Annotated in this window: 90 protein-coding genes; 28 read left to right on the forward strand and 62 right to left on the reverse strand. The window is 73.0% G+C overall.

Going from position 1 to position 95,706, the window contains the following annotated elements:
• Positions 1-92 precede the first annotated feature (92 nt).
• From hisG to ACYVJE_RS15825, 4 genes are all read right to left on the reverse strand, one after another.
• Positions 93-971, reverse strand: a complete 879-nt coding sequence (gene hisG / locus ACYVJE_RS15810) for an ATP phosphoribosyltransferase (protein ID WP_461145068.1) — start codon at positions 969-971, stop codon at positions 93-95.
• Positions 972-1,016: 45 nt separating this feature from the next.
• Positions 1,017-1,280, reverse strand: a complete 264-nt coding sequence (locus tag ACYVJE_RS15815) for a phosphoribosyl-ATP diphosphatase (RefSeq protein ID WP_459156431.1) — start codon at positions 1,278-1,280, stop codon at positions 1,017-1,019.
• A gap of 85 nt (positions 1,281-1,365) precedes the next feature.
• Entirely contained in the window at positions 1,366-2,055 is a 690-nt protein-coding gene (locus ACYVJE_RS15820; protein WP_461145069.1) for an HAD family hydrolase, read from the reverse strand.
• 360 nt (positions 2,056-2,415) lie between these two features.
• Positions 2,416-4,041 carry a BCCT family transporter gene (locus ACYVJE_RS15825; RefSeq protein ID WP_461145070.1) on the reverse strand — a complete coding sequence of 542 codons (1,626 nt, stop codon included), beginning with the start codon at positions 4,039-4,041 and terminating at the stop codon, positions 2,416-2,418.
• 1,195 nt (positions 4,042-5,236) lie between these two features.
• Here ACYVJE_RS15825 and ACYVJE_RS15830 point away from each other — a divergent pair.
• The gene (locus ACYVJE_RS15830; RefSeq protein ID WP_461145071.1) at positions 5,237-5,878 is read left to right on the forward strand and encodes an HAD family hydrolase; all 642 of its coding nucleotides are present in this window, start codon (positions 5,237-5,239) and stop codon (positions 5,876-5,878) included.
• Between the two features lie 59 nt (positions 5,879-5,937).
• Here the strand turns inward: ACYVJE_RS15830 and ACYVJE_RS15835 are convergent, their stop codons facing one another.
• Both ACYVJE_RS15835 and ACYVJE_RS15840 read right to left on the reverse strand, forming a co-directional pair.
• Complete coding sequence (locus ACYVJE_RS15835; protein WP_459156435.1) at positions 5,938-6,339, reverse strand: VOC family protein; 402 nt, start codon at positions 6,337-6,339, stop codon at positions 5,938-5,940.
• 16 nt (positions 6,340-6,355) lie between these two features.
• A complete protein-coding gene (locus ACYVJE_RS15840; protein WP_461145072.1) occupies positions 6,356-7,138 on the reverse strand; it encodes a phosphosulfolactate synthase in 783 nt (260 codons plus the stop codon).
• 795 nt (positions 7,139-7,933) lie between these two features.
• Here ACYVJE_RS15840 and ACYVJE_RS15845 point away from each other — a divergent pair.
• Positions 7,934-8,845, forward strand: coding sequence for a PAC2 family protein (locus ACYVJE_RS15845; protein ID WP_461145073.1), 912 nt, complete (start codon positions 7,934-7,936; stop codon positions 8,843-8,845).
• Positions 8,846-8,946: 101 nt separating this feature from the next.
• Here ACYVJE_RS15845 and ACYVJE_RS15850 read toward each other — a convergent pair whose 3' ends face one another.
• Complete coding sequence (locus tag ACYVJE_RS15850; RefSeq protein WP_461145074.1) at positions 8,947-10,158, reverse strand: MFS transporter; 1,212 nt, start codon at positions 10,156-10,158, stop codon at positions 8,947-8,949.
• Positions 10,159-10,242: 84 nt separating this feature from the next.
• A complete protein-coding gene (gene mshC, locus ACYVJE_RS15855) occupies positions 10,243-11,481 on the reverse strand; it encodes a cysteine--1-D-myo-inosityl 2-amino-2-deoxy-alpha-D-glucopyranoside ligase (protein ID WP_461145075.1) in 1,239 nt (412 codons plus the stop codon).
• 219 nt (positions 11,482-11,700) lie between these two features.
• Here mshC and ACYVJE_RS15860 point away from each other — a divergent pair, with 219 nt between their 5' ends.
• Entirely contained in the window at positions 11,701-12,933 is a 1,233-nt protein-coding gene (locus ACYVJE_RS15860) for a serine hydrolase domain-containing protein (protein WP_461145076.1), read from the forward strand.
• Between the two features lie 25 nt (positions 12,934-12,958).
• Here ACYVJE_RS15860 and ACYVJE_RS15865 read toward each other — a convergent pair whose 3' ends face one another.
• The 4 genes from ACYVJE_RS15865 to ACYVJE_RS15880 form a co-directional block, all read right to left on the reverse strand.
• Positions 12,959-13,798 carry an SDR family oxidoreductase gene (locus tag ACYVJE_RS15865; protein WP_461145129.1) on the reverse strand — a complete coding sequence of 280 codons (840 nt, stop codon included), beginning with the start codon at positions 13,796-13,798 and terminating at the stop codon, positions 12,959-12,961.
• Between the two features lie 52 nt (positions 13,799-13,850).
• Complete coding sequence (locus ACYVJE_RS15870) at positions 13,851-14,828, reverse strand: MBL fold metallo-hydrolase (protein WP_461145077.1); 978 nt, start codon at positions 14,826-14,828, stop codon at positions 13,851-13,853.
• A 121-nt stretch (positions 14,829-14,949) separates the two neighbouring features.
• Positions 14,950-15,750: an SCO1664 family protein gene (locus ACYVJE_RS15875; RefSeq protein ID WP_461145130.1), complete on the reverse strand. Its 801-nt coding sequence runs from the start codon at positions 15,748-15,750 to the stop codon at positions 14,950-14,952.
• Positions 15,750-16,316, reverse strand: a complete 567-nt coding sequence (locus tag ACYVJE_RS15880; RefSeq protein WP_461145078.1) for a DUF3090 domain-containing protein — start codon at positions 16,314-16,316, stop codon at positions 15,750-15,752. The genes ACYVJE_RS15875 and ACYVJE_RS15880 overlap by 1 nt, the downstream gene beginning before the upstream one ends.
• Before the next feature lie 220 nt (positions 16,317-16,536).
• Between ACYVJE_RS15880 and ACYVJE_RS15885 the strand changes: the two genes are divergently transcribed.
• Both ACYVJE_RS15885 and ACYVJE_RS15890 read left to right on the forward strand, forming a co-directional pair.
• Positions 16,537-17,469 carry a S66 peptidase family protein gene (locus ACYVJE_RS15885; RefSeq protein ID WP_461145079.1) on the forward strand — a complete coding sequence of 311 codons (933 nt, stop codon included), beginning with the start codon at positions 16,537-16,539 and terminating at the stop codon, positions 17,467-17,469.
• Between the two features lie 97 nt (positions 17,470-17,566).
• Positions 17,567-18,193: a nucleoside/nucleotide kinase family protein gene (locus ACYVJE_RS15890; RefSeq protein ID WP_461145080.1), complete on the forward strand. Its 627-nt coding sequence runs from the start codon at positions 17,567-17,569 to the stop codon at positions 18,191-18,193.
• A gap of 27 nt (positions 18,194-18,220) precedes the next feature.
• Here the strand turns inward: ACYVJE_RS15890 and ACYVJE_RS15895 are convergent, their stop codons facing one another.
• Both ACYVJE_RS15895 and ACYVJE_RS15900 read right to left on the reverse strand, forming a co-directional pair.
• A complete protein-coding gene (locus ACYVJE_RS15895; RefSeq protein WP_459156445.1) occupies positions 18,221-18,967 on the reverse strand; it encodes an Imm1 family immunity protein in 747 nt (248 codons plus the stop codon).
• A gap of 146 nt (positions 18,968-19,113) precedes the next feature.
• The gene (locus tag ACYVJE_RS15900; protein ID WP_459156446.1) at positions 19,114-19,749 is read right to left on the reverse strand and encodes a TetR/AcrR family transcriptional regulator; all 636 of its coding nucleotides are present in this window, start codon (positions 19,747-19,749) and stop codon (positions 19,114-19,116) included.
• A gap of 611 nt (positions 19,750-20,360) precedes the next feature.
• On the opposite strand from ACYVJE_RS15900, the gene ACYVJE_RS15905 reads away from it, so the two are divergent.
• The 3 genes from ACYVJE_RS15905 (at position 20,361) to ACYVJE_RS15915 (ending at position 24,457) form a co-directional block, all read left to right on the forward strand.
• Positions 20,361-21,773, forward strand: coding sequence for an amino acid permease (locus tag ACYVJE_RS15905; protein ID WP_459160025.1), 1,413 nt, complete (start codon positions 20,361-20,363; stop codon positions 21,771-21,773).
• A gap of 160 nt (positions 21,774-21,933) precedes the next feature.
• Positions 21,934-22,737 carry a carbon-nitrogen hydrolase family protein gene (locus ACYVJE_RS15910; protein WP_461145081.1) on the forward strand — a complete coding sequence of 268 codons (804 nt, stop codon included), beginning with the start codon at positions 21,934-21,936 and terminating at the stop codon, positions 22,735-22,737.
• A gap of 70 nt (positions 22,738-22,807) precedes the next feature.
• A complete protein-coding gene (locus ACYVJE_RS15915) occupies positions 22,808-24,457 on the forward strand; it encodes a flavin monoamine oxidase family protein (protein ID WP_461145131.1) in 1,650 nt (549 codons plus the stop codon).
• A 43-nt stretch (positions 24,458-24,500) separates the two neighbouring features.
• Here the strand turns inward: ACYVJE_RS15915 and ACYVJE_RS15920 are convergent, their stop codons facing one another.
• From ACYVJE_RS15920 to ACYVJE_RS15940, 5 genes are all read right to left on the reverse strand, one after another.
• Positions 24,501-25,313 carry an enoyl-CoA hydratase/isomerase family protein gene (locus ACYVJE_RS15920; RefSeq protein WP_461145082.1) on the reverse strand — a complete coding sequence of 271 codons (813 nt, stop codon included), beginning with the start codon at positions 25,311-25,313 and terminating at the stop codon, positions 24,501-24,503.
• Positions 25,314-25,408: 95 nt separating this feature from the next.
• The gene (locus ACYVJE_RS15925; protein ID WP_459156449.1) at positions 25,409-25,618 is read right to left on the reverse strand and encodes a helix-turn-helix domain-containing protein; all 210 of its coding nucleotides are present in this window, start codon (positions 25,616-25,618) and stop codon (positions 25,409-25,411) included.
• 413 nt (positions 25,619-26,031) lie between these two features.
• Positions 26,032-27,660 carry an ABC-F family ATP-binding cassette domain-containing protein gene (locus ACYVJE_RS15930; protein ID WP_461145083.1) on the reverse strand — a complete coding sequence of 543 codons (1,629 nt, stop codon included), beginning with the start codon at positions 27,658-27,660 and terminating at the stop codon, positions 26,032-26,034.
• A gap of 183 nt (positions 27,661-27,843) precedes the next feature.
• A complete protein-coding gene (locus ACYVJE_RS15935; RefSeq protein ID WP_461145084.1) occupies positions 27,844-28,515 on the reverse strand; it encodes an acVLRF1 family peptidyl-tRNA hydrolase in 672 nt (223 codons plus the stop codon).
• A gap of 208 nt (positions 28,516-28,723) precedes the next feature.
• Positions 28,724-30,298: a deoxyguanosinetriphosphate triphosphohydrolase family protein gene (locus tag ACYVJE_RS15940; protein ID WP_461145085.1), complete on the reverse strand. Its 1,575-nt coding sequence runs from the start codon at positions 30,296-30,298 to the stop codon at positions 28,724-28,726.
• 82 nt (positions 30,299-30,380) lie between these two features.
• Between ACYVJE_RS15940 and ACYVJE_RS15945 the strand changes: the two genes are divergently transcribed.
• The gene (locus tag ACYVJE_RS15945; RefSeq protein WP_461145086.1) at positions 30,381-31,592 is read left to right on the forward strand and encodes a lycopene cyclase family protein; all 1,212 of its coding nucleotides are present in this window, start codon (positions 30,381-30,383) and stop codon (positions 31,590-31,592) included.
• A gap of 147 nt (positions 31,593-31,739) precedes the next feature.
• On the forward strand, positions 31,740-33,578 hold the full coding sequence (locus ACYVJE_RS15950) for a GGDEF domain-containing protein (protein ID WP_461145087.1): 1,839 nt from the start codon (positions 31,740-31,742) through the stop codon (positions 33,576-33,578).
• Positions 33,579-33,766: 188 nt separating this feature from the next.
• Here the strand turns inward: ACYVJE_RS15950 and ACYVJE_RS15955 are convergent, their stop codons facing one another.
• From ACYVJE_RS15955 to ACYVJE_RS15985, 7 genes are all read right to left on the reverse strand, one after another.
• Positions 33,767-34,120 carry a metal-sulfur cluster assembly factor gene (locus ACYVJE_RS15955; protein WP_461145132.1) on the reverse strand — a complete coding sequence of 118 codons (354 nt, stop codon included), beginning with the start codon at positions 34,118-34,120 and terminating at the stop codon, positions 33,767-33,769.
• Positions 34,121-34,268: 148 nt separating this feature from the next.
• Positions 34,269-34,727 (reverse strand): Fe-S cluster assembly sulfur transfer protein SufU, encoded by a 459-nt coding sequence (sufU, locus tag ACYVJE_RS15960; protein WP_461145088.1) that lies wholly within the window; start codon positions 34,725-34,727, stop codon positions 34,269-34,271.
• Between the two features lie 13 nt (positions 34,728-34,740).
• Positions 34,741-36,054 (reverse strand): cysteine desulfurase, encoded by a 1,314-nt coding sequence (locus tag ACYVJE_RS15965; RefSeq protein WP_459156456.1) that lies wholly within the window; start codon positions 36,052-36,054, stop codon positions 34,741-34,743.
• A 2-nt stretch (positions 36,055-36,056) separates the two neighbouring features.
• Complete coding sequence (sufC, locus tag ACYVJE_RS15970; protein ID WP_461145089.1) at positions 36,057-36,824, reverse strand: Fe-S cluster assembly ATPase SufC; 768 nt, start codon at positions 36,822-36,824, stop codon at positions 36,057-36,059.
• A gap of 47 nt (positions 36,825-36,871) precedes the next feature.
• Complete coding sequence (gene sufD, locus ACYVJE_RS15975; RefSeq protein ID WP_461145090.1) at positions 36,872-38,092, reverse strand: Fe-S cluster assembly protein SufD; 1,221 nt, start codon at positions 38,090-38,092, stop codon at positions 36,872-36,874.
• 1 nt (position 38,093) lies between these two features.
• Complete coding sequence (gene sufB, locus ACYVJE_RS15980; RefSeq protein ID WP_461145091.1) at positions 38,094-39,542, reverse strand: Fe-S cluster assembly protein SufB; 1,449 nt, start codon at positions 39,540-39,542, stop codon at positions 38,094-38,096.
• Positions 39,539-40,324, reverse strand: a complete 786-nt coding sequence (locus tag ACYVJE_RS15985) for a helix-turn-helix transcriptional regulator (protein ID WP_459156460.1) — start codon at positions 40,322-40,324, stop codon at positions 39,539-39,541. Before ACYVJE_RS15985 ends, sufB begins: the two co-directional genes overlap by 4 nt.
• A gap of 185 nt (positions 40,325-40,509) precedes the next feature.
• Between ACYVJE_RS15985 and mptB the strand changes: the two genes are divergently transcribed.
• The 5 genes from mptB (at position 40,510) to ACYVJE_RS16010 (ending at position 46,047) form a co-directional block, all read left to right on the forward strand.
• Positions 40,510-42,099 carry a polyprenol phosphomannose-dependent alpha 1,6 mannosyltransferase MptB gene (mptB, locus tag ACYVJE_RS15990; protein ID WP_461145092.1) on the forward strand — a complete coding sequence of 530 codons (1,590 nt, stop codon included), beginning with the start codon at positions 40,510-40,512 and terminating at the stop codon, positions 42,097-42,099.
• Positions 42,100-42,255: 156 nt separating this feature from the next.
• Complete coding sequence (locus tag ACYVJE_RS15995) at positions 42,256-43,152, forward strand: ABC transporter ATP-binding protein (protein ID WP_459160028.1); 897 nt, start codon at positions 42,256-42,258, stop codon at positions 43,150-43,152.
• A 173-nt stretch (positions 43,153-43,325) separates the two neighbouring features.
• Entirely contained in the window at positions 43,326-44,042 is a 717-nt protein-coding gene (locus ACYVJE_RS16000; protein ID WP_459160029.1) for an ABC transporter permease, read from the forward strand.
• 95 nt (positions 44,043-44,137) lie between these two features.
• Positions 44,138-44,989 carry an SCO6745 family protein gene (locus ACYVJE_RS16005; protein ID WP_461145093.1) on the forward strand — a complete coding sequence of 284 codons (852 nt, stop codon included), beginning with the start codon at positions 44,138-44,140 and terminating at the stop codon, positions 44,987-44,989.
• Positions 44,990-45,081: 92 nt separating this feature from the next.
• Entirely contained in the window at positions 45,082-46,047 is a 966-nt protein-coding gene (locus ACYVJE_RS16010; RefSeq protein ID WP_461145094.1) for a COX15/CtaA family protein, read from the forward strand.
• A gap of 24 nt (positions 46,048-46,071) precedes the next feature.
• Here ACYVJE_RS16010 and ACYVJE_RS16015 read toward each other — a convergent pair whose 3' ends face one another.
• From ACYVJE_RS16015 to ACYVJE_RS16025, 3 genes are all read right to left on the reverse strand, one after another.
• On the reverse strand, positions 46,072-46,557 hold the full coding sequence (locus tag ACYVJE_RS16015; RefSeq protein ID WP_459156464.1) for a GbsR/MarR family transcriptional regulator: 486 nt from the start codon (positions 46,555-46,557) through the stop codon (positions 46,072-46,074).
• Positions 46,558-46,772: 215 nt separating this feature from the next.
• Complete coding sequence (locus ACYVJE_RS16020; protein WP_461145095.1) at positions 46,773-47,663, reverse strand: ATP-grasp domain-containing protein; 891 nt, start codon at positions 47,661-47,663, stop codon at positions 46,773-46,775.
• Positions 47,660-47,968: a hypothetical protein gene (locus ACYVJE_RS16025; RefSeq protein ID WP_459156466.1), complete on the reverse strand. Its 309-nt coding sequence runs from the start codon at positions 47,966-47,968 to the stop codon at positions 47,660-47,662. The genes ACYVJE_RS16020 and ACYVJE_RS16025 overlap by 4 nt, the downstream gene beginning before the upstream one ends.
• Positions 47,969-48,122: 154 nt before the next feature.
• Between ACYVJE_RS16025 and ACYVJE_RS16030 the strand changes: the two genes are divergently transcribed.
• Positions 48,123-49,097, forward strand: coding sequence for a quinone oxidoreductase family protein (locus ACYVJE_RS16030; RefSeq protein ID WP_461145096.1), 975 nt, complete (start codon positions 48,123-48,125; stop codon positions 49,095-49,097).
• 121 nt (positions 49,098-49,218) lie between these two features.
• On the opposite strand, the gene ACYVJE_RS16035 is transcribed toward ACYVJE_RS16030, so the two are convergent.
• Positions 49,219-50,265, reverse strand: a complete 1,047-nt coding sequence (locus tag ACYVJE_RS16035; RefSeq protein ID WP_461145097.1) for a DUF2157 domain-containing protein — start codon at positions 50,263-50,265, stop codon at positions 49,219-49,221.
• A gap of 119 nt (positions 50,266-50,384) precedes the next feature.
• Positions 50,385-51,317, reverse strand: coding sequence for a heme o synthase (locus ACYVJE_RS16040; protein ID WP_461145098.1), 933 nt, complete (start codon positions 51,315-51,317; stop codon positions 50,385-50,387).
• 475 nt (positions 51,318-51,792) lie between these two features.
• Here ACYVJE_RS16040 and tkt point away from each other — a divergent pair, with 475 nt between their 5' ends.
• The 7 genes from tkt (at position 51,793) to ACYVJE_RS16075 (ending at position 61,318) form a co-directional block, all read left to right on the forward strand.
• Entirely contained in the window at positions 51,793-53,889 is a 2,097-nt protein-coding gene (gene tkt, locus ACYVJE_RS16045; RefSeq protein WP_461145099.1) for a transketolase, read from the forward strand.
• Between the two features lie 13 nt (positions 53,890-53,902).
• Positions 53,903-55,009, forward strand: coding sequence for a transaldolase (gene tal / locus ACYVJE_RS16050; protein WP_459156471.1), 1,107 nt, complete (start codon positions 53,903-53,905; stop codon positions 55,007-55,009).
• Positions 55,010-55,188: 179 nt separating this feature from the next.
• Positions 55,189-56,820 (forward strand): glucose-6-phosphate isomerase, encoded by a 1,632-nt coding sequence (locus ACYVJE_RS16055; protein WP_461145100.1) that lies wholly within the window; start codon positions 55,189-55,191, stop codon positions 56,818-56,820.
• Entirely contained in the window at positions 56,817-58,361 is a 1,545-nt protein-coding gene (gene zwf, locus ACYVJE_RS16060; protein ID WP_461145101.1) for a glucose-6-phosphate dehydrogenase, read from the forward strand. Before ACYVJE_RS16055 ends, zwf begins: the two co-directional genes overlap by 4 nt.
• Positions 58,358-59,341, forward strand: a complete 984-nt coding sequence (gene opcA, locus ACYVJE_RS16065) for a glucose-6-phosphate dehydrogenase assembly protein OpcA (protein WP_461145102.1) — start codon at positions 58,358-58,360, stop codon at positions 59,339-59,341. The genes zwf and opcA overlap by 4 nt, the downstream gene beginning before the upstream one ends.
• A complete protein-coding gene (pgl, locus tag ACYVJE_RS16070) occupies positions 59,338-60,099 on the forward strand; it encodes a 6-phosphogluconolactonase (RefSeq protein ID WP_461145103.1) in 762 nt (253 codons plus the stop codon). Before opcA ends, pgl begins: the two co-directional genes overlap by 4 nt.
• A 283-nt stretch (positions 60,100-60,382) precedes the next feature.
• Positions 60,383-61,318, forward strand: coding sequence for a nitrilase-related carbon-nitrogen hydrolase (locus ACYVJE_RS16075; protein WP_461145104.1), 936 nt, complete (start codon positions 60,383-60,385; stop codon positions 61,316-61,318).
• 36 nt (positions 61,319-61,354) lie between these two features.
• On the opposite strand, the gene ACYVJE_RS16080 is transcribed toward ACYVJE_RS16075, so the two are convergent.
• From ACYVJE_RS16080 to ACYVJE_RS16140, 13 genes are all read right to left on the reverse strand, one after another.
• Positions 61,355-62,020: a potassium channel family protein gene (locus ACYVJE_RS16080; RefSeq protein ID WP_459156477.1), complete on the reverse strand. Its 666-nt coding sequence runs from the start codon at positions 62,018-62,020 to the stop codon at positions 61,355-61,357.
• Positions 62,013-63,386: a TrkH family potassium uptake protein gene (locus ACYVJE_RS16085; RefSeq protein ID WP_461145105.1), complete on the reverse strand. Its 1,374-nt coding sequence runs from the start codon at positions 63,384-63,386 to the stop codon at positions 62,013-62,015. The genes ACYVJE_RS16080 and ACYVJE_RS16085 overlap by 8 nt, the downstream gene beginning before the upstream one ends.
• Before the next feature lie 44 nt (positions 63,387-63,430).
• Entirely contained in the window at positions 63,431-63,910 is a 480-nt protein-coding gene (gene rraA, locus ACYVJE_RS16090; protein WP_459156479.1) for a ribonuclease E activity regulator RraA, read from the reverse strand.
• Positions 63,911-64,182: 272 nt separating this feature from the next.
• Positions 64,183-64,530: an RNA polymerase-binding protein RbpA gene (locus tag ACYVJE_RS16095; RefSeq protein WP_459156480.1), complete on the reverse strand. Its 348-nt coding sequence runs from the start codon at positions 64,528-64,530 to the stop codon at positions 64,183-64,185.
• A gap of 121 nt (positions 64,531-64,651) precedes the next feature.
• On the reverse strand, positions 64,652-64,888 hold the full coding sequence (gene secG, locus ACYVJE_RS16100; protein ID WP_459156481.1) for a preprotein translocase subunit SecG: 237 nt from the start codon (positions 64,886-64,888) through the stop codon (positions 64,652-64,654).
• 241 nt (positions 64,889-65,129) lie between these two features.
• Positions 65,130-65,915 carry a triose-phosphate isomerase gene (gene tpiA, locus ACYVJE_RS16105; protein ID WP_461145106.1) on the reverse strand — a complete coding sequence of 262 codons (786 nt, stop codon included), beginning with the start codon at positions 65,913-65,915 and terminating at the stop codon, positions 65,130-65,132.
• The gene (locus ACYVJE_RS16110) at positions 65,915-67,117 is read right to left on the reverse strand and encodes a phosphoglycerate kinase (RefSeq protein WP_461145107.1); all 1,203 of its coding nucleotides are present in this window, start codon (positions 67,115-67,117) and stop codon (positions 65,915-65,917) included. The genes tpiA and ACYVJE_RS16110 overlap by 1 nt, the downstream gene beginning before the upstream one ends.
• A gap of 20 nt (positions 67,118-67,137) precedes the next feature.
• Entirely contained in the window at positions 67,138-68,151 is a 1,014-nt protein-coding gene (gene gap, locus ACYVJE_RS16115) for a type I glyceraldehyde-3-phosphate dehydrogenase (protein WP_461145108.1), read from the reverse strand.
• A 153-nt stretch (positions 68,152-68,304) separates the two neighbouring features.
• Positions 68,305-69,291, reverse strand: a complete 987-nt coding sequence (gene whiA, locus ACYVJE_RS16120) for a DNA-binding protein WhiA (RefSeq protein ID WP_459156485.1) — start codon at positions 69,289-69,291, stop codon at positions 68,305-68,307.
• Positions 69,282-70,286: a gluconeogenesis factor YvcK family protein gene (locus ACYVJE_RS16125; RefSeq protein ID WP_459156486.1), complete on the reverse strand. Its 1,005-nt coding sequence runs from the start codon at positions 70,284-70,286 to the stop codon at positions 69,282-69,284. Before ACYVJE_RS16125 ends, whiA begins: the two co-directional genes overlap by 10 nt.
• Positions 70,283-71,158: an RNase adapter RapZ gene (gene rapZ, locus ACYVJE_RS16130; RefSeq protein WP_461145109.1), complete on the reverse strand. Its 876-nt coding sequence runs from the start codon at positions 71,156-71,158 to the stop codon at positions 70,283-70,285. Before rapZ ends, ACYVJE_RS16125 begins: the two co-directional genes overlap by 4 nt.
• 27 nt (positions 71,159-71,185) lie before the next feature.
• Positions 71,186-73,291, reverse strand: a complete 2,106-nt coding sequence (gene uvrC / locus ACYVJE_RS16135) for an excinuclease ABC subunit UvrC (RefSeq protein WP_461145110.1) — start codon at positions 73,289-73,291, stop codon at positions 71,186-71,188.
• A gap of 106 nt (positions 73,292-73,397) precedes the next feature.
• Complete coding sequence (locus ACYVJE_RS16140; RefSeq protein ID WP_461145111.1) at positions 73,398-74,411, reverse strand: beta/alpha barrel domain-containing protein; 1,014 nt, start codon at positions 74,409-74,411, stop codon at positions 73,398-73,400.
• Positions 74,412-74,625: 214 nt separating this feature from the next.
• Between ACYVJE_RS16140 and ACYVJE_RS16145 the strand changes: the two genes are divergently transcribed.
• Positions 74,626-75,813 (forward strand): MFS transporter, encoded by a 1,188-nt coding sequence (locus ACYVJE_RS16145; protein ID WP_461145112.1) that lies wholly within the window; start codon positions 74,626-74,628, stop codon positions 75,811-75,813.
• Between the two features lie 112 nt (positions 75,814-75,925).
• On the opposite strand, the gene ACYVJE_RS16150 is transcribed toward ACYVJE_RS16145, so the two are convergent.
• From ACYVJE_RS16150 to ggt, 15 genes are all read right to left on the reverse strand, one after another.
• Positions 75,926-76,714, reverse strand: coding sequence for a nucleotidyltransferase domain-containing protein (locus tag ACYVJE_RS16150; RefSeq protein WP_461145113.1), 789 nt, complete (start codon positions 76,712-76,714; stop codon positions 75,926-75,928).
• Positions 76,715-76,860: 146 nt separating this feature from the next.
• Entirely contained in the window at positions 76,861-77,406 is a 546-nt protein-coding gene (locus ACYVJE_RS16155) for a PH domain-containing protein (protein ID WP_461145114.1), read from the reverse strand.
• Positions 77,403-77,903 (reverse strand): 6,7-dimethyl-8-ribityllumazine synthase, encoded by a 501-nt coding sequence (gene ribH, locus ACYVJE_RS16160; RefSeq protein WP_461145115.1) that lies wholly within the window; start codon positions 77,901-77,903, stop codon positions 77,403-77,405. Before ribH ends, ACYVJE_RS16155 begins: the two co-directional genes overlap by 4 nt.
• A complete protein-coding gene (locus ACYVJE_RS16165) occupies positions 77,900-79,165 on the reverse strand; it encodes a bifunctional 3,4-dihydroxy-2-butanone-4-phosphate synthase/GTP cyclohydrolase II (RefSeq protein WP_459156494.1) in 1,266 nt (421 codons plus the stop codon). The genes ribH and ACYVJE_RS16165 overlap by 4 nt, the downstream gene beginning before the upstream one ends.
• Positions 79,166-79,224: 59 nt before the next feature.
• Entirely contained in the window at positions 79,225-79,875 is a 651-nt protein-coding gene (locus ACYVJE_RS16170) for a riboflavin synthase (protein WP_461145116.1), read from the reverse strand.
• A gap of 16 nt (positions 79,876-79,891) precedes the next feature.
• Complete coding sequence (gene ribD, locus ACYVJE_RS16175; RefSeq protein WP_461145133.1) at positions 79,892-80,899, reverse strand: bifunctional diaminohydroxyphosphoribosylaminopyrimidine deaminase/5-amino-6-(5-phosphoribosylamino)uracil reductase RibD; 1,008 nt, start codon at positions 80,897-80,899, stop codon at positions 79,892-79,894.
• Positions 80,900-80,980: 81 nt separating this feature from the next.
• The gene (gene rpe, locus ACYVJE_RS16180) at positions 80,981-81,691 is read right to left on the reverse strand and encodes a ribulose-phosphate 3-epimerase (RefSeq protein ID WP_461145117.1); all 711 of its coding nucleotides are present in this window, start codon (positions 81,689-81,691) and stop codon (positions 80,981-80,983) included.
• A 154-nt stretch (positions 81,692-81,845) separates the two neighbouring features.
• Positions 81,846-82,577: a GntR family transcriptional regulator gene (locus ACYVJE_RS16185; RefSeq protein ID WP_461145118.1), complete on the reverse strand. Its 732-nt coding sequence runs from the start codon at positions 82,575-82,577 to the stop codon at positions 81,846-81,848.
• Between the two features lie 140 nt (positions 82,578-82,717).
• On the reverse strand, positions 82,718-84,115 hold the full coding sequence (locus ACYVJE_RS16190) for an amino acid permease (RefSeq protein ID WP_461145119.1): 1,398 nt from the start codon (positions 84,113-84,115) through the stop codon (positions 82,718-82,720).
• 5 nt (positions 84,116-84,120) lie between these two features.
• Positions 84,121-84,633 carry an OsmC family protein gene (locus tag ACYVJE_RS16195; protein WP_459156499.1) on the reverse strand — a complete coding sequence of 171 codons (513 nt, stop codon included), beginning with the start codon at positions 84,631-84,633 and terminating at the stop codon, positions 84,121-84,123.
• A gap of 75 nt (positions 84,634-84,708) precedes the next feature.
• Positions 84,709-85,185: a nucleoside deaminase gene (locus tag ACYVJE_RS16200; RefSeq protein ID WP_461145120.1), complete on the reverse strand. Its 477-nt coding sequence runs from the start codon at positions 85,183-85,185 to the stop codon at positions 84,709-84,711.
• A gap of 5 nt (positions 85,186-85,190) precedes the next feature.
• Positions 85,191-86,672 carry an RsmB/NOP family class I SAM-dependent RNA methyltransferase gene (locus tag ACYVJE_RS16205; protein ID WP_459156501.1) on the reverse strand — a complete coding sequence of 494 codons (1,482 nt, stop codon included), beginning with the start codon at positions 86,670-86,672 and terminating at the stop codon, positions 85,191-85,193.
• Positions 86,669-87,598 (reverse strand): methionyl-tRNA formyltransferase, encoded by a 930-nt coding sequence (gene fmt / locus ACYVJE_RS16210; RefSeq protein WP_461145121.1) that lies wholly within the window; start codon positions 87,596-87,598, stop codon positions 86,669-86,671. The genes ACYVJE_RS16205 and fmt overlap by 4 nt, the downstream gene beginning before the upstream one ends.
• Before the next feature lies 1 nt (position 87,599).
• A complete protein-coding gene (gene def / locus ACYVJE_RS16215; RefSeq protein ID WP_459156503.1) occupies positions 87,600-88,145 on the reverse strand; it encodes a peptide deformylase in 546 nt (181 codons plus the stop codon).
• Positions 88,146-88,265: 120 nt separating this feature from the next.
• Entirely contained in the window at positions 88,266-90,071 is a 1,806-nt protein-coding gene (gene ggt / locus ACYVJE_RS16220; protein WP_461145122.1) for a gamma-glutamyltransferase, read from the reverse strand.
• Between the two features lie 197 nt (positions 90,072-90,268).
• On the opposite strand from ggt, the gene ACYVJE_RS16225 reads away from it, so the two are divergent.
• From ACYVJE_RS16225 to ACYVJE_RS16235, 3 genes are all read left to right on the forward strand, one after another.
• Positions 90,269-91,201, forward strand: coding sequence for an aldo/keto reductase (locus ACYVJE_RS16225; protein WP_459156505.1), 933 nt, complete (start codon positions 90,269-90,271; stop codon positions 91,199-91,201).
• Between the two features lie 259 nt (positions 91,202-91,460).
• Positions 91,461-91,691 carry a hypothetical protein gene (locus ACYVJE_RS16230; protein ID WP_461145123.1) on the forward strand — a complete coding sequence of 77 codons (231 nt, stop codon included), beginning with the start codon at positions 91,461-91,463 and terminating at the stop codon, positions 91,689-91,691.
• Between the two features lie 88 nt (positions 91,692-91,779).
• Complete coding sequence (locus ACYVJE_RS16235; RefSeq protein WP_461145124.1) at positions 91,780-91,971, forward strand: DUF3558 family protein; 192 nt, start codon at positions 91,780-91,782, stop codon at positions 91,969-91,971.
• A gap of 93 nt (positions 91,972-92,064) precedes the next feature.
• On the opposite strand, the gene ACYVJE_RS16240 is transcribed toward ACYVJE_RS16235, so the two are convergent.
• On the reverse strand, positions 92,065-94,080 hold the full coding sequence (locus tag ACYVJE_RS16240; RefSeq protein WP_461145125.1) for a primosomal protein N': 2,016 nt from the start codon (positions 94,078-94,080) through the stop codon (positions 92,065-92,067).
• A gap of 97 nt (positions 94,081-94,177) precedes the next feature.
• Here ACYVJE_RS16240 and ACYVJE_RS16245 point away from each other — a divergent pair, with 97 nt between their 5' ends.
• The gene (locus ACYVJE_RS16245) at positions 94,178-94,693 is read left to right on the forward strand and encodes a tRNA (cytidine(34)-2'-O)-methyltransferase (RefSeq protein WP_461145126.1); all 516 of its coding nucleotides are present in this window, start codon (positions 94,178-94,180) and stop codon (positions 94,691-94,693) included.
• Here ACYVJE_RS16245 and ACYVJE_RS16250 read toward each other — a convergent pair.
• Together ACYVJE_RS16250 and ACYVJE_RS16255 are read right to left on the reverse strand one after the other, a co-directional pair.
• Entirely contained in the window at positions 94,644-95,360 is a 717-nt protein-coding gene (locus ACYVJE_RS16250; RefSeq protein ID WP_459156510.1) for a YwaF family protein, read from the reverse strand. The genes ACYVJE_RS16245 and ACYVJE_RS16250 overlap by 50 nt on opposite strands.
• Positions 95,361-95,477: 117 nt before the next feature.
• Positions 95,478-95,706: methionine adenosyltransferase domain-containing protein (locus ACYVJE_RS16255; RefSeq protein WP_461145127.1), on the reverse strand; the 229-nt coding region annotated here is incomplete at its 5' end.

The following is a 95,706-nucleotide window of genomic DNA, read 5'->3' on the forward strand; positions in this document are numbered from 1 at the left end:
CCGTGCGCCCCATTATGCGCGCACGTCCGACGACGCGGGTGGGAAAACGATCAACGAGTGGAACACCCCGGCAGATCGCGCCGCCGAGGCGGTCACAGGCGGCAGGCGCGGATGTCCGAGGAGAGGATGGCCTTCGCGCCCAGCGCGGCGAGCCGGTCCATGATCGCCGGGGCCTGCTTGCGCGAGACCATGGCGCGGACCGCCACCCAGTTGTCGTCGGCCAGCGGGGACATCGTGGGCGAGCCCAGCCCCGGCGTGGTCCGCGTCGCCTCGGGCAACAGCTCCCGCGGGCAGTTGTAGTCGATCATGACGTACTGCTGGGCGTACACCACGCCCTGCAACCGCGCGATGAGCTGCTCCTTGGCGCGGTCGTCGCTCTCGGTGTCCTCGTCCTCGGCCGAGACCCGCTCGGCGGCGCGTTCGATCACCACGGCCTCGGACACGCAGATGTCGTCGCCGAAGGCCGCCAGCCCGTGCTGGCGCAGCGTGCGGCCCGAGCCGACGACGTCGGCGATCGCGTCGGCGACGCCGAGCTGGATGGAGATCTCCACCGCGCCGTCGAGCCGGATGACGCGGGCGTCGACGCCCTGCCGCTGCAGGTCGTCGCCCACGAGCCGCGGGTAGGACGTGGCCACGCGACGGCCCTCGAGGTCGGCCACGCTCCACTCGCGCGGACTGGCGGGCGCGGCGTAGCGGAACGTCGACCCGCCGAAGCCCAGCGACAGGCGCTCGTCCACCTCGGCGCCGGAGTCGAGAGCCAGGTCGCGGCCGGTGATCCCCAGGTCCAGCCTGCCGCTGCCCACGTAGATCGCGATGTCCTTCGGACGCAGGAAGAAGAACTCGACGTTGTTGACCGCGTCCAGCACGGTCAGGTCCCGCTGCTCATGGCGCTGCCGGTAGCCGGCTTCCGCGAGCATCTCGGAGGCAGGACCGGCCAGCGTGCCCTTGTTGGGCACCGCCACACGCAGCATGGGACTGGGCACTCCTCGTCTGGTCGGAACGGGTCGGGGACCCGGTCACAGGTACCGGTAGACGTCCTCCGGGGAGAGGCCGCGCTGCACCATGATGACCTGCACCCGGTACAGCAGTTGCGAGATCTCCTCGGCCAGCTCGCCGTCGGACTCGTGCTCGGCGGCCAGCCACACCTCGCCGGCCTCCTCCAACACCTTCTTGCCCTGGGCGTGCACCCCGGCGTCGAGGGCGGCGACCGTCGACGAGCCCTCCGGGCGGGTGCGGGCACGGTCGAGCAGCTCGCTGAACAGGTCGTCGAAGGTCTTCACACCCGAATCCTTGCATCCCTCGTCCGCGGGCGTGACAGCGGACCCGTCCGCGTGCGGGGCCGATCACGCGTGCGCGCCCGTGGGCTCACGCCACCTCGCGGGCGAGCGAGCCGAGCGCGCCGAAGTCCACCCGCTCGAGCGAGTCCCGCAGCACGCGCCGCGGCCCGTCCGGCACGGGCACCTCGCACGGCACGGCGAGCACGAGGCAGCCGGCGGCCTCGGCCGCGGCGACGCCGGTCGGCGAGTCCTCCACCGCCAGGCACCGCTCGGGCGCGAGCCCGAGGAGCTCGCACGCCCGCCGGTACGGCTCGGGGTCGGGCTTGTTGCGACCGCCGACCTCGTCGCCGCACACCGTCGCGTCGAAGTGCTCGCGTCCCACCGTGTCCAGCGCCTGCTCGGTCAGCGAGCGGATCGTGGAGGTCACCAGGGCGGTGCGCAGCCCCTGCGCCCGCGCGGCGCGCAGCGCCTCCTGCGCTCCCGGCCGCCAGGGCAGCCCCGCGGCGAACAGCTCGCGCATCCGGCCCACGACCCACTCGCCCGCGGCGGCGACGTCCTCCTCGACCGCGGGCAGGCCGAGGTCGTCGAGCATGAGCCGCATGCTGCGCGGCATGTTCGAACCGACCATGTCCTCCCGGACAGCGTCGCTGAGCGCGCCGCCGCGGTGAGCGGCGTAGTCCTCCAGCGCCACGCTCCACAGCTTCTCCGAGTCGACCAGCGTGCCGTCCATGTCGAACAGGACGGCGGTGATCCCCGTGGTGGCGGGTGCGGTCGTCATCGCGCGGTGCACTCCCCTCTGGCGGAACGTCCGCGCCCCAGTAGAGCATCACCACCGGCGCCGGCACCCGAGAACGTGGCCAAGCACTCGCGGACGCGTGCGGCGTCGGGGTTTGCCGCTGCGGTCGCGGCTTCAGGCCGCTTCCACTTTCCGAGCGCCCAGCACGAGGAACGCGGTCACCGTCCCGGCGGACACGTGCTCGGCCCGCGCATCCTCGAAGCTCATCCGAACTCGCACATGTCGTGGGAGGACCCCGCCGACGACCTCCGCCGGCGGGGTGAGCAGGCTGCCGGCGGCACCCGCCACGGACGACCGCGGTGCGCTGCCCCGGGCGGCCCGGGGCAGCGCACCGCGCAGGGGTCACCTCCCCTCGTCCTCGGGCAGCGACTCACTCGTCGTGGACTCGGTGCTCGTCCCCTGCTCGTGCTCGCCCCGGCGCCGACCGATCTCGGCGCTGACCCGCAGGCCGGCTCCGGGCGGGGGTTCGGCCTGGATCACGGTCATCCGCTCCTCGGCCAATCCCTTGGCCAGGCCCACGCACATCGCCAGCAGCACGATGCAGAACGGCAGTCCGGCCACCAGCGAGGCGGTCTGCAGCGCGGTGAGCGCGTCCTCGCCGCTCGCAGCACCGGCCAGCAGCAGCGCCACGGCGATGACGCCCTCCAGCACAGCCCAGAACAGGCGCTGCTGCCATCTCGGGTTGGGATCACCGCCGTTGGTGAGGATGTCGACCACGAGCGAGCCGGAGTCCGAGGAGGTCGCGAAGAACAGCACCACGACGATGATGGCCACGACCGAGGCGATCGTGTGCATCACCGCGCCGACGGGCAGCTGGTTGAACAGCACGAACATGGCCGTCTCGCTGCTCGCCTCGGCCAGCGGGTTGGCGGGGTTGGCCAGCAGCAGCCGCAGCGCCGACTCGCCGAAGACCGTCAGCCACACGAACGAGGCACCGACCGGGGCGAGCAGCGCGCCGAGGATGAACTGGCGGACCGTGCGCCCGTAGGAGATGCGGGCGATGAACATGCCGACGAACGGCGACCAGGAGATCCACCACCCCCAGTAGAACAGCGTCCACTCCCCCTGCCAGGACCGGCCGCCCGCGTCGTTGGGGAAGGTCTGGAAGCTCATCCCCGCCAGGTTCTGCAGGTACGTCCCGATGTTCGCCGCGACCGAGTTCAACAGGTTCAGCGAGGGGCCCACGGTGAAGACGAACACCATCAGCAGGAACGCCAGCCACAGGTTGATCAGCGAGAGGTTGCGGATGCCCTTGTCGATGCCGAGCATCAGCGACACGACCGCGATCGCGGTGATCGCCAGCACGAGGATGACCTGCAGCGTCGCCGTGTTCTCCACGCCGAACAACGCGTTGAACCCGGCGCCGATTTGCTGCCCGCCGAGACCCAGCGAGGTGGCGATGCCGAACAGCGTGCCGAACACGGCCAGGATGTCGATGATGTGCCCGATCCAGCCGTAGATCCGTTCACCGATGAGCGGGTAGAACGCCGAGGCCGGCCGCAGCGGCAGGCCGCGGCGGAAGGCGAAGTAGCCCAGCGAGAGCCCGAGGATGATGTAGATCGCCCACGGGTGCAGCCCCCAGTGGTAGAAGGTGTACTGCATCGCGGTCGTCGCGGCCTCGTCGGTACCCCCCTGGCCCGTGGGCGGGCTGAGGAAGTGCGTGACCGGTTCGCTGACGGCGAAGTACACCAGGCCGATGCCCATGCCGGCGGTGAACAGCATCGCGAACCAGGCCTGGTTGCTGTACTCCGGTTTGGAGTCCGACGGTCCGATGCGGATCGTTCCCCAGCGGGTGAACAGCAGGATCACCACGAAGACGACGAACAAGCTGGCGGCGATGATGTAGAGCCAGCCGAAGGTCGACGTGATGAACGAGTTCACCGTAGTCGCGGTGTCATACAGCGTTCCTGGGCCGAGCACTCCCCACAGGACGAACGCGACCGCGACGATCCCCGAAATGAGGAACACCGGAGGATTCGTGTGGGATCGAACGTAGCTGTACACGGTGGTCACCTTCCGCCCATCACGGATGGTTGGCTCACGTCAGCCGGAGCCTCGGTGCTGTGCCGGATCCCGGTGCTGTGGTTTGTTCGTCGCGGACGCGGATCCGGCGGTGCTCTCCTCCTCGGCGATCTCGGCGATGCGCTCGTGCGGTGTTGCGAGAACTGCCGCTTCGCGGCGCGGCCCACCGCCCCGCAGGGTTGAAAACCGACACCGGGAGCATTTGGCGGTATACCTGGGGCGAGTATCAGTCACACCGACCGCGTCTGCAACAGGAACCGCCCCCGGTCGCAGCGCGGGTTCCCGCCGTCCGGAAGAGGTGGTGGCTCCGCGCCCTCCCCGCACCGCGCAGCCTGCCGCGACGCGAGAGGATCTTCCGCGAGGCGGGAGACCCGGATGGCCGTGGCGCGGGTACCGGCGGAACGGTCGCGGGCGCGGCGGCCGCGGCGTTGTGCGGAATGCGGTTGCTTCGACCGCATCCCGCGCAACCGGGTGCCGCGCGTGCGAGCGCTGGACCTCGCGCCCCGGTGGCCCGGACCCGCGCGAGCGCGCGGTCCCGCGCTGCTGCGATCCGCCGCGGCCGCGGGGAGCGCGTTGAACGGGTCGCGGGATACACCCGGAGCGACTCCGGTCCGGCGCCCCGCAGCTCGAACACCGGTCGCACGAGATCCCCGGCCAGGCTCGCCCCGGAGGAGCAGAGCTCCCCAGCGCCGCGGCAGCGGGCCCGGGAAGCCCCGGCGCCGCGACGACGGGGCGGCGGAGGACTGCGGGCGGAGAAGATCCCTCCACCAGGTGCCGTCTCGGCGGGCTCCGCTCGCGCCCGGGTGCGGCGCGTCGAGCCGCAGCGACGGCGGAGCGCGACCACCTCGGCCGCTCCGCCCGAGCAGCACGCGTGCCCCTGAGCCTCCCATTCGGACAGATGACGTCACCGGCGGCGATCACGACCTCCCGGAGGCGGGAGGACTGGCGATGGGGACGTTCAGCCCGACGCGGCTACCGCGGAATCCCCGCAGCGCAATCGCCACGGGTGCCCCGCAGGTACCGGCGACGCCTGCCGCCTCGCTCCCGGAACGTGCGCCGGGACCGCGGCGGCGGACCGCGAGGCGGGCGTCACCACCGGCGCGCCTCCCCCGACCGCCTCCGGTTCGCTAGAGTGCGGCGCATGCCTCGATTCAACGCGGTGTTCTTCGACATCGGCGAGACCATTGTGGACAAATCGCGCGATTATGCTGCCATGGCGGATTTCCTCGGAGTTCCGCAGCACACGTTCTCGGCCGTTTTCGGCGGACTGCTGGCGCGCGGAGCCGACTTCCGCGAGGTGGTGCCGCTGCTGCGCCCGGACCTGACCTGGTCCGCCGCGCGCGCGGCGGGAGCCGGGCGCGCCGATGTCGTCGAGGACGACCTGTACGCGGACGTTCGGCCCGCTCTCGGTGAACTGCGGGCTTCGGGGCTGTTCGTCGGCGTGTGCGGCAACCAGGACCCGGGGTTGGCCGAGAACCTGCGGGCACTGGAGCTGCCCGCCGACCTGGTGGCCACCTCGGCCGAGTGGGGAGCGGCCAAGCCCGCCCCGGAGTTCTTCGCGCGGATCGGACAGGAGTGCGACCTGCCGGCCGAGCGGATCGTCTACGTCGGCGACCAGTGGGACAACGACGTGCGCCCCGCCGTGGACGCCGGCATGGCGGCGGTGCGGCTGCGCCGGGGACCGTGGGGCGCCCTGAACGCCGAGGACCCGTCCGCCGCGGAGTGCCTGGCCGTGATCGACGGGCTCGACGAGCTCCCCGGGCTGCTCGCGGGCGAGGAGTAGCGGCGGAACCGCGCGCTCGGAGGCGCGCCGCCGGGCCGGCGGCGCGCCTGCCCGCTACCTCAGTACATCATCCGCGGGTCGTAGTAGTGCTTGAACTCGAGCAGGTTGTTGGAGGGGTCCTTGAGCACCACGGTCAGGTGCTCCTCCACGGAGCCCTCGAAGCGGCTGCTCGGCTTCACGAAGAACTCCAGGCCGCGCGTCTCCGCCAGGTTCACCAGCCGGTCGAAGTCCTCGCGGTTGCGGAAGGTGACGCCGAAGTGCCGCGGGTACAGCTGCGGCGGGTCGGTGTCGATGTTGTCCGAGAGGTGGCACACGACCTGGTCGCCGAAGAAGTCCAGCGTGATCCGGTCGTCGTAGCGGCGGGCGAGCTTGCAGCCCAGGCCGGTCACGTAGAACTCCTGCGCCGCGTCCAGGTCGTGGGTCGGGATCGCGAGGTGGAACGCGTCGTGCATGTCGCGCATGGTGTGCAGACTCTCCTTAGAAAACGTCGAACGTGTCGGCGCGCAGCCCCAGGCGCAGGGTTTCCACACCGATCACGTCGTCCGGACGGATGTTGCCGAGATTCGTCTGCGGCCCCAGCTGCCCCAGCAGATGCGTCTGCAGCTGCTTCGTGGGGGCCTCGAAGACGAGGGTGTTCAGGTCGACGTCCGCGTCGGCGATCTCGTCGATCAGTTCGCAGCGGAGGTCACCACCGGCGCTGCAGATGCCGCTCGATCCGCTCTCCCGCGCCTCGGTGATGACGTGGCTGGCCCCGGCGTCCAGGTCGCGGCGGATGCTGTCGATCCATTCCTGCGGGGAGAGCTCCTGCGAACGGGCCGGATCCTTGAAACCGACCTCGGAAAGAACGCGGAAATCCTCGGCGAAACGGCTGACGTACCGCGCTTTCTCCGCGTTGGTGAGATCCACGCTTCCGTTCGAGATCTCCACCGTGCTCGCACCGCTGTCGAAGCACAGCTTGTACCATTCGTCGAGGCGGTCCCGCTGCAGGAACTTCTCGAACAGCGTGCCGCCGAAGTAGAAGTCGACGCCGTTGTCCACCGCGGCCGCGGCCTTCTCCCCGATATCGGGGGTGACCAGGCACGTCCCCCAACCGAACTTGACGAGGTCGATCAAGTCGCCGAAGCTGGCCATGATGTCACGGAAGTGGCTCGTTGCCAACCCGCTGTCGATGACCATCGTCAAGCCGCGAGAACGCGGCTTGACGTCCCGCGCCGGCAACGGGATGGAATGTTGGTGCGGCGCAGAAACAGCTTGCAACATGGCCTCCTAGGTGCACTGGAGCGAGGCGTTCCGGAAAGCGGATAATTGTGGGCGCGCGCGCAGGTGTTCGCCGATCCGTGATTGCACGATACGAAACCTACCAGGCCGGGGGCCGCATTCCCAACGGGTGGGGTGCGAACAGAATTGACGCATTGCACCCCATCGGGTAAAACGAAGCCCAACGGGACAAAACGGACGCGCCGGATTCACGCGGGGACCGGCGGTGTTTCCCGATAATTCCCCGGCCAGAAACGCGCCGGCACCCCGCCGCGCCGCTTTCTCCGCCCAGCCGCACTCTGCGCATTCTTCCGCGCGCGCACCGTGCTCGCCCGATCCGCATTCCGCACCGGAATCGCGGCACGCCGCCGCGGCGCGTCCGCTCCCCCGCCCGCACGCCGCCGGAGCGCCGCTCCCCGCCGCGTCCGCCCGGCAGCACCGGAATCGCCGGCGCAGGGCACTTCGGTGCGGGGCCTCGCCGGTGCACGCCCCACCGGCACAGACCAGCCGGCGCCAGGGCTCGGCGGGGCTGGCCCCTCCAGCTCCGGCCCCGCCGGACGGCGAGTCCCACCTGCGCGCACGCGCGCGCACGAAACCGTTCGCCCAGAGCGGACACCCCGCCGGCTCCGCCGCCCCCGACCTCCGTCCCGGAGCCCGGGCCCCGCAACCCGTCGGCCCGCGCTACGACACGCCGGAGGAGAGCAGCGCACGCGCCCCATCCGGCAGCGTTCGCGCTGTGCACACCGCTCGCCCCGAGGAATTAGGCATCCCCCGGGGGTGACGTCGTAGGCTGGCGCCGTGACCGATCGCGACCCACCCTCCACAGACCAACAGCGCGCCGAGCTCCCCGAGCTCACCGATCCCATCGTCGTCTGCGCCTTCGAAGGCTGGAACGACGCGGGCGACGCGGCCAGCTCCGCGATCGAGCACCTGCAGCTCATCTGGGACGCGACATCGCTGAGCGAGATCGACCCGGATCCCTACTACGACTTCCAGGTCAGCCGCCCCACGGTGAAGCTCGTCGACGGCGTCACCAGGGAGATCACCTGGCCCACGACGCGGCTGACCGTGTGCCGCCCGCCGAGCGGCGAGCGCGACGTGGTGCTGGTGCACGGGATCGAACCGAACATGCGCTGGCGCGCCTTCAGCACGGAGCTCGTGGACCTCATGGAGCGAGTAGGCGCTCGAACCGTGGTCACCCTCGGCGCACTGCTGGCCGACGCCCCGCACACCCGGCCGGTTCCGGTGACGGGTGCGGCTTACGACGCCGAGTCCGCCAGCCGCTTCGGCCTGGAGCGGTCCCGGTACGAGGGGCCCACGGGCATCCTGGGCATCTTCCAGGACGCCTGCGTGCAGGTCGGCATCCCCGCCGTGTCCTTCTGGGCGGCCGTGCCGCACTACGTGTCGCAGCCGCCCTCGCCGAAGGCCACGCTGGCGCTGCTGCACCGCGTCGAGGAGGCGCTCGACGTGGAGGTGCCGCTCGGCAACCTGCCCGACCAGGCCGAGGAGTGGGAGCAGACCGTCAGCGAGATGGCCGAGGAGGACGAGGACGTCCGCAACTACGTCCGCGCCCTGGAGGAGCGCGGTGACGCCGAGGTGAAGCTCACCGAGACCAGCGGCGACGCGATCGCCGCCGAGTTCGAGCGGTACCTGCGGCGCCGCGGTCCCGGCGGCCCCGGCAAGGGCCCCACCGGTCCCGGACCGGGCTGAAGCCCGCCGGCGGACTCCCGCGAGGCCTCCCCGCGCACGACAGCGCCCGCGAGCTGGTCGCTCGCGGGCGCTGCTTCGCTTCCACCGGCGACGACGGGTTGCTACGCCGAAACCCGCACCGGGTCCGCGCGAGGTTCCAGGCGCGCGAGCATCACGAGCGCGCCGAGCCCCGCGGTCAGCACGCCGACGACGAACGCGGGCGAGGCCATGGCGAGGTCGAGCACGACGCCGGCCAAGGCCGACCCGGCGGCGTTGCCCACGCCGAACGAGGTGATCATCCAGGCGTGCGCCTCGGTGATCGTGCCCTCCGGCGCCATCGCCGCCACCAGCGCGAACGCCGAGGCCAGCACCATGGGCAACGCGCACCCGCTGAGCAGCACCAGCGGGACGATCACCGGCAGCGGCGGTGCGAGCACCAGCGGGAGGTAGCCCGCGGCGAGCAGCGCCAGCAGCAGCAGGACGCGCCGGTCCTCCCGCCGCGCCGCGGGAACGGCCGTGTAGACCAGCCCGCCGAGCAGGGCGCCGCCGGCGTTGAGCGCGATCAACCACGCCGCGGCGTCGCGTTGCCCGGCGGCTTCCGCGTAGCCGGTGATACCCACCGTGAACGAGCCGATCGTCGCCCCGACACCCACCAGCGCGACGAACAGCCGCACCATGCCCGCGTGCCGCAGCGGCCCGGCCCAATGCCGCTCGCGCTCCTCCGCCCGCCACCGCCGCGCGGGCCGCGCCGTGGCGAACCACACCGTGCCGGCCAAGCCGACCGCTCCGGCCATCACCAGCCCGCCCGACGGGCCCGCGACGGCGACGGAAGCCAGGACCACCAGCGGCCCGCAGACGAAGATGAGCTCCTGCGTCCCCGCGTCCAGCGAGAACGCCGCGCGGACCACACGCTGCCCGCTCAGCACGTGCTCCCACAGCACGCGCAGGCACGGCTCCAGCTGGGGCGTGGCGCCACCGGCGAGCACGGCGGCCCCCGCCCCCACCGCGGGACGGGCCGCGGGATCCGCGACGGCGAGGACGACGAAAGCCGCCGCGGAGGCCACCGCGCAGCCCAGCAGCATCGGCGGCTGGCGCGTCCGGTCGATCAACCTGCCCAGCACCGGCCCGCACACGGCGGCGCTGCCGGCGTACAGCGCGGTGAGCCCACCGGCCAGCCCGTAGCCCCCGCCGCTGTCGCGGACCGCCAGCAGGATCGCCAGCGGCGCCATCCCGGTGGGCAACCGCCCCAGCAGCGAAGCCGACAGCAGTCTGGGCACGTACCGGGCGCGCAGCACCTCGAACACCGCAGGCGGCCTCCGACGCGTCGTGCTCACTTCTCACCTCGGGGTTCGGGGTCACCGTCGTCGTCCCCGCGCCGCGGAGACGACGATCAGTTCACCAACCACCCCCGACACCGATCAAAGCCGCACGCCCAGCAGTGCGTCGACGGCCGTGCGCAGCAGCGCGGGAGCTGCGGTGTCCTCACTCCGGCCGGTCAGGGCCTCATCGGCCCACTCGTCGACCGCGGCCAGGGCCCCCCGGGTGTCCAGGTCGTCCGAGAGGCGCTCGCGCAGCCGGTCCAGCACGGGCTCGGCTGGTGGGCCGCTCTCGGCGGACACGGCCTGCCGCCAGCGCGCCAACCGGGCGGTCCCAGCGGTGAGCACATCGGCCGTCCACGACCGGTCCGCGCGGTAGTGCCCGTCGAGCAGGCTCGTCCGGATCGCCATCGGGTCCACCCGGTCCCCGCGCAGGCGGGAGACGAAGACCAGGTTGCCCTGCGACTTCGACATCTTCGACCCGTCGAGGCCCAGCATCCCCGCGTGGCTGTAGTGCTTGGCGAACGGGAACTCCCCGCAGATCGCCTCGGCGTGGGCCGCGCTGAACTCGTGGTGCGGGAAGATCAGGTCCGAGCCGCCGCCCTGCACGTCGAACCCGAGACCGAGCCGGTTCAGCGCGATCACCGAGCACTCCAGGTGCCAGCCGGGGCGGCCGGGGCCGAGCTCCGAGTCCCACGAGGGCTCGCCCTCGCGCGCGGCGCGCCACAGCAGGGCGTCCAGCGGGTGCTCCTTGCCGGGGCGCTCGGGATCGCCGCCGCGTTCGGCGAAGAACGTGCTCATGGTCTCGTGGTCGTAGCCGGACTCGTAGCCGAACCGGCCGGTGGCCTGGTGGCGGAAGTAGATGTCCGGGTGCTCGGGATCGTCCACCCGGTAGGCCGCGCCCGAAGCGAGCAGCTTGCCCACCGCCTCGGTGATCTCCTGCATGGCTTCCACCGCACCGACGAAGTCGGTCGGGGGCAGCACGCGCAGCGCCGCCATGTCCTCGCGGAACAGGGCGGTCTCGCGCATCCCGAGCACGACCCAGTCCTCGTTGTCGTGCGCGGCCCGCTCCAGCAGCGGGTCGTCGATGTCGGTGACGTTCTGCACATAATGCACGCGGTGACCGTTGTCCAGCCAGATCCGGTGCACGAGGTCGAACGCCAGGTAGGTGGCGGCGTGCCCGAGGTGGGTCGCGTCGTAGGGCGTGATGCCGCAGACGTACATCCGCGCCACGTGACCGGGATCCGTGCGGTGCACGGCTCCGGAGGACGTGTCGTACAACTGCAGCGGACGAGGCGTGCCCGGCACCTGGGGCACGGGAACCGACGACCAGGGTTGCATGCCTTCGACCCTAGCCGCCGCGCCGACGAACGCGCCGCTGCCGTCCGCATCGCACGCGGTGCGGCCCCTGCCACGCGGCGTGCGGTGGGATGTCCCCGAGGAACGCCCCACCCCGGCCGCGGTGGCGTCCGGTGCGCGACGGTGGCAGCGCTTTCGGCCGGGCCCCGACGAGCGGTAGAAAGACCGTCGGTCCCGTCCCGCGACAACGAGGTGAACTGCATGGACATCGAGGTCTCCCCCGGCGAGGTCGGTTTCGACGCGGCGCGGCTGCGCCGGTTCGACGAGCACTTCGCCGGATACGTCGACGACGGGCGCCTGCCCGGTTGGCTCGCGCTCGTCACGCGCGGCGGCAAGGTCGCGCACCTGTCCGCACGCGGCTGGCAGGACGTCGACGCGGGGACCCCGGTGCGCACCGACACGCTGTTCCGCATCTACTCGATGACCAAACCGGTCACCTCGGTGGCGGCGATGATGCTGCACGAACAGGGCGTGTTCGAGCTGACCGACCCGGTCAGCCGGTTCCTTCCCGCCTTCGCCGAACCGCGGGTGTACCTCGGCGGCACGCCCGACGCGCCGCGGACCCGGCCGGCCACCGAGCCGATCCGCATCTGGCACCTGCTCACCCACACCGCCGGGCTGACCTACGGCTTCCACCACCGCCACCCGGTGGACGCGATGTACCGCGCGGCCGGGTTCGACGACCGGATGGCCAAGGGGCTGGACCTGGCCGAGTGCTGCGACGTGTGGGCCGGCCTGCCGCTGCTGTTCGACCCGGGTTCCGGGTGGAACTACTCGCTGGCCACGGACGTGCTGGGACGAGTGGTCGAGGTCGCCTCCGGGCAGTCGTTGGACGCGTTCTTCCGGGAACGCATCTTCGAACCGCTGGGCATGCACGACACCGGGTTCAGCGCCGCCCCGGCCGACGGCGAGCGCCTGGCCACGCTCCACGTCGCCGACGAGGCCAAGCGCGCCGCCCCGCACCCGCGGGCGCAGCGCGCGCACGAGCTCGCGCTGGAGCAGCCCAAGATGCTCTCCGGCGGCGGTGGTCTGATCTCCTCGGCGCACGACTACCACCGGTTCACGCAGATGCTGCTGCGCGGCGGCGAGCTGGACGGGGTGCGGCTGCTCGGCAGCCGGACCGTGCGGTACATGACGCGCAACCACCTCCCCGGCGGGGCCACTCTCGACTCGATGACGCTGGGGGACCTCCCCAGCGCGAGCGACGGGGGCACCGGGTTCGGCCTCGGGTTCTCGGTGGTCGAGGACCCGGTGGCGGGCAAGGTGCCCCGCTCGGCCGGTGAGTACGCCTGGGGCGGCGCGGCCAGCACGGTCTTCTGGGTCGACCCGGCGGAGGAGATCACCGTGGTGTTCCTGACCCAGCTGCTGCCGTCCGGCACGCACCCGCTGCAGTCGCAGCTGCGCCAGCTCGTCCACCAGGCGCTCGTGGACTGAGGGAGGCGGCCGCCGAGCGGGGCGGCTACCGGTCACCGCCCCGCGGGCGGTTCCCGCGGGGCCGCCAGCGGCCGAACCCGCCCTCGGTGTTGATCACCTGCCCGGTGATCCAGCGTGCCTCGTCGGTGATGAGCCAGGCGATGAGCCGCGCCGGGTCGTCCGGCTCGCCGCAACGGCCGAACGGGAACATCGGTGCGACCTCCTGCCACGTGGTCGCGTCGAGGTAGCCGGTATCAACCGGCCCGGGATTGACCGCGTTGACCGTGATGCCCGCGTCGGCCAGCTGGTCCGCCAGCGTCAGGGTGATCTCCGCCAACGCGCCCTTCGACGCGGCGTAGGCCACCTCACCGGGCATCGGCCCCTGCTGCTGGCCGGAGGTCAGCAGCACCACCCGTCCGCCGGGGCTCCCGTCGTGCTGGGCGGCGAACTCCTGGGCGAGCAGGATCGACGAGCGGGCGTTCACGGCCCAGTGCCCGTCGAGCACGGCCGCGTCGAGCTCGCCCAGGGCTCCGTCCGATCCGCTGCGCGCGTGGTTGCAGACGAGGACGTCGGCATGGCCGTGCGCGCGCAAGGCGGCCTCGAACACCTGCCGCGGCGCGTCCGGCTCGGCCAGGTCGGCGGCCGTCGCCGCGAGGTGGGCCTCGTCGCGCAGGCACGCGCGCACCCCGGCGTGCACGTCCTCGAGGTCGTCGGCACCCCACGGCTGGGCGGAGTCGTGCGGCTGGTGGTGCTGCAGCAGCAGCGACGCGCCCAGAGCGGCGAGCCGCCGGGCGATCGCATAGCCGATTCCCGCGCGGCGGCTCACCCCGGTGACCACGGCGACCCGGCCGCGCAGCGGCAGCGGATCGCGCTCGAGCTCGGGGATCACGCCCGCCAGTCTCACCCGCCCGTCCACTGGTTTTCCGCCGAGCGGGCGTTCACGGGCCCCGCTTCAGGTGGGGGACCACGCGCGTCTCCCCGACCGCCAGGTCCCACCTCCGCTGCTCGTCGAGGCCGAGCCGCGTCCAGTAGGCGCGGAACCGCTGCAGCGGCTCGGCCGCGGGTTCGCGGCTGAGCGGGAACGTGCCCCAGTGCATGCTCGCTCCGTAGCTCGCACCCAGGTCGCGGACCGCGTGCACCGCCTCCTCCGGGGTCATGTGCATCTGCTGCAGCTGCTGCCGCGGTTCGTAGCCGCCGATGGGAACCATGACCGCGTCGATGCCGGAGTACCACTGGCCGATCTCGGCGAAGTGGCGCCCGTACCCGGTGTCGCCGGTGTGCAGCACGCGGCTGCGGCTGCTGGTGATGACCCAGCCGCCCCAGAGGCTGGCGCCGGTGTCCCACGGCAGGCGGCGGCTCCAGTGCCGGGCGGGGACGAAGGTGAACCGCAGGCCGGAGATCCGCACGGACTCCCACCAGTCCAGCTCGACGGCGTAGGTGAACCCGCGGCGTTCGAACCACCGCGCGAGACCGGCGGGCACGAGCATCGGCGTGTTGCGCGGGAACCGCTGGACGGTCGGCTCGTCGAGGTGGTCGTAGTGGTTGTGCGAGATGAGCACCGCCGCGATCGGCGGCAGGTCGTCGAACTCCACTCCCGGCGGGGTCAGCCGCTGCGGCACGCCGGGGACCCTCGCCGACCACACAGGATCGGCCAGCACGGCCACGCCCTGCATCCGGATGAGGTAGGTGGCGTGGCCGACCCAGGTCAGGGCGGTGTCGCGCTCGCCGACGGGGGCGGGTTCCGCACGCCGCACGGGGAGCTCGTCGACGGCCGCCCGCCGGGCGCGCTCCTCGGCGGTCCAGGCGAAGCGCAGCACGTCGAACCACCCCGGAGGCGCCTCCGCGAGGCGGTCCGCGTAGGCGCCGCGCTGCAGGCGCAGCGGTCGCGCCGGGAAGCGTCGCTGCCGGGAGTGCACACCGGCCAGCCTGCCCGTTCCGCCCGGACGTGGCGAGCTCGGCGTCCGCGGGTCCTACGACCGGAGGAGCGCTGACCCGCCGGCCCTGCGGAGCGGACGGTTCCGGCGCGTGCGCGGCGGGTCAGAACGGCGGCCAGGGGATCGCGGGCCAGGCCTCCGGCGGTTCCGGGAAGGTGCCGCTCTCCAGCAGCCGGTCCACGCGCGCGGCGGCGGCCCGGACTTCCGCGGCGTCGATGTGCTCCACCAGCTGCGCGGCCAGGGACCCCTCGAGCAGGCTGCGCAGCTCGCGGAGCTGCTCGACGGCCCACGCGGGCAGGGGTTCACCGGTCCAGCCCCACAGGACGGTGCGGAGCTTGTCCTCGGTGTGCAGGCTCACCCCGTGGTCCACGCCGAGCACGCGGCCGCCGGCGGTGTGCAGGATGTGCCCGGCCTTGCGGTCGGAGTTGTTGATGACCGCGTCGAACACGGCCATGCGCTGCAGACGCTCGTCGTCGGCGTGGGCCAGCACGACGGGTTCGCCCTCCTCGTCCTCGGCGTGGAGCACGACCCGCCAGCTCTCGGGGGTCTCCTCGGGGCGGACCACGTCGACGAGGCCGGCGCCGCTGTGGTCGTCGACCCACAGCTGCACCATGCCCGGCCCGAACGGGCCGTCCCGCAGCAGCGTGGGCGGGGTCAGGTGCCAGCCGAGCGCGTCGGAGACGAGCGCCGCGGCCACTTCCCGGCCGGCCAGCGTGCCGTTCGGGAAGTCCCACAGGGGGCGTTCCCCGCGCACCGGTTTGTAGACGCACTCGGCGCGGACGCCGTCGGACTCGACGCCGCACAGCAGCGTGGCGTTGGAGGCCGCGACGAGGCGGCCGCGCACGTCGAGCTGCCCCCGGATGAGCAGTTCGCGGGCGTGCTCGTCGGTGTGCAGCACGCCGATCACACCTCGTCGGTGCGCCGGTAACCGTTCTGCCGCGGGCAGATGTGCCCCTCCGCGTCCAGCGGTTCGTTGCAGAGCGGGCAGGGCTTGCGCCCGGCGTTGATGATCCGCTCGGCGCGCTCGGCGAACGCCCGGGCGTACATCGGGCTGAGGAACACGCGCAGCGCGTCGGGCCCTTCCTCGGTGTCGTCGAGGACGATGGACTCGTCGATCTCCTCCTCGGTCATCGCGAGGACCTCCACGACGACGGCCTCCGTCTCGGCGTCCCAGCCCAGGCCCATCGTGCCGACGCGGAACTCCTCCTCCACCGGGACCTCCAGCGGATCGGTGTCGATCAGCTCCTCGGGGGTCTCCGCGGGGAATTCGAGCTCGAACCGGCGCTGCACCTCGTCGAGCAGCGCACCGATGCGCTCCGCGAGCACGGAGACCTGCTGCTTCTCCAGCTGGACGCTGACGGTGCGCAGGCTCTCGGTCGCCTGGAGGTAGAAGGTGCGCTCCCCGGGTTCCCCGACGGTTCCGGAGACGAAGCGGTCGGGTTGGCGGAAGACGTGGATGACACGAGCCATGGCACCGCCGACACTAAGCCACGGCTGACCCGGCGTGTGCGCCCGGTCCGGGTTTCGCACCCCGGTGTGCGAAACCGTGCCCGGGGGTGTTGCCGATCGCCACCGGTGCGCAGCACCGATGGCAGGATGCGGGGTGGTTTCGCCGTGCGCGAACACCCCCGCGACCCGCGTGGTCCGCCCCACCGCAGCCCTCCCCCCGCAGCACCCGAGGAGCCGCCCCGTGCCGACCGCCGACCGCGAACGCCCGCCGCGGCTCCGCGAGGGCGACACCGTCGCCGTCGTGGCCCCGGCCGGTCCCGTGCCCGGGGAGGTGCTCGACACCGGCCTGCGGCAGGTGCGCGAGTGGGGCCTGCGCGTGCGCCTCGGCGAGCACGTGCGCGCCCGGCACCTCCGAGTGGAGTACCTGGCCGGCACGGACGCCCAGCGGGCCGCTGACCTGGAGGCGGCCTGGTGCGACCCGGAGGTGCGCGCGGTGCTGTGCGCGCGCGGCGGGTACGGCAGCATGCGGGTGCTCGACCGGCTCGACTGGCGGGCCATGGCCGCGGCCGGGCCGAAGGTCCTGGTCGGGTCCAGCGACGTCACCGCGCTGCACGACGCGTTCGCCGCGCACCTGGGAGTGGTGACCCTGTTCGGACCGATGCTCGCCACGCCGGCCTTCACCGAGGACCCGACCGCCCGCGAGCACCTCCGCCGCAGCCTGTTCGAGCCGGGGGCGGCGCTCGAGCTCGCCGGTGCGGCGGCGGAGTGCCTGGTGCCCGGGACGGCGCGCGGGCCCACCTGCGGCGGGAACCTGAGCGTCACGGCCGGGACGCTCGGCTCCCCCGACGCGCCGGTCCCACCACCCGGGGGGATCGCGCTGCTCGAGGACGTCACCGAGGACCCGTACCAGCTGGACCGGTTCCTCACCCAGCTGCGCCGGGCCGGCTGGTTCGACCGCGCCGGCGGCGTCGCGCTGGGCTCGTGGACCCGGTGCGGCCCACCCGAACAGGTGCGGGCGACGATGTCCGACGTCCTCGGCGAGCTCGGCGTCCCGGTGCTGGGGGAGGTGGGGTTCGGCCACTGCACCGGGCAGTCCACGGTGCCGCTCGGGGCGGTGGCCGAGCTCGACGCCGCGCGGCGCACGCTGCGGATGACGGGTCCTGCGCTGCGCTAGGCGGAACGCCTCGGGAGGTTCCTCCCATCTACCCCCAGCCACCCGCCCTCAACCGTGCGCAAAACGAGCTGACGAAGCCTTCTAGTAGAAACGGGGCATGCGCGTGCGCTCGGTGTCCCGGCAGGACCTGCTGACCGAACTGGCCGACCGGATCGACGCGGCGGGCGGCACGCGGCTGCGGGTGGCCGTCGACGGGGCTTGCGGCCTCGGCACCGGCGAGCTGGCCGACGAGCTGGTCGCGCCGCTGCGCACGCGGGGGCGAGAGGCCGTGCGCGTGCGGATGCGCGACTACCTGCGCCCCGCCTCGCTGCGGCTGGAGTTCGGCCAGCAGGACCCGGAGTCGTACTACAGCGGCTGGTTCGACCTCGCCGGGCTCCGGCGGGAGGCGCTCGACCCGGCGACCGAGCGGGGACGCGGCACCGTGCTGCCGGCGCTGTGGGACGCCGAGCGCGACCGCTCGCCCCGCGCGGCGCGGGTGCCGCTGCCGCCGCGCGGGGTGGTCCTGGTGGACGGGCCGCTGCTGCTCGGCGCGGGGCTGCCGTTCGAGTTCGCGGTGCACCTGGGCGTGCCGGAGGCGGCCCTGCCCAAGCGGGTGCCGGACGAGGAGCAGTGGACCCTGCCCGCGCTGCACCGCTACGGGCAGGAGGTGGCGCCGGAGAGCCGTGCCGACGTGGCGGTGCGGATGGACCGGAGCGAGCGGCCCGCGATCATCGACGCGCTCTGAGCCGTGCCCGGTGAGGCCGGAACCGCCTCAGAAATCACCCCACCGGGCGACCTGCCACGTGACCGCCTCCGGCTGCTGCCCGCTGCGGACGAACTCGTCGAGGGCGGCGCGCAGCTCCCGGAACGGCAGCACCGCGTCGCGGGGGAACTGCAGGGCGCTGCCCGCGTCGAAGCGCAACCGCGGCGCCTCCGCCACGGGCTCCGGGTTCTGCGGCTGCCAGGACGCCAGTTCGCCGTCCTCGATCTCCTCGGTGTAGTTGAGCGCACCGACCTCGGCGTCGGTGTCCACGACCACGCGGATCTGCACGGCCGGCGCCGGACCGTCCTCGTCCACGTAGGGCCGGTCCCACACGTACAGGTGCCGCGCCCGCGGGCCGGGGGTGCGCAGCACCTGGTCGACCAGGGAGGTCTTGTCCGCCGAGGTGTGCGCGTAGTACCGCTCGCCGTCGACGACCGCGGTCGTGACAGTCACCCCCAGTTCGGTGTTGCGGGCACCGGTGGCCTCGGCGCGCAGCCCGAGCAGCGAGTCCCGCGCCTCGTGCATCGCGCGCAGCGCGGCGCCCTGGTGGAAGACGAGGTGCCCCCAGTACGGGTGCCCCATGACCCTGTTCAGGTCGTCGTACACGGCTTGCGTCGTCTCGATCAGCTTGTCCACCGCGTCCAGCGGAACGTCGGCGAGTCGCGTGAACACGGCGGTCGGGGAGTCCGCCGAGGAGCCCGACTCGCCTCCGGGGTTGTCGTTGGCGAACTCGTTGTCTGCTGACGGATTCGACATGTTCTCCGCAATCACTTCCGGTCGAGGCGGCCCTTGCCCCAGCGCATCCACGTATCGCTGGTCACCCGCGGTGACGAGGCTGCGTCCGCGACGCCAGCCGAGCGCAGGTTACCGCGCGTCACATGATCGCCCCGAACCGCCACCGCTCAACTGGCCCGCCCGTCGACCAGCCCCATGATCGAGGTGGCGCTCGGCGGCAGGTTGCGCGATGCGGTCAGCAGCGCCCGCGCGAGCAGGTCCGCGTCGTCGAGCCCGCTGCGCTCCAGCGTCGCGCGCGGCAGGCTCAGCGCGGACAGGGCCGCCCCCAGCATGCCCGCGTCCAGCAGCCCCGCTGCCGGGCGGCTGAACTGCTGGTCCACCTCGGCGTGCAGGGCCACCGCGGTGTCGGCGTTGGCCTCGGCCACCTCGCCGAGCGCGGCGCTGATGTCCGCGTCCCGCACGGCCTCGAGGTGCAGCTCGAACAGGGCGAGGAACTGGCTGCGCGCGCTGGTGGTCATGCGCCGCAGCATCGAGGCGTACAGGGCGGTGATGTCGTCGGGCGTGAGCCCGGCCGGCGCGGTCTCCCGCAACTGCCGCATCGCCGCGGCGTGGTCCTCGGCGACGTGGTGCGCCACGGCGCGCAGCAGCGCGCTGCGCGTGACGTAGTAGTTCTTGGCGGTCCCCTCGGGGAACCCCGCCTGCCGGTCGACCGCCCGGTGCGTCAGCCCTCGGCCCCCGTCGCGGGCGAGCACCGCGATCGCGGCTTCGGCGAGCGCTGCTCTGCGGTTCCCTCGGTGCGACATGACTACCCCCGGCCGGTGCTGATCGGCTTCTCCCCGCGCCAGGATATCCCGGCTGCCGCGCCGCTCGGCGCACTGGGATCTCGATCACCCGGAGGGCGCAACTCCCGGACGCCCGCGCGCCGCGTCCGCGCGGGCGTCCCCGCCCGCGGCGCCGGGGCGCGCCACGAGCCCGCGGCACCGGGAGCAGGAGCGCGGCACCGCGGGCCGCGGCCGCGCCCGGTGCGGACTCCCACCGGCCGAGCGCACCTCCCGCCGAGTGCACTGTGGAGCGATCCGGGAACGCGCCGTGCACAGCGGAACTCCGCGCGCAGCGCAGGAAACCGCGCCCACGTCCCCGGAAACGGCCGGCCGGAGCACCGCGGGCAGCACCGTTGAGCGCGGACGCAACTTTGCACCGCAACAACCCGCACATGCACAAGGTTCAGCGCTGTTCGCGCACCGGATGTCTCTTTATTGTTGCGCGGCATCGCGTTGTGCTGTCGCGCACAAGCGCATGCCGCATCGCGGTCAACGACGACCCCCGGGAGAACCACCTCATGCTGCACGCCGATCGCGCGGACGTCACCGCGCGCAGACCGAGCACCGGACCGGCACCGCTGCGCACCCGCGTGATGCGCAGGAAACCGGTCACGAAGCCCGACGAGGAGACCGACGGCGAACACCGGCTGCACCGGTCGCTCGGGCTGGGCCAGCTGACGATGATCAGCATCGGAGCGACGCTGGGAACGGGCATCTTCGTGGTGCTCGGTGAAGCGACGCCCGAAGCGGGTCCCGCCGTCGTGCTCGCCTTCGCGCTGGCGGGGTTCACCGCCCTGCTGTCGGCGCTGTCCTATGCGGAACTGGCCGGCATGATCCCCGCCTCGGGGTCGGCCTACTCCTACACGTACGCCACGCTGGGCGAGCTCATCGCCTGGATCTGCGGCTGGTGCCTGGTCCTGGAGTACGGCGTCTCGGTCGCGGCCGTCGCGGTGGGGTGGGGGCAGTACCTCAACGAGCTGCTGCACATCGTCACCGGCACCGTCATCCCCGATGCGTTCAGCCAGCCCCCGGGCGAAGGCGGGATCTTCAACATCCCGGCCGTGGCCGTGGTGCTGCTGGCCATGTTCCTGCTGCTCGGCGGCGCGCGGGAGAGCGCGCGGGTGAACGCCGTCATGGTCGTGGTCAAAGTGGCCACGCTGCTGGTGTTCTGCGCCGTGGCGTTCCTCGCCGTGCGCGCGCAGAACTACACGCCCTTCGCGCCGCTGGGCCTGTCCGGCGTGAGCGCGGCGGGGGCGACGCTGTTCTTCTCCTACATCGGCTTCGACGCCGCGTCCACCGCGGGCGAGGAAGCCCGCAACGCCGAGCGCGACCTGCCCCGCGCGATCATCCTCTCGCTGGTGATCGTCACGGCGCTGTACTGCCTCGTCGGACTCGCCGCGGTCGGCGCCATGCCGTGGACCGACTTCGCCGGCGGCGAGGCGGTGCTCAGCCGGGTCCTCACGAGCACGACCGGAGCCGGGGCGCTGTGGTCGGCGGTGCTGGCGCTCGGTGCGCTGGTGGCGATCGCCAGCGTGGTCCTGGCGGTGCTGTACGGCCAGACCCGGATCCTGTTCACCATGTCGCGCGATGGCCTCATCCCGCGCCGCTTCTCGCGGGTGAACCCGCGGACGGGCACACCGCGGTGGAACGTGCTCGTGGTGTCCTCGTTCATCGCGCTGCTGGCCGCCGTGGTCCCGCTCGGCTCGCTCGCCGAGGCCACCAGCATCGGCACCCTGTTCGCGTTCGGCCTCGTCAACATCGCGGTCATCGTCCTGCGGCGCACGCGTCCGGAGCTGCCCCGCCGCTTCCGGGTCCCGCTGTACCCGGCCACTCCCCTGCTCGGCGCGGTGGTCTGCGCGTACATGATCTTCTACCTGGACACCTCGACGTGGCTGGTCTTCGGCGCCTGGATGGCCTGCGGTCTGGCGATCTACTTCGCCTACGGCACGTGGCGCTCGCGGCTGAACGAGCCGCGCAACGATGTTGAGCACCACCCGCCGCGGTGAGTCCCCCGGTGCCGCCGGGACGGCGCTGCGCCGTCCCGGCGGCACCGGGGGCGGCACGCAGCGAGCGAACGAGGGATGGCGAATTTCCGCAACACAAATGCGCGGAAGAGGAATGCACGCGCGTTGTCTTGCGCAACCGGCGGCCCGTAGTTTCGTAACCATGCACATCGCCCTCGACCAGGACGCCACGGTGTGCGCCTCCCCCGCGGCCAACCTCGCCAGGTTGGACCAGCGCGCGCGGCAGGCCGCCGCGGCGGGAGCGCACCTGCTGGTGGCCCCGGAGCTCTCGCTGACGGGCTACGACATCGGCTCCGAGACCCACCGCCTCGCCGAAGGCCGCACCGGACCCGCGGGCGCGGAAGTCGCGCGCATCGCTGCCGAGCACGGCACCGCCATCGCGTACGGCTACCCCGAGCGGGACGGGGAGCAGGTGTACAACGCGGTCCGGGTCGTCGACGAGGACGGCCGCGAGGAGGCCCACTACCGCAAGACCCACCTCTTCGGACAGTTCGAGCGCACCTGGTTCACCCCGGGTGGCACTCCGCTGGTGCAGGCCTCCCTGCGCGGAGTCCGAATCGGACTGCTGATCTGCTACGACGTGGAGTTCCCCGAGATGGTGCGCGCCCACGCGCTCGCCGGCACCGAACTGCTCGTCGTCCCCACCGCGCTCGCCCGCCCGCACGAGTTCGTCGCCGAAACCGTCGTCCCCGCACGCGCTTTCGAGAGCCAACTCTACCTGGCATACGTGAACCGGTGCGGCGAGGAGAACGGGACCGCCTACTGCGGACGCAGCGTGCTGGCCTCCCCCGACGGCGCCGAGGTGGTGCGCGCCGGCGCCGAACCGCACCTGCTCACCGCCGAGGTCGACACCGCCGCTCTGGCGAGAGCGCGCGCGAACAACACGCACCTCGCCGACCGGCAGCCGCACCACTACGTCGGCGTGGCGCCGGCGCCCCGCCCGTGACCCGCTGAGACGAGGAGATCCCAGGGTGTACTCCGCCACCGCTGCGCCCGGCGCGCAGGAACCGATCACGATGCTGTGCCCCGACTTCCCCTTCCCGTACGACGACTACCTGGCGCACCCGGCCGGTCTCGGCTCCGTGCCCGCCGAGCACCACGGCACCGAGATCGCCGTGATCGGCGGCGGTCTGTCCGGCGTCATCACCGCCCACGAGCTCATGAAAACCGGGCTGAAGCCGGTCGTGTACGAGGCCGACGAGATCGGCGGGCGCATGCGCAGCGTTCCGTTCCCCGGTTGCCCGGACGACGTGGTCGCCGAGATGGGCGCGATGCGCTTCCCGGCGTCGGCCACGGCGCTGTTCCACTACATCGACGAGGTCGGGCTGGAGACCGCGCCGTTCCCGAACCCCCTGGCCCCGGGCGCCCGCAGCACGGTGATCGACCTCAAGGGACGATCGCACTACGCCCGCACCCTCGAGGACCTGCCGGCGGTGTTCTCCGAGGTCTCCCGCGCGTGGGACCGCACCCTGCGCGACCGCGCGCAGCTCACCGAGATGCAGGACGCGATCCGCCGGCGGGACACCGCGCGGATCAAGGAGCTGTGGAACCGCCTCGTGGTCGAGCTGGACGACCAGTCCTTCTACGGCTTCCTCAGCGCTTCCCCCGAGTTCGCGTCGTTCGCGCACCGGGAGATCTTCGGCCAGGTCGGCTTCGGCACCGGCGGCTGGGACACCGACTTCCCGAACTCGATGCTGGAGATCCTCCGCGTGGTCTACACCGGCGCGGACGAGGACCACGTGAGCATCCTCGGCGGGTGCCAGCAGCTGCCGCAGCGGCTGTGGCAGCACGAGCCGGACAAGCCGGTGCACTGGCAGCGCGGGACGAGCCTGCGCTCGCTGCACGGCGGTGTTCCGCGCCCCGCGGTCACGGAACTGCGCCGGCAGGGCTCCGGCCCCATCGCCGTCACCGACGCCTCGGGGGAGACGGCGCACTTCCCGGCCGCCGTGTTCACCGGGCAGAGCTGGATGCTGCTGAACAAGATCGCCTGCGACGAATCCCTGCTGCCCATGGAGCAGTGGACGGCGATCGAGCGGACCCACTACATGGAGTCGTCGAAGACGTTCGTCCCGGTCGACCGTCCCTTCTGGAAGGACGCGGATCCGCGCACCGGACGGGACGTGCTGAGCACCACGCTCACCGACCGCATGACGCGCAGCACCTACCCCCTGGACTTCGGCGACGACCGGCCCGCGGCGCTGTGCCTGTCGTACACCTGGTGCGACGACTCGCTGAAGTGGCTGCCGCTGCCCGCGGAGGAGCGGATGTCGATCATGCTCGGTTCCCTGGGCGAGATCTACCCGGACGTCGACGTCCGCGAGCACATCATCGGCGATCCGGTCACCGTCTCGTGGGAGGACGAGCCCTACTTCACGGGCGCGTTCAAGGCGAACCTCCCCGGGCACTACCGGTACCAGCGGCGCCTGTTCACGCACTTCGCGCAGGACGAGCTCGCCGAGCACCACCGCGGCTTCTTCCTCGCCGGCGACGACGTGTCCTGGACGGCGGGCTGGGCCGAGGGGGCCGTGCACACCGCGCTGAACGCGGTGTGGGGCGTGCTGCGCCACTTCGGCGGCGGCACGGACAGCACCAACCCCGGCCCCGGCGACGAGTTCGCGCGCCTCGCCCCGGTGGCGCTGCCGGACGGGAGGACCTCCGGGATGTGAGGAGTCCGCGGGCCCCGCGCAACGGCGCCGCGGCGCAGTCCTGCTACTCCCAGCCGCGGCGCTCGGCCAGGTCCCCGATGCAGCGCAGCTGGGCGGCCCGTTCGGCCGCGAGCTGCTGCTCGGGGTCGACGGCCTCGTCCGCGTCCTGCGACAGCAGCGCGAGCGTCTCGCGCAGCGCCGTGTCCGGGAGCCGGCAGGCCGCGGCCACCAGCCGGTCGACTTCGCCGTCGAACTGCTCGGGCGGCACGACCGCGTTCGCGAGGCCGATGCGCTCGGCCTCGCGCGCGGGCACCTCGCGCCCGGTGACGCACAGCTCGACGGCCCGCGCGTACCCCACGGTCTGCACCAGCGGACGGGTCCCGCCGAGATCCGGCACGAGCCCCTGCTCCGTCTCGTCCACGCGCATCCACGCCTCCTCCGAGAGGATGCGCAGGTCGCACGCCAGCGCCAGCTGCAGTCCCGCTCCCACGGCAGGACCGCCCACCGCGGCGATGGTCAACCGCTCCGGGTCGTGCAACCACGTGAAACCCTGCTGGGCCGTTTCGATCTCCCCGTCGGCCAGCTCCGTGGGGCGACGCACGAGATCCGCGAGCCCCGCCATGCCCTCGACCGCGTCATCGTCGAGCAGCCGCTGGTCGAGGCCCGCGGAGAACACTCCGCCGGTGCCGCGCACCACCACGACGCGGACCTCCGGATCCAGGTGCGCACCGACCTCCCGCAGCGCCCGCCAGGTCAGCGGGGTCTGCGCGTTGCGCGTTTCCGGCCGGTTCAGGGTGATCGTGGCGTGCCGCTGCTGCACGGCCAGGTCCACCCCGGCCTGCACCAGCAGGTCGGTGTCCATCTCCGCCTTCGGCACCGGCCGCCTCCGTCACAGCGCCGGGTCACGTGCGCAGCGCGCCCGGCCACGAGCTGAACGCGGCCACGCCCGAGGACACCGGGCGTGGCCGCCGCTTACTTCTTCTTGGACCGCGTCGCGCCGCCCCGGCCGCGAAGCTGCACGCCGGATTCCGTCAGCACCCGGTGCACGAACCCGTACGACCGTCCGGTGGATTCGGCGAGAGCGCGGATGCTCGCTCCCTTCTCGTACTTCTTTCTCAGGTCAGCGGCAAGTTTGTCGCGTGCGCTGCCTGTGATGCGCGCGCCTTTCTTCAGCTCAGTCACAGTGTCCCCGCCTTCCCTCCGAGCAGGTCGGGCCTCGCGACCCCTGTCAGCGCAATGATCGAACAGGAAAAGCGCGAACGCCAGGTGATCATGAAAAAAAGATCGTCCAATGGTTGAAATCGGAGGCTTCCGATCACCGGAATGAACTAGGCCATCTGGCGCATCAGGCACCGTGCGTGTTCAAATGACGACGCTCACCACACTCGTCCCCGTGATCAGCTCACCTACACGGGTGTTATTTGTGCGATCGCACGCCAAGATCCTTGACACGCCGGTTCGGACACGTATTCGGGCGGTGTCAGCATGATCACCACCGCCGGCACGTGGCGTTCCCCACGCCCGGGCGGAACCGCCGTTCCGGGGCGCCGCACGGCGCCCCGCACGACCCGCGGCGCACGTCGATCCGGCGGTCCTCAGTGCAGTTGGACCAGGTCCAGGTACTCCTCCGACCAGTGGTCCTCGGTCCCGTCCGGCAGCAGGATCACGCGTTCCGGCTGCAGCGCCTCGACCGCACCGGGGTCGTGCGTGACGAGCACGACCGCGCCCGTGTACGCGCGCAGGGAGGCCAGCACCTGCTCGCGGCTGGCCGGGTCGAGGTTGTTGGTGGGCTCGTCCAGCAGCAGCACGTTCGCGGCGCTGGAGACCAGCCCGGCCAAGGACAGCCGGGTCTTCTCGCCGCCGGAGAGCGAACCGGCGGGCTGCTGCAGCTGCTCCCCGCGGAACAGGAACGCACCGAGCAGGGTGCGCAGCTCCTGCTCCGGGGTGTCCGGGGCGGCCGAGCGGATGTTGTCCCACACCGAGGCGTCGTGGTCCAACGTCTCGTGCTCCTGCGCGAAGTACCCGGTGCGCAGGCCGTATCCGGGTTCGACCTCGCCGGAGTCGGGGTTTTCCTTGCCGGCCAGCAGCCGCAGCAGCGTGGTCTTGCCCGCACCGTTGAGGCCGAGCACGACGACCCGGCTGCCGCGGTCCACGGCCAGGTCGACGCCGCTGAAGATCTCCAGCGAGCCGAAGGCCTTCGACAGGCCCGACGCGCGCAACGGAGTGCTTCCGCACTTGGCCGGTTCGGGGAACCGGATGTTGGCGATCTTCTCGCTGGGACCTTCGGTCTCGGTGTTCTCGAGCAGCTGCTCGGCGCGCCGGGCCATGTTCTTGGCGGCGACGGCCTTGGTGGCCTTCGCCCCCAGCTTGTCGGCCTGCGCCTTGAGCGTCGAGGCCTTCTTCTCGGCGTTCGCGCGCTCGCGGCGGCGCCGCTGCTCGTCGGCGGCGCGGGCGTCCTGGTAGCGCTGCCAGCTCATGTTGTAGACGTCGGCCTCGCCGCGCATCGCGTCGAGGTACCACACCTTGTTGACGACGTCGTCGAGCAGCTCCACGTCGTGGCTGATGACCACGAGCCCGCCCTCGTGGTTCTTGAGGAACTCGCGCAGCCAGCTCAGCGAGTCCGCGTCGAGGTGGTTGGTGGGCTCGTCGAGCAGCAGGGTGGTGGCCGAGCGTCCGCCCGGTCCGGCTTCGGCGGCGGCGAAGAGGATCCGCGCGAGTTCGACGCGCCGGCGCTGCCCACCGGAGAGCGTACCCAGCGGCTGCTCGAGGACGCGCTGCTCCAGGCCGAGGTTGCCGCAGATGCGGCCCGCTTCGGCTTCCGCCGCGTAGCCGCCGCGGGCGGCGAAGCGCTCCTCGAGCCGGCCGTACTTCGCGACGGCCCTGTCCCGCTCGCGCTCGTCGGCGAGCTCGGCCATGGCCGACTGGGCCTTCTCCATGTCCCGCAGCAGTTGGTCCAAGCCGCGGGCGGAGAGCACCCGATCCTTGGCCGTGACGCGCAGATCGCCCTCGCGCGGGTCCTGCGGCAGGTAGCCGATCTCACCGCTGCGCTGCATCGTGCCGCCGTAGGGCTCCTCATCGCCGGCGAGGACGCGCAGCGTGGTGGTCTTGCCCGCGCCGTTCCGGCCGACGAGGCCGATCCGGTCGCCGGGCTGCACCCGCAGGGTGGCGTCGGACAGCAGGATGCGCGAACCCGCGCGCAGTTCCAGGTCGCTGGCAGAAATCAACAAAAGCTCCGGGGAGAAGTCGTGGTCAAGTCGAACGATCGCCGAAAGGCGAGCAGCCGCGCGTGGGAGACGGGGTCAATCCACGTCCGCGGGCCTCTTCGCCACTGCCCTCGACCTGCGCACCACTGGGCGAGTGTACCCGTCGACGCGCCGCACCGGTGATCCGGGCGGGTGTCACCGCGCTCACGCCTCGCGCACTTCGACCTCCACCGCCGCCGCGCGCCGGGCCGCCTCGTCGAGGACGGCGCGGCGCGGTTCGGCGACGTCGAGCACGCGCGGCTCGGCCCGCGCGAACAGCTCGGCCAGGCGCCCGTCGGCCGCCAGCTCGTCCAGCGCGCCGCGGTCCCCGCCCAGCACCACGCCGTCGAGCACCGGCAGCTCCGGCACGAGGATCTCGGCGACCGCGTCGGCCGCGGACCGCAGCGCCTCGCGGGCCTGCCCGGCGCGCCGGCGCGCGTAGCGCTGCTGCGACCAGCCGCCCGCCTTCGTCCTGCCCTGCACCCGGTGGCGGTCGGTGCTCGAGCGCACGACGCGCTCGCCCGCGGCGATGCCGACGCTGTGCGCGCCGCGGCGCACCAGCACCAGCCCGATCCGCCGCTCGCGGTGCAGGTGCTCCACGAGCGCGGAGACGTTCAACCCGGTCACCGCGCCGTGCGGCCCGGGCAGCGGGCCGAACGGCACGGCCACCGCGGCGGTGGACCCGTCGGCGGCGGTGACGGTCACCCGCTCGGCGCTGCGCTCGGTGCGCTGCGCACCGCCGTGCCGCTCGGCGAACCGCTCGAACCAGCGGGCGACGCGTTCGGGCCCGACCTCGACCGCCCGCCCACCTCCGGGCAACTCCCGCACCTTCGCCACGACGGCCTCCTCTGCCACTGCACCGCGTTCACGCGTGGAGGCGGTCACCGCGGGGAAAGCCGGCCGCGGTTCGATGCGGAACTCCCGGCTCCGGCGCGCCGTCCTCCGAGCACCAGCCTCTCGAGTGCTCCACCAGCACAACGCTCCACCACTCGCCCGCCTGCGCGCAGGCCCTCGCAACCGGGCCACGCAAGACCCACGCGACCGGTCAAAGCACGAAGGCGTCGTTCCAGAGTTGGGTGGTCCGCCCGGACAACGACTCCAGCAGCGCGGCGGCCTGGTCGTCGGTCAGGGAGGCGACGAAGTCGAGCACCGCGCGACCGCGGGCCATCCGCTCGATGGTCTCCTCCCGCTCGGCCGCCGTTCCCGCCCGCGCGGCCGCACCGCTGAGCCGCTGGTGGACGTCCCACAGCTCGGTGGTCTCCTGGCGGGCCAGGTCGAACAGGTCGCGCAAGCGGTGCGGCAGGCGGGCCACCTCGCTGCGGTCGATGACCCAGTTGTCCAGCGCTTCCACCAGTTTGCTCAGCAACCGGTCCTGACCGCGCTGGTGCAGCGCGAGGTCCGGGCGCTGCAGCACGAAGCGGCGGTGGACGAACTTCAGCACCTGCACCTCGTGCCACTGCTCGGGCGCCAGCAGCACGTGCCCGGAGCGGGTGGAGGGCTTCTCCTCGACCTCGACGCCCTCGACCAGTCGGCGGGTCCACTCGCCGGAGAACTCGGCCACCGCGCGCTCGGCCTGCTGGGAGCGGTCGAACGGTGTCCACAGCAGACTGCGGACCAGTTTGCCCCGCACGCGCTTGACCGCGTTGATGAAGGCCTCGTCGCTGGCGATCCACGCGTCCTTGTCGTGGATGCGGCGCCGCAGCGCCTCCAGGGACGCACCGGGCCGCTGCGAGTTCTCGGCCAGCTCCTCGGCGGCCGCGCCGGCGAACGTGAGGGAGTCGCCCAGCCACCGGGTCAGCTCGCTGTCGACGTTCGCGCCCTGCAGCACCCCCACGCGGTGGAAGTCCTCGAGGTCGTGGATCGCGTAGGCGATGTCGTCCGCGGTGTCCATGATGGACGCTTCGACGGTCTGCTGCCAGTGCTCCAGCTCACCGAACGGCGCTCGCGCGTGCCGCAGGTCCGCGAGCTCGCTGAGGTAACCGGAGAACTTCGCCGATCCGGTCCCCGCGGCATCCTGCGGCTCCGAGGCGCCGCGCGGCGGCCCGTCCACCCCGCGCGGATCCGGGGCCTCCGGGTGCGGCACCCGCGTCCACGGGTACTTCAGCAGCGCCGCGCGCACCGCGGCGGTGAGGTCCAGGCCGCTGCCGCCGGTGCCGTGCACGTCGATCCGGGTGACCACGCGGTAGCTCTGGGCGTTGCCCTCGAAGCCGTCCACCAGGCCGAACCGGTTGCGCCCCAGCCGGTCGAGCACGACCTCGCCGAGGTGCCCGAACGGCGGGTGCCCCAGGTCGTGGCCGAGCGCGGCCGCTTCGACCACGTCGAGGTCGCAGCCGCCGAGCCGGTCCAGCGTGGCCGCGATCTCCGGCTCGGCCAGCAGCCGCTCACCCACCGCGCGGGCCACCTGCGCCACCTTGAGGCTGTGCGTCAGGCGGTTGTGCAGCAGCAGCCCCGGGCCGCCGGGGCTGACGACCTGCGTCACACCGCCGAGGCGGGCGAAGAACGCCGAAGTGCTCACCCGGTCCCGGTCGGCCCGGAACGGGCTGCCCGCCAGGTCCTCGGTCGAGGCCGCACCCGCGTTCCCACCGAAACGACGGGCGCGGAGTTCGGAACGTGTCGGCATGGTGTCACGCTACCGACCGCGCGGGCGCGCACCGACCAGGGGCTGCGCACCGTGTCGTGCGGGTCATGATCTGATGCGGAGCGTGGTGGATGTCCTCGTCGCAGGCGCCGGCCCCGCGGGCCGCTCGGTGGCCGCGGCTTGCGCCGACACCGGTCTGGAGGTCGCGCTCGTCGACCCCAACCCGCGGCGCGGTTGGCCGCACACCTACGCGGCCTGGCGCTCGGAACTGCCCCCCTGCCTGCCCGAAGCCGCCCGGGCCGCGGTCATGCCCCGGGTCCGCGTGCACGGCACCGGCTGGCACACCTGGCACAGCCCGTACGTGGTGCTCGACAACGCCGCGCTGTGGGAGCACCTGCAGCGCCCCGACGTCACCGAGATCACCGGTCGCGTCGCCGCCGCCGAGCACGGACCGACCGGATCGACGGTGCACCTGCGCGACGGGCGGTGCCTGGCCGCGGCCGCCGTGGTGGACGCGACCGGCCCGGCCCGCGTGCTCTGCGGCGGCCGCCCGCCCCGGACTCCCGCGCAGCAGAGCGCCGTGGGCGTCGTGCTCGCCGCCGAGCAGCTGCCGGGCGGCGAGGACGCCGACGTGTTCATGGACTGGCGCCCGGCCCCGGACAGCGACGGCGGCTGGCCCACCTTCCGCTACGCCGTGCGCACCGCCCCGGGCCGCCTGCTCGTCGAGGAGACCGCGCTGGCGCGCCGGCCCGCGCTGCCGCTGGCGCTGCTGCGCCGGCGGCTGGCGGGGCGGCTGGCGGCCGCGGGCGTCGACGCCGACCAGCGCCTGGCCGAGGAGCGCGTGCGGTTCCCCGTCGACGACCCGCTGCCCAGGCCCGGGCGGGTGATCCCGTTCGGCGCCGCGGCGGGGCTGGTGCACCCGGCGAGCGGCTTCAGCGTGGCCACCTCGCTGCAACGCGCACCGTGGCTGGCCGCGGCCATCAGCGCCGGGCTCGGCAGCGGACCGCAGCAGGCCGCCCGCACCGCCTGGGCGATGCTGTGGCCACCGCGGCAGCTCGGCGCGCACCTGCTGCGGCGGCGGGCGCTGCACGCCATGCTGGCGCTTCCCCCGCACCTGGTGCCGGAGATGTTCGAAGCGTTCCTCACCTTGCCACCGCGGCACCGCACCGCGTTCCTCACCGGCGACGGGGATCCCGCGCGCACCGCAGCGGCGATGTCCGCGATGTTCCGGAACGCCCCCGCCCGGGTGCGGCGGCGCCTGGCGTGGGGCAGCGTGCGGCCGGGCAGTCCGATCGCGCGGCACGGCTTCGGGCGAACCGGTCCGCACGAGTTGTAGCCGCTCCGCCGCGTTCGGTTGTGGCCATGGCCACACCCGCCCCGTGAGGGCGGTGTTACGCACTGCTCAACCGCGCTAGGTTGGAGCGGAGTGGGAGGCGGACGTACCTCCACCGGAGTGGAGGACTGACATGTCACGGAGCGGTTCGTGCACAGCACCGGCGAGACGATGACCGCGGGCAGTGCGGACTCCGTGCGCGCGCTGCTCAACGCCGTCCGGTTCGGGTTCCAACCGGTCGTCAACGTCCGCACGGGCGCCATCGTCGCGGCCGAGGTGCTGTCCCGGCCCGGCAGCGGCAACGTGAAGTCGCTGTTCCGCGCCGCGGCGCGGCAGCGCCGGCTCGCCGACCTCGACGTCGCGCTGATGACCTCGGCGCTGGGCGTGGCCGCCGAGCACGAGGCCCACGTGCCGCTGCACGTCAACGTCTTCGCCGGCACCCTCGTCGAGGCGACCGAGCAGGTGCTGGCGCTGCGCGACCACGTCCGGGCCACCGGGCGCCACGAGGCCGACATCACCCTGGAGATCGGACCGCCGTTCACCCGGCTGGACACCGAGCGGTTCCTGAGCGCGGCACGGCAGTTGCGCGAGGCGGGGTTCCGGATCGCGCTGGACGACCTGGGCAGCGGCGACGTGCCGCTGAAGGTGCTCACCGACCTCGCCCCGGACCTGATCAAAGTGGATTCCTCCGTCGTCGCCGGGGTTCCCGACGACCCGCACCGGACGGCGACGCTGGAGGCCCTGGCGCACCTGTGCCAGAGCGTCGAGGCGCGCCTGCACGCCGTCGGCGTGGACTCCGAGCGGCAGCTCACCGCGCTGCGGCACAACGGCGTGCGCCTGGTGCAGGGCAACCTGCTCGGGCCCGCCGCGCGCCGCCCCCCGACCGCGCGCACGGTCCCCGGTGTGGCCGCTGAGGTCACCGACCCGGGCTCGGCGCAGGTGCGCACGCTCGCCGCAGGTCCCCGCGTGTCCGAGTTCCTGATCCCGGCCGTCACGCTGTCGCACGAGGTGCTCGCCGACGAGGTGCGCGAAGTCTTCGCCCAGCAACCGGAGGCCAGCGGCGTCGTCCTCGTCGACGAGCACAACGTTCCGCAGTGGACGGTCGAGCGCAACCGCTTCCTGCTCGCCGTCACCGGCCCGTACGGGCACGCACTGCACGCCAAGCGGCCTGCCTCCCGGCTCGCCGACGAACCGCGGCTGGTCACCACGGCCACCACGGCGATGGAAGCGCTGAGCCTGGTCACCGAATCCAGCCAGAACCGCATGTACGACGACGCGGTCGTCGTCGACGAGGACGGCCGCTGCCTCGGCGTGGTCCAGGCCGGCGACCTGATCCGCGGCATGGCCGAGCTGAAGGTCGAGCAGGCCGCGACGCTGAACCCGCTGACGCGGCTCCCCGGCAGCGACGCGGTCGCCCGCGACGTGGCGCGCCGCATCGCCGCCGGCGAGGTGTTCACGGTCAGCTGGCTCGACGTGGACGGGTTCAAAGCCGTCAACGACGAGGTCGGCTTCTCCGCGGGGGACGAGCTGATCCGCACCCTCGGGCGGGCGCTGACGGACGCGGCCACCGCGTTCGACTCGGTGTCGGTGGGCCACGTCGGCGGGGACGACTTCCTGCTCGTCGCCGACGTCGACGACGTCGTGGCGCTGTCCGAGCGGGTGCTCGACCCGCCGCGCCGCATCGGGGAGGTGGAGGTGGGCCTGTCCCTGGCGACCGTGGTGTGCACGCCGTCGACGATGGCCTCCTACGAGCAGGCCTCCCAGCGACTGGCCCCGCTCAAGCACGAGGCGAAGTCGCTGTCCGGATCGAGCTGGGTGCTCTCCCGCCCCGGTTCGGAACGGGTCGACGTGCTGCGCGGCACGCCGAAGAGCGATTCGGGCGTGCCGCAGCAGAGCAGCAAGCGGAACGTGGACGAGAGCTTCGCCGGGGCGCTGCGGCGGACCGTCCGGGCCGCCGAGACCGGGGCGGACCCCGACGCGGCGCCGTGATCCCGGCGGACACGACCGCGGCCGGCGCGGAAGGGTCCGGCGCCGGCCGCGGTCACAGGTCTCTCAGCAGCTTTTTAGAAGTGCTTTGTCAAGTCGCTGCCGATCATCGCCGCGGGTGATTGCGATCTTCCTCGTTTCGACGCGCCAGCGCCGAAGGGCCGCACGCAAAACGACCTGACAATATCCGCCTAGATCGTGAAGCCGAGGGCGCGCAGCTGCTCCCGGCCCTCGTCGGTGATCTTCTCCGGGCCCCACGGCGGCATCCAGACCCAGTTGATCCGGAAGTCGCGGACCAGCCCGCCGTTCGGCCCGCCCAGCAGCACCGAACCGGCCTGCTCCTCGATGACGTCGGTCAGCGGGCACGCCGGCGAGGTCAACGTCATGTCCACCGTGGCCGTGTTGTCCTCCTCGACCGTGATGCCGTACACGAGACCGAGGTCGACCACGTTGATCCCCAGCTCGGGGTCGACGACGTCGCGCATCGCCTCTTCGCAGTCTTCGACCTTGGCGAGCTCGGCGGCCGGGGCCGGCGGTTCCGGCATTCCTTCGGCCCCGCGCTGCACGGAGTCCTCAGCGGTCCCCGCGGCGGTCGCCTCCGGGGCATCGGCCCTGTCCTGAACCTGGGTTTCGTCCGTCATGACGCTCCCACTCCTGTCCTGCGGCTGTCTTGCCCGCGGCGTCCAGTCTGCCCTAGGACGCCTCGACCTCGGCAACCCGCGATACGGCGTCCTTGAACGCCATCCACCCCAGCAGGGCGCACTTGACCCGTGCCGGGTACTTCGCCACGCCGGCGAAGGCGATGCCGTCCTGCAACACGTCCTCGTCCGGTTCGACCTGACCGCGGCCGTGCATCATCTCGTTGAACGACGACTCGGTCAGCATCGATTCCTTCACGGACCGGCCGACCACGAGATCGGTCATCACCGAGGTGGCCGCCTGGCTGATCGAACAGCCCTGGCCGTCGTAGGACACGTCTTCGACGATCGCGTCCGGGCCCGATCCGCTCAACCGCACCCGCAGCGTGACCTCGTCCCCGCAGACCGGATTGACCTGGAAGGACTCCGCGTCGTACGGCTCGCGCAGACCGCTGCAGTGCGGGTTGCGGTAGTGGTCCAGGATGATCTCCTGGTACATCTGCTCCAGTTGCATCGATCAACTCCCGCTACGCGACCCCGAAGAAGCGCCGCGCCTCGCGCACCGCGTCCGCCAGCGTCTCGACCTCGTCGAGCTCGTTGTACAGGTAGAACGAGGCGCGCACCGTGGCGGGCACGCCCATCCTCCGGTGCAGCGGCCAGGCGCAGTGGTGCCCGACCCGGGCCTCGACGCCCATGCTGTCGAGGACCTGCCCCGCGTCGTGCGGGTGCACCCCGTCAAGGACGAAGGACACGGCGCTGCCGCGGTGGTCGGTGGTCGTCGGACCGATGATCCGCACGCCCTCCACCTCGGACAGCGCGCCCAGCGCCGCCTCGGTCAGCTGCCGCTCGTGCGCGGCCACGCGCTGCATGCCCACCGCGGACAGGTAGTCCACGGCCGCCCCGAGACCGATGGCCTGGGAGGTCATGGGCACACCCGCCTCGAACCGCTGCGGCGGCTCGGCGAAGGTCGAGCGGTCGATGTGGACCATCTCGATCATCGAACCGCCGGTGATGAACGGCGGCATGTCCCGCAGCAGCTCCCGCCGCCCGTAGAGCACGCCGATGCCGCTCGGGCCGAGCATCTTGTGCCCGGAGAACACGGCGAAGTCCACGCCGAGCTCGGCGAGGTTCACCGGCGCGTGCGGCACGGACTGGCACACGTCGGCGATGACGAGCGCGCCGACCGCGTGCGCCTTGGCCACCACCTCGTCCAGGGGGTTGACCGTGCCGAGCACGTTCGACTGGTGCGCGACCGCGACGACCTTGGTCCGGTCGGTGATCACGCCGTCGATGTCGGACAGGTCGAGGCGCCCCTCGTCGGTGACGCCGAACCAGCGCAACGTGGCGCCGGTGCGCTGGCACACCTGCTGCCACGGGACGAGGTTCGCGTGGTGCTCCATCTCGCTGACGACGACCTCGTCGCCGGGGCCGAGGCGGAAGCGCTCGGCCTCCGCCCCGGCCGTGGCCGCGTTGCTCATGGCGTAGGCGACCAGGTTCACGCCCTCGGTGGCGTTCTTGGTGAACACCACCTCGTCGGTACCCGCTCCGACGAAGTCGGCGATCTTGCGCCGCGCCAGCTCGTAGGCATCCGTCGCCTCCTCGGCGAGCTGGTGCGCACCGCGGTGCACCGCCGCGTTGGAGCTCTCCAGGAAGGAGCGCTCCGCGTCGAGCACCTGGCGCGGACGCTGCGAGGTCGCTCCGGAGTCCAGGTACGCCAAGGGGCGCTCGTCGCGAACCGTGCGCCCCAGGATCGGGAAGTCCGCCCGGATCGCCGCGACGTCCAGCGACGCGGCCTCCGGGGGCGTGCTCGCACTCGTGGTACGAGGAGGCTGGATGCTCATGACTAGACCGCTGCCTCCTTGCTGCCGGTGAACTGCTGGTAGCCGTGCTCCTCGAGCCGCTCGGCCAGCTCCGCACCACCGGACGCGGCGACCTTGCCCTCGGCGAAGACGTGCACGTAGTCGGGCTTGATGTGCTTGAGGATGCGCGTGTAGTGGGTGATCAGCATGATCCCCTTGTCGCCCTTGCCGGCGAACCGGTTCACGCCCTCGGACACGACCCGCAGCGCGTCCACGTCGAGGCCGGAGTCGGTCTCGTCGAGCACGGCGAACTTCGGGTTCAGCAGGTCCAGTTGCAGGATCTCGTGGCGCTTCTTCTCACCGCCGGAGAAGCCCTCGTTCACGCTGCGCTCGGCGAACGAGGAGTCGATGTCCAACTTGCCCATCGAGTCCTTGACTTCCTTGACCCAGTGGCGCACCTGCGGGGCCTCGCCGCGGACGGCGGTGGCGGCGCTGCGCAGGAAGTTCGACATCGACACGCCCGGCACCTCGACCGGGTACTGCATGGCGAGGAACAGGCCGGCGCGAGCGCGCTCGTCCACGCTCATCTCCAGCACGTCCGCACCGTCCAGCAGTACCGAGCCGGAGGTGATCTGGTACTTGGGGTGCCCGGCCAGGGCGTAGGCCAGGGTCGACTTGCCGGAGCCGTTCGGCCCCATGATCGCGTGAATCTCGTCCGAGCTCATGGTCAGGTTCACGCCGTTGAGGATCGGCTTGTCGCCCTCTTCGGTGGCGACCGATCCGTGCAGGTCCTTGATCTCCAGGGTGGCCATGTTCTTGTTCGTTCTCCCGGTGTCTGCGAAAGCTGGTGTGCGAGCAGTCAGGCGCCGACCGCGTTGAGCTCGTTCTCGATGGAGGCCTCGAGCCGCTCGCGGACCTCCGGCACGGTGATCTTCTGCAGGATCTCGCCGAAGAACCCGCGCACCACGAGCCGCCGCGCCTGGTCCTCCGGAATGCCCCGGGAACGCAGGTAGAACAGCTGCTCGTCGTCGAACCGACCGGTGGCGCTGGCGTGCCCGGCACCGATGATCTCGCCGGTCTCGATCTCCAGGTTCGGCACCGAGTCGGCGCGGGCGCCTTCGGTGAGCACCAGGTTCCGGTTGAGCTCGTAGGTGTCGGTGCCCTCGGCCGCGGCGCGGATGAGCACGTCGCCGATCCACACCGTGTGCGCCGACTGGCCCTGCAGCGCGCCCTTGTACAGCACGTTGCTGCGGCAGTTCTGCTGCGAGTGGTCGGCGAGCATCCGGTGCTCCAGGTGCTGGCCCTCGTCGGCGAAGTACAGGCCGAGGAGTTCGGCGTCGCCGCCCTTGTCGGAGTAGTTCAGCGTGGTGTTCACGCGCACCAGGTCGCCACCGAGGGTGACGGCCAGGTGCTTGAACTGCGCGTCCCGCCGCAGGGTGGCGTGCTCCGAGCTGACCTGCGCGGCGTCGTCGGCCCAGTCGTGCACGGACACGACCGACAGCCGCGCGGAGTCCTCGACCACGAACTCGATGTTGTCCGCGATCGTGCCGCTGCCGCGGTAGTCGACCACCACGGTGGCGTCGGCGAACTGCTCGGCGCGCACCTGGACGTGGCCGTAGGTGGTCTCGCCTTCACCGGGGCCGTGCACCGTCACGGTGATCGGCCCCTCGGGACGGGTCTCCTTCGGCACCGTGACGATCGTGGCCTCGGTGAACGCGCTCCAGGCCTGGGCGGCGACCCGGTCGGCCGGGACGCCGCCGTCGCCGAGCCGGGAGTCCTCGCGACCCACGGTCTCGGCCTTGGCCTCGGGGCCGTCGACCTCCACCCGCAACGAGCCGGTGGCCACGGCGGAGCCGTCGTGCAGGCCGCGCAGCCGCTTCATCGGCGTGAAGCGCCAGTCCTCCTCGCGACCGCCGGGGACCTCGAAGGCCTCGACGTCGTAGGAGGTGAAGCGCTGGCCGCGGGAGATCTGCGGCACCTCACCGCCGTGGGAGTGCTCGCTCAGGCCGTGCTGAGCGGGCTCGGCACCCTCGTTCGCGGTGGACGAAGACCCGGTCGGGTCGAGCTTGGTGTCTGCCATCTCAGCCGACGGCCCCTTCCATCTGCAGCTCGATGAGTCGGTTCAGTTCCAGTGCGTACTCCATGGGCAGCTCGCGCGCGATGGGCTCGACGAAGCCGCGCACGATCATGGCCATCGCCTCGTCCTCGGTGAGACCGCGCTGCATCAGGTAGAACAGCTGGTCGTCGCTCACCTTGGACACGGTCGCCTCGTGGCCCATGTTCACGTCGTCCACCCGGATGTCCACGTACGGGTACGTGTCCGACCGGCTGACGGTGTCCACGAGGAGGGCGTCGCACTTGACGTTGGACGAGGAGTGGTTGGCGCGCTTGGCTACCTTGACCAGCCCCCGGTAGGAGGTGCGGCCACCGCCGCGGGCGATCGACTTGGACACGATCGACGAGGACGTGTGCGGAGCCATGTGCTCCATCTTCGCGCCCGCGTCCTGGTGCTGGTCCTGCCCCGCGAAGGCCACCGACAGCACCTCGCCCTTGGCGTGCTCGCCCATGAGGAACACCGAGGGGTACTTCATGGTGACCTTGGAGCCGAGGTTGCCGTCGACCCACTCCATGGTCGCGCCCTCTTCGGCCTTGGCCCGCTTGGTGACCAGGTTGTACACGTTGTTCGACCAGTTCTGGATGGTCGTGTACCGGCAGCGGGCGTTCTTCTTGACCACGATCTCCACGACCGCCGAGTGCAGCGAGTCGCTGGAGTAGATCGGAGCGGTGCAGCCCTCGACGTAGTGCACGTAGGCGCCCTCGTCGACGACGATCAGCGTCCGCTCGAACTGGCCCATGTTCTCCGTGTTGATCCGGAAGTAGGCCTGCAGCGGGATGTCGACGTGCACGCCCTTCGGCACGTAGATGAACGAGCCGCCGGACCACACCGCGCTGTTGAGCGCGGAGAACTTGTTGTCGCCGGCCGGGATGACCGAGCCGAAGTACTCCTTGAAGATCTCCGGGTGCTTCTGCAGCGCCGTGTCGGTGTCCAGGAACTCGACGCCCTGGGCCTCCAGGTCCTCGCGGATCTGGTGGTAGACGACCTCGGACTCGTACTGCGCGGCGACGCCGGCGACGAGGCGCTGCTTCTCCGCCTCGGGGATGCCGAGCTTGTCGTAGGTCTTCTTGATGTCCTCGGGCAGGTCGTCCCAGGTCTGGGCCTGCTCCTCGGTGGACCGGACGAAGTACTTGATCTTCTCGAAGTCGATCTCCGAGAGGTCAGCGCCCCAGGTGGGCAGCGGCTTGCGGTCGAACAGGCGCAGGGCCTTCAACCGGGCCTCCAGCATCCACTCGGGCTCGTCCTTCTTCTCCGAGATCTCCCGGACGACCTCCTCGTCGACGCCCCGTCGCGCGTTGGCGCCCGCGACGTCCGGGTCGGCCCAGCCGTACTCGTAGTTGCCCAGCGTCTCCAGAGTTTCCTCTTGGCTGAGCTGGCCGGATGTGGTGGGTCGCTGCTCCGCAGCGGCAGTCATGTGGACTCCCCTCCGTGTGGACTCGGGGCAGGTTCCCGCGTCTCCGATACCGGATCCGCGGAAGTCTCAGGTGAAGTGGAACGGTGCCCGCCGCTCCGCTTCGCGTACCGGCTGTGCGGCACGTGGGTCGTGCACACCGCGTCGCCGTTGGCGATCGTGGCCAGCCGTTGCACGTGGGTGCCGAGGACTTCGGCGAAAGCCTCCGTCTCGACTTCGCACAGCTGCGGGAAGTCCGCAGCCACGTGCGCCACCGGGCAGTGGTGTTGGCAGATCTGCTCACCGCTACCGACGTCCCGCGTCGTCGCAGCGTATCCCTCCTCGGACAAAGCGCGAGCGAGGACCTCCGCCCGTTCGGCCTGGGTCCGCGCGGCCTCGAGGGCCGCCCGGTGCTCGGCCATGAGGCCGGCCATCCGCCGTTCGGCGAACTGGCGCACGCCCTGCTCACCTTCCTGCTCGGCGATGAACCGCAGCGCGGCCACCGCCAGATCGTCGTACGCGTGCCCGAACCGGGCACGGCCCACTTCGGTCAACAGGAACAGACGAGCCGGCCTCCCCCTGCCGCGGCGGCTGCGCGGGGAAGCCTCCCGCGAGTACGCCTCCCCCTCCGCCACGAGGGCGTCGAGGTGCCTGCGCACTGCGGTGGGACTCACTCCGAGCTCCGCGGCCACCTCGGCGGCCGTGATCGGCCCCCGCTGCAACAGCAGCCGCGCGACCTCGTTGCGCGTCCGTCCTTCGCTGTGGGACACGCCGGGGCCGGCCGGATCGGTTTCCGGTCCGGCCACGACCCCCCCTTCTCGGGGCGGGGCTTCCCGGGACGAGGCACCGCGGAACGGGGCTCCCCGGGATGGGACTCCGGTGTTTTCCACAACAGTGATGTTATCTAATTTGTCGAACCTCGTCAGGATGCGGCCCCGCCCCGCATCCGGGCCGATGTGGTGATCCGGGTCACCCAGTACGCTTCGTCGGCGTGGCGTCAGGTGAAACGTCCGGTGAGCCGACGCTCGACCGGAACCCCGAACAGCGGGCGGACCGCGCGGAACGCGAGCGCGAGCCGGAGGAGCTGAGCGCGCGGGAGCAGCGGCGCTGCGACGTCGTCCGGCGGTTCGGCACGGCCGGGTCGATGGTCCTCGCCGCCGGCGCCATCGGCGCGGGCGCCAACCCGGTGCACAACCCCATCACCGGAGTGCGGGTGCTCGGCCTGTTCCCGCGCATCCCCACCGTGTCCATGGCCTGCGCGTGGCTCGGCGTGTTCATGCTCGTCGCCGCCTGGCTCTGGCTCGGCACGCTGGCCCGACCGGGCCGCGGCCGCATCATGTCCATGGCCCGCACAGGGCGCACGCTGGTCATGTGGGCGCTGCCGCTGGCCGTGGCACCGCCCCTGTTCAGCACGGACATGTACTCCTACCTGGCCCAGAGCGAAGTGGCCGCACGCGGGTTCGACCCCTACGTCCTCGGCTCCGACACCGCGCTGGGCATCGAGCACCCGTTCACCGCCAACGTCCCCAACATCTGGCGCGACACGCCCTCGCCCTACGGGCCGCTGTTCCTCATGCTCGGCCAGCTGATCTCGCGGGTGATCGGCGACAACGTCGTGCTCGGCGTGCTCGTGTGGCGCCTGGTCATGCTGCTGGGCCTGGCCGCGGCCATCTGGGCCGTCCCCCACCTGGCGCGCCGCTGCGGGGTGCACCCCGTGCCGGCGATGTGGCTCGGCGCGCTCAACCCGCTCGTGCTGCTGCACGTCGTCAGCGGCATGCACAACGACATCCTCATGGTCGGCATCGCGCTCGCCGCCTTCGAACTGGGGCTGCGCTGGAACAACTGGCCCGGAACCATCGCCGTCGGCGTGCTGCTCACCCTCGGCGGCGCGATCAAGCTGCCCGGTTTCGTCGCCCTCGGGTTCTTCGGCATGGCCCTGGTGGTGCGCCGCAGGGGCGGCTTCGGCGAGCTGCTGCGCGTGGGCGCGGTGCTGCTGGCCGTGTTCCTCGCCACCATGACCCTGATCACCCTCGCCAGCGGCTGGGGGCTCGGCTGGCTCGAGACCCTCGACGTGCCCAACCGGGTGAAGAGCTTCCTCGCACCGCTGACCGCCTTCGGCATGACCGGCGCCGGAGCGGGCATGCTGCTCGGGCTCGGCAACCACACCGAGGCGATGCTGGAGATCACCAAGTACTTCGGCTACACCATCGCCGGCGTGGTGTGCCTGGTCATGCTGTGGCTGACCTTCCGCCGCCGCACCACCCCGCTCGTCGGTCTCGGGGTGACGTGGCTGGTGCTCGCGCTGAGCGCGCCGGTGCTGTGGCCGTGGTACCTGCTGTGGGCGGTCGTCCCGCTGGCCCTGGCCACCAACGACCGCCGGTTCCGCATCACCGCCGTGGCCATCTGCGCGGCCGTGTCGCTGTTCATCCCGCCCACCGGCGCCGGTTTCGTCCTGCGCGCCTACCAGGTGCCGCTGGCCGTGGTCGCCGCCCTGCTCGTGTTCGGCGCGCTGACGTGGTTCCTGCGCCACCGGCTGCCCTGGCCCGCTCCCCTCCGCGGCCGCTTCGGCCTGCCCGAGTAGCCCCCGCGCCGCGGGGGCGGGCCGGGCCCCGCCCGGCACCCGTGGCGGCGAGATTCACGGCACGGCCTAGGCTGGGTTCCTGTGAGCCTAGGCCGGGACACCGTGAACTGGGGCCCCGTGGACAGCGCCGGCGGTCCGGCCGTCCACCTCCGCGGGATGACCAAGCGCTTCGGCGGCACGCAGGCCGTCGCCGAGCTCGACCTCGACATGGCGCGCGGCAGCGTGCTCGCGCTGCTCGGCCCCAACGGGGCGGGCAAGACCACGACCGTGGAGATCTGCGAGGGGTTCCAGCGCGCCGACAGCGGCGAAGTGCGCGTCCTCGGGCTCGACCCGGCCGCCGAGGCCGCCCGGCTGCGCCCGCGCATCGGCGTGATGCCGCAGGGCGGCGGCGCCTACCCCGGCGTGCGGGTCGAGGAGATGCTCGACCTCGTCGCCTCCTGCGCGGCGAACCCGCTCGACACCGGGTGGCTGCTCGACGTCCTCGGGCTCTCCGGTGCCCGGCGCACCCCCTTCAAGCGGCTCTCCGGCGGTCAGCAGCAGCGCCTGTCGCTGGCCTGCGCCGTCGTCGGGCGGCCCGAGCTGGTGTTCCTCGACGAACCCACCGCCGGCATGGACCCGCAGGCGCGGCACCTGGTCTGGGACCTCGTGTCCGCCCTGCGCCGCGACGGCGTCGGCGTCCTGCTCACCACCCACCTCATGGACGAGGCCGAGGAGCTGGCCGACCGGGTCGTCATCGTCGACCACGGCCGCGGCGTCGCCGGCGGCACCGTCACCGAGCTCACCGAGCCGCCGGACGGGCGCCAGCAGCTGCGGTTCCGCTCCCAGCCGGGGCTCAACCTCGAGCTGCTGCTGGCCGCCCTGCCCGAGGACTGCTCGGCGCGGGAGCTGCGCCCGGGAGACTACGTGGTGCACGGCGACGTCGACCCGCAGATGCTGTCGACCGTGACCTCCTGGTGCGCCCAGCACGGGGTCCTGGCCCAGGAGCTGCGGGTGAGCAGGCGCAGCCTGGAAGACGTGTTCCTGGAGCTGACCGGACGGGAGCTGCGATCGTGAGTGCGGAGCCCGAAACCAACCTGCGCGGCGACACCGCGGTGACCGCCGCCGGCCCCTCCGGCGGTGGCGCTTCCGGCGGTGGCGCTTCCGGCGGTGGCGCGGCCGGCGGCCGCGGTTCGGCGTTCCCCGCGGGCACGTTCCTGCCCGCCCCCGGCCGCGGCAGCGCCGCGCGGATGCTCGCGCGGCAGACCCGCGTCGAGACGCTGCTCATCCTGCGGCACGGCGAGCAGGTGCTGCTGACGCTGATCATCCCGCTGGTGATGCTCGTCGGGCTGAGCCTGCTGCACCTGGGCGAGCTGCCCGAACCGCGGGTGGACTCGGTGACCCCGCGCATCCTCGCGCTGGCGGTCATGTCCACCGCCTTCACCGGTCAGGCGATCGCGCTCGGCTTCGACCGCCGCTACGGGGTGCTCAAACGCCTGGCGGCCACCGCGCTGCCGCGCTGGGCGCTCGTCGCCGGGCGCGTGCTGGCCACCCTGCTCGTCGTCGCGATCCAGGCGGTGGTGCTCGGCGCCGTCGCCGCCCTGCTCGGCTGGTCCCCCCACCTGCCGGGCGTCCTGCCGGCGATCGGCGTGCTGGTGCTCGGCACGCTGTCCTTCGGCGGGCTCGGCGTGCTCGTCGGTGGCGCGCTGCGCGCCGAGATCGTGCTGGCCCTGGCGAACGCGATCTGGCTGGCGCTGGTCTTCGCCGGCGGCCTGGCCCTGCCCGCCGACCAGCTGCCCGCCCACCTCGGCACCGCCGTCGGCTACCTGCCGTCCGGGGCACTGGCCGAAGGGCTCGACGCGACCCTGCTGCACGGCACCGCCCCCGGCTGGGGCCCGGTGCTCGTGCTGCTCGCCTGGGGCGTCGCCGCCGGCGGTCTCGCCGGCCGCGCCACGCGGCTGACCTGACGCGGTCCGGGCCGCCCGCCCCGGGACTCCGCGAGTCCGCGAACGAGCGGGCACGGACCCGGGACACGCTCAGCTCCGCGTTCTAGAGTGCCCCCATGACCAAGATCGCCCGGCGAGCAGCCTCCGCGCTGCAAGCGCCGCACTCGATGATCTACTTCGCCCCGGAGGCCGAGGAGGCCTTCGCCGAACTGGGCCTGGGCCGCGGGCGCATGGCCTACTACGCCGGCCGCGCGGCCGCCATGGGGCCGGTCGGCCCCGGGGTCGTGGCGGCGACCTTCTACAACTTCAACCCGGACTCCGTCGCCCGGTCCATCCCGCACGCCTGGTCGATCGCCTCCCCCGAGACCATCATCGCGACCCGCTACCGGGCCGCCGAGACCGCGCTGACCCGCATGGCGGGCGCCGAAGCGCTCGCAGAGCCCTGGGTCGCCGAAGCGGCCGACCTGGCCGAGCGCGCAGCGCGGGCCTGCCCGGTCGCGGGCAAGCCGCTGTTCGCCGGGCACGCCGACGTGGCCTGGCCCGAGCGGCCGGCGATGCGGCTGTGGCACGCGATCACCCTGCTGCGGGAGTTCCGCGGCGACGCGCACATCGCAGCGCTGCAGCAGGCCGGCCTCGACGGGCTGTCCGCGCTGGTGCTGCACTGCTGCACCGGCAAGGGCTTCAAGCCCTCCGCGGCGAAGTCGCTGCGCGAGTGGTCGGACCAGCAGTGGGACGCGGCGCTGGACGGGCTGCGCGAGCGCGGCCTCGTCGACGCCGACGGCGAGATCACCGACGCGGGCGCGCAGCTGCGCGAGGAGGTCGAAGCGCACACCGACGCGATGTCGATGCCGCCGTGGGAGGCGATCGGCACCGCCGGGGCCGAGACGCTGTTCGACCACGCCGAGCGCCTGTCGCACCTGGTGCTCGAGGCCGGCGGCATTCCGCGGGAGCTGTTCGGCCGCGACTGACGCCCGTGGCGCGCGGCGGCGGAGGAGCTCCGGATCACGCCGGGGCGGCCCTGCGGCGGGGCGGGAGGGGCGCGGTGCTTACCATCGGTTCCGTGCCCACGGTGCCTGCGCGAATCTCGAACTCCGCTCCCGCCGCCGCGCGTGCGCTGTCGCTGCTGGTGGTGATCAGCCAGACGCTGATCTCGATCACCGGCGCGACCGTGCGCGTCACCGAGTCCGGGCTCGGCTGCCCCACCTGGCCGCAGTGCTTCCCGGGCAGCCTCGTGCCCCAGCCGCACCCCGAGGTGGCCGCGCTGCACCAGGCCATCGAGTTCGGCAACCGCATGCTGGCACCGGCCGTGGGCATCATCGCGCTGCTGTGCTGCATCGCCGCGTGGCTGGTGCGCCCGAAGCGGCGCCGCCTGCGCGCCTACGCGCTGGTCATGCCGCTCGGCGTGGTCGTGCAAGCGGTGATCGGCGGCATGACCGTGTGGGTCGACCTGCTGTGGTGGAGCGTGTCGATCCACTTCATGCTCTCGGCCGTGCTGATCTACGTGGCCACCCAGCTGTTCAAGGCCGCCCGCGAGGGCGACGGGCCGCCGACCTGGCTGGTGCCCGCCCGCTCCCGCCGGCTGCTCGTGGCGCTGGTCGTGGTCACCTTCGGACTGGCCTTCGCGGGCACGCTCGTCACCGCCGCCGGGCCGCACGCCGGGGACGTGGCCACGCCGCGGCTGGACCTGCCGGTGCCGCGGCTGGCCGAAACGCACGCCATCCTGGCGATGGCCTACGTGCTCATCCTCGCCGTGTTCGGCGTGTGGCTGCGCGGCACGCGCCCCACCAAGGGCCTGCTCCGCGTCTACGGCGGCGCCGCCGTCGTCGTGCTGGCCCAGGGAGCGCTCGGCTCCGTGCAGTACTACCTCGGCGTGCCCGAACTGCTCGTCGTGCTGCACGTGCTCGGGGCGACGCTGGTGATCATCAGCACCGGCCTGCTGTGGAGCGAGGCGCGCCACCGCGGAGCGGTGCCCGCCCCCGCACCGGGGAGCACCGCCGCCGCGGCCGCGGCGGTCAGCCGCGGCTGACCGCGCCTGCCGCCCCGGTTCCGGTCAGCGCCCGCGCTGCTCGCGCTCCCAGCGCCGCCACAGCTCCGGCAGCTCCGCGGACAGCCAGCGGTAGAACTCGTGCACCGTGCGCAGGCGGCGGGCCCGTTCGCTCTGCCCGCTGAACATGCGCAGCCCCTGCTCGGTGAGCTCCTCGATCTCGGTGACGCGGCGCATGCGCAGCCGGACCAGCTCGGGCCAGTGGTCCTCCTCCACCCGGTAGAGCGCGGCCTCCCTGCCGTGGCGGGTGGTCTTGGACACCACGCCGAGCCGCATGAGCAGCCGGACGTTCGTGCTGACCGAACCGGTGCTGGCGCTGAGCGCGTGCGAGAGCTCCGCGGCCGTGCGCTCCGGCGGGTCGCAGATGAGCAGGAAGGCCAGGATCCGGCCCGCGATGAGCGGCATCCCCTCGGTGGCCTCGAAATGCGCCGCCATCTGCTCGACCCACTCGGACATGGCGGGACGATCGGTGCGCTGGACGTACTCGGCCACGGCGCCTCCCCGAGATCGAGTTCAGTAACTACTGAAAACGTAATGCACGTGGAGCGCGTGGCCAAATCCGATCGGCGGCGCGCCACCGACCGGGGCGGTCCCGCGGGAGCGGAAGCAGCCGCAGCCCGGCAGCGGCGGAGGAACGACCCGGCGACGGAACCGCGGCGGGCGCGGCTGCGGGTCAGGAGCGGCGGCGGAGCGCTCCGCTCGCCGCCTCAGCCCACCAGGGCGGCGCGCACCGCAGAGGCGAAGCGGTCCAGCGCGGCGGCGGTATCGGTCTGCGCGAAGCCCAGCGCGGGCTCGGTCACCTCGAGCTCGAGCAGCAGCGGCTCGCCCGCGGCATCGCGCACCAGGTCCACCCGGGCGTAGAGCAGCTCGGCCCTGCCGAGCCCGAGCACCCGGCAGGCCGCGTCGAGCGCGTCCTCGGCCACGCGCCGCAGGTCCTCCCCCGGCAGAGCCGGGCGCAGCTTCTCCCGGGCGAACAACCCCGCGGGGTCCAGCTCGGCGGACTCCCCGGCGGGCAGCATCGGAGCCTTGCGGAAGGCGTGCGAGTACACCCCCCGGACGAAGACCAGCGCGGTCTCCCCCTCCCGGTCCACGGCCGGTTGGTAGGGCTGCACCACCGCGCGGGTCCCCTCCCCGCGCAGCGCGGCGAGGTGCGCGGCGGCCGCGTCCCGCTCGTCCGGCCGGAACCGGCGCGCTCCGCGCGAACCCGCGCCCACGGCCGGTTTGACGACGAACTCGGTCCCCGGCCACTCCGGGGTGTCCTGCGGCCCGAGGATCAGGGTCGGGATCACCGGCACGCCCCGCCCGGCCAGGTCGAGCAGGTAGGCCTTGTCGGTGTTCCACCGCGCCACGGGCGCCGGGTTGGCCAACCGCGGAACCGACTCGCACCACTTGAGGAACTCCTCGCGGCGGTGCGCGTAGTCCCAGGTCGCGCGCAGCACGACCAGATCGGCCGCGGCGAAGTCGGTCTCGACGTCGTCCCAGGGCGCCCACTCGGCGCGCACGCCGAGCGCTCCCAGCGCAGCGACCAGGCCCGACTCGTCCCCGTCGGATGCGGGCAGGCCGGTGCAGCTGGCGAGCAGCACGTGCGGCGCGGTCACCGGCGCACCCCGCCCATGCGGTAGCGGTGCTCCGGACCGATGCGCAGCGCGCTCGTGGTCTCCGCGTCCCAGTCGTGCTCGGTCAGCCCGTCCACGGCGGCCACCAGGGCCTTGCCCGTGGGAGCGTCCGCGACGACGACGTCGCCGAAGGCGCCGTCCTGCCCGATCAGCACCACGCGGGCGCCCGCACGGCCCATGTTCTCCACGACGGCGCGCGCCGAGCCCCCGTGCGCGCGGACGAACTCGTTCGCCGCGGACACTTCCTGCGCGGACGGTTCCACCTGCTGTTCCTGCGTCTCAGCCACACCGTGATCGTAGCCGCGGCCCCCGCCCGATGGGGAGCCCGGGAGTGGCACACGCCTCGCGCGGGCGGGTCGGGCGCGCGGGGCCGAGATCGCGCGCCGACGACCGAGCGCACTACGGTGGAGGCGGTCCGATCACCACGTGGAAGGTGGGTGCATGCGCGCAATACGGGTACGGGAGCACGGGGGTCCGGAGGCGCTGGAGCTGACCGACGTCGCACCGTCCGAACCGGGACCGCGCGAGCTGCTGGTCGAGGTCTCCTTCGCAGGGGTGAACTTCATCGACACCTACCAGCGCAGCGGGCTCTACCCGATGACGCTGCCGTTCACCCCCGGAGTGGAGGGCGCGGGCCGCGTCGTGCAGGTCGGTGCCGAGGTGACCGGGTTCGCCCCGGGCGACAGCGTCGCGTGGGCCATGACCCCGGGCGCGTACGCCGAGCGGACCGCCGTCCCGGTGGACAAGGCGGTGCGCCTGCCCGCGGGAGTGGACGAGCGCACCGCCGCTGCCTCGCTGCTGCAGGGCATGACCGCGCACTTCCTGGTCACCAGCACCTACCCGGTCTCCACCGGGGAGACCGCGCTGGTGCACGCCGCCGCGGGCGGCATGGGGCTGCTGCTCACGCAGCTGGTCAAGGCCGCCGGCGGCAACGTCATCGGCACCGTCTCCACCGAGGAGAAGGAGCGCACCGCGCGGGAGAACGGGGCCGACGAGGTCATCCGCTACACCGAGGAGGACGTGGCCGCCGAGGTCTCCTCGCTCACCGACGGCCGCGGCGTGGACGTGGTCTACGACGGCGTCGGCAAGGACACCTTCGACGCGAGCCTGGCCAGCCTGCGCCCGCGCGGCGTGCTCGCGCTGTTCGGCGCGGCCAGCGGACCGGTGCCGCCGGTCGACCCGCAGCGGCTCAACTCCGGTGGCTCGCTGTTCCTCACGCGGCCGAGCCTCGCCCACCACATCCTCACCCGCGCCGAGCTGGACTGGCGCGCAGGTGACCTGTGGAGCTGGCTCGAGGAGGGCAGGGTGCGCCCGCGGATCGGGCACGGCTACCCGCTCGCCGAGGCCGCCCAGGCGCACCGCGACCTGGAGGGGCGGCGCACCAGCGGCCAGCTGCTGATCCGGCCGAACGAGTAGGGGCTCCGCGGATCAGCTGCTGGGGTGGGTGGCCCGGGGGAGCTGGGAGGAACCTCCGTTCCCCGGCTGCCCCGCCACCCGCCCCGGCAGCGGACACCGGGAGCCACCGCCGCGCGACCGCTCACCCGCCCGCGGCGCCTCCCCCGGTGCCCCGCGGGCGCGAGGGCTGCGCGCGGGAGCGTTCCCACCGCACCCCGAGCACGGCGCTGACCAGCAGCACCACCCCGGCGATGAGCACGACGACCGGGCCGCCCAGCGCCCCCTCGGTGAGGTCCCACACCGCCTCGGGCACGGCGATCGTCAACCCCACCACACCACCGGCGAGCAGGACCTGGTCGCGGCGGGCGAAGAACCCGGCGAAGCACAGCGCGGCCAGCACCAGCGTCGCGCCGTACCCCCAGGGCTGCGCGACTCCCTGCAGCCACTGCGCGCCGAACAGGGCGATGACCAGCCCGGCGCTCAGCGGCAGCGCGCGCTGCGGCAGCGCCCCGACCAGCGCGAGCACCGCCCAGGCGAGCCCGAGCAGCAGCAGCGCCGTGCCCAGCGCACCGCTGCCGCCGCCGTACTCGTCGACGAGGGTGCCGGTCAGCAGGGCGCTGAACAGGCACGTCAGCAGCGCGCCCGGCGCGGCGGGCACGACCAGGTACCCGAGCAGCACCGCGAGGAAGCCGGTGATCGACCAGTCGAGGTTGCCCGTGTGCCCGGAGGGCGCGACGCCGACCGCGCCGGCCAGGGCGACTCCGGCGAAGGCCAGCAGCAGCGAGACGACGCGCTGCCGCGCCCCGGTCAACCGCAGCAGGGCGCGCGGACCGCCGGCGAGGGCGAGCGCGGCGACCAGCAGCACCGCGGTGACCGCGCCGAGCACGGAGACCTGACCGGCGCGGCTCAGCTCGCCCCAGGTCAGTGCGAGCACGGACACGGCAGCGCCCAGCACGAGGGTCCCGCCCACGTAGGCCAGGACCTCGAAGAGCACGCTCCGCCGGGAACGCCCCCACCGCAGCGCGCCGTCGCCACCGCCCCCCTCCTGCGAGCCTTCCCCGGAACCGGGCGGCGGCTCCGGGTCCTCCAGCGCGGCGAGCACCGCCTCGACCTGGCCGCGGCGGAGCACTCCCCGCTCGACCAGGCGGTGGACCGCGGCGCGCTGCTGCTCGGTGATCCGGGGTGCCATCACGACCACCTCATGCCGTTCACCCTAGGTCATGACCGGCGCGGTGGGGATCTCCCCGCGGATCGGACACCTGCCCGGCGGGACCGCACCGGGGCCGGGTTCGGCCGGGACCGCGCGGGCTACGCGGGCCAGCCGAGCACGGCCAGGCCCAGCGCGGAGTCCGCGGACAGCGCCACCGAGACGAGCATGAGGTAGGTGTTGGACATGTGGAACAGCCGCATCGGCCTGGTCCTCGCACCGCGCTTGGTCCGCGCGTGCAGCCGGTGGGCCATGCCGACGAACCACGCCCCGGCGAGCGCGGCGCACACCGCGTACAGCCAGCCGGCCACCGGCACGAGCAGCAGCGACCACACGACCATGAGCCAGCTGAACACGAGGATGCGGCGGGAGACCTCGGCGGCCTCGGCGAGGACCGGCAGCATCGGCACCCCGGCCCGGACGTAGTCCTCCCGGTACTTCATCGCCAGCGCCCAGGTGTGCGGCGGCGTCCAGAAGAACACGATGCCGAACATGACCAGCGCGGGCCACTCGACCCGACCGGTGACCGCCGCCCAGCCGATGACGGCGGGCATGCAGCCGGCTGCGCCGCCCCAGACGATGTTCTGCGTGGTGCGCCGCTTGAGCAGCAGGGTGTAGACGAAGACGTAGAACAGGATCGTGGCCACGGCCAGCGCGCCGGCCAGCAGGTTCGTGGTCGCCCACAGCCAGGCGAAGGAGCCGGCGCCGAGCGCGAGGCCGAAGACGAGGGCGTGCCGGTTGGACACGGTGTGCCGCACGAGCGGACGCGCCCGGGTCCGCTTCATCACCTGGTCGATGTCCGCGTCGGCGACGCAGTTGAGCGCGTTCGCGCTGCCCGCGGCCATGCCGCCGCCGAGCAGCGTCGCCAACACCAACCAGGGGTCGGGGATGCCGCGCTCGGCCAGCAGCATCGCCGGGATCGTGGTGACCAGCAGCAGCTCGATCACGTACGGCTTGATCAACCCGGCGTAGGCCCTGAGCAGCTCGGCGGGGCGCCGGGCGTGCCGGACGGGGGTTTCGAGCGTGCTGGTCACGACGCGCTCACCAACGGCTGGCTCCTTGCTCCTCGGCTACCGGCGCTTCCGCACGTGTTTCGCACGAAAGCTCCGGCCTCCCCGAATAGTAGGCGCGCTACACGCCCGTCCGTGCCCGGGGGATGGCCCGGGCGATCAACCCGGCGCCCACGCGCTGTGACCGCACGGGCGTACGCTGGGCGGCGGTCCCGCGCACACGGGGGACCGCCGCGCGGCCACGACCCCGATCCCGGCGATCCGAGTGCGGCCCGCCGGGTGTCGAGCCCGGTCGGGCCGACCGCAAGCGCCTCTGGAACGATCCCGGCGAACGGTCTGCTACGCGCGCGTGTGTCCGCACCGCCGTGCGCGGACGACGTCAATGCCGACTGGTGGCGCGTGCCGGCACCGGCACGATTAAGCTGCCCGTCGGACGAGGGACAACCGCGGTGGGTACAGGTACGCCCACCGCGCCGAGGGAACTACTGGAGCTGCGTCCGTGTCCGTCACCGATGATCTTGAACGCCTGACCACGAAGCGACTTCCCGAGGATTGGACCGAGCTGGACCAGCGCGCCGTCGACACGGTGCGGGTGCTGGCCGCCGAGGCCGTGGAGAACCGCGGCAACGGCCACCCGGGAACCGCGATGAGCCTGGCTCCCGCCGCCTACGCGCTGTTCCAGCGCGTCATGCGGCACGATCCCAGCGATCCCGACTGGATCGGGCGCGACCGCTTCGTGCTGTCCGCCGGGCACTCGAGCCTCACGCTGTACTTGCAGCTGTTCCTGTCCGGTTACGGGCTGGAACTGGACGACATCAAGGCCCTGCGCGCCTGGGGGTCGAAGACCCCGGGGCATCCGGAGTACGGCCACACCGCCGGCGTGGAGACCACGACCGGCCCGCTCGGCCAGGGACTGGCCACCGCGGTGGGCATGGCCATGGCCGCGCGCCGCGAGCGGGGTCTGTTCGACCCGGAGGCGGCGACCGGCGAGAGCGTGTTCGACCACCAGGTGTACGTGCTCGCCTCGGACGGCGACATCGAGGAGGGCATCACCTCCGAGGCCTCCTCGCTGGCCGGTACGCAGCAGCTCGGCAACCTCGCGGTGATCTACGACGCCAACGAGATCTCGATCGAGCACAACACCGACATCGCCCTGAGCGAGGACACCGCCAAGCGCTACGAGGCCTACGGCTGGCACGTGGTGACGGTGCACGGCGGTGAGGACGTGCAGGGCCTGCTCGAGGCGCTCGAGGCGGCCAAGGCCGAGACCGACCGGCCGAGCCTGATCGTGCTGCGCACCGTCATCGGCTACCCCGCGCCGAACAAGATCAACACCGGTGACGCGCACGGCGCCGCGCTCGGCGCCGAGGAGGTCGCCGAGGTCAAGAAGGCGCTGGGCTTCGACCCGGAGCAGTCCTTCCAGGTCTCCGAGGAGGTGCTGGCCCACGCCCGCCGGGTCGCCGAGCGCGGCGAGGCCGCCCACGCCGCGTGGCAGCAGCGGTTCGACGCCTGGGCCGCGGCCAACCCGGAGCGCCACGCGCTGCTCGAGCGGCTGCGCGAGCGCGAGCTGCCCGCCGGCTGGCAGGAGAAGCTGCCGACCTTCGAGCCGGACGCCAAGGGCGTGGCCACCCGGAAGGCCTCCGGTGAGGTGCTCTCGGCGCTGGCCGACGTGCTGCCGGAGCTGTGGGGCGGTTCGGCCGACCTCGCCGGCAGCAACAACACGACGATGAAGGGCGTGGACTCCTTCGGACCCGAGTCCATCTCCACGCCGCAGTTCACCGCCCGCCCCTACGGCCGCACGCTGCACTTCGGCATCCGCGAGCACGCGATGGGCGCGGTGCTCAACGGCATCGCCCTGCACGGCGGAACCCGCCCCTACGGCGGCACGTTCCTGGTGTTCAGCGACTACATGCGCCCCGCGGTGCGGCTCGCCGCGCTGATGCGCGCGCCCGTGGTCTACGTCTGGACGCACGACTCCATCGGCCTCGGCGAGGACGGCCCGACGCACCAGCCGATCGAGCACCTCGCCTCGCTGCGCGGGATCCCGGGGTTGTCGGTCGTCCGCCCGGCCGACGCCAACGAGACCGTCGCCGCGTGGCGGACCGTGCTGGAGAACCCGACCGGCCCGGCCGGTCTGGCGCTGACCCGGCAGGGCGTGCCGACGCTGGAGGGCACCGACTCCGCGGGCGTGGCCCGCGGCGGCTACGTGTTGGCCGACGCCGGCGACGGGAACCCCGAGGTGGTGATCGTTGCCACCGGTTCCGAGGTGCACCTCGCGGTCGAGGCGCGGAAGAATCTCGAGGCCGAGGGCGTTTCCACCCGTGTGGTGTCCATGCCGTGCGTGGAGTGGTTCGACGCGCAGGACGCCGCGTACCGCGAGAAGGTGCTGCCGTCCGCGGTCCGCGCGCGCGTCTCCGTCGAGGCCGGCATCGCCCAGCCGTGGGAGCGGTTCGTGGGCGACGCCGGCGAGGCGGTCTCCCTCGAGCACTTCGGCGCTTCGGCGGACTACAAGACGCTGTACGCCGAGTTCGGCATCACCAGCGACGCCGTCGTCGACGCCGCCCGGCGCAGCCTGAGCAACGCACGCAACGCGTGAGCGGAGGAACACAGTGACGAGCAACGCGAACCTCACGGCGCTGAGCGAAGCCGGGGTGTCGATCTGGCTGGACGACCTGTCCCGCCAGCGCATCGACTCCGGCAACCTCGCCGAGCTGATCAGCGACTACGCGGTCGTGGGTGTCACCAGCAACCCCACGATCTTCGCCAAGGCGATGTCGAACGCGGCCGACTACGACGACAAGATCCGCGAGCTGGCCGCCCGCGGTGCCGGCGTGGACGACGCGGTGCGTGAGCTGACCACCGCCGACGTCCGGGACGCGGCCGACGTGTTCCGGCAGACCCACGAGGCCACCGGCGGCGTGGACGGCAAGGTCTCGCTCGAGGTGGACCCGCGCCTGGCCCACGACACCGAGCGCACCGTCTCCGAGGCCCTGGACCTGTGGAAGGCCGTCGACCGGCCGAACCTCATGGTCAAGATCCCCGCGACGGAGGCAGGCCTGCCGGCGATCACCCGCACGCTGGCCGAGGGCGTGAGCGTCAACGTGACGCTGATCTTCTCGGTCGAGCGCTACAAGGCGGTCATGGACGCGTTCATGGCCGGTCTGGAGCGGGCCGAGGCCAACGGGCACGACCTGAGCACGATCTTCTCGGTGGCGTCGTTCTTCGTCTCCCGCGTGGACACCGAGGTCGACAAGCGCCTGGCCCAGGTCGACGGCGGCGACGACCTCGCGGGGCGGGCGGCCATCGCCAACGCGCAGCTGGCCTACGCCGCCTACCAGGAGCGCTTCTCCACCGAGCGGTGGCAGGCGCTGGCCTCCGCGGGTGCGCACGAGCAGCGTCCGCTGTGGGCCTCCACCGGCGTGAAGGATCCGGCGATGTCCGACACCCGCTACGTCGACGGGCTGGTCGCGCCGAACACGGTCAACACCATGCCGGAGGACACCCTCCACGCCACCGCCGACCACGCCGACGTGCGCGGTGACACCGTCACCGGCACCGCCGAGCGCGCCCAGCAGGTCTTCGACCGCCTCAGCGAGCTGGGCATCGACCTCGACGACGTGTACGCGGTGCTGGAGCGCGAGGGCGTCGAGAAGTTCGAGAAGTCCTGGAACGAACTGCTCGACACCGTGGCCGACCAGCTGCGGCGAGCCGGCTGAGCCGCTCGCCTCGTCCCCGAGGACCTGTTCCGCAACGCCGCGCACCCGCTCGCGACGGGGAGTCAGGGACAGGCTCCGATCCCGGGCCGGCGCGGCGCGTGCTGCCTGCCGCGCCGGCCCGGATGGGCGACACTGTGGTCGCTTCCCGCCACATCACCGATCGTGCAAAAGGAACAACATTGGCAACCGATCTTTCCGTCGACATTCCCGATGTGACGCTGGCGGCCGAAGCTCGACCGCTGGTCGAGCGGCTCGCCGCCGAGGAGGTTGCCGGCAAGCTCGCGGCAGGCGACCCCACCCTGTGGGGCCCTGCCGCTGAGAGCGAGGCATCCGTCCGGCTGTCCTGGACGACGCTGCACGAGAGCTCCCGCCCGCTGCTGGCCGAGATCGACGCGCTGCGCGCCGAACTGCACGCCGAGGGCCTGGACCGCATCGTGCTGGCCGGCATGGGTGGCTCCTCGCTGGCACCCGAGGTCATCACCGCGACGGCGAACGTGCCGCTGACCGTGCTGGACACGACCGATCCGGGCCAGGTGGACGATGCGCTGCAGGGCGACCTGGACCGCACCGTCCTCGTGGTCTCGTCGAAGTCCGGCACCACCGTGGAGACCGACAGCCACCGCCGGATCTTCGAGAAGGCTTTCTCCGACAACGGAATCGATCCTGTGAGCCGGATCATCGTCGTCACCGACCCCGGCTCCCCCATGGAGTCGGCCGCGCACGAGGCCGGCTACCGCAAGGTGTTCACCGCCGACCCGAACGTCGGCGGCCGCTACTCGGCGCTGACCGCCTTCGGACTGGTCCCGGCCGGACTCGCCGGCGCGGACATCGCCACGCTGCTGGACGACGCCGCCGCCGCGTTCGACCGGCTGCGCGCCGACAGCACCGACAACCCCGCCCTGTGGCTGGCCGGAGCGCTGGGGGCCGCGCACGCCGGCGGCGCCGAGAAGCTCGTGTTCGCCGACACCGGCTCGGGCATCGCCGGCTTCGGCGACTGGGTGGAACAGCTCATCGCCGAGTCCACCGGCAAGAACGGCACCGGGCTGCTGCCCGTCGTCGTGGAGAACCCGGAAGCGCCCGGCTTCGGCGACGCCGGCTCCGACGCCACCCCGGTCGCCGTGGGGCCCGCCGCCTCCGGCGCGGCCGTGTCGTCCACCGGCCCGCTCGGCGGCATGTTCCTGCTGTGGGAGTTCGCCACCGCGCTGGCGGGCAGGCTGCTCGGCATCAACCCGTTCGACCAGCCCGACGTGGAGGCGGCCAAGAAGGCCGCCCGCGCGCTGCTCGACGGGCCGACCGGAGGCCCCGCGGCCACGCCGGCCCTGGTGGACGGGTCCATCGAGGTCCACCCCTCCGGCGACTGGCTCAGCGCCGGCACCGGGTCGGTGGCCGATGCGCTGCGCGTGTTCCTGAGCAACGCGACGAGCACCGGCTACGTGGCGGTCCAGGCCTACCTCGACCGGTTGGACGACGCCTCGGCGTCCGTGCTGCGCTCCGAGATCGCCCGCCGCACCGGTCTGCAGACGACCTTCGGCTGGGGCCCGCGGTTCCTGCACTCCACCGGCCAGTACCACAAGGGCGGGCACCAGAACGGCGTGTTCCTGCAGCTGACCGGGTCCTCCGAGCAGGACCTCGAGGTGACCGACCGCCCGTACACGCTGGGCGGTCTGCAGCGCGCCCAGGCGCTCGGTGACGGCCAGGTCCTGGCCGACCGCGGCCGCCCAGTGCTGCGGCTGCACCTGACCGACCGCGCTGCGGGGCTCGTCGAGCTCATGCAAGCCATTCAGCAACTCCCCCGAGGGGGTGCGGCGTGACTGCCTCCACCGACAACACCCGACAGGCCAACCCCCTGCGCGACCCCCGCGACAAGCGGCTGCCGCGCATCGCGGGCCCGTGCGGGTTGACGATCTTCGGCGTCACCGGGGACCTCTCCCGCAAGAAGCTGATGCCGGCGATCTACGACCTCGCCAACCGGGGCCTGCTGCCGCCCGGCTTCGCGCTGACCGGCTTCGCCCGGCGCGACTGGGAGAACCAGGACTTCGAGGAGATCGTCCGGGAAGCCGTCAAGGAGCACGCGCGGACCCCGTTCAGCCAGACCGTGTGGGACCGGCTGGCCGAGGGCATCCGCTTCGTCTCCGGCTCCTTCGACGACCCCGACGCGTTCGACCAGCTGGCGAACACCGTCAAGGAGCTCGACGCCGAGCGGGGCACCGGCGGCAACCACGCGTTCTACCTGTCGGTGCCGCCGAAGGCCTTCCCCACGGTGCTCACCCAGCTGTCCCGCTCGGGCCTGACGCAGCAGTCGGACGACAGCTGGCGGCGCGTGGTCGTGGAGAAGCCCTTCGGCCACGACCTGGAGAGCGCCCAGGAGCTCAACCGCATCGTCAACGAGGTCTTCCCCGAGGAGTCGGTGTTCCGCATCGACCACTACCTCGGCAAGGAGACGGTGCAGAACATCCTGGCGCTGCGGTTCGCCAACCAGATGTTCGAGCCGCTGTGGAACTCGCACTACGTCGACCACGTGCAGATCACCATGGCCGAGGACATCGGCCTCGGCGGCCGCGCCGGCTACTACGACGGCATCGGCGCCGCCCGCGACGTGATCCAGAACCACCTGCTGCAGCTGCTGGCGCTGACGGCGATGGAGGAGCCGGTCTCGTTCTCCCCGCAGGACCTGCGGGCGGAGAAGAGCAAGGTGCTGTCGGCGACGAAACCTGTCGGACCGTTCGACCAGACCACCGCCCGCGGCCAGTACACCGGCGGGTGGCAGGGCGGCTCGCTCGTCCCCGGCCTGCACGAGGAGGGCGGCTTCGCCGCGGACTCCACCACGGAGACCTTCGCCGCGCTCACCCTGGAAGTGGAGAGCCGCCGCTGGGCCGGAGTGCCGTTCTACCTGCGCACCGGCAAGCGGCTGGGCCGGCGGGTCACCGAGATCGCCGTGGTGTTCAAGCGCGCCCCGCACCTGCCGTTCGACAGCACGATGACCGAGGAGCTCGGGCAGAACGCCCTGGTCATCCGGGTGCAGCCGGACGAGGGCGTGACCATGCGCTTCGGCGCGAAGGTGCCCGGCAGCTCCATGGAGGTCCGGGACGTGACCATGGACTTCGGCTACGGTCACGCCTTCACCGAGTCCTCCCCGGAGGCCTACGAGCGCCTCATCCTCGACGTGCTGCTCGGCGAGCCCTCGCTGTTCCCCGTCAACGAGGAAGTCGAGCTGTCCTGGCAGATCCTCGACCAGGTGCTGGAGCACTGGGCCGAGCGGGGGAAGCCCGAGCAGTACAAGGCGGGCACGTGGGGCCCGCCGTCGGCGGACAAGATGCTGGCCCGCAGTGGACGCTCCTGGAGGCGACCGTGATCATCGACCTGCCGTCGACCACCACGTCGCAGGTGAACAACAAACTCGTCGAGCTGCGCGAGACCGGTGGTGCGGTCGCGCTGGGCCGGGTGCTCACCCTGGTCATCGTCACCGGGGACGGCACCGAGGTGGAGCAGTCCATCCAGGACGCCAACGACGCCAGCCGCGAGCACCCCTGCCGGGTGATCGTGGTGGCGCGCGGGGCCCGGCAGGCCGCGCCGCGGCTGGACGCCCAGATCCGCATCGGCGGTGACGCCGGGGCCTCCGAGGTGCTCGTGCTGCGGCTGTACGGCCCGTTGGCGGACGAGGGAGCGGGCTGCGTGGTGCCGCTGCTGCTCTCCGACACCCCGGTGGTGGCCTGGTGGCCCTCCGACGCGCCGGAGCACCCGGCCAAGGACCCGATCGGGGCGCTGGCGCACCGGCGGATCACCGACGCGGCCGCCGAGGTCGACCCCATCCAGACGCTGCGGCAGCGGGTGAAGTCCTACTCCGCTGGCGACACGGACCTGGCCTGGACCCGGTTGACCTCGTGGCGCGCGCTGCTGACCGCCGCGCTGGACCTGCCGCCCCACGAGGACATCACCGCGGCAGCGGTCACCGGTGCCGCGGACTCGCCGTCCACGGACCTGCTGGCCGCGTGGCTGGCCAGCAACCTGAACATCACGGTGCGGCGCCAGGAGCACGAGCGCGGCCCCGGCATCGTCGCGGCCGTGCTGGAACGCCCCTCCGGCAACATCGAGATCATCCGCCCGGACGGCCAGACCGGCACGCTCACCCAGCCCGGCCAGCCGGAGCGGCGGGTGGCGCTGCAGCGCCGGCACGTGCGCGACTGCCTCAGCGAGGAGCTGCGCCGCCTCGACCGCGACGAGATCTACGAGGAGACGCTGGGCTGGCTCGACCGCGTCGACCGGCAGGGCCCGGAGGAGGCGCGGCCCTCCGAGCAGAAGCAGGCCGCGGCGGGAACGGAGGCCGGAGCATGAGCACCGTCCTCGTCCACGACAACGGTGATCTGCTCGCCGCGGCGGCCGCGGCGCGGCTGATCACGAAGCTGGCCGACGCCCAGGCCGAGCGCGGCGCCGCCTCGGTGGTGCTCACCGGCGGCCGCACCGGCAACGCCGTGCTGGAGCACGTCCGCACGTCCCCGGCCCGGGACGCGGTGGACTGGTCGCGCGTCGACGTCTACTGGGGCGACGAGCGCTACGTCCCCGCGGACGACGAGGAGCGCAACGAACGGCAGGCCCGGCAGGTGCTGCTGGACCACCTGCGGCTCGACCCGCGCCGCGTGCACTGCCCGCCGCCCGCGGACGGCGCGTTCGGCGAGGACGTGGAAGCGGCCGCGGAGCACTACGCCGAGGTCCTGGCCCAGCACGCGCCGGATGGTGCGCACCCGCGGGTGCCGCGGTTCGACGTGTGCATGCTCGGCGTCGGCGAGGAGGGCCACACGGCCTCGCTGTTCCCCGACACCCCGCACGTGCGGGAGTCGGTGCGCACCGTCGTCGGCGTGCGGGACTGCCCGAAACCGCCGCCGGCGCGGATCTCGCTGACGCTGCCGGCGATCAACGCCGCCACCGAGGTGTGGTTGATGACGACCGGTTCCGGCAAGGCCCAGGCCGTGGCCGCCGCGCTGGACGGGACCACTCCGCCGGCGGACATCCCGGCCGCGGGCGCGCGGGGCCGCCAGCGGACGCTGTGCCTGCTGGACGAAGCCGCCGCGGCCGAGCTGCCGGCGGGTGGCTGACCGACCGCGCGGGGACCGGCGGCCGCGTGCTCGGCCAGCCGCTCCGCGGGCTCTCCGGGGCACCGGCCTCGCGTGCTGAACGGGGCGTGCCCGCGCGGTGCTGCCGCGCGGGCACGCCCCGTTCTCGTGCCGCGCTGACGTGCTCCCCGCCCTCCGCGGCGGAGTCCTGCGGTGTTGGCGATGCTCCCCGTTCGCGCCGGACCCGTTCGCGCCGAGGCGTGGTGCCGGGCGCGTTGCTGTGCGACCGTTCCCCCGGCGATCAGACGCACCCCAGGAGGCGGATGTGAACGAGCGAACGGTCGATGCGGCGGTCGTGCAGGCGGCACCGGTGGCCTTCGACCCCGGTGCGACCCTGGACAAGGCCGAGGGGTTGCTGCAGCGCGCCACCGCCGGTGGAGCCGAGCTCGTGGTGTTCCCGGAAGCCTTCGTGTCCGCCTACCCGCGCGGCCTCACGTTCGGCGCCAGCGTCGGTGAGCGCACTCCCGAGGGGCGCCGCTGGTACCGGCGCTACTGGGAGTCCAGCGTGGACGTGCCCGGCCCGACCTGCGAGCGGCTGGGCGAGATCGCTCGGACGCACAGCGCGCACCTGGTCATCGGCGTGATCGAGCGGGACGGGGGCACGCTCTACTGCACCGCGCTGATGTTCGCCCCCTCCGGCGAACTGCTCGGCAAGCACCGCAAGCTCATGCCCACCGCGGCCGAACGGCTCGTGTGGGGCTTCGGGGACGGCTCGACGATGCCGGTGGTGCAGACCCCGCTCGGCCGCCTCGGCACGGTGATCTGCTGGGAGAACTACATGCCGCTGCTGCGGATGCACATGTACTCCGAGGGCGTGCAGCTGTACTGCGCGCCGACCGCCGACGCCCGGGAGACCTGGGTCGCCGGCATGCGGCACGTGGCTGCCGAGGGACGGTGCTTCGTGCTGTCGGCCAACCAGTTCGCCCGCCGCGGCGACTACCCGGCGGACTACCCGCTGCAGGGGTCCTCCGAGGAAGTCCTGTGCCGCGGCAACTCGGTCATCGTCTCGCCGCTCGGGGAGGTCCTCGCCGGACCGTCCCTCGACGAGGAGGCGGTGCTGCACGCACGTCTCGACCTCGGGCAGATCGCGGAGGGCAAGTACGACTTCGACGTCGCGGGCCACTACGCCCGCCCCGACGTCTTCCAGCTCGACGTCGACACCTCCGCGCGCCGCCCCGTGCGCACCGAGCGGGACGGGTAGCCCGGGGGACGGCGGGGGCACACCCCGGGGGTCTTGCTAGGTGATGTCGGAGAAGTGCTCCACGGCCCGCGTGTTGCCGGCGACGATGAGCACATCGCCCTCCTGCACCACGGTCGCGGCCGTCGCGTAGGTGAACTCGCGCCCCCGCGTCTTGATCCCCACCACGGTGACGCCGTACTTGTGCCGCAGCTGGGTCTCGCCGAGCGAGCGCCCCACCGCCTCCACCGGGGCCAGGGTCTTCGCCAGCGCGTAGTCGTGCTCGATCTCGATGTAGTCGAGCATCCGGCCGGTGACCAGGTGCGCCACGCGTTCGCCCATGTCGTGCTCGGGCAGGACCACGTAGTGCACGCCGACCCGCTCCAGGATCCGGCCGTGCTGGCGGCTCGTCGCCTTGGCCCAGATGTTCGGGATGCCGAAGTCGACCAGCAGCGAGGTCGTGAGGATGCTGGCCTCCAAGCTGGTGCCGATGGCCACGACGGCGCGCCGGAACTGGTGCACGCCGAGCTGGCGCAGGCTCTCCCGGTCCGTGGTGTCGGCGACGGCCGTGTGCGTGAACGAGTCGGCGTGCCGCTGGACCACGGTGGGGCGGCTGTCGATGCCCATGACCTCGGCCCCGCCCTGGATGAGTTCGGAGGCCAGCGAGCTGCCGAACCGGCCCAGGCCGATGACGACGATCTGGTTCTCCGTGCCTCGTCTAGCCAACGATGGGTCGCTCCTCGGGTCGTTCGTAGCGGCGCGTGCGCTCCCGCAGGGCCAGCGCCGACGCCAGCGTGATCGGACCGAGCCGCCCGACGAACATCAGCACCACCAGCAGGACCTGCCCCGCCGAGGGCAGCTCCCCGGTGATCCCCGTGGACAGCCCCACGGTGGCGAACGCTGAGATCGACTCGAACAGCACCCGGTCCAGCCGGAACGGAGTGATGGCGAGCAGGACGATCGTGGACACGACGACAGCGGCCACGCCGATGAGCACGATGGTCAGTGCCTGCCGCTGCACCCCTTCGGGAATCCTACGCCCCATCACGTGCACGCTGGGCTCCCCGCGGATCTCGGCGAAGATGACGAACGCCAGCAGCGCGAACGTGGTGACCTTGATGCCGCCGGCGGTGCCCGCGCTGCCGCCGCCGATGAACATGAGCACGTCCTGCACGAGCAGGGTCACCGCGTGCATGTCCTCCACCGGCACCGTGTTCAACCCCGCGGTGCGGGGCATGACGCCGGCGAAGGTCGCCGCCAGCAGCTTCTCCGGCCAGGGCAGCGGTCCGAGCGTCGACTCGTTGGTCCACTCCCCGGCCATGACGGCGATGATGCCGACGGCGAAGAGCACGCCCGTGGCCAGCAGGGTGATCTTGGTGTGCAGGCTCCACTGCCGGGGCGTGCTGAACCGGTGGAACAGCTCCAGCCACACCGGGAAGCCGAGCCCGCCGGCGATGACGGCGAAGATCACCGGCAGGCACACCCACGCATCGCCGACGAAGCCGGACAGGCTGTCGGAGTACAGGGCGAACCCGGCGTGGTTGAACGCCGAGACGGCGTGGAAGATCCCCTCGTACAGCGCGCTCGGCAGGTCCCGCCCGTAGGTCGCGTGCAGGCGGATGACCAGGAACACCGCCGTGATCGTCTCGATCGTCACCGCGAGCACGAGGATGCGCCACACCACCCCGCGCACCTCGCCGAGCCCCAGCGTCTTGGTCTCGGTCTGCGCGCTCAGCCGCATGCGCAGGCCGAAGCGGCGGAACACCGCCACGCTCAGCAGCGAGGCCAGCGTCATGATGCCCACGCCGCCGATCTGGAACAGCACGAGCAGGACGACCTCTCCGGCGGTGGACCAGTAGCTCGGCGTGTCCACCACGATCAGGCCGGTGATGCACACGGCCGAGGTGGCGGTGAACAGCGCGGTGACGAAGTCGACCTCGCCCGTCTCGGTCATCATCGGGAGCATGAGCACTCCCGTGCCGATGGCGATCATCAGGGCGAATCCGAGTACGACGAGGACCGGCGGCCGCCGCAGCAGTGCCGCCGCCCCCGAGCGTTGCGCCGTGACCTGAGGCGTGTTCGGTGACGCCATGCCTCCGGAAAGCACCCGCGCAGCGTACTCCCGCCCCGCGGTGATCAGAACGCGAGGTCGGCCGTGACCACCACGCCGTCGCGGTCGCAGACGACGTGCTCGCCCGGGACGAAGCGCACCCCGCCGAGCTCGACCGGGACGTCGCGCTCCCCCTCGCCGGTCTTGGAGCTCTTGCGGGGGTTCGTGCCGAGGGCCTTCACGCCGAACTGCATGTCGGCGAGCACGGCGGCGTCGCGCACCGCGCCGTTGATGAGCACCCCGCTCCAGCCCTGCGCGCGACCGGACTCGGCGATGAGATCACCCATCAGCGCGGTGTGCAGCGACCCCGCACCGTCGATGACGAGCACCGCACCCTCACCCGGTTCGGCGAGGATCTTCTTGACCAGGCCGTTGTCCTGGTAGCAGCGGACCGTGCGGATCGTCCCGGAGAAGTGCACGACGCCGCCGCAGTCGCGGAACTGCACATCGCAGCTGCGGACCGATTCGCCGTCGCGGTCCGCGAGGTCCGTCGTGGCAGGGATCATGGCTCTCACCTCCGCGTGCGAGGCGCCCGACCGGATGCCGGAGCGCTGTTCGAGGCGGCGAGCCTAACCCGGTGGGCGCAGCGCTGACCTCCGGCCTAGACGTAGGCCACACCGTCCGCGACCACGCGGCCGCGCCCCGCGCTCACCGGAGGAGCGGCCGGGCCCGGCCGCGCACCGCTCCCTGCCCGGACTCCCGGGGCCTTCCCGGGAACGTCGCCGCCCCGGGAGGTGCGGGCGGGGCGCCGGGGCGTTCGGGGCTCGTCGCGGGGGAGTCACGCCTCGCCGCGGCGGGCGCGCAGCCGGTTCAGCGCCTCGCCCAGCAGGGCCTCGCCGTCCGCGTCGGTGCGGCGTTCCTGCACGTAGGCGAGGTGGCTCTTGTACGGCTCGGTGCGCCGGCCCTCCGGCGGATCCGCGCGGTCGCGGCCCGCGGGCTGGCCGCAGCGCGAGCACTCCCACTCCGCCGGCGGCGCGACGTCCGCGGCGAAGGACGGGCGGACCCGGTGCCCGTTGGCGCACCAGTAGTCCACGCGCTGCCGCGGCGCGGACTCACCGCGCTCCGCCTCGCTCACGTTCGGCCCGGAACCGACCCGCACCCCGCGAATGGCCTCGCCGCCAGTCATCTCTGTTCACCCCACCGTGTGACTTGCGAACGCGTGCTCGGCGCGGTCGGTCTCCGCTGCGCACCGGCGCCGCCGCAGCCGCCGTGCGGACCGCCCCGATCGCGGTTCGCGAGCGCTCGTCCTAGCCGCCCATCTTGATCAGCAGGCCGGTCCCGATGATGCAGATCACCCACAACGCGATGACGAACAGCGTGAAGCGGTCGAGGTTCTTCTCCGCCACGCTGGAACCGGCCAGGTTGGATTGCATACCGCCGCCGAACAGCGAGGACAGTCCGCCGCCCTTGGCCTTGTGCAACAGCACCAGCAACACGAGCAGCACGCTCAGCGCGAGCAGCGCGATCTGCAGAATAAGAGTCATCTCGTCCTCGTTCGTACAGCGGTTCGCAACACAGCGTACCGGGGAGCCCACCGCAGGTGATCACCCGGTCGCTCGCGGACGACCCCACGCGCGGTGCGGTACGGCGCCAGGGTAACGAGGCACCACCCGCGCCGGTGCGCACGGGCACCCGCCGAGGACGCGGGCGCCGGCGCGAGCGGACTCGCGACCGGCGCCCCGCCAACGTCCTCGCGGCGCCCCCGGGAGGTCCACCGCAGTGCGGTCACGGCAGCGGGCCGCCCGCGGCCATCGCGCTCATCTTGGCGAACTCGTCGCCGTTGAGGCTCGCGCCCCCGACGAGCGCGCCGTCGATGTCCTGCTGGCCGAGCAGCTCGCCGATGTTGCTCGACTTCACCGAGCCGCCGTAGAGGATGCGGACCTCCTCGGCCACCTCCGGGCCGTACTTGTCGGTCAGCGCCCGCCGCAGCGCCCCGCAGACCTCCTGGGCGTCCTCGGAGGTGGCGACCTTGCCGGTACCGATGGCCCACACCGGCTCGTAGGCGATCACGCTCCCGCGCACCTGCTCGGCCCGGAGGCCCTTGAGCCCCTCGATGAGCTGGCCGGTGCAGTGGGCGACGTGCTCGCCGGACTCGCGCACGTCCAGCGCCTCGCCGACGCACGTGATCGGCGTGATCCCGTTCTTCAACGCCGCCCGCACCTTGCGGTTGACGACCTCGTCGGTCTCGGCGTGCTGCTCGCGGCGCTCGGAGTGGCCGACCACGACGTAGCTGCAGCCCAGCTTGGCCAGCATGCTCCCGGAGACCTCACCGGTGTAGGCACCGGAGTCGTGCCGGGAGACGTCCTGCGCGCCGTACTTGACCAGCAGCTTGTCGCCGTCGACGAGCGTCTGCACGCTGCGGATGTCGGTGAACGGCGGCAGCACGGCCACCTCGACCTTGGAGAAGTACTTCTCCGGCAGGGCGAAGGCGAGCTTCTGCACCAGGGCGATGGCCTCGAGGTGGTTGAGGTTCATCTTCCAGTTGCCCGCGATCAGCGGCAGCCGGCTCATCACTCACCGCCTTCCAGCACCGCCACGCCGGGCAGCGTCTTGCCTTCCAGGAACTCCAGGGAAGCTCCGCCTCCGGTGGAGATGTGCGAGAAGCCGTCCTCGGGCAGGCCGAGCTGGCGCACCGCCGCCGCCGAGTCGCCGCCGCCGACGACGCTGAACGCCGAGGAGTCCACGACGGACTGCGCGATGGCGCGGGTGCCCTCGGCGAAGGCGGCGAACTCGAACACGCCCGCGGGCCCGTTCCAGAACACGGTGCGGGCACCGCCGATGACCTCGGCGAAGCGCTGGCGGCTGTCCGGGCCGATGTCCAGGCCCATCCAGTCGGCCGGGATCTCGTCCACGGCCACGGTCCGCGTGGCCGCGTCGGCGGCGAACCGGTCGGCGACGACGACGTCGACCGGCAGCATGAGCTTGTCGCCGTGCTCGCGCAGCAGCTCGCGGGTGCTCTCCAGCTGCTCCTGCTGCACCAGCGACTGGCCGACCTCGTAGCCCTGCGCGGCCAGGAACGTGTAGGCCATGCCGCCGGTGATGAGCAGCTCGTCCACCTTGGGCAGCAGCGCCTGGATCACGCCGAGCTTGTCGGAGACCTTCGAACCGCCGAGCACGACCGCGTACGGCCGCTGCGGATCACCGGTCAGCGTGCGCAGCACGTCCACTTCGGACAGAACGAGACCGCCGCCGTAGGCGGGCAGCAGCTTGGCCACGTCGTAGACGGAGGCCTGCTTGCGGTGCACCACGCCGAAACCGTCGGAGACGAAGGCCGCCTCGGAACCGACCAGCGCCGCCAGCTCGTCGGCCAGCGCGGCCCGCTCGGCGTCGTCCTCGCTGGTCTCCCGCGGGTCGAAACGCACGTTCTCCAGCAGCACGACGCCGCCGTCGGCCAGCGCCCGCACCCGGTCCTGCGCGGACTCGCCGACGACGTCGCCGGCCAGGTCCACGGTGGTGTCCAGCAGCTCACCCAGGCGCCGGGCCACCGGGCGCAGCGAGAACTGCGGGTCCGGCTCGCCCTTGGGCCGCCCCAGGTGGGCGGTGACGACCGTGCGCGCGCCGGCCTGCTGCAGCTTCCGCAGCGTCGGCAGCACCGCCTGCACCCGGCCGTCGTCGGTGATCGTCTCGCCGTCCAGCGGGACGTTGAGGTCGGCGCGCACGAGCACGCGCCGACCCGCAACACCCGCGGACAGCAGATCGTCCAGGTTCTTCACGATCCGCTCCGGGTTCCGACTCAGGAGATCTTCTTGCCGACCAGCGCGGTGATGTCCACCAGGCGGTTGGAGTAGCCCCACTCGTTGTCGTACCAACCGACGATCTTGACCTGGTTGCCGATGACCTTGGTCAGCGGCGCGTCGTAGATCGTGGAGTGCGGGTCGGTGACGATGTCGGTGGAGACGATCGGGTCCTCGCTGTAGCGCAGCACGCCCTGCAGCCTGCCGGCGGCAGCGGCCTCGCGGAACGCCTCGTTCACGTCCTCCTCGGTGACGCCGCTGGCCGAGATCGTGGCGGTCAGGTCGGTGACCGAACCGGTCGGCACCGGCACGCGCATCGCGTAGCCGTCGAGCTTGCCGTTGAGCTCCGGCAGGACCAGGCCGATGGCCTTGGCCGCACCGGTGGAGGTCGGCACCACGTTGACCGCGGCGGCACGCGCGCGGCGCAGGTCCTTGTGCGGGCCGTCCTGGAGGTTCTGGTCGGCGGTGTAGGCGTGCACCGTGGTCATCAGGCCCTGCTCGATGCCGAAGGAGTCGTTGAGCACCTTGGCCATCGGCGCCAGGCAGTTGGTGGTGCACGAGGCGTTGGACAGGACGGTCTGCGAACCGTCGTACTGGTCGTCGTTGACGCCCAGCACCACGGTGAGGTCCTCGCCCTTGGCCGGAGCCGAGATCAGGACCTTGCGCGCGCCGCCCTCGTCGACGTGCTTGCGCGCCTGCTCGGCCTGGGTGAACAGACCGGTCGACTCGACGACCACGTCCACGCCCAGGTCCCCCCACGGCAGCTTGCCCGGGTCCTTCTCCGCGAGGATCTTGATGAGCTTGCCGCCCACCTCGATGCCCTCGTCGGTGACCTTGACCTCCTCGTCGACGCGCCCGAGGACGCTGTCGTACTTCAGCAGGTGCGCCATGGTCGCGACGTCGCCGAGGTCGTTGGCGGCCACGACTTCGATGTCCTGGTTGCTGGCGAGCGCGGCGCGCCAGAAGTTCCGACCGATGCGACCGAAGCCGTTGATCCCTACGCGAGTGGTCACGCTGATCTCTCCTCGTGACTGACCCAGCCGCCGCGGCGGTGGGTGAGGTTGCTGGTCTCGGTTCCACCCTATCTGTCCCCCGGATGGGCGCACCCGGCGGTGCGCGCAGCGCCGACCGGCCTCCCGCCGCACGTCAGCGCCCCACCTGGCGGGTCAGACCTCGGCCTCGAGCATCTCCTGGGTCACCGCGGACTCGGTGTCGGGCAGGCCGAGCTCGCGGGCGCGCTTGTCCGCCATGGCCAGCAGCCGCCGGATCCGCCCGGCGACGGCGTCCTTGGTCATCGGCGGATCGGCGAGCTGGCCCAGTTCCTCGAGGGAGGCCTGCCGGTTCGACAGCCGCAGCCGGCCCGCCACCAGCAGGTGCTCCGGGGCGGTGCCGCCGAGCAGCTCCATCGCGCGCTCCACCCGGGCGGCCGCGGCCACGGCCGCCCGCGCGGACCGGCGGAGGTTGGCGTCGTCGAAGTTGGCCAGGCGGTTGGCCGTGGCCCGCACCTCGCGGCGCATCCGCCGCTCCTCCCAGGCGAGCACGCTGGTGTGCGCCCCGATCCGGGTGAGCAGCGCGCCGATGGTGTCCCCGTCGCGGACGACGACGCGGTCGGCGCCGCGCACCTCCCGCGACTTGGCCTGCACGCCGAGCCGCCGGGCCGCGCCGACGAGCGCCAGGGCCGCTTCCGGCCCGGGGCAGGTCACCTCGAGCGAGGAGGACCGCCCCGGTTCGGTCAGCGAGCCGTGCGCGAGGAACGCACCCCGCCAGGCGGCCTCGGCGTCGCACTCGCCGCCGGAGACGACGTGGGCCGGCAGTCCGCGGACCGGTCGACCGCGCGGATCGAGCAGGCCGGTCTGCCGCGCCAGGCTCTCCCCTCCGGAGACGACGCGCACCACGTACCGGGTGCCCTTGCGCAGGCCGCCCGAGGTGATCACGTGCACGTCGGAGTGCTGCCCGAACAGGTCGTGGATCTCCTTGCGCAGCCGACGCGCCGTGGATCCGCTGTCCAGCTCGGCCTCGACGACGACCCGTCCGGCAACGATGTGCAGACCGCCGGAAAAGCGCAGCAGGGAGGACACCTCAGCCCGCCGGCAGCACGTCTTGGTCACCGACAACCGACTCAATTCGTCTTTGACCGCTGCGGTCATCGCCACCGGTCCATCCTCCTTTCCAGCGCGGTTCGCAGACTCGCCGCCAACGCCTCCGGGTCGTGCCGCCCGCGGGCGGCACCGGAAGCGATGGTGCACAGCACAGTCTGCGCACCGAGATCATCCGCCGCAGCGCGGAGGCGTCCCGGAGTCGGCACGGAGGCGGCGTCGGCCAACACCGCGTCGACCCGCAGCTGCGGCGCGTGCTGCGAGAGTACGTCGAGGTGCTGCTCGGGCGAGAAACCCGCCGTTTCACCTGGTTGAGGGACAAGATTGAGGACGACGAACCGCTGCGCCTCCGTGGCCACGAGAGCCTCCCGCAGCTCCGGGACCAGCACGTGCGGCAGCACGCTGGTGAACCACGAGCCGGGCCCGAGGACCACGAGATCGGCCTCCCGCACGGCCTGCACGGCCTCCGGGCAACCCCGCGGGTCCTCCTCCCCCGCGGCGAACAATCGCACCTGTTTCACACGACCGGGTGTACTCGCGATGGCGACCTGACCCCGGATGGACCGCACCGCGTCCGGATCGGAGTCGAGCCCGACCACGTCCGCCTGCATGTCCAGCGGACTCCGCGACATCGGCAGCACCCGCCCCGCGGTACCGAGCAGAGCGCAGGCGTGGTCGAGCACCCGCACCGGGTCGCCCAGCACGTCCAGCAGCCCGGCCAGCACGAGATTGCCGACCGCGTGCCCGGCCAGTGCGCCGTTGCCGCCGAAGCGGTGCTCGAACAGCTGCGACCACAGCCGCTCCGCGTCCTCCGCACCGGAGAGCGCGGCGAGCGCCTTGCGCAGATCACCCGGCGGGAGCATGCCCAGCTCCTGGCGCAGCCGCCCCGAGGAACCGCCGTCATCGGCCACGGTGACCACCGCGGTCACGTTCGGCGTGATCCTCCGCAACGCGGACAGCGTGGCCTGCAGGCCGTGCCCGCCGCCCAGCGCCACCACGCGGGGCGCCGCGGCGTCCCCGGTTCGCGCGTGCGCATCCTCCCCCGCGTTCACTCGCGCCCCAAATCCCGGTGCACGGTCTTGACCACGCTCCCGTCCTCGCCGAGGCGGCGGGCCAGCTCCTCCGCCAGGGCCACGCTGCGGTGCTTGCCACCGGTGCAGCCCATGGCCAGGGTGAGGTAGCGCTTGCCCTCGCGGTGGTACCCGGCGCCGACCAGCTGCAGCAGCTCCCGGTAGCGGGTGAGGAACTCGTCAGCTCCCTCCTGCCCCAGCACGTAGTTGCTGACCTCCTCGTCGAGACCGTTGTGCTCGCGCAGCTCCGGGATCCAGAACGGGTTCGGCAGGAACCGGCAGTCCATCACCAGATCGGCGTCCATCGGCAGCCCGTACTTGTAGCCGAACGACAGCACCGTCACCCGCGTGCTCGTGTGCGCCTCGCTGCCGAAGGCGTCCTCGATCTTCGACCGCAGCTGGTGCACCGACAGCCCCGTCGTGTCCAGCATCAGATCGGCCTCGGCGCGCAGCTTCGACAGCAGCGACCGCTCCGCGGCGATCCCGTCGGCCAGCCGGCCCTCCCCCTGCAGCGGATGCCCCCGCCGCACCTGCTCGAACCGGCGGATCAGCTCCGCGTCGGTGGCCTCGAGGAAGACCACGCGCGGCTTGTAGCCCCGCGCGTCCAGGTCCTTGATCACCGAGCCGAGGTCCTCGGTGAACGCCCGGCTGCGCACGTCCATGACCACGGCGACCCGCGTGATCGCCCCGCTCGACCGCGCCCCCAGTTCCACCATCGTCGAGATCAGCTCGGGTGGCAGGTTGTCCACCACGAACCAGCCCAGATCCTCCAGGCACTTGGCCGCGGTGCTGCGGCCGGCGCCGGACAGGCCGCTGACCAGCGCGACCTCGATGCCCGACTGCTCCTCGCTCACGTCCTCCCCCTTCGGTGTTCGCCGAGATCAACCCGTGCCACCATTCTGCTCCCCCGCGAGCGCGGCGCGCACGGTTTCCGCGGTGCGCCGCCCGATGCCGGGCACCTGCGCGATGTCGTCCACGCCGGCCTGCCGCAGCTTGCGCACCGAGCCGAAGTGCTTGAGCAGGGCGGCGCGCCGCGTCTGGCCCAGCCCCGGGATCGAGTCCAGCTCGGAGGCCGTCATCCGCTTGCTGCGCTTGGAGCGGTGGTAGCTGATCGCGAACCGGTGCGCCTCGTCCCGCACGCGCTGCAGCAGGTACAGCGCCTCGCTCGTGCGCGGCAGGACCACCGGGTCCGGCTCGGCCGGCAGCCAGATCTCCTCGAGCCGCTTGGCCAGGCCGACGACGGCCACGTCGGTCACCCCGAGCTCGGCCAGCGCGTCGGCCGCGGCGTTGGCCTGCGGTGCACCACCGTCGACCACGAGCAGGTTCGGCGGGTAGGAGAACTTGCGCGGTTTCCCGGTCTCCGGGTCGATGCCCGGGGCCGTCCCCGCCTCGTCCGCGGTGGCCCCCGCACCGGACTCCTGGCCGCCGGCGGTCTCCGCGCCCGCGTCCGGCTCGTCGCCCGCGTCCGGCTGGTCGTCGGCATCCGCTGCGGCCCCGGTCCCCGTTCCGACCTCGGCGGCTTCGCTGGTGGCGTCGGGCTGCACGCCCTCCGGCGTGCCCCCGGTCTCGGCGAGGTAGCGGGCGAACCGGCGCCGCACCACCTCGGCGATCGAGGCGACGTCACCGCCCTCGGCTCCCTCGCGGACGGAGAACCGCCGGTACTCGGACTTGCGCGGCACGCCGTCCTCGAACACGACCAGCGAGGCGACCACGTCGCTGCCCTGCACGTGGCTGACGTCGACGCACTCGATCCGCAGCGGCGCGCTGTCCAGGGCGAGCGCCTCCTGCAGCTCCTGCAGCGCGGCCGAGCGCGCGGTGAGGTCACCGGCGCGGCGCAGCTTGTGCTGCTGGAAGGCCTCCTGGGCGTTGCGCTGGACCGTCTCCAGCAGGGTGCGCTTGTCACCGCGCTGCGGCACGCTCACCGCGACCTTGCTGCCCCGCAACTCGCCGAGCCAGGAGGAGATCGTCTCCACGTCCTCCGGCAGCTGGGGCACGAGGATCCGCTTGGGCACGGGGCTGCCGCCGGCGTCGGCCTGGTCGGCCAGCGCGGCCTGCTCCCCGTAGAACTGGGTGAGGAACTGCGCGGTCAGCCCCGCCAGGTCGGTGTCCTCGACCTTGTCGATGACCCAGCCGCGCTGCCCGCGCACCCGGCCGCCGCGCACGTGGAACACCTGCACCGCCGCGGCCAGCTCGTCCTCGGCGAAGGCGGCCACGTCGGCGTCGGTGCCGTCGCCGAGCACCACCGCCTGCTTCTCCATGGCGCGGCGCAGCGCCTCCAGGTCGTCGCGCAGCCGCGCGGCCCGCTCGAACTCCAGCTGCTCGGAGGCCTCCTGCATGGTGCGTTCCAGGCGGCGCATGAGCTGGTCGGTGCGCCCGGCGAGGAAGTCGCAGAAGTCGTCGACGATCGCGCGGTGGTCCGCGGCGTCGACCCGGCCCACGCACGGCGCGGAGCACTTGCCGATGTAGCCGAGCAGGCAGGGCCGGCCCATCTGCGCGTGCCGCCGGAACACGTTGTCCGAGCAGGTGCGCGCGGGGAACACGCGCAGCAGCGTGTCCAGCGTTTCCCGGATCGCCCACGCGTGCGCGTACGGGCCGAAGTAGCGCACGCCCTTCTTCCGCGGCCCCCGGTAGACGTGCAGCCGCGGGTACTCCTGGTGCAGCGTCACCGCCAGCACCGGGTAGGACTTGTCGTCGCGGTAGCGGACGTTGAACTTCGGGTCGTACTCCTTGATCCAGGAGTACTCCAGTTGCAGCGCCTCGACCTCGGTGTTGACGACCGTCCACCGCACGCCGGTGGCCGTGGTGACCATCCGCTGGGTCCGCGGGTGCAGCCGCGACAGGTCGGCGAAGTAGTTCGACAGCCTGCTGCGCAGGCTCTTCGCCTTGCCGACGTAGATGACCTGCCCGGACTCGTCGTGGAACCGGTACACACCGGGCTGGTCCGGGATGGTTCCGGGGGCGGGGCGGTAGGTGGACGGATCGGCCACGGCCCCAGCTTACGTGGTTCCCTCCCCCCGTGTTCGAACCCTGCACCGGTTGCCCGACCCCGCGGGGCGTGCGGCCCGACCGCGGTTGACGGGGCAGGCCGCTCGCTCAGCCGCGCTGCGGCGGTTCGCAGCGCTCCACCCGGTTGAGCAGCCGGCGGATCCGCGCGCCGTGCACCGGCGAGAGGGCGTAGCCCGGGTAGCTGGCGAACCAGCTGGCGCTGCCGAGGCTGACCGCGTCGGCGCCCGCCCAGAAGTACTCGCGGCAGTCGTCGAACGTGCGCACCCCGCCGGTGCCGATGATCGGCAGCCGCACGCCGGCGTCGCGCAGCTCGCGCACCACGCGCAGGCCGATCGGCTTGATCGCCCGCCCGGAGACCCCGCCGAAGCCGTTGGCCAGCAGCGGCGCGCCCGTCTCCGGGTCCAGCCGCAGCCCCTTGACCGTGTTGATCGCCGTCAGCGCGGACACCCCGTAATCGGCGGCCAGGCGCGCGTGGCCGAGGTAGTCGTAGTCCGGGGAGAGCTTGAGGATCACCGGGTGTGCGCTGCGCGGAACCGCTTCGGCCAGCACCGACTCGATGATCGCGTTGAAGTCGAAGTTGACGTTGTGGCAGGAGACGTTGAACTCCACCGCCGCGATGTCCCCGGCGGGCACGGCAGCGTTGATCCGGTCGACGAGGGTGACGAACTCCTCGGCGGAGAACCCGCCCACCGAGATGATCGTGTTCTGGCCGCGGGTGCGCGGGTAGTAGTCCCGCAGGTAGCTCTCGATGCCGACGTTGCACCAGCCGAAGGCGTTGAGCCAGCCGCCGTCGACCTGCCGCAGCGCGCGGCCGTAGCGCTTGAGCAGCGAGGGCAGCTCGCGCAGCGGCCACTGGTCGCGCGTGGTGAAGTGGCCCTCGCGGGGCTCGACGGTGAGGGTGCGGGTGGTGACCGCGCCGAAGCGCTCCAGCGGCACGAACTGGGAGATCGGGCTCATCCCGTAGGCCATGACGCGGGCGTTGGAGACCCCGTAGCCGAGCAGGCTGGAGGCGGTGACCAGGCGGTTGCGCAGCTGGATGTCACCGAGGCGCACCCCGGGACCCGCCGGTTCGGCCGTCGCGCGTTCCGCGGTTGCGCTCACGATCCCCTCCCACACGGACTGACTGCCGCCTGACCTGCCACCGCCATTGTCCCCCATCCGGGTGCGGCGGTGCGCACCGGTGCGCGGGCCGCGCGGCACCCGGCCCGCCGGACGTGGCGGTGCACCGGCTGATGCGCCCCGCTCTTCCGCCGCCACGCGGGCGCCCGGCAGGATGCGGGACCGCGATCCACTCCGCCGTCCGGGAAGGAACCACGTGGTCGAGCCGACGACGACCGCCCCGAGCCGCACCGAACGCCGCGCCCGCTGGGCGGTCACCGGCTACTTCGTGGTCACCGGGGTGGCACTGGCCACCTGGACCTCGCGCATCCCGGCCATCGCCGGCGACCTCGCGCTCGACGAGGCGGGGGTGACGGTCGCGCTGTTCGCGCTCGCCGCCGGCTCGGTGGTGGCGATGCAGGGCGTCGGCCGCCTGGCCGACCGGTTCGGCAGCGCCCGCGTGCTCGGCCCCGCCGGGGTCCTGCTCGCCGGGAGCGTGCTGCTGCCCGGGATCGCGCCGAACCTGCCCGCGCTGGTCGGGGCGGTGGCCCTGTTCGGCATCGGGCACGGCACCGTCGACGTGGCGATGAACAGCCACGCGCTGCGGGTGCAGCACCGCTACGGGCGACCGATCCTGACCACGTTCCACGCCCTGTTCAGCATCGGCGGGTTGCTGGGCGCCGGGTTCGGGGCGCTGGCCGCGCGGTCCGGGGTGCCGGTGGCCCCGCACTTCCTCACCGCCGCCGCGGTGCTGGCGGCGGTGGTGCTGCTGTCCCGGCGGTTCCTGCTGCCCGCGGAGGACGGTCCGGCCGCGGAGGCACCGGGGGCGGAGCCGGCGCCGGCCCGCGCGCGGGTCCCGACGATCATCGTGCTACTCGGCGCGCTCGGCTTCTGCTGCACGCTCGGCGAGGGCGCCATGGCCGACTGGTCGCCGCTCTACCTCACCGAGGTGGTGCACGCGGGTCCGGCCGTGGCCGCCACCGGGTACGCGGTGTTCTCCGCGGCCATGGCGGTGTTCCGGTTCCTCGGCGACGGGCTGGTGCAGCGCTTCGGTGCGGTGGCGCTGGTGCGCGCCTGCGGGCTCGTCGCCGGTTGCGGGCTGGCGATGACGCTGCTCGTGCGCGACCCGTGGGTGGCGCTGGCCGGGTTCGCCCTGTTCGGCGCGGGCCTGTCGTGCATCGTTCCGCAGGTGTTCAACGCCGCGGGCAACCGCGACCGGCAGCGCAGCGGACGCGACCTCGCCCAGGTCGCCACCTTCGGCTACGCCGGGCTGCTCGCCGGACCCGTGGTGATCGGCCTGGTGGCGCAGGCGTTCGGGCTCACCGCGGGCCTGGCGGTGCCCGCGGCGCTGGCCGTGCTCATCGCCCTGGCGGCCGACGCCGTCCGCCCGCCGCGCCCGGCGTGAGCGCACCCCGACCGCACCGCTCGGCGCGGTCGGGGGAAGGGGGTGCCGGCGGGAAGACAGGGGGAACGGGGCGGGTCCGGGTGCGCCCCGATCCCGGTCGCTCCGGGCGGGGTCACTCCAGGCGGGCCGCCTCGACCGCCGCCCGCAGCCGGGACCGCGCGGTGTCCACGAGCTCGACGAGCTCCGCGGAACCGCCGGGCAGTCCGGTGAGCAGGGGGTCGGTGCCCTCCAGCCCAGCGCGCCGCAGCAGCCGCTTCTCGTTCGTGACCCACTCGCCGCGGGCGGCGAGCACGGCGTGCGCCGCTTGGCAGGCGGCCTGGGCCACCGCTCCCGCCGTCTGCGCCGCCCGCCCGGCCGGGGCGTGGTTCGCCCGGGCGTAGGACAGGCCGAGATCGGCCTGCTGCCACCACACCTCGGGAGCGCTGCGGCGCAGCGCCGCGGGGAACTCGGGCCGCGGCAGGTCACCGCGCAGCACCCGGTTGATCGCCAGTTCGCCGACCACCAGGTACCCGGGGATGCCGGCGAGGTGGAACAGCAGCGGCTCCCAGGCGAACCGGCCCTGCCGCGCCTCGGCGAGGTGGAACTCCACGTCGTCGAGATCGCGGTAGTGCACGTCCACCGGGCGCCCGTCGACCTCCAGCCAGGCCCCGCCGTTGAACACGCGGCCCCAGTCCCCGGGGTCGAACACCTCACCGGGCCAGCCGAGCGCGCGCAGGTCCTCCGCGTCGAACCCGCCGCGGTAGTACAGCGCGACGTCCCAGTCGCTGTCGGCGCGGTGGGTGCCCTCGGCGCGCGAACCGCCCAAGCTCACCGCGACGACGCCCGGCAGCGCCGCCAGACCGTCCGCGACGTGGTCGACGAACGCGGTGTCGTCGAGCACATTCGCCCCTTCCTCCGTCATCGGATCCGCTCGGAGCCGGCTTCCTCCCGTCCGGCGCGCCCCACCGCAAGCGCCGCACCCGAACGAGCGTTTGAACATTTCGCGGGAAAATGCACAAACCCCTGGCCACAGGCACGCGGGGCGCACCGCGCGCTCTCAGCGGGACCTCAGGATTCGGAGTCCTGCTGCTCGGAGGGGGAGCGGTGCCCCGCGTCCGCGTCCGGGCGCTGCGCGTCCGGATCCTGCGGGTCCTGCTCGCGCTGCTCCGCTCCCCGCTCGGCTTCGGCGGTGCGGCGCAGCTCGCGCAGCCGGCGCATCGCGACCACGGCGTGCTCGCCGTCGGTGGCCTGGATCGCCATCACCGGCGTGTACTCGTCGTCGGGCAGTTCCACGCGCGCCCACGCCGCCCCCTCGGGGAAGGTGATGCCCCGCACCTCGCTCCACGGGTGGTGCTTGCTGATGAACGCGTTGCGCACCTCCACCCCGGAGCGGTCGGCCCGCAACCGCGGCAGCGTGGGCACCAGGGCCGCCGCGCCGAGCAGCACGCCGAGCAGCGCCATGGACACCTGGTCGGACACGCGGAAGTACACGCCGGTGGGAGTCTCGCGCAGCATCACGGCCACGACGACGAACAGCGCGACGAGCACCACCGACACCGGAACGGCCACCCGGCGCACCTTGCGGGGGCGGACCTCGACTCGCTGGGCGCTCACAGGAACCCGCGCTCCCCGATGTCGCCGCCGCGGAGGTCGCGCAGCACCAGCGCCGTCTCCAGCGCCGCGGCGGTCGCCTCGAAGCCCTTGTCCTCCACCGAGTCCTCGAACCCGGCGCGCTCGAGCGCCTGCTGGTCCGTCTCGCAGGTGAGCACGCCGTTGCCCACCGCGGTGGACTCGTCCAGCGCGACCCGGGTCAACCCCTGGGTCACCGAGTCGCACACGTAGTCGAAGTGCGGGGTGCTGCCGCGGACGACCACGCCGAGCGCGACGACGGCGTCGTGCTGGTGGGCGAGCTGCTGGCACACCACGGGCAGCTCGACCGAACCGGGCACCCGCACCACCGTGGGCTCGGCCGCGCCGGCCTCGCGGGCGGCCTCCTGCGCCCGCACGAGCATCTGCTCGACGAACTGCGCGTGCCAGCGGATCGCGGCGATGCCGATGCGCAGTCCTCCGGCCCGCGGCACGTCGACCCGCGGGCGCCCCTCGCCACTCATGCCGTCACTCCCGTGTCGCCGATCGAGGAGTCCTCGCCGTCCTCGAGATTGTCCAGGTCGTGGCCCATCCGGTCGCGCTTGGTCTGCAGGTAGCGCAGGTTCTCCGGGTTCGGGCGGATGGGCAGCGGGACCCGGCCGACGATGCGCAGGCCGTATCCCTCCAGCCCGACGCGCTTGTCGGGGTTGTTGGTCAGCAGGCGCATCGACTTGATCCCCAGGTCGCGGAGGATCTGCGCGCCCTGGCCGTAGTCGCGGCCGTCCACGGGCATGCCGAGCTCGACGTTCGCGTCCACCGTGTCGGCACCGCGGTCCTGCAGCTGGTAGGCCTGCAGCTTGTGCAGCAGGCCGATGCCGCGGCCCTCGTGCCCGCGCATGTACAGCACCACGCCGCGGCCGGCTTCGGCGACCTTGGCCATCGCGGCGTCGAGCTGCGGGCCGCAGTCGCAGCGCAGCGAGCCGAGGACGTCACCGGTGAGGCACTCCGAGTGCACCCGCACGAGGATGTCCTCGCCGTCGCCGATCTCGCCGTAGACCAGCGCGATGTGCTCGATGCCGTCGAGGGTGCTGTCGTAGCCGACCGTGCGGAACGTGCCGTGCACGGTGGGGATGCGGGCCTCGGCCACGCGTTCGACCTGCTTCTCGAAGCGCCGCCGGTAGGCGATGAGGTCCGCGATCGTGATCAGCGCCAGGTCGTGCTCGGCGGCGAACAGGTCCAGCTCGTCCCGCCGGGCCATCTCGCCCTCGTTCTTCTGGCTGACCACCTCGCAGAGCGCACCGGCCGGGCGCGTGCCGGCCAGCCGCGCCAGGTCCACCGCAGCCTCGGTGTGCCCGGGCCGGCGCAGCACCCCGCCGTCCCGCGCGCGCAGCGGCACCACGTGCCCCGGGCGGGTGAGGTCGGCCGGCGTCGCGTCGGGATCGGCCAGCAGTGCCGTGGTCCGCGCCCGGTCGGCCGCGGAGATGCCGGTGCTGACGCCTTCGGCCGCGTCCACGGTGACCGTGTACGCCGTGCCCTTGCGGTCCTGGTTCCAGTAGTACATCGGCGGCAGGTCGAGCCGGTCGCAGTCCTGACCGGTCAACGCCACGCAGAGGTAACCGGAGGTGTAGCGGACCATGAACGCGACGAGCTCGGGCGTCGCGTGCTCCGCGGCGAAGATCAGGTCGCCCTCGTTCTCGCGGTCCTCGTCGTCCACGACGACCACGGGCCGCCCCGCTCGGAGGTCCGCGAGAGCGCGTTCGATGCTTGTGAAGGAACTGGTGTCCACGGTGCCGTGCCTTTTCCCGTCTGGCCTGCCGGCCTGCTCGTTGCGAACCCCTCGCGCCGCTAGCGCCGCGGGGTCCCGTCCTTGCCATTATCCTCTCCGCGCGCCGCGGCGTCGGGGCGGACACGACTGAGTTGCGCTGCGGACAAGCGTTCCACGTGTTTGGCCAGCACATCCACTTCGATGTTGACCACGTCACCCGCGGTGCGGCCGCCGAGCGTGGTGAGCTCCTCGGTGGTGGGGATCAGGGCCACGCCGAAGTCGGTCTCGCCGAGCGAGGCCACCGTCAGCGAGACGCCGTCGAGGGTGATCGAGCCCTTCTCCACGACGTAGCGGGCGAGCTCCGCGGGCAGGTCGAAGCGGGTGATCCCCTCCGCGTCGATACCGCGGACGGCGGCCGTGCCGTCGACGTGCCCCTGCACGATGTGGCCGCCCAGGCGGTCCCCGAGAGCCATGGCCCGCTCCAGGTTGACCCGGTCGCCGACCACTCCGCCGCGCAGCGAGGAGCGCCGCAGCGTCTCCTCGACGACGTCGACGGTGAACCGGTCGCCGACCACCTCCACGACGGTCAGGCACACGCCGTTGACCGCGATGGAGTCGCCGTGGCGGGCATCGCCCGTCACCAGCGGCCCGGACACGGTCAACCGGCTGCCGGCCTCGTGCGGCTCCACCGCCACGACCGTGCCGAGCTCCTCGACGATGCCGGTGAACACCTGCTGCCTCCTCGCTTCACGATGCTGTCGGGGTCGTCCGGGGCACCGCGCTGACGCGCAGGTCGCCTCCGGTGCGGGCGACGTCCTCGATCTCCCAGCGCTGGGCCTCGGCGAGGGTGCCGATGCCCGCGTCGACCAGTGCGGCCGGGCCCGCTCCCAGCAGCACCGGCGCGATGTAGGCCAGGACGCGGTCCACGCGTCCGGCGGCGATGAACGCCCCGGCCAGGTGCGGCCCCCCTTCGAGCAGCAGGTCGACGACGCCGCGCTCGGCGAGCTGCGCCAGCGCCGCGTCCGGGTCGCCGCCCGGCAGGTGCACGGTCTCGGCCGAGGCGTCGGTGATCCGCGCGCCGACCGGGAGCGGCCGGTCGCCGAGGACGACGCGCAGCGGCTGCCGCGGCAGCGGCTCGCCGTCCGCACCGCGGGCGGTCAGCTGCGGGTCGTCGGTGAGCACGGTGCCGGTGCCCACCGCGATCGCGTCGACCGCGCCGCGCAGGCGGTGCGTCTCGGCGCGCGAGACCGCGGAGCTGATCCACTGGCTCGTGCCGTCGGCGGCCGCGGACCGGCCGTCCAGGCTGGCCGCGTACTTCCACGTCACGTGCGGGCGTCCGGTGCGGGCGAAGTGCAGCCACGCGCGCAGCGACCCCGCGGCCGCCTCGGCGGCCCGCACTCCCGAGCGCACCTCGACCCCGGCGGCGCGCAACCGCTCGGCGCCGCCGGCCCCGGAGGGGTGCGGGTCGGACACGGCGTGCACGACGCGGGCCACGCCCGCGTTCACGAGCTCGTCCACGCACGGCGGGGTGCGCCCCGCGCGGGCGCAGGGTTCCAGCGTGACCACCGCGGTTCCGCCCGCCGCGCGCGCACCGGCCTGCTCCAGCGCGACGACCTCGGCGTGCGGCCCGCCGGGCGGGCGGGTGGCACCGCGCCCGGCGACGCGCCCCTCGGCGTCGAGGACGACGCAGCCGACGGGCGGGTTGGGGCTGGTCGAGCCGCGCACGCCCCGGCCGAGGTCGATCGCGTCGAGCATGACCGCGTCCCAGGCGTCAGCGCCCGCGCCGGCCCCGGCGGGGGCGATGGACCGGTCCTGCGGTTCCCGCTCGTGCACGGGTCACTGCCTCGCGTGCGCGAAACCCGGCGCGGCCTGCTCGCGCAGCGCGCGCACGGCGCGGGCGGGGTCCTCGGCGCCGTAGACGGCGGAGCCGGCGACGAAGCAGTCCACGCCCGCTTCGGCTGCCTGCTCCACGGTGTCGTTGTTGATGCCGCCGTCGATCTCGACGAGCAGGTTGAGGTGGCCGGTGTCGACCATCCGCCGCGCGGCGCGGACCTTCTCGAGCACGTCGGGCATGAACTTCTGCCCGCCGAAGCCCGGTTCCACCGACATGACCAGCAGCGTGTCGTAGTGCCGCAGCACGTCCACGTACTGCTCGAACGGCGTGTTCGGCTTGATCGACAGGCCCGCCTGGGCCCCGGCCGCGCGGAGGTTCTTCGCCAGGGCGACCGGGTCCTCGGCGGCTTCGACGTGCACGGTCACGTTGTGCGAGCCGGCCTCGGCGTAACCGATCGCCCACTGGTCCGGGTCGTCGATCATCAGGTGGCAGTCCAGCGGGATGTCGGTGGTCTTGAGCAGTGATTCGACCACCGGCAGGCCGATCGTCAAGTTCGGCACGAAGTGCGCGTCCATCACGTCGACGTGGACCCAGTCGGCGCGCTGGCCGGGCTCGCCGTCGATCGCGGCGAGCTCGTCGGCGAGCCGCGCGAAGTCGGCCGACAGGATGGACGGGGCGATGAGCGGTTGGGCGGTTCGCTGTCCGTTCGACACAGCGGGATTGTAAATCCCGCTTCCGGGTACATCCGGCTCCGGCCGTCCGCGGGAGCGCGCGGAAGCTCAGGCGGCCGCTCGCGCACCCCGCACCCGGGCCCGCCGCCTCCTCCGATGGGGCCGCTGCACTGGGAATCCTCAGTCCCGGGACGCCTCAGTCCGCGGGCCAGCTGTACTCGAGCTCGTAGCGGTCGGCGGGCATGATCATGTCGTTGCACTCGACCACGCGCGCGCCGGAGTAGGCCAGCCGCCGCACGTGCAGCACCACGGTGCTGCTCAGCGCCGAGCGCTCCGCGCTCGTGGCCGCCCTCCCGCCGACGCTCTCGGCGAACCGGGTCAGCCCCACCGACTCGTCCAGCCGCGCGTAGGCACCGCCGGTGCCGGTGTCCGCGGTTTCCAGCGCCGTGCCGCGGGTGACCGCGCGCGGCAGGCGGGAGGTGGCCAGCTGCACCGGTTCGCCGTCGGCGCGCAGCACGCGGTCGCGCACGCAGACGTCCTCCTCCGGGGCGATGCCGAGCACCGCGGCGTAGTCGTCCCCCGCTGCTTCGAACCGGACCTTGACGCTGCTCGAGGCCCGGAAACCGTACCGGTCGGCCTCGGCGAGGAAGGCCGCCGCGTTCGCCTGCCGCCGGGCCCGCGACAGCCGTTCCTGCGAGTTGACCCGTGTGATCCGCTTCGGTGGCGCCACCACGACCCCCTTTCCGCGGGCACCGGTGAGCACTCCTTCGTCCCGGAGCTCGTCGAAAGCGGAGCGGATCGTGATCCGGCTGACGCCGTAGAGCTCTCCGAGCTCCGGTTCGCTGGGCAGGAGCGCACCCGGTGCGTACTCCCCCGCCGCGATGCGTTCCCGGAGGTCCTCGGCGATCTGGGCGTACTTGGCAGCCATGTCCGTCCCGCGCACCCGAATTGCCCGCGCCTGCGCGTGTTTCCGCGGCTGCCCCCAGCGTGCAGCAGCCGCGGCGGTGCGGAAACGTCCAGTCGGGTGCGACCGGCCGGGGTGCCGGGACGGGTCGGCTGCGGCGGGTATCAGCCGCGGCGCTGCCGGCGCCGCACCACCGCGTAGACCGCCAGCAGCAGCACCAGGAACGGCATCCCCGCCTGCCAGGCGGTGGCGAACTGCTCGGTGAACGGCATCGTCGCCAGCACCGCGACGAGGAACAGCATCGCCAGCACCGTGGTCACCGGCGTACCCGGCAACCGCACCGAGGAGGCGGGCATCCCCTCGGCGCGGCGCCGGCGGCGGAACGCCAGCTGGCTGGCGAACACGATCAGCCACGTCACCAGCGCGCCGAACAGCGCCAGCCCCACCATGAACGGGAACGCCGTCTCCGGCGAGACCGCGGAGACGATCGCGGCCAGCACGAGTCCCACCGCGGACAGGCCCAGCGCGCGCCGCGGTGCCCCGTTGCGGCCGACCCGGGCGAACCAGCGCGGGGCGTACCCGTCGAGGGCCAACGAGTGCCCCATGCGGGAGGAGACGTACAGGTTCGTGTTCACCGCCGAGAGCGCGGCCGTGAGCACGACGAAGTTCATCACGCCCGCCGCGGCGGGGACGCCGACCATCGCGAACAGCCGCACGAACGGGCTCTGCAGCACGTCCTCCTCGGTGGAGACCTGGTTCCACGGCAGGATCGCCACCACGACGAACATGCCGAGCACGTAGAACAGGGCCAGCCGCAGCACCATCCCGCGGGCCGCCCGCGGGACGTCCCGGCCCGGGTCCTGCGACTCGGCCGCGGCCACCGCCACGGCCTCGGTGCCCAGGTAGGAGAACGTGACGATCGTCAGCGCCAGCCACACCGCGCCCACGCCGTTCGGCAGGAAGCCGCCGTGTTCGGTCAGCGCGGCCAGCCCGAGGGGTTCGCGGCCGGGCAGGCCGAGGAAGATGCCGGCCAGACCGATGGCGATGAACGCGATGATCGTGACGACCTTGACCATCGCGAACCAGTACTCGAACTCGCCGAAGAAGCGCACCGCGCCCGCGTTGACCGCCAGCAGCAGCGCGGAGAAGAGCACCACGGGCAGCCACAGCGGCAGGTCCGGGTACCAGAACTGCACGTACAGCCCCGCCGCGACCACGTCGCTGCCGATGTTGACCACCTGGGCGGCCCAGTAGATCCAGCGCTGCACGAACCCGGCCGACCCGCCGAGGTAGCGCTGGGCGATCGGGCCGAAACCCCCGGCTTCCGGGTGCACCACGACCATCTCGGCCAGCGCGTACGCCAGCGCCAGCGCGACCAGCGCCGCGACGAGGTAGGCGATGAGCACGGCCGGGCCGGCGATGGAGACGGCCAGGCCCGAGCCGAGGAACAGCCCGGTCCCGATCGCCCCGCCGACGGCGAGCATCGTCACCTGGCGGCCGTTCAGCTCCCGCCGCAGTCCCGGCGACGCCGTCTCCTGCTGCGCGTGCGCGGTGTCGTCCACAACGACTACCCCTCCGCTCCCCGCGCGTCGGCGATGTCGAGGTGGATCGGAGTGCCCTCCGCGACGGTGCGGCTGACGGTGCAGTACTTCGCGATGGCGCGCTGCACCGCAGCGACGAGCTTCTCCCGCTCCTCGGCGTCGTCGATCTCGTCGAGCGCCGCGCGCAGCTGCGTCCGCACGGTGGCGAACCGGTGCTTGTCCTCCGGGTTCTTGGTCCGGTCGGCGTCGACGGTGATCTCGGCGTCCTCGCCCAGGCGCCGCACGAGCAGGTTCTCGCCGGTCACCGCCGAGCAACCGGCGATGGCCGCGAGCAGCAGCTCACCGGGGGTGAACGCGCCGGGCGCACCTTCGCGGCCGATGGCGACCTCGGCGCCGCGCTCGTTGACGGCCGTGAACGCGTGCTCGCCGGTGCGGGTCACGCGCACCGGGGTGCCCGCGGCGCCGCCGCTCGCGCCCCCGGCGCCCGTCCCCGGGGATTCCGTCCCCGCGGCCGCAGCGGACTGCTCGGACATCACCATCACCTGCTCCTTCCTGTCGGCGGGCGGCCGCGCCGGGCGCGGCGGCCGCACCGCGGAGTTCCCGCACCGCGGAGTTCACCCGCCGATGTCCTCGTTCCACAGCTCCGGGCGCCGCGCGATGAAGTCGGCCATCATCCGCCGGCACGCCGCGTCGTCGAGGATCCCCACGCGCACCCCGTGCTGGGCCAGCCAGTCGTGCCCGCCGTGGAAGTTCCGCGCCTCCCCGATCACGACGTGCCCGATGCCGAACTGCCGGACCAGGCCGCTGCAGTACCAGCACGGCGACAGCGTGGTCACCATCGTCGTTCCCGCGTAGGAGCGCTGCCGTCCGGCGGCGCGGAACGCGGCGGTCTCCGCGTGCGCCGAGGGGTCGTCGTCCTGGACGCGGCGGTTGCGCCCGCGTCCCAGCAGGTTTCCGTCCGCGTCGAACAGGGCCGCGCCGATGGGGATCCCGCCTTCGGCCTCCCCCGCCCGGGCTTCCCGCAACGCGGCGTCGAGCCACTCGGCCCACCGCCGCGCCCGCTCCGGCGCGGGGACGTGCTCAGCGCTCATGGTTCTCACCGCTTCCGCAGCAACGCGCAGTACATCGCGTCCGTGCCGTGCCGGTGCGGCCACAGCTGCACCCCGGGCCCGTCCCCGAGATCGGGCACCCCGGGGAAGTGCGGGCGCGCGTCGAGCTGCTCCACGTCCCCGAGCTGGACCACAGTGGACACCACTCCTCCGGTCTCGGCGAGGTGCGGCGAGCAGACCACGTAGGCGAGGACACCGCCGGAGCGGGTCAGGCGCACCGCCGAGCGCAGCAGTTCCCGCTGCAGCTCGGTGAGGTCCCCGACATCGGACGGCTGCCGCCGCCACCGCGCCTCCGGCCGGCGCCGCAGCGCGCCGAGCCCGGTGCACGGAGCGTCCACCAGCACCCGGTCGTAGCCCGGCTCGAGCCCGGGGTCACGACCGTCCACTTCGTACACATTCACCGAGAGTTCCTCGGTGGCGCGGCGCACGAGGTCCGCGCGGTGCGACGCCTGCTCCACCGCGTCCAGCTGACCGCCGTCCATCGTGACCAGCGAACCGAGCAGGTTGGCCTTGCCACCCGGGCCGGCGCACAGGTCCAGCCAGCGCTCGTCCGGGCCCGCACCGAGCTCGGCCTTGGTCAGCGCGACCGTGACGAGCTGGCTGCCCTCGTCCTGCACCCCGGCGAAGCCCTCCTGCACCGGCTCCAGGTCGCCGGGATCGCCCGCGCCGGCCTCCAGCCGCACCCCGTACGGCGAGTACGGCGCGGGATCACCACCGGTGACCGCGGCGAGCTCGTCGGCGCTGATCTGCCCGGGACGGGCGACGAGGTGCACCTCCGGGCGCGCGTCGTCGGCGGCGAGCACGTCGCCCAGCTCCGCCGCGGAGCCGAGCGCGTCGGCGAAGGCCTGCGCGATCCACCGCGGGTGGGCGTGGCGCACGGCCTGGTTCCCCACCGGGTCCTCCGCCGCGTCCGGGGCGACCTCGTCGATCCACCCCTGCTCGTCGTGCTTGGCCGCCTGCCGCAGCACCGCGTTGGCGAACCCGCCCGGCCGATCGCCCATGATCGCCCGCACCAGGTTCACGGTCGCGCCGACGGCAGCGTGCGTGGGGATGCGCGTGCGCAGCAGCTGGTACACGCCGATGCGCAGCGCGTCGAGCAGCTTCGGCTCGATCTCGCCGAGCGGGCGCGAACTGCACTCGCCGATGATCGCGTCGAGCAGGCCCTGGGCCCGGCTGGCGCCGTAGGCGAGCTCGGTGGCCAGGGCCGCGTCCCGACCGGTGATGTTGCGCTGCCGCAGCAGGTTCGGCAGCGCCAGGTTGGCGTAGGCGTCGCGCTCCCGGACCGCGCGCAGCGTGTCCAGCGCGGCCAGCCGCGCGGGGTCCTTCTCGCCACCGGAGTGGTGGCCACCGCCGGAGCTCTGGCCCTTCCCACCGGACCGGTCGGGCTTGCCGGCCCGGTGGCCGTTGCCGCCGGAGCGCGCGTCGCGGCGCGGTCCACCCGTCCGACGGTCCTTGCCGCGGTCGTTCACGTCAGCTGCTCTCCTCGTTCGATCCGCGTTCCGCGCGCCCAGTCCGGCGCGGACATGCGCTTCTTGCCCGGAGCCTGCACGTCACCGAGCTCGACGGCATCGGTGCCGGTGCCCACGAGCACGCGCTTGCGCTCCACCGCGATCTCGCCCGGTGGCAGTCGCGGCCGATCGGGCAGCGGGCGCACCGGTCCGAGCTTGAACCGCTCCCCGTCCCGCCAGGCCCACGCGCCCGGCTCGGGCGTGACCGAGCGGATGAGCCTGTCGACCAGGTGGGCCGGCCGGGTGAAGTCCACCTTGGCGTCCTCGACGGTCACTTTGGACGCGTAACTGACGTCCTCGTCCGGCTGCGGCTGGGCCTGCAGCACGCCGTCCTCGATTCCGTCCATCGTGGACTCGAGCAGGCGCGCGCCGGACTCGGCCAGGCGGGCGAGGAGTTCGCCCGCCGTGTCGCGCGCTCCGATCTCCTCGGTCACCACGCCGAACACCGGTCCCGCGTCGAGGTCCGGCACGATGCGGAACGTGCTCGCCCCGGTGATCTCGTCGCCGTGCCGCAGCGCCGCCTGCACCGGCGCCGCCCCGCGCCAGGCCGGCAGCAGGGAGAAGTGCAGGTTGACCCACCCGTGCCGCGGAACCTCCAGCGCCCGCTGCTTGAGCAGCGCGCCGTAGGCCACCACCGGGCAGCAGTCCGGGCCGATCCCGGCCAGCCGCTCCAGGAAGGCGGGATCATCGGCCCGCTCCGGGGTGAGCACCTCGAGGCCGTTCTCCTCGGCGACCTTGCCCACCGGGGAGCGCTCCACCCTGCGCCCCCGGCCGGTCGGCGCGTCCGGCCGCGTCACCACGGCCGCGACCTCGTGCCGCGGCGAGGCCAGCAGCGCGCGCAACCCCGGTACGGCCGCCTCGGGCGTTCCCGCGAACACCAGCCGCATGTCACTGCCCCCCGAACAACGGATGCGGGTTCTGCTTGATCACCGGTTCGGCTCCGTCGAACCACTCGGCCCGCCCGATCTCGCGCAGCGCGCGCTCGCGCGTCGCCCGGTCCAGCCGGTCGACGAACAGCACCCCGTCGAGGTGGTCGGTCTCGTGCTGGATGCAGCGGGCGAGCAGGTCGCTGCCCTCGACCTCGACCGGTTCGCCGTGCATGTTCCAGCCCCGCGCCACGACCCGGCGGTACCGGAGGCAGTCCCAACCCATGCCCGGGATCGACAGGCACCCCTCGGGGCCGAACTGCTCCTCGTCACCGACCACGTCGAAGCTCGGGTTGATCAGGTGCCCGGCGAAGCCGTCGCAGTGGTAGGTGAACACGCGCAGCCCCACGCCCAGCTGGGGAGCGGCCAGACCGGCTCCGCCCTGCTCCTCCATCGTGTCCCACAGGTCCCGGACCAAGGTGCGCAGCTCCCCGTCGAAGTCGACGACCTCCTCGGCGGGAGTGCGCAGCACGGGGTCGCCGAACAGGCGGACGGGCTGAACTGTCACGGGGGCTCCTGGGGATCGACGCGCGGTGACTGCCCACCGAGTCTACGGAGCCGCCACCGCGGAGGGCGTCCGCGGGTGCCCGCCCGAGGCACCGAACGCCCCGGGCGGGAGCGCGGCCGATCACGGCGCGGGCGCGGGCACGACCACCTCCGCGGAGCCGCCGCCGCGCCGGGTCGGTTCGGCGGCGGCGACCCACCGCCCGTCGGGCAGGCGGCGCACACCTGTCGCCGCGCCGATCTCGTCCGCCTCCGCGAAGCGGTGCCCGCGAGCCCGGAGCTCCGCGGCCTCCGGCCGGGCGAGGAACGCCGGTTCGGCGTCGGTCTCGGACTCGTTGCGCTGCGAGATCCGCGGTGCGGCGATCGCCTCCGCGAGCGTGCGGCCGCGGTCGAGGTGCTCGGTGAGCAGCTGCGTGACGGTGGTGATGATCGTCGTCCCGCCCGGGGTTCCGAGCGCCGCCACGGGCCGGCCGTCCTCGGTGACGATGGTCGGGCTCATCGAGCTGCGCGGTCGCTTGCCCGGTTCCGGCAGGTTCGGGTCCGGCACGCCGGGCGCGTGCGGGGTGAACGAGAAGTCGGTGAGCTCGTTGTTGAGCAGGAAGCCCCTGCCGGGCACGGTGATCCCGCTGCCGCCGGTCTGCTCGATGGTCAGCGTGTAGGAGACGACGTTGCCCTCGGCGTCGGCGACCGTCAGGTGGGTCGTGCTCGGCCCCTCCGCATCGGGGCGCTGCGGTGCGGTACCGCCCCGGCAGTCCGCCGGGTCCCGCGGGTCGCCCGGGGCGACCGGGGTCGGCAGCGCCGCGCCGTCGTCGATGAGGCACTCCCGCGCGGCGGCGAACCGATCGCCGAGCAGTTCCTCGGTGGGCACGTCGGAGTAGGCGGGGTCGCCGACCCACCGGTTGCGGTCGGCGAAGCCGATCTTGGTGGCCTCGGACAGCCGGTGCAGGTAGCTCGTCCGGTCCATGCCGGACAGGTCCGAGCGCTCCAGGATGTTCAGCGCCTCGCCCACGGTGGTGCCGCCGGAACTGCTCGGGGCCATGCCGTGGACCTCGCGGCCGCGGTAGGTGGTGCGCGCGGGTTCGCGCTCCGCGGCGCGGTAGTCGCGCAGGTCCTGCCGGCTCATCCCGCCCGGGCGGACGGTGCGGTCCGCGCCGGGGCGCACCGGCGGGTCGTTGACGGTGTCGACGACGTCGGCGCCGATCGGCCCGTCGTAGAACGCTCCCACCCCGTCGCGCGCCAGCATCCGGTAGGTCTCGGCGAGGTCGGGGTTGCGCATCCGCGTGCCGACCTCGGGCGGTTCGCCGCCGGGCATGAACAGCTCAGCCGTCGCGGGGAAGTCCCGGAACCGCTCGGCGTTCTCCCGCGTCTGTTCGCGGAACGTCTCGTCGACGGTGAACCCGTTGCGCGCCAGGCGTTCCGCGGGCCGCAGAACCTCGGAGAGGTCCTCGCTCCCCCAGCGGTCGAGCGCCTCCTGCCAGAGCATCGGCGTACCGGGCACGCCGACGCTCAGCCCGCTGGTGATGGCCTCGTCCCGCGGCATCGGCCGACCATCCACTGTGAACATGCGTTCGTGTGCCGCGGCCGGGGCGGTCTCACGTCCGTCTATCGTGGACACTTCTCCGGTGTCGGCGTCGTAGCGCACGAAGTAGCCGCCCCCGCCGACGCCCGCGGAGTACGGTTCGGTCACCCCCAGCGCCGCGGCCACCGCCACCGCCGCGTCGGTCGCGCTCCCCCCGCGGCGCAGCACGCCGATGCCCGCGCGCGTCGCGTCCGCGTCCACGCTGGAGACCGCACCGCCGTACCCAGCGGCCTCGGACCGCTTCGGCGGCGCGGGCACGTGCCGCCCGGCCCCACCGGTCGCCGCCGGCGTCGCCGACACCGTCAACACCCCCGCGCACAGCAGCCCGATCAGCACCCGTCCCGTCGACATCCGCACCTCCACCGAAGCAGTGATCTCCCAACTCTGCCCACCACCGCCCGCGCGCACAACAGCACGCACCGTGCAATCGAGGATGCTCCGGACAGGGCACCGGTTCCCGAGGACCGGGCGTCCGCGCGGAGCGGGCTCGGGCGGGCCGGCACCCGCGCGAACTGGGCCTCCGCGCGAACTGGGCTAGGGTCGGTGGCATGACCACGATCGGAAACAGCGACCTCGACGTGTTCGGCCTCAACCTCGGCGGCAACGTCTTCGGCTGGACCGCCGACGAGGAGCAGTCCTTCGCCGTGCTCGACGCCTACACCGCGGCGGGTGGCAACTTCATCGACACGGCGGACGTGTACAGCGCGTTCGCCACCGGCAACTCCGGCGGCGAGTCCGAGACGATCATCGGCGACTGGCTGCGGCGGCGCGGCCGGCGCGACGACGTCGTCCTCGCGACCAAGGGCGGTGCGCTCCCGCCGAACAACGGGACCACCGCACCGGCGATCCGCGCCGCGGCCGAGGACTCGCTGCGACGGCTGGGGACCGACCACATCGACCTGTACTACGTGCACTTCGACGACCCGTCGGTACCGGTGGAGGAGACCCTCGGCGCGCTCGACGAGCTCGTCCGCGCCGGCAAGCTGCGCCACATCGCCGCGTCGAACTTCAGCGCCGAGCGGCTCGACGCGGCGCTGCGCGCGGCCGACCGGGACGGGCTGCCCCGCTACGTCGCGCTGCAGCCGCACTACAACCTCGTGGAGCGAGACTACGAAACCGAGCTGGCCGACCTGGCCCACCGGGAAGGGCTCGGCGTGCTGCCGTACTACTCGCTGGCCAAGGGCTTCCTGACCGGCAAGTACCGCACGAACGACGGCACCGCCGACGGGCCGCGCGCGGAAGGCGCGCTGGCCTACCTCGACGAACGCGGGCAGCGCGCGCTGGCCGCCCTCGACGAGGTCGCCGCCGCGCACAGCAGCACCCCGACGGCCGTGTCCCTGGCCTGGCTGCGGCAGCAGCCGAGCGTGACGGCGCCGATCGCCAGCGCCCGCGACCTGCACCAGCTCGAAGCCCTGCTGGCCTCGGTCGAGCTGGAGCTGACGCAGGAGGAGCTGACCCTGCTGTCCAAGTCCACGGGCTGAACGGCGAGCGGTGCCGGGACCTCGCAGGAAACCGCCCTCGCAGGAAACCGGGAGTCCCGCAGCGGGCGGAGCGGGCCCAGCAGGCGCAGCGTCTCCGGCGCCCGCTCCGCAACCGCCGGCCCGCCCCGGCCGGTGCTGCCGGGTGATGCGAGCGGGCGCGCATCGAATGCCCCGATTCCGGCCCTCCCGTCGGCGCGGGGTTGTGCAGTGCTCTCCGGACCAGGCACTGATCTCTCGAACTCCAGCAGAGAAACTGCGGATGATCCAACGCAGAGCCACGGACCTGCGCGAGTTCGCCGGCCCGGCCGAGGACGAGGTCGGCCAGAAGATCAAGCAGTCCCCGGGGAACATGGCCGGCGAGGAGCCGGGCCAGCTCGCCTGGGGCGTCGACAAGACCATCGATCGGCTGCAGAGCCAGATCGAGCAGCTGGAAGCCGCCCAGCGCGACCACCGCGCCTCCGACGACGAAGCGACATCCCGGCAACTGTGAGGACCACGACCGTGCTCCGCCGCACCACCCCCGGCACCACCGCGGTGCTGGCCGCGCTCGCCTCGCCGGCTGCGCCCTGCCCACCGAGGTGCAGGGATACCTCGCCAACCACAAGGGCCGGCAGAGCCGCCTCTGCTCCACGGACGTCGGCGTCCCCGACAGCGCGTCGTTCCGCCTCGACTTCGCACGTTGCGCAAGCAAGGCACCCGAGATGCAGGACCCCTGCGGCTACGCCGACACGATCGCCGCCGAGGTCCTCGAGAACATCCCCGACGCCTGAGGCACGTGCCGCCGCTCGGTCGGGGGACGAGCCCGCCGCCGCGCTGAGCGCCCGGCGTCGGGTCGCAGCAGCGAACCGCAGCAGCGGCGACCGCTAGATCATCTCCAGCGGGTCGAGTCGGACCCGCAGCTCGCTGGCCTTCCGCGCGGCCCGCGCGACCTGCGCCGCGTGCAGGGACTGCGCCAGGGCTCGGCTTTCGCTCCGGTCCACGCGCACCAGCAAGCGCTCGCGCTCGTCCTCCTCGTCGGCGGCGCTCGCGCCCGCGATCTCGCTGAGCGGCACGGGGCCGAGCACCTCGGCCGTGTCGGGCAGTTCGGCCGAGTCCACGAGGGACTCCACGGCTTCGGGAGTGCCGTCGACGGCGGCGACGCGGCGCGCGGGCGGGAATCCGAGCTGCTCGCGCTCGGCCAGTTCCAGCTCCGCGTACCACCCCGGATCCCAGCGCACCAGCGCCTGCACGGGCTGCAGGTCGGAGTCGGCCATGACGACGACGCGCCCGCCCGCGCTCGCCGGGCGCACGAGGGCCGCGGCGGTGAACCACAGCCGCAGCGCGGTCTCGGTCGCCCGCAGTTCCGGCCTGCCGAGCAGGGTGCTGCCGTCGAGCAGCAGCGCGGCCCCGTAGCCGCCCTCGGCGGCCGGTTCCGCCCCCGGTGTCGACACGATCAGCGCGGGTCTCGCGGGCACGGTGGCCAGCACGTCCCCCGCACCCGAGGTGCGCACGGGCACGTTGCTGAACGCGCGTCCGAGCTCCTCGGCGGTGCGCTCGGCGCCGACGGCGACGGCGCGCAGCCGCCGCGAGCCGCACTGCGGACAGCGGAACGCGGCCTCGGTCGCCCCGCACCACCGGCAGGACGCGGGCCGCGCCCCGCCGTCGCCGTGCGACAGCGCCAGCGGTCCGGCGCAGTGGCGGCAGCGGGCGCGTTCCCGGCAGTCGGCGCACGCCAGGGCCGGCACGTAGCCCCTGCGCGGGACCTGCACGAGCACCGGGGCCTCGCGCTGCAGCGCTGCGCGGGCCGCGTCGAAGGCCACCGACGGCAGGCGGGCCGCGCGGGCAGCGGGATCGCGGGCGAGCTGGGAGTCGTGCTCACCGATGGCGGTCATCCGCGGGGACGCGGCGCGCACGGTGCCGCGGTCGGCGGTGATCTCCGGTGCCCAACCGGACTCGACGAGCAGCTGCGCTTCCGCGGTGCGGGCGAACGCGCCCACGAGCAGCCCGGCACCGCTGCTGTGCGCGCGGTGGGTGAGCACGTCCCGCACGTGCGGATAGGGCACCTGCGGGTAGCTGTGCAGCTCGTCCCCGTCGTCCCACACGGCGGCGAGACCGAGGTCGCGCACCGGCGCGAACATGGCGCCGCGGGTGCCGACGACGACGCGGGCGCAGCCGCGCAGCACCGCCAGCCACCGCCGGTACCGCTCGGCCGGGGGCAGTTCCCCGGTCAGCGCAACCACCCCGCCGGTGCCGAGCAGCTCGACGCAGGCCTCGTGCAGCCGCGCCAGGTCGCGGTGGTCGGGCACCACCAGCAGCGCACCCCTGCCGGAGGAGGCCGCCGTGGCAGCGGCCTCCGCGAGCCGCCGCGGCCAGTCCTCCCCCGGCAACGCCTGCCACACGGCGCGGGGGCCGCGCTCACCGGCGAGCGCGTCGAGGAAGGCGGGACCGCGGGCGTAGCGCTGCCACGCCTCGGCGGCGGGACGGGCGGGCGCCGCGGCGGGCCCGGTCGGCGCGGTCCTCTCCCCCGAGGGCGATCGCGGAGGCACGGCCAACCGCACCACGTCCGAGACCATGCCGCCGTAGCGGGCGGCGACGCCGCGGCACAGTTCCAGCAGCTCGGGGGTGAGCACCGGCTCGGCGGAGGCGACGCGCTCCAGCCAGGCGAGCTTGCCGGGGAAGTCGGTGCTCCCCGCGCGTTCGAGGACGAACCCGTCGGCGAGCTTGCCGCGGAAGCGCACCCGCACCCGGCAGCCCACCCGCGCCGACGCGGACAGGTGCTCGGGCACCCGGTAGTCGAAGGTGCGGTCCAGGTGCGCGGGCAGAGCGACGTCGACGAGGACGCGGGCGATCGGCAGGTGCTCCGCCGGAGTCCGCTGCTGAGCCTTCCCCCGCGTCGCCATGCTCCTTGCATACCAGAACGCGGCGGGGTGCCCGCGCGCACGCCCGGCGGAGCCCGCGCCGCCGCGGGCGCGCCGGCCGGGTGCGATACGGTTCCAGGTGTTTCACGTGGTCTTCTACCAACCGGAAATCCCCGGGAACACCGGCAACGCCATCCGCATGGCGGCCGGTTGCGGCGCCGCGCTGCACCTGGTCGAACCGCTGGGCTTCTCGGTGGAGGACGCGAAGCTGCGCCGGGCCGGCCTGGACTACCACGACCGCGCCGCGCTGCACGTGCACCGCGACCTGGCCGCGGCGTGGGAGGCGATCCGCCCCGGGCGGGTGTTCGCGTTCACGGTGCAGGCCGAGCAGTGCTTCAGCACCGCGTCCTACGAGGCCGGTGACGTGCTGCTGTTCGGTCCGGAGTCGGTGGGGCTGCCCACCGAGGTGCGCGCCGAAGCGACCCGGGAGCTGCGCATCCCCATGCGCCCCGGAATCCGCTCGATGAACCTGGCGAACTCGGCGGCGGTGGCCGTGTACGAGGCGTGGCGCCAGCAGGGCTACGCGCTGCCGTCCGCGGACGGGGTCACCGCGGCACCGGGGACCACGGCCAGCGGCCCGTCCACGGGCGCGTGACCGCAGCCCAGGCGCACGCGCCGACCACCAGCGCGACACCGAGGTAGGCGGGCCAGCCGCCGAACAGGTCCAGCAGCGAGGGGTTCTCCGGTTTCTCCGTGACGTAGCCGTAGTTGCTGCCCGCCCAGGCGTTGAACCCGAGCATCGCCAGTCCCCAGCACACCGTGACCAGCAGCGAGCGGCCGCAGTCCCACCACGTCGGCCGCATCCCGGCGCCCCAGGTGAGGAACACGGCCACCCACACGACGAGCAGGTGCTGGCCCCAGAACTCGACGAACACCCAGTGCGGGAAGTCCGGCGCGTCCAGCGCGGGCGTGACCACCGCCTGCGGGGTGAGCGTCAGGCCCCAGTAGTAGGTCAGCGCGTAGGCCCACTGCCGCCGCGTCCACAGCGCGTACGCCGCCACCGGCCAGGCCAGGTCGCAGAGGTGCAGCGGCAGCGAGTCCGCCACGTCCCAGCGGGGCGGCAGCATCCCCCACACCAGCAGCGGGAGCTGGAACGCGACGATCACCACCGCGAAGCCGCGGGCGAACGCGGTGCGGTGCGCGCCGAGCCGCCGGCCGAGCAGGACCAGCAGCACGGCCCCGACCAGCAGCAGCGCGATGAGCACCCAGTGCGACGGACCGTACGGTTCGAAGGTCCGCTGCACCACCGCGAGCCCGCCCATGCGCCCACGGTAAGCGCGGTGGAGCCTCCCGGTCAGCGCCTCAGCGCCCGAAACCTGCTGCCGGGGGTGTGCCGCTCAGGTTCTGCTGGTCGGGCCTGCTGGTCGGGGACCTGCCGGTCAGGCCGCCGCGGCCTGCTGCAGCGCTTCGACCCGGTCGGTGCGCTCCCACGGCAGGTCGAGGTCGGTCCGGCCGAAGTGGCCGTAGGCCGCGGTCTGCGCGTACAGCGGGCGCAGCAGGTCCAGGTCGCGCACGATCGCGGCCGGACGCAGGTCGAAGACCTCGTTGATCGCGGCCTGGATCTTGACCGGGTCCACGTTCTCCGTGCCGAACGTCTCCACGAACAGC

Source organism: Salinifilum aidingensis (assembly GCF_054782015.1).

Bases quoted from the DNA above. Each gene is read 5' to 3' on its own strand.
- hisG (WP_461145068.1), bottom strand. From the start codon at position 971: ATGCTGCGTGTGGCGGTGCCCAACAAGGGCACGCTGGCCGGTCCTGCC.
- ACYVJE_RS15820 (WP_461145069.1), bottom strand. From the start codon at position 2,055: ATGACGACCGCACCCGCCACCACGGGGATCACCGCCGTCCTGTTCGAC.
- ACYVJE_RS15830 (WP_461145071.1), top strand. From the start codon at position 5,237: ATGCCTCGATTCAACGCGGTGTTCTTCGACATCGGCGAGACCATTGTG.
- ACYVJE_RS15835 (WP_459156435.1), bottom strand. From the start codon at position 6,339: ATGCGCGACATGCACGACGCGTTCCACCTCGCGATCCCGACCCACGAC.
- ACYVJE_RS15840 (WP_461145072.1), bottom strand. From the start codon at position 7,138: ATGTTGCAAGCTGTTTCTGCGCCGCACCAACATTCCATCCCGTTGCCG.
- mshC (WP_461145075.1), bottom strand. From the start codon at position 11,481: ATGCAACCCTGGTCGTCGGTTCCCGTGCCCCAGGTGCCGGGCACGCCT.
- ACYVJE_RS15860 (WP_461145076.1), top strand. From the start codon at position 11,701: ATGGACATCGAGGTCTCCCCCGGCGAGGTCGGTTTCGACGCGGCGCGG.
- ACYVJE_RS15880 (WP_461145078.1), bottom strand. From the start codon at position 16,316: ATGGCTCGTGTCATCCACGTCTTCCGCCAACCCGACCGCTTCGTCTCC.
- ACYVJE_RS15890 (WP_461145080.1), top strand. From the start codon at position 17,567: ATGCGCGTGCGCTCGGTGTCCCGGCAGGACCTGCTGACCGAACTGGCC.
- ACYVJE_RS15895 (WP_459156445.1), bottom strand. From the start codon at position 18,967: ATGTCGAATCCGTCAGCAGACAACGAGTTCGCCAACGACAACCCCGGA.
- ACYVJE_RS15900 (WP_459156446.1), bottom strand. From the start codon at position 19,749: ATGTCGCACCGAGGGAACCGCAGAGCAGCGCTCGCCGAAGCCGCGATC.
- ACYVJE_RS15905 (WP_459160025.1), top strand. From the start codon at position 20,361: ATGCGCAGGAAACCGGTCACGAAGCCCGACGAGGAGACCGACGGCGAA.
- ACYVJE_RS15910 (WP_461145081.1), top strand. From the start codon at position 21,934: ATGCACATCGCCCTCGACCAGGACGCCACGGTGTGCGCCTCCCCCGCG.
- ACYVJE_RS15915 (WP_461145131.1), top strand. From the start codon at position 22,808: ATGCTGTGCCCCGACTTCCCCTTCCCGTACGACGACTACCTGGCGCAC.
- ACYVJE_RS15940 (WP_461145085.1), bottom strand. From the start codon at position 30,298: ATGCCGACACGTTCCGAACTCCGCGCCCGTCGTTTCGGTGGGAACGCG.
- ACYVJE_RS15955 (WP_461145132.1), bottom strand. From the start codon at position 34,120: ATGCCGGAACCGCCGGCCCCGGCCGCCGAGCTCGCCAAGGTCGAAGAC.
- sufU (WP_461145088.1), bottom strand. From the start codon at position 34,727: ATGCAACTGGAGCAGATGTACCAGGAGATCATCCTGGACCACTACCGC.
- ACYVJE_RS15965 (WP_459156456.1), bottom strand. From the start codon at position 36,054: ATGAGCATCCAGCCTCCTCGTACCACGAGTGCGAGCACGCCCCCGGAG.
- sufC (WP_461145089.1), bottom strand. From the start codon at position 36,824: ATGGCCACCCTGGAGATCAAGGACCTGCACGGATCGGTCGCCACCGAA.
- sufD (WP_461145090.1), bottom strand. From the start codon at position 38,092: ATGGCAGACACCAAGCTCGACCCGACCGGGTCTTCGTCCACCGCGAAC.
- sufB (WP_461145091.1), bottom strand. From the start codon at position 39,542: ATGACTGCCGCTGCGGAGCAGCGACCCACCACATCCGGCCAGCTCAGC.
- ACYVJE_RS15995 (WP_459160028.1), top strand. From the start codon at position 42,256: ATGACCAAGCGCTTCGGCGGCACGCAGGCCGTCGCCGAGCTCGACCTC.
- ACYVJE_RS16000 (WP_459160029.1), top strand. From the start codon at position 43,326: ATGCTCGCGCGGCAGACCCGCGTCGAGACGCTGCTCATCCTGCGGCAC.
- ACYVJE_RS16005 (WP_461145093.1), top strand. From the start codon at position 44,138: ATGACCAAGATCGCCCGGCGAGCAGCCTCCGCGCTGCAAGCGCCGCAC.
- ACYVJE_RS16030 (WP_461145096.1), top strand. From the start codon at position 48,123: ATGCGCGCAATACGGGTACGGGAGCACGGGGGTCCGGAGGCGCTGGAG.
- ACYVJE_RS16035 (WP_461145097.1), bottom strand. From the start codon at position 50,265: ATGGCACCCCGGATCACCGAGCAGCAGCGCGCCGCGGTCCACCGCCTG.
- pgl (WP_461145103.1), top strand. From the start codon at position 59,338: ATGAGCACCGTCCTCGTCCACGACAACGGTGATCTGCTCGCCGCGGCG.
- ACYVJE_RS16085 (WP_461145105.1), bottom strand. From the start codon at position 63,386: ATGGCGTCACCGAACACGCCTCAGGTCACGGCGCAACGCTCGGGGGCG.
- rraA (WP_459156479.1), bottom strand. From the start codon at position 63,910: ATGATCCCTGCCACGACGGACCTCGCGGACCGCGACGGCGAATCGGTC.
- ACYVJE_RS16095 (WP_459156480.1), bottom strand. From the start codon at position 64,530: ATGACTGGCGGCGAGGCCATTCGCGGGGTGCGGGTCGGTTCCGGGCCG.
- secG (WP_459156481.1), bottom strand. From the start codon at position 64,888: ATGACTCTTATTCTGCAGATCGCGCTGCTCGCGCTGAGCGTGCTGCTC.
- tpiA (WP_461145106.1), bottom strand. From the start codon at position 65,915: ATGAGCCGGCTGCCGCTGATCGCGGGCAACTGGAAGATGAACCTCAAC.
- ACYVJE_RS16150 (WP_461145113.1), bottom strand. From the start codon at position 76,714: ATGACGGAGGAAGGGGCGAATGTGCTCGACGACACCGCGTTCGTCGAC.
- ribH (WP_461145115.1), bottom strand. From the start codon at position 77,903: ATGAGTGGCGAGGGGCGCCCGCGGGTCGACGTGCCGCGGGCCGGAGGA.
- ribD (WP_461145133.1), bottom strand. From the start codon at position 80,899: ATGCTCGACGCGATCGACCTCGGCCGGGGCGTGCGCGGCTCGACCAGC.
- ACYVJE_RS16185 (WP_461145118.1), bottom strand. From the start codon at position 82,577: ATGGCTGCCAAGTACGCCCAGATCGCCGAGGACCTCCGGGAACGCATC.
- ACYVJE_RS16195 (WP_459156499.1), bottom strand. From the start codon at position 84,633: ATGGTGATGTCCGAGCAGTCCGCTGCGGCCGCGGGGACGGAATCCCCG.
- ACYVJE_RS16200 (WP_461145120.1), bottom strand. From the start codon at position 85,185: ATGAGCGCTGAGCACGTCCCCGCGCCGGAGCGGGCGCGGCGGTGGGCC.
- fmt (WP_461145121.1), bottom strand. From the start codon at position 87,598: ATGCGGCTGGTGTTCGCGGGAACGCCCGAGGCGGCCGTACCGGGGTTG.
- ggt (WP_461145122.1), bottom strand. From the start codon at position 90,071: ATGTCGACGGGACGGGTGCTGATCGGGCTGCTGTGCGCGGGGGTGTTG.
- ACYVJE_RS16225 (WP_459156505.1), top strand. From the start codon at position 90,269: ATGACCACGATCGGAAACAGCGACCTCGACGTGTTCGGCCTCAACCTC.
- ACYVJE_RS16230 (WP_461145123.1), top strand. From the start codon at position 91,461: ATGATCCAACGCAGAGCCACGGACCTGCGCGAGTTCGCCGGCCCGGCC.
- ACYVJE_RS16240 (WP_461145125.1), bottom strand. From the start codon at position 94,080: ATGGCGACGCGGGGGAAGGCTCAGCAGCGGACTCCGGCGGAGCACCTG.
- ACYVJE_RS16250 (WP_459156510.1), bottom strand. From the start codon at position 95,360: ATGGGCGGGCTCGCGGTGGTGCAGCGGACCTTCGAACCGTACGGTCCG.